The sequence below is a fragment of the Mycobacterium hippophais genome (genome assembly GCF_027529605.1).
GTDB classification, from domain to species: Bacteria; Actinomycetota; Actinomycetes; order Mycobacteriales; family Mycobacteriaceae; genus Mycobacterium; species Mycobacterium arseniciresistens.
The window spans coordinates 57,672-171,607 of the sequence record NZ_JAPZPY010000003.1; the positions used below are offsets into that span (position 1 = coordinate 57,672).

115 protein-coding genes (2 of these 115 cut by a window edge) are annotated in these 113,936 nt (G+C 69.4%); 76 read left to right on the forward strand and 39 right to left on the reverse strand.

The window, feature by feature from the left end; all coding sequences use genetic code 11:
• The 3 genes in view from O6P37_RS08815 to O6P37_RS08825 are tightly spaced (each overlapping or abutting the next) and all read left to right on the forward strand, a layout consistent with a single transcriptional unit that may run on beyond the window.
• Positions 1-608, forward strand: the end of a protein-coding gene (locus tag O6P37_RS08815) for a hypothetical protein (RefSeq protein ID WP_269893709.1). Its footprint begins 931 nt before the window's first position; the window shows 608 of its 1,539 coding nt (coding positions 932-1,539); its start codon lies beyond the left edge, outside the window; it ends in the stop codon at positions 606-608.
• Positions 605-2,095, forward strand: coding sequence for a glycosyltransferase (locus O6P37_RS08820; protein ID WP_269893710.1), 1,491 nt, complete (start codon positions 605-607; stop codon positions 2,093-2,095). Before O6P37_RS08815 ends, O6P37_RS08820 begins: the two co-directional genes overlap by 4 nt.
• Positions 2,092-3,756: an ArnT family glycosyltransferase gene (locus O6P37_RS08825; RefSeq protein WP_269893711.1), complete on the forward strand. Its 1,665-nt coding sequence runs from the start codon at positions 2,092-2,094 to the stop codon at positions 3,754-3,756. The genes O6P37_RS08820 and O6P37_RS08825 overlap by 4 nt, the downstream gene beginning before the upstream one ends.
• 24 nt (positions 3,757-3,780) lie before the next feature.
• Here the strand turns inward: O6P37_RS08825 and O6P37_RS08830 are convergent, their stop codons facing one another.
• Positions 3,781-4,509 (reverse strand): TetR/AcrR family transcriptional regulator, encoded by a 729-nt coding sequence (locus O6P37_RS08830; RefSeq protein ID WP_269893712.1) that lies wholly within the window; start codon positions 4,507-4,509, stop codon positions 3,781-3,783.
• A gap of 55 nt (positions 4,510-4,564) precedes the next feature.
• On the opposite strand from O6P37_RS08830, the gene O6P37_RS08835 reads away from it, so the two are divergent.
• On the forward strand, positions 4,565-5,305 hold the full coding sequence (locus tag O6P37_RS08835; RefSeq protein ID WP_269893713.1) for a DUF2306 domain-containing protein: 741 nt from the start codon (positions 4,565-4,567) through the stop codon (positions 5,303-5,305).
• Here the strand turns inward: O6P37_RS08835 and O6P37_RS08840 are convergent.
• Positions 5,223-5,843 carry a TetR/AcrR family transcriptional regulator gene (locus tag O6P37_RS08840; RefSeq protein WP_269893714.1) on the reverse strand — a complete coding sequence of 207 codons (621 nt, stop codon included), beginning with the start codon at positions 5,841-5,843 and terminating at the stop codon, positions 5,223-5,225. The two genes, O6P37_RS08835 and O6P37_RS08840, sit on opposite strands and share 83 nt — an antisense overlap.
• A 139-nt stretch (positions 5,844-5,982) precedes the next feature.
• Here O6P37_RS08840 and O6P37_RS08845 point away from each other — a divergent pair, with 139 nt between their 5' ends.
• The 8 genes from O6P37_RS08845 to O6P37_RS08880 all read left to right on the forward strand — a co-directional run bounded on the left by O6P37_RS08845 (position 5,983) and on the right by O6P37_RS08880 (position 12,860).
• Positions 5,983-6,846, forward strand: coding sequence for an SDR family NAD(P)-dependent oxidoreductase (locus O6P37_RS08845; RefSeq protein ID WP_269893715.1), 864 nt, complete (start codon positions 5,983-5,985; stop codon positions 6,844-6,846).
• A gap of 17 nt (positions 6,847-6,863) precedes the next feature.
• A complete protein-coding gene (locus O6P37_RS08850; RefSeq protein ID WP_269893716.1) occupies positions 6,864-7,940 on the forward strand; it encodes an NAD(P)H-dependent amine dehydrogenase family protein in 1,077 nt (358 codons plus the stop codon).
• Between the two features lie 76 nt (positions 7,941-8,016).
• Complete coding sequence (locus O6P37_RS08855; protein WP_269893717.1) at positions 8,017-9,195, forward strand: acyl-CoA dehydrogenase family protein; 1,179 nt, start codon at positions 8,017-8,019, stop codon at positions 9,193-9,195.
• 13 nt (positions 9,196-9,208) lie between these two features.
• Positions 9,209-10,285, forward strand: coding sequence for an acyl-CoA dehydrogenase family protein (locus O6P37_RS08860; protein WP_269893718.1), 1,077 nt, complete (start codon positions 9,209-9,211; stop codon positions 10,283-10,285).
• Positions 10,282-10,782 carry a MaoC family dehydratase gene (locus O6P37_RS08865; RefSeq protein WP_269893719.1) on the forward strand — a complete coding sequence of 167 codons (501 nt, stop codon included), beginning with the start codon at positions 10,282-10,284 and terminating at the stop codon, positions 10,780-10,782. The genes O6P37_RS08860 and O6P37_RS08865 overlap by 4 nt, the downstream gene beginning before the upstream one ends.
• Positions 10,783-10,791: 9 nt before the next feature.
• Positions 10,792-11,229: a MaoC family dehydratase gene (locus tag O6P37_RS08870; RefSeq protein WP_269893720.1), complete on the forward strand. Its 438-nt coding sequence runs from the start codon at positions 10,792-10,794 to the stop codon at positions 11,227-11,229.
• On the forward strand, positions 11,226-12,428 hold the full coding sequence (locus tag O6P37_RS08875; protein ID WP_269893721.1) for a thiolase family protein: 1,203 nt from the start codon (positions 11,226-11,228) through the stop codon (positions 12,426-12,428). Before O6P37_RS08870 ends, O6P37_RS08875 begins: the two co-directional genes overlap by 4 nt.
• 12 nt (positions 12,429-12,440) lie before the next feature.
• Positions 12,441-12,860, forward strand: a complete 420-nt coding sequence (locus tag O6P37_RS08880) for a Zn-ribbon domain-containing OB-fold protein (protein ID WP_269893722.1) — start codon at positions 12,441-12,443, stop codon at positions 12,858-12,860.
• 4 nt (positions 12,861-12,864) lie between these two features.
• On the opposite strand, the gene O6P37_RS08885 is transcribed toward O6P37_RS08880, so the two are convergent.
• Complete coding sequence (locus O6P37_RS08885) at positions 12,865-13,485, reverse strand: PadR family transcriptional regulator (RefSeq protein ID WP_269893723.1); 621 nt, start codon at positions 13,483-13,485, stop codon at positions 12,865-12,867.
• 99 nt (positions 13,486-13,584) lie between these two features.
• On the opposite strand from O6P37_RS08885, the gene O6P37_RS08890 reads away from it, so the two are divergent.
• From O6P37_RS08890 to fadD1, 3 genes are read left to right on the forward strand one after another with little or no spacing between them, the layout of a single operon-like run.
• On the forward strand, positions 13,585-14,532 hold the full coding sequence (locus tag O6P37_RS08890; RefSeq protein ID WP_269893724.1) for an alpha/beta hydrolase: 948 nt from the start codon (positions 13,585-13,587) through the stop codon (positions 14,530-14,532).
• Positions 14,529-16,133 (forward strand): flavin-containing monooxygenase, encoded by a 1,605-nt coding sequence (locus O6P37_RS08895; RefSeq protein ID WP_269893725.1) that lies wholly within the window; start codon positions 14,529-14,531, stop codon positions 16,131-16,133. The genes O6P37_RS08890 and O6P37_RS08895 overlap by 4 nt, the downstream gene beginning before the upstream one ends.
• 9 nt (positions 16,134-16,142) lie before the next feature.
• Positions 16,143-17,735 (forward strand): fatty-acid--CoA ligase FadD1, encoded by a 1,593-nt coding sequence (gene fadD1, locus O6P37_RS08900; RefSeq protein ID WP_269893726.1) that lies wholly within the window; start codon positions 16,143-16,145, stop codon positions 17,733-17,735.
• Here the strand turns inward: fadD1 and O6P37_RS08905 are convergent.
• Positions 17,717-18,976 (reverse strand): cytochrome P450, encoded by a 1,260-nt coding sequence (locus tag O6P37_RS08905; RefSeq protein WP_269893727.1) that lies wholly within the window; start codon positions 18,974-18,976, stop codon positions 17,717-17,719. The two genes, fadD1 and O6P37_RS08905, sit on opposite strands and share 19 nt — an antisense overlap.
• Before the next feature lie 103 nt (positions 18,977-19,079).
• On the opposite strand from O6P37_RS08905, the gene O6P37_RS08910 reads away from it, so the two are divergent.
• From O6P37_RS08910 to O6P37_RS08970, 13 genes are all read left to right on the forward strand, one after another.
• Positions 19,080-21,431: an arylsulfatase gene (locus O6P37_RS08910; protein ID WP_269893728.1), complete on the forward strand. Its 2,352-nt coding sequence runs from the start codon at positions 19,080-19,082 to the stop codon at positions 21,429-21,431.
• Positions 21,432-21,433: 2 nt separating this feature from the next.
• Complete coding sequence (locus O6P37_RS08915) at positions 21,434-22,126, forward strand: hypothetical protein (RefSeq protein WP_269893729.1); 693 nt, start codon at positions 21,434-21,436, stop codon at positions 22,124-22,126.
• A gap of 236 nt (positions 22,127-22,362) precedes the next feature.
• Positions 22,363-22,731: a 50S ribosomal protein L14 gene (gene rplN / locus O6P37_RS08920; protein ID WP_137148880.1), complete on the forward strand. Its 369-nt coding sequence runs from the start codon at positions 22,363-22,365 to the stop codon at positions 22,729-22,731.
• Positions 22,732-23,049 carry a 50S ribosomal protein L24 gene (rplX, locus tag O6P37_RS08925; protein WP_269893730.1) on the forward strand — a complete coding sequence of 106 codons (318 nt, stop codon included), beginning with the start codon at positions 22,732-22,734 and terminating at the stop codon, positions 23,047-23,049. It abuts the gene before it with no gap.
• A gap of 3 nt (positions 23,050-23,052) precedes the next feature.
• Positions 23,053-23,625 (forward strand): 50S ribosomal protein L5, encoded by a 573-nt coding sequence (gene rplE, locus O6P37_RS08930; RefSeq protein ID WP_269893731.1) that lies wholly within the window; start codon positions 23,053-23,055, stop codon positions 23,623-23,625.
• Between the two features lie 4 nt (positions 23,626-23,629).
• Positions 23,630-23,815, forward strand: a complete 186-nt coding sequence (locus O6P37_RS08935) for a type Z 30S ribosomal protein S14 (protein ID WP_011558444.1) — start codon at positions 23,630-23,632, stop codon at positions 23,813-23,815.
• Positions 23,816-23,913: 98 nt separating this feature from the next.
• On the forward strand, positions 23,914-24,312 hold the full coding sequence (gene rpsH, locus O6P37_RS08940) for a 30S ribosomal protein S8 (RefSeq protein WP_264011091.1): 399 nt from the start codon (positions 23,914-23,916) through the stop codon (positions 24,310-24,312).
• A gap of 14 nt (positions 24,313-24,326) precedes the next feature.
• The gene (gene rplF, locus O6P37_RS08945; RefSeq protein WP_269893732.1) at positions 24,327-24,863 is read left to right on the forward strand and encodes a 50S ribosomal protein L6; all 537 of its coding nucleotides are present in this window, start codon (positions 24,327-24,329) and stop codon (positions 24,861-24,863) included.
• A 2-nt stretch (positions 24,864-24,865) separates the two neighbouring features.
• Complete coding sequence (rplR, locus tag O6P37_RS08950) at positions 24,866-25,276, forward strand: 50S ribosomal protein L18 (protein WP_276008208.1); 411 nt, start codon at positions 24,866-24,868, stop codon at positions 25,274-25,276.
• Between the two features lie 28 nt (positions 25,277-25,304).
• Positions 25,305-25,982 carry a 30S ribosomal protein S5 gene (gene rpsE, locus O6P37_RS08955; protein ID WP_269893733.1) on the forward strand — a complete coding sequence of 226 codons (678 nt, stop codon included), beginning with the start codon at positions 25,305-25,307 and terminating at the stop codon, positions 25,980-25,982.
• Position 25,983: 1 nt separating this feature from the next.
• On the forward strand, positions 25,984-26,163 hold the full coding sequence (rpmD, locus tag O6P37_RS08960) for a 50S ribosomal protein L30 (protein WP_269893734.1): 180 nt from the start codon (positions 25,984-25,986) through the stop codon (positions 26,161-26,163).
• A 2-nt stretch (positions 26,164-26,165) separates the two neighbouring features.
• Positions 26,166-26,609 (forward strand): 50S ribosomal protein L15, encoded by a 444-nt coding sequence (rplO, locus tag O6P37_RS08965; RefSeq protein WP_269893735.1) that lies wholly within the window; start codon positions 26,166-26,168, stop codon positions 26,607-26,609.
• Between the two features lie 110 nt (positions 26,610-26,719).
• Positions 26,720-27,067, forward strand: a complete 348-nt coding sequence (locus O6P37_RS08970; protein ID WP_269893736.1) for a DUF732 domain-containing protein — start codon at positions 26,720-26,722, stop codon at positions 27,065-27,067.
• Here O6P37_RS08970 and O6P37_RS08975 read toward each other — a convergent pair.
• The 3 genes from O6P37_RS08975 to O6P37_RS08985 form a co-directional block, all read right to left on the reverse strand.
• Complete coding sequence (locus O6P37_RS08975) at positions 27,064-28,299, reverse strand: serine hydrolase domain-containing protein (protein ID WP_269893737.1); 1,236 nt, start codon at positions 28,297-28,299, stop codon at positions 27,064-27,066. The genes O6P37_RS08970 and O6P37_RS08975 overlap by 4 nt on opposite strands.
• 125 nt (positions 28,300-28,424) lie before the next feature.
• Positions 28,425-30,044: an HNH endonuclease signature motif containing protein gene (locus O6P37_RS08980; RefSeq protein ID WP_269893738.1), complete on the reverse strand. Its 1,620-nt coding sequence runs from the start codon at positions 30,042-30,044 to the stop codon at positions 28,425-28,427.
• A gap of 73 nt (positions 30,045-30,117) precedes the next feature.
• Positions 30,118-31,044: an LLM class flavin-dependent oxidoreductase gene (locus O6P37_RS08985; RefSeq protein ID WP_269893739.1), complete on the reverse strand. Its 927-nt coding sequence runs from the start codon at positions 31,042-31,044 to the stop codon at positions 30,118-30,120.
• Positions 31,045-31,099: 55 nt separating this feature from the next.
• Here O6P37_RS08985 and sppA point away from each other — a divergent pair, with 55 nt between their 5' ends.
• The gene (gene sppA, locus O6P37_RS08990; RefSeq protein ID WP_269893740.1) at positions 31,100-32,887 is read left to right on the forward strand and encodes a signal peptide peptidase SppA; all 1,788 of its coding nucleotides are present in this window, start codon (positions 31,100-31,102) and stop codon (positions 32,885-32,887) included.
• On the opposite strand, the gene O6P37_RS08995 is transcribed toward sppA, so the two are convergent.
• From O6P37_RS08995 to O6P37_RS09010, 4 genes are read right to left on the reverse strand one after another with little or no spacing between them, the layout of a single operon-like run.
• Positions 32,884-33,792 carry a class I SAM-dependent methyltransferase gene (locus O6P37_RS08995; RefSeq protein ID WP_269893741.1) on the reverse strand — a complete coding sequence of 303 codons (909 nt, stop codon included), beginning with the start codon at positions 33,790-33,792 and terminating at the stop codon, positions 32,884-32,886. The genes sppA and O6P37_RS08995 overlap by 4 nt on opposite strands.
• A 10-nt stretch (positions 33,793-33,802) precedes the next feature.
• The gene (locus O6P37_RS09000) at positions 33,803-34,705 is read right to left on the reverse strand and encodes a class I SAM-dependent methyltransferase (protein ID WP_269893742.1); all 903 of its coding nucleotides are present in this window, start codon (positions 34,703-34,705) and stop codon (positions 33,803-33,805) included.
• Positions 34,702-35,625, reverse strand: a complete 924-nt coding sequence (locus tag O6P37_RS09005; protein ID WP_269893743.1) for a class I SAM-dependent methyltransferase — start codon at positions 35,623-35,625, stop codon at positions 34,702-34,704. The genes O6P37_RS09000 and O6P37_RS09005 overlap by 4 nt, the downstream gene beginning before the upstream one ends.
• 8 nt (positions 35,626-35,633) lie before the next feature.
• A complete protein-coding gene (locus O6P37_RS09010; protein ID WP_269893744.1) occupies positions 35,634-36,560 on the reverse strand; it encodes a class I SAM-dependent methyltransferase in 927 nt (308 codons plus the stop codon).
• Positions 36,561-36,708: 148 nt separating this feature from the next.
• Between O6P37_RS09010 and O6P37_RS09015 the strand changes: the two genes are divergently transcribed.
• The 14 genes from O6P37_RS09015 to O6P37_RS09080 all read left to right on the forward strand — a co-directional run bounded on the left by O6P37_RS09015 (position 36,709) and on the right by O6P37_RS09080 (position 49,828).
• Positions 36,709-36,918, forward strand: a complete 210-nt coding sequence (locus tag O6P37_RS09015; protein ID WP_269893745.1) for a hypothetical protein — start codon at positions 36,709-36,711, stop codon at positions 36,916-36,918.
• Positions 36,919-36,920: 2 nt separating this feature from the next.
• Complete coding sequence (locus tag O6P37_RS09020) at positions 36,921-37,772, forward strand: SDR family NAD(P)-dependent oxidoreductase (RefSeq protein WP_269894146.1); 852 nt, start codon at positions 36,921-36,923, stop codon at positions 37,770-37,772.
• Positions 37,769-38,689, forward strand: coding sequence for a ferritin-like domain-containing protein (locus O6P37_RS09025; RefSeq protein ID WP_269893746.1), 921 nt, complete (start codon positions 37,769-37,771; stop codon positions 38,687-38,689). The genes O6P37_RS09020 and O6P37_RS09025 overlap by 4 nt, the downstream gene beginning before the upstream one ends.
• 1 nt (position 38,690) lies before the next feature.
• Entirely contained in the window at positions 38,691-40,181 is a 1,491-nt protein-coding gene (locus O6P37_RS09030) for a flavin-containing monooxygenase (RefSeq protein ID WP_269893747.1), read from the forward strand.
• 3 nt (positions 40,182-40,184) lie between these two features.
• Positions 40,185-41,135: a MerR family transcriptional regulator gene (locus O6P37_RS09035; protein ID WP_269893748.1), complete on the forward strand. Its 951-nt coding sequence runs from the start codon at positions 40,185-40,187 to the stop codon at positions 41,133-41,135.
• Between the two features lie 217 nt (positions 41,136-41,352).
• Positions 41,353-42,678 (forward strand): preprotein translocase subunit SecY, encoded by a 1,326-nt coding sequence (secY, locus tag O6P37_RS09040; RefSeq protein WP_264011112.1) that lies wholly within the window; start codon positions 41,353-41,355, stop codon positions 42,676-42,678.
• On the forward strand, positions 42,675-43,220 hold the full coding sequence (locus O6P37_RS09045) for an adenylate kinase (RefSeq protein ID WP_269893749.1): 546 nt from the start codon (positions 42,675-42,677) through the stop codon (positions 43,218-43,220). The genes secY and O6P37_RS09045 overlap by 4 nt, the downstream gene beginning before the upstream one ends.
• A 1-nt stretch (position 43,221) precedes the next feature.
• Entirely contained in the window at positions 43,222-44,016 is a 795-nt protein-coding gene (gene map / locus O6P37_RS09050) for a type I methionyl aminopeptidase (protein WP_269893750.1), read from the forward strand.
• 52 nt (positions 44,017-44,068) lie between these two features.
• The gene (locus O6P37_RS09055; RefSeq protein WP_264011115.1) at positions 44,069-44,602 is read left to right on the forward strand and encodes a sigma-70 family RNA polymerase sigma factor; all 534 of its coding nucleotides are present in this window, start codon (positions 44,069-44,071) and stop codon (positions 44,600-44,602) included.
• Positions 44,599-45,339 carry an anti-sigma factor family protein gene (locus O6P37_RS09060; RefSeq protein ID WP_269893751.1) on the forward strand — a complete coding sequence of 247 codons (741 nt, stop codon included), beginning with the start codon at positions 44,599-44,601 and terminating at the stop codon, positions 45,337-45,339. Before O6P37_RS09055 ends, O6P37_RS09060 begins: the two co-directional genes overlap by 4 nt.
• 89 nt (positions 45,340-45,428) lie before the next feature.
• Positions 45,429-47,135 (forward strand): thiamine pyrophosphate-binding protein, encoded by a 1,707-nt coding sequence (locus tag O6P37_RS09065; protein ID WP_269893752.1) that lies wholly within the window; start codon positions 45,429-45,431, stop codon positions 47,133-47,135.
• Positions 47,113-47,778 carry an SRPBCC family protein gene (locus O6P37_RS09070; RefSeq protein WP_269894147.1) on the forward strand — a complete coding sequence of 222 codons (666 nt, stop codon included), beginning with the start codon at positions 47,113-47,115 and terminating at the stop codon, positions 47,776-47,778. Before O6P37_RS09065 ends, O6P37_RS09070 begins: the two co-directional genes overlap by 23 nt.
• Before the next feature lie 5 nt (positions 47,779-47,783).
• A complete protein-coding gene (locus O6P37_RS09075) occupies positions 47,784-48,794 on the forward strand; it encodes a 3-oxoacyl-ACP synthase III family protein (protein ID WP_269893753.1) in 1,011 nt (336 codons plus the stop codon).
• A complete protein-coding gene (locus O6P37_RS09080) occupies positions 48,794-49,828 on the forward strand; it encodes a pyridoxal phosphate-dependent aminotransferase (RefSeq protein WP_269893754.1) in 1,035 nt (344 codons plus the stop codon). Before O6P37_RS09075 ends, O6P37_RS09080 begins: the two co-directional genes overlap by 1 nt.
• A 21-nt stretch (positions 49,829-49,849) precedes the next feature.
• Here the strand turns inward: O6P37_RS09080 and O6P37_RS09085 are convergent, their stop codons facing one another.
• Positions 49,850-50,518: a potassium channel family protein gene (locus tag O6P37_RS09085; RefSeq protein WP_269893755.1), complete on the reverse strand. Its 669-nt coding sequence runs from the start codon at positions 50,516-50,518 to the stop codon at positions 49,850-49,852.
• 82 nt (positions 50,519-50,600) lie between these two features.
• Here O6P37_RS09085 and O6P37_RS09090 point away from each other — a divergent pair, with 82 nt between their 5' ends.
• Together O6P37_RS09090 and O6P37_RS09095 are read left to right on the forward strand one after the other, a co-directional pair.
• Positions 50,601-52,097 carry a potassium/proton antiporter gene (locus O6P37_RS09090; protein WP_269893756.1) on the forward strand — a complete coding sequence of 499 codons (1,497 nt, stop codon included), beginning with the start codon at positions 50,601-50,603 and terminating at the stop codon, positions 52,095-52,097.
• Between the two features lie 55 nt (positions 52,098-52,152).
• Positions 52,153-52,653 (forward strand): MarR family winged helix-turn-helix transcriptional regulator, encoded by a 501-nt coding sequence (locus O6P37_RS09095; protein ID WP_269894148.1) that lies wholly within the window; start codon positions 52,153-52,155, stop codon positions 52,651-52,653.
• Between the two features lie 3 nt (positions 52,654-52,656).
• Here the strand turns inward: O6P37_RS09095 and O6P37_RS09100 are convergent, their stop codons facing one another.
• The gene (locus tag O6P37_RS09100) at positions 52,657-53,877 is read right to left on the reverse strand and encodes a GAF domain-containing sensor histidine kinase (protein WP_269893757.1); all 1,221 of its coding nucleotides are present in this window, start codon (positions 53,875-53,877) and stop codon (positions 52,657-52,659) included.
• Positions 53,874-54,536 carry a response regulator gene (locus O6P37_RS09105; protein WP_264011126.1) on the reverse strand — a complete coding sequence of 221 codons (663 nt, stop codon included), beginning with the start codon at positions 54,534-54,536 and terminating at the stop codon, positions 53,874-53,876. The genes O6P37_RS09100 and O6P37_RS09105 overlap by 4 nt, the downstream gene beginning before the upstream one ends.
• Before the next feature lie 98 nt (positions 54,537-54,634).
• Between O6P37_RS09105 and O6P37_RS09110 the strand changes: the two genes are divergently transcribed.
• Positions 54,635-55,459, forward strand: coding sequence for an HAD family hydrolase (locus O6P37_RS09110; RefSeq protein WP_269893758.1), 825 nt, complete (start codon positions 54,635-54,637; stop codon positions 55,457-55,459).
• Here the strand turns inward: O6P37_RS09110 and mmsB are convergent.
• The 9 genes from mmsB to O6P37_RS09155 all read right to left on the reverse strand — a co-directional run bounded on the left by mmsB (position 55,448) and on the right by O6P37_RS09155 (position 65,817).
• Positions 55,448-56,320: a 3-hydroxyisobutyrate dehydrogenase gene (mmsB, locus tag O6P37_RS09115; RefSeq protein WP_269893759.1), complete on the reverse strand. Its 873-nt coding sequence runs from the start codon at positions 56,318-56,320 to the stop codon at positions 55,448-55,450. The genes O6P37_RS09110 and mmsB overlap by 12 nt on opposite strands.
• Positions 56,321-56,365: 45 nt before the next feature.
• Positions 56,366-57,523 carry an acyl-CoA dehydrogenase family protein gene (locus O6P37_RS09120; RefSeq protein ID WP_269894149.1) on the reverse strand — a complete coding sequence of 386 codons (1,158 nt, stop codon included), beginning with the start codon at positions 57,521-57,523 and terminating at the stop codon, positions 56,366-56,368.
• A gap of 13 nt (positions 57,524-57,536) precedes the next feature.
• Positions 57,537-59,057, reverse strand: coding sequence for a CoA-acylating methylmalonate-semialdehyde dehydrogenase (locus tag O6P37_RS09125; protein ID WP_269893760.1), 1,521 nt, complete (start codon positions 59,055-59,057; stop codon positions 57,537-57,539).
• Between the two features lie 108 nt (positions 59,058-59,165).
• Positions 59,166-59,768, reverse strand: coding sequence for a dTDP-4-dehydrorhamnose 3,5-epimerase family protein (locus tag O6P37_RS09130; protein WP_269893761.1), 603 nt, complete (start codon positions 59,766-59,768; stop codon positions 59,166-59,168).
• Entirely contained in the window at positions 59,765-60,757 is a 993-nt protein-coding gene (gene rfbB / locus O6P37_RS09135) for a dTDP-glucose 4,6-dehydratase (RefSeq protein ID WP_269893762.1), read from the reverse strand. The genes O6P37_RS09130 and rfbB overlap by 4 nt, the downstream gene beginning before the upstream one ends.
• A gap of 49 nt (positions 60,758-60,806) precedes the next feature.
• A complete protein-coding gene (locus O6P37_RS09140) occupies positions 60,807-61,673 on the reverse strand; it encodes an LLM class F420-dependent oxidoreductase (protein ID WP_269893763.1) in 867 nt (288 codons plus the stop codon).
• A 21-nt stretch (positions 61,674-61,694) separates the two neighbouring features.
• Positions 61,695-62,540, reverse strand: coding sequence for an LLM class F420-dependent oxidoreductase (locus tag O6P37_RS09145; RefSeq protein WP_269893764.1), 846 nt, complete (start codon positions 62,538-62,540; stop codon positions 61,695-61,697).
• 58 nt (positions 62,541-62,598) lie between these two features.
• A complete protein-coding gene (locus O6P37_RS09150) occupies positions 62,599-64,104 on the reverse strand; it encodes an ATP-binding protein (protein ID WP_264011136.1) in 1,506 nt (501 codons plus the stop codon).
• A gap of 12 nt (positions 64,105-64,116) precedes the next feature.
• A complete protein-coding gene (locus tag O6P37_RS09155; RefSeq protein ID WP_264011137.1) occupies positions 64,117-65,817 on the reverse strand; it encodes an FAD-dependent oxidoreductase in 1,701 nt (566 codons plus the stop codon).
• 55 nt (positions 65,818-65,872) lie between these two features.
• On the opposite strand from O6P37_RS09155, the gene O6P37_RS09160 reads away from it, so the two are divergent.
• Together O6P37_RS09160 and O6P37_RS09165 are read left to right on the forward strand one after the other, a co-directional pair.
• A complete protein-coding gene (locus O6P37_RS09160) occupies positions 65,873-66,340 on the forward strand; it encodes an SRPBCC family protein (protein WP_269893765.1) in 468 nt (155 codons plus the stop codon).
• A gap of 84 nt (positions 66,341-66,424) precedes the next feature.
• Complete coding sequence (locus O6P37_RS09165) at positions 66,425-67,696, forward strand: alpha/beta hydrolase family protein (protein WP_269893766.1); 1,272 nt, start codon at positions 66,425-66,427, stop codon at positions 67,694-67,696.
• A 5-nt stretch (positions 67,697-67,701) separates the two neighbouring features.
• On the opposite strand, the gene O6P37_RS09170 is transcribed toward O6P37_RS09165, so the two are convergent.
• Together O6P37_RS09170 and O6P37_RS09175 are read right to left on the reverse strand one after the other, a co-directional pair.
• The gene (locus O6P37_RS09170) at positions 67,702-69,186 is read right to left on the reverse strand and encodes a flotillin family protein (protein ID WP_269893767.1); all 1,485 of its coding nucleotides are present in this window, start codon (positions 69,184-69,186) and stop codon (positions 67,702-67,704) included.
• A gap of 3 nt (positions 69,187-69,189) precedes the next feature.
• Positions 69,190-69,756, reverse strand: a complete 567-nt coding sequence (locus O6P37_RS09175; RefSeq protein ID WP_408633136.1) for an NfeD family protein — start codon at positions 69,754-69,756, stop codon at positions 69,190-69,192.
• A gap of 315 nt (positions 69,757-70,071) precedes the next feature.
• On the opposite strand from O6P37_RS09175, the gene infA reads away from it, so the two are divergent.
• The 8 genes from infA (at position 70,072) to truA (ending at position 74,719) form a co-directional block, all read left to right on the forward strand.
• Positions 70,072-70,293, forward strand: a complete 222-nt coding sequence (gene infA, locus O6P37_RS09180; RefSeq protein ID WP_003418601.1) for a translation initiation factor IF-1 — start codon at positions 70,072-70,074, stop codon at positions 70,291-70,293.
• Between the two features lie 29 nt (positions 70,294-70,322).
• Positions 70,323-70,436 (forward strand): 50S ribosomal protein L36, encoded by a 114-nt coding sequence (gene rpmJ, locus O6P37_RS09185; RefSeq protein ID WP_003879483.1) that lies wholly within the window; start codon positions 70,323-70,325, stop codon positions 70,434-70,436.
• A gap of 184 nt (positions 70,437-70,620) precedes the next feature.
• Positions 70,621-70,995, forward strand: a complete 375-nt coding sequence (gene rpsM, locus O6P37_RS09190; protein ID WP_269893768.1) for a 30S ribosomal protein S13 — start codon at positions 70,621-70,623, stop codon at positions 70,993-70,995.
• Between the two features lie 6 nt (positions 70,996-71,001).
• Positions 71,002-71,418, forward strand: coding sequence for a 30S ribosomal protein S11 (gene rpsK / locus O6P37_RS09195; protein WP_264011143.1), 417 nt, complete (start codon positions 71,002-71,004; stop codon positions 71,416-71,418).
• A 14-nt stretch (positions 71,419-71,432) separates the two neighbouring features.
• Positions 71,433-72,038, forward strand: a complete 606-nt coding sequence (rpsD, locus tag O6P37_RS09200) for a 30S ribosomal protein S4 (protein WP_269893769.1) — start codon at positions 71,433-71,435, stop codon at positions 72,036-72,038.
• A gap of 83 nt (positions 72,039-72,121) precedes the next feature.
• Entirely contained in the window at positions 72,122-73,174 is a 1,053-nt protein-coding gene (locus O6P37_RS09205) for a DNA-directed RNA polymerase subunit alpha (RefSeq protein WP_264011145.1), read from the forward strand.
• Between the two features lie 59 nt (positions 73,175-73,233).
• Positions 73,234-73,842: a 50S ribosomal protein L17 gene (gene rplQ / locus O6P37_RS09210; protein ID WP_269893770.1), complete on the forward strand. Its 609-nt coding sequence runs from the start codon at positions 73,234-73,236 to the stop codon at positions 73,840-73,842.
• 13 nt (positions 73,843-73,855) lie between these two features.
• The gene (gene truA, locus O6P37_RS09215) at positions 73,856-74,719 is read left to right on the forward strand and encodes a tRNA pseudouridine(38-40) synthase TruA (protein ID WP_269893771.1); all 864 of its coding nucleotides are present in this window, start codon (positions 73,856-73,858) and stop codon (positions 74,717-74,719) included.
• A gap of 2 nt (positions 74,720-74,721) precedes the next feature.
• Here the strand turns inward: truA and O6P37_RS09220 are convergent, their stop codons facing one another.
• From O6P37_RS09220 to O6P37_RS09235, 4 genes are all read right to left on the reverse strand, one after another.
• A complete protein-coding gene (locus O6P37_RS09220) occupies positions 74,722-75,402 on the reverse strand; it encodes a cutinase family protein (RefSeq protein ID WP_408633144.1) in 681 nt (226 codons plus the stop codon).
• Between the two features lie 49 nt (positions 75,403-75,451).
• Positions 75,452-76,042, reverse strand: coding sequence for a cutinase family protein (locus O6P37_RS09225; RefSeq protein ID WP_269894151.1), 591 nt, complete (start codon positions 76,040-76,042; stop codon positions 75,452-75,454).
• 96 nt (positions 76,043-76,138) lie between these two features.
• Positions 76,139-76,807, reverse strand: coding sequence for a cutinase family protein (locus O6P37_RS09230; protein ID WP_408633137.1), 669 nt, complete (start codon positions 76,805-76,807; stop codon positions 76,139-76,141).
• A 23-nt stretch (positions 76,808-76,830) separates the two neighbouring features.
• Positions 76,831-77,877, reverse strand: a complete 1,047-nt coding sequence (locus O6P37_RS09235) for an EamA family transporter (RefSeq protein ID WP_269893773.1) — start codon at positions 77,875-77,877, stop codon at positions 76,831-76,833.
• Positions 77,878-77,954: 77 nt separating this feature from the next.
• On the opposite strand from O6P37_RS09235, the gene O6P37_RS09240 reads away from it, so the two are divergent.
• Positions 77,955-78,509 (forward strand): CGNR zinc finger domain-containing protein, encoded by a 555-nt coding sequence (locus O6P37_RS09240; RefSeq protein WP_269893774.1) that lies wholly within the window; start codon positions 77,955-77,957, stop codon positions 78,507-78,509.
• A gap of 33 nt (positions 78,510-78,542) precedes the next feature.
• On the opposite strand, the gene O6P37_RS09245 is transcribed toward O6P37_RS09240, so the two are convergent.
• The 4 genes from O6P37_RS09245 to O6P37_RS09260 are packed head-to-tail and all read right to left on the reverse strand — an operon-like array spanning position 78,543 to position 86,015.
• The gene (locus O6P37_RS09245) at positions 78,543-80,618 is read right to left on the reverse strand and encodes an FAD-dependent oxidoreductase (protein ID WP_269893775.1); all 2,076 of its coding nucleotides are present in this window, start codon (positions 80,616-80,618) and stop codon (positions 78,543-78,545) included.
• Positions 80,615-83,821 (reverse strand): ATP-binding protein, encoded by a 3,207-nt coding sequence (locus O6P37_RS09250; protein WP_269893776.1) that lies wholly within the window; start codon positions 83,819-83,821, stop codon positions 80,615-80,617. The genes O6P37_RS09245 and O6P37_RS09250 overlap by 4 nt, the downstream gene beginning before the upstream one ends.
• Entirely contained in the window at positions 83,818-84,549 is a 732-nt protein-coding gene (locus tag O6P37_RS09255) for a hypothetical protein (protein WP_269893777.1), read from the reverse strand. Before O6P37_RS09255 ends, O6P37_RS09250 begins: the two co-directional genes overlap by 4 nt.
• Entirely contained in the window at positions 84,549-86,015 is a 1,467-nt protein-coding gene (locus O6P37_RS09260) for a hypothetical protein (protein WP_269893778.1), read from the reverse strand. Before O6P37_RS09260 ends, O6P37_RS09255 begins: the two co-directional genes overlap by 1 nt.
• 96 nt (positions 86,016-86,111) lie before the next feature.
• Between O6P37_RS09260 and O6P37_RS09265 the strand changes: the two genes are divergently transcribed.
• The 3 genes from O6P37_RS09265 to eccB all read left to right on the forward strand — a co-directional run bounded on the left by O6P37_RS09265 (position 86,112) and on the right by eccB (position 89,290).
• Positions 86,112-86,768, forward strand: a complete 657-nt coding sequence (locus O6P37_RS09265; protein WP_269893779.1) for a hypothetical protein — start codon at positions 86,112-86,114, stop codon at positions 86,766-86,768.
• Positions 86,765-87,817, forward strand: coding sequence for a polyprenyl synthetase family protein (locus O6P37_RS09270; RefSeq protein WP_269893780.1), 1,053 nt, complete (start codon positions 86,765-86,767; stop codon positions 87,815-87,817). Before O6P37_RS09265 ends, O6P37_RS09270 begins: the two co-directional genes overlap by 4 nt.
• 66 nt (positions 87,818-87,883) lie before the next feature.
• A complete protein-coding gene (eccB, locus tag O6P37_RS09275; protein WP_269893781.1) occupies positions 87,884-89,290 on the forward strand; it encodes a type VII secretion protein EccB in 1,407 nt (468 codons plus the stop codon).
• On the opposite strand, the gene mycP is transcribed toward eccB, so the two are convergent.
• Together mycP and eccD are read right to left on the reverse strand one after the other, a co-directional pair.
• Positions 89,249-90,550: a type VII secretion-associated serine protease mycosin gene (mycP, locus tag O6P37_RS09280; protein ID WP_269894153.1), complete on the reverse strand. Its 1,302-nt coding sequence runs from the start codon at positions 90,548-90,550 to the stop codon at positions 89,249-89,251. The genes eccB and mycP overlap by 42 nt on opposite strands.
• A gap of 50 nt (positions 90,551-90,600) precedes the next feature.
• Positions 90,601-91,965 carry a type VII secretion integral membrane protein EccD gene (eccD, locus tag O6P37_RS09285; RefSeq protein WP_332909783.1) on the reverse strand — a complete coding sequence of 455 codons (1,365 nt, stop codon included), beginning with the start codon at positions 91,963-91,965 and terminating at the stop codon, positions 90,601-90,603.
• Positions 91,966-92,051: 86 nt separating this feature from the next.
• Between eccD and eccCa the strand changes: the two genes are divergently transcribed.
• From eccCa to O6P37_RS09345, 12 genes are all read left to right on the forward strand, one after another.
• Positions 92,052-95,861: a type VII secretion protein EccCa gene (eccCa, locus tag O6P37_RS09290; protein ID WP_269893783.1), complete on the forward strand. Its 3,810-nt coding sequence runs from the start codon at positions 92,052-92,054 to the stop codon at positions 95,859-95,861.
• Positions 95,858-97,033, forward strand: coding sequence for a type VII secretion-associated protein (locus O6P37_RS09295; protein ID WP_269893784.1), 1,176 nt, complete (start codon positions 95,858-95,860; stop codon positions 97,031-97,033). The genes eccCa and O6P37_RS09295 overlap by 4 nt, the downstream gene beginning before the upstream one ends.
• 75 nt (positions 97,034-97,108) lie before the next feature.
• Positions 97,109-97,432, forward strand: a complete 324-nt coding sequence (locus O6P37_RS09300) for a WXG100 family type VII secretion target (protein WP_269893785.1) — start codon at positions 97,109-97,111, stop codon at positions 97,430-97,432.
• Positions 97,433-97,448: 16 nt separating this feature from the next.
• Positions 97,449-97,745: a WXG100 family type VII secretion target gene (locus O6P37_RS09305; protein ID WP_269893786.1), complete on the forward strand. Its 297-nt coding sequence runs from the start codon at positions 97,449-97,451 to the stop codon at positions 97,743-97,745.
• A gap of 404 nt (positions 97,746-98,149) precedes the next feature.
• Entirely contained in the window at positions 98,150-98,593 is a 444-nt protein-coding gene (gene rplM, locus O6P37_RS09310) for a 50S ribosomal protein L13 (RefSeq protein WP_264011164.1), read from the forward strand.
• Between the two features lie 17 nt (positions 98,594-98,610).
• Positions 98,611-99,084: a 30S ribosomal protein S9 gene (rpsI, locus tag O6P37_RS09315; protein WP_408633145.1), complete on the forward strand. Its 474-nt coding sequence runs from the start codon at positions 98,611-98,613 to the stop codon at positions 99,082-99,084.
• A gap of 311 nt (positions 99,085-99,395) precedes the next feature.
• Positions 99,396-99,806: a hypothetical protein gene (locus O6P37_RS09320; protein ID WP_269893787.1), complete on the forward strand. Its 411-nt coding sequence runs from the start codon at positions 99,396-99,398 to the stop codon at positions 99,804-99,806.
• Positions 99,807-100,177: 371 nt separating this feature from the next.
• Complete coding sequence (locus tag O6P37_RS09325) at positions 100,178-100,552, forward strand: hypothetical protein (RefSeq protein WP_269893788.1); 375 nt, start codon at positions 100,178-100,180, stop codon at positions 100,550-100,552.
• 143 nt (positions 100,553-100,695) lie between these two features.
• The gene (glmM, locus tag O6P37_RS09330; RefSeq protein WP_269893789.1) at positions 100,696-102,036 is read left to right on the forward strand and encodes a phosphoglucosamine mutase; all 1,341 of its coding nucleotides are present in this window, start codon (positions 100,696-100,698) and stop codon (positions 102,034-102,036) included.
• A 39-nt stretch (positions 102,037-102,075) separates the two neighbouring features.
• On the forward strand, positions 102,076-102,381 hold the full coding sequence (locus tag O6P37_RS09335; protein ID WP_269893790.1) for a type VII secretion target: 306 nt from the start codon (positions 102,076-102,078) through the stop codon (positions 102,379-102,381).
• Between the two features lie 3 nt (positions 102,382-102,384).
• Positions 102,385-103,848, forward strand: coding sequence for a hypothetical protein (locus O6P37_RS09340; protein WP_269893791.1), 1,464 nt, complete (start codon positions 102,385-102,387; stop codon positions 103,846-103,848).
• Between the two features lie 60 nt (positions 103,849-103,908).
• Positions 103,909-104,856: a hypothetical protein gene (locus O6P37_RS09345; RefSeq protein WP_269893792.1), complete on the forward strand. Its 948-nt coding sequence runs from the start codon at positions 103,909-103,911 to the stop codon at positions 104,854-104,856.
• 64 nt (positions 104,857-104,920) lie between these two features.
• Here the strand turns inward: O6P37_RS09345 and O6P37_RS09350 are convergent, their stop codons facing one another.
• The 3 genes from O6P37_RS09350 to O6P37_RS09360 form a co-directional block, all read right to left on the reverse strand.
• The gene (locus tag O6P37_RS09350) at positions 104,921-106,363 is read right to left on the reverse strand and encodes a DEAD/DEAH box helicase (RefSeq protein WP_269893793.1); all 1,443 of its coding nucleotides are present in this window, start codon (positions 106,361-106,363) and stop codon (positions 104,921-104,923) included.
• 224 nt (positions 106,364-106,587) lie between these two features.
• Positions 106,588-107,628: an LLM class F420-dependent oxidoreductase gene (locus O6P37_RS09355; RefSeq protein ID WP_269893794.1), complete on the reverse strand. Its 1,041-nt coding sequence runs from the start codon at positions 107,626-107,628 to the stop codon at positions 106,588-106,590.
• A gap of 44 nt (positions 107,629-107,672) precedes the next feature.
• On the reverse strand, positions 107,673-108,518 hold the full coding sequence (locus O6P37_RS09360; protein ID WP_269893795.1) for a dienelactone hydrolase family protein: 846 nt from the start codon (positions 108,516-108,518) through the stop codon (positions 107,673-107,675).
• Positions 108,519-108,832: 314 nt separating this feature from the next.
• Here O6P37_RS09360 and glmS point away from each other — a divergent pair, with 314 nt between their 5' ends.
• Positions 108,833-110,698, forward strand: a complete 1,866-nt coding sequence (gene glmS / locus O6P37_RS09365; protein ID WP_269893796.1) for a glutamine--fructose-6-phosphate transaminase (isomerizing) — start codon at positions 108,833-108,835, stop codon at positions 110,696-110,698.
• Between the two features lie 5 nt (positions 110,699-110,703).
• On the forward strand, positions 110,704-111,588 hold the full coding sequence (locus O6P37_RS09370; RefSeq protein ID WP_269893797.1) for an alpha/beta fold hydrolase: 885 nt from the start codon (positions 110,704-110,706) through the stop codon (positions 111,586-111,588).
• Between the two features lie 16 nt (positions 111,589-111,604).
• Here the strand turns inward: O6P37_RS09370 and O6P37_RS09375 are convergent, their stop codons facing one another.
• The gene (locus tag O6P37_RS09375; protein WP_269893798.1) at positions 111,605-112,066 is read right to left on the reverse strand and encodes a MarR family transcriptional regulator; all 462 of its coding nucleotides are present in this window, start codon (positions 112,064-112,066) and stop codon (positions 111,605-111,607) included.
• A gap of 107 nt (positions 112,067-112,173) precedes the next feature.
• Between O6P37_RS09375 and O6P37_RS09380 the strand changes: the two genes are divergently transcribed.
• Positions 112,174-112,611, forward strand: coding sequence for a VOC family protein (locus O6P37_RS09380; RefSeq protein ID WP_269893799.1), 438 nt, complete (start codon positions 112,174-112,176; stop codon positions 112,609-112,611).
• Positions 112,612-112,621: 10 nt separating this feature from the next.
• Positions 112,622-113,936, forward strand: partial view of an NAD(P)H-hydrate dehydratase gene (locus O6P37_RS09385; protein WP_269893800.1) — the 5' portion only. It continues 107 nt past the right edge of the window; only the first 1,315 of its 1,422 coding nucleotides appear in the window; its start codon is at positions 112,622-112,624; the stop codon falls past the right edge of the window.

Consider the following 113,936-nt stretch of genomic DNA (forward strand, 5'->3'; position numbering starts at 1 on the left):
TCCTGGAGCCGGGCCGGCCGCTGGCGGCGCCGACGGGGTGGTCGACCACCGCCGTCCAGACCTACGAGCAGGTGCAGCGGCTGTACGGTGACGACGCGGTGCTGGTGCGTCAGACCATGACCGCCGATGTGGGAAATGTGCGGTGGGACAAGTTGTCCCGACCGCGCACGCTCGTGGTGGACAGCATCGTCAGCGAGCGGCCGTTCGCATTCGGGGTGTACCCGGGACGGGTCCTGTACGGGTTGACCGCGGCCCGGCTGAGCACACTGCGTCCTGTCGACCTGGGGATGGGCGTCACCGGCCAGTTGCTCTCCGTCGTCGACGACGACCTGCTGGTGACGTGGAACTCCCTGCAGTTCGCCTGGGGCAGCGACGACATCGCGCAGCGGGTGACGATCTTCGCCGTCGACAACCACGAACCGGACGCTCCGTTCCCGGTGCCGTCGGGCAACTTGTTCCCGACCCTGCGGACCCTGTTGACCCTGCTGTTCCGCGGCAACGCGGTGCTCGACCAGCGCACGCCGACGTTCAAGGACGGCGAACTGCTCACCGTGTTCGGGCGGGCACTGGTCGGCGCGCAGTTCACGGACACGGGAGCACAGCCATGACCACGTTCGCCGACCGTCCGTCACCCGAGGACGCCACCGAGGAGGAGCAGCAGTACGCGCTGCACCGGGCGATCAACGGTCTGCGCGAGGACGATCCGCTGCGGTCTGCCTCGATCGCGGTCGTCGGGTGGCAGAAGGCGGTGGTCTGGTCGCTGCTGGCGCTCCTCGTGGTGTGCGCGATCTGGAAACCGATGCCGACGGCGGTGGCCCTGATCGGGCTGTGCACGCTGGGCTACCTGCTCACGATGGCCGACCGGTTGCTCATCTTCCGTCAGGGCCTGGCGTCACGGGCGATCGTCATCACCGACGAGGAGGCCCGCGCCACCCCGGACGCCGACCTCCCGCCGTACACGATCCTGGTGCCCGCCTACAACGAGCCCGAAGTGGTGGGCGACCTGATCGGCGCGATGGCGGCGCTGGAGTACCCGTCCGACAAGTTGCAGGTGCTGCTGCTGCTGGAGGCCGACGACGACGTCACCATCGCGGCGGCCCGCGCCTGCGCTGAGTCCGATGCCATCACGATCGTGCTGGTGCCACCCGCGGACCCGCGCACGAAACCGAAGGCGTGCAACTACGGTCTGTACTTCGCGACCGGTGAGATCGTCACGATCTTCGACGCCGAGGACCTGCCGGAGCCGCTGCAGCTGCGCCGGGTGGTGACCGCATTCGGCCGGCTGCCCGACGACATTGCCTGCGTGCAGGCCAAACTCGTCTATCACAACGGCCACCAGAATCTGCTCACCGCATGGTTCACCGCCGAGTACGCGTTGTGGTTCGGCTACCTGCTGCCCGGGATGATGGGTTCGACGTCACCGATCCCGCTCGGCGGCACGTCGAATCACCTCCGCCGTGACGTGCTCGAACGGATCGGCGCGTGGGATCCCTTCAACGTCACCGAGGACGCCGATCTCGGACTGCGCATCGCGTCCAACGGCTATCACACCGCGGTGATCGACTCCCGCACGCTCGAGGAGGCCAACAGCGATCCGATCAACTGGATCAGGCAGCGATCTCGTTGGTACAAGGGTTATCTGCAGACCTGGCTGGTGCAGATCCGCAGACCGGTGCGGCTGTATCGCACCATCGGCTTCCGCAGCTTCGTCCGCTTCAACCTGGTGCTCGCGGGCACACCGATCATCGCGGTGCTCAACCTGGCGTTCTGGTTGATCACCCTGGTCTGGTTCCTCGGCCAGCCCGCGGTGGTCGAGGACATCTTCCCGATGTACATCTACTTCCCGGCGCTCATCGCGCTGATCCTGGGCAACGCCGCCACGCTCTACATGAATCTGATCGCGCTGCGCGAGGACGACCGCTCCGACCTGCTGGTGGCGGCGCTGACCGTGCCCGCTTTCTGGGTGATGATGAGCGTGGCCGCGGCCAAGGGGTGCTACCAGCTGATCCGCAACCCGTCATACTGGGAGAAGACATTTCACGGCCTGTCCGCACGGCCTGACGACATCGAGGCGCAGCAGGCCGGGCCGTCGTGACCGATCGCCGGCTCAAGGCCGCACTGTTCGCGGTCACCCTGCTGGTCTACCTCGGCGTCGGATACTGGCTGCAGGTGCACAACGGGTTCATCCTCGGCGACGCGCTGTCGCGGGTCTCGGCGGCCCAGTCGGTGCTGTTCAGCCGCGACCCGCACCTCGCGGCGATCGGCTTCATCTTCACGCCGTTGACGGCGATGGTGCAGATTCCTTTCGTTCTGATGAGCCCGCTGTGGCCGGAGATGACTGAGCGGGCGTTCTCCGGCAGCATCATGTCGGCGATCTTCATGGCCGGCGCCGCGGTGCAGATCCTGTCGATGGGCACCGACCGCGGACTGCCGCGCGGCTATGCGCTGACGATCGCCGCCGTGTTCGCGCTGAACCCGATGATCGTGTTCTACGGCTCGAACGGGATGAGCGAGGCGCCGTTCGTCTTCTTCATGTCGTGGGCGGTGCGTCGCCTGATCCTGTGGATGGTCGACGACGACGTGCACCACCTCGTCACCGCGGGCGGGATCGCGATGGGGCTGGCGTACCTCACCCGCTACGACGCGGTGGCATGCATCGCGGCGGCCGGACTCCTCGTGGGTGTCACCACCTACCTGCGTGCCACCCCCGCGCCGCGGTTCCGCCGGGCACTGCTCGACCTGCTGATGGTCAGCGGACCCGGCACCGCGGCGTTCCTCGGCTGGGCGGTGATCAGTTGGCTGATCACCGGAGAAGCGTTCGCACAGTTCACTTCCCAGTACGGCAACACCGCGATCCTGCAGCAGTCGGGGCAGACGATGCCGACCGTCGGATCGGGGCTGGTGTTCGCCGGCGTGTGCATCCTGCTGGTCGCCCCCGCACTATTGCCGGTCACCCTGTGGGCCGCGGTTCGCCGGGCGCGCGGGCCGAACTGGCAGGTGCTGCTGCCGCCGCTGGCCGTGTACGGCGCCGCGCTGGCGTTCCAGACGCTGGGCTACGCCGCCGGGTCGACATTCCCGTTCCTGCGGTTCTACGTCATCGCAGTGCCGCTGACCGCCTGCCTGGCGATGCTCGCGGTGCCCGACGGCGCGCTGCTGCCTGCCAAACGGCGTGGCAGGTATGCACCGCCCGCCGTCGAACCGGGCCCTCGCCGGCCGTGGCCGGTCTACGCGGCGGTGGCTCTGGTCTTCGCGCTCGGGCTCCCGGTGACGGCGTGGGGGATGAGTTTGCCGAAGTACGCACCGCAGGAGTACGCGCTGGGCGCCGTGCTGGCGCCGGACCCCGACAGCGTCAGCGACCGCAAGAAGATCGAGCACCGCATCGCCGCCTCATTCTCCACCGAACGCGAGATCGCGCACTATCTCGACGATCTCGGTCTTCCGGAGAGCTCGGTGATCACCGACACCGTCTACGGGTTCGCCGTCCTGGCGGCGTCGGACCGGCCGAAGACGTTCGTGGTGCCGTCGGATCCGGACTTCACCGCGCTGCTGAACGCGCCCGCCGAGAACGGCGTCCGGTATCTGCTGGCGGTGCCGCCGGAGGGCCGCGGCGCCGCCGACGCGCTGAACCTGCGCTATCCGACGCTGTACGACACCGGCGCCGACGTGGCGACGCTGGAACTCTCGATCCCCAACGACGGTGACAGCCAACCCGATTGGCGGTTGTATCGGGTCAACGAAGCGGTGCCGGAAGCCTAGGCCCGCACACCTGCGTCCCGGCGGTCACCGCGCGGTGTCGTCCACCCGCGCGTCGATGCCGTCGAGCAGCCACCGCAGGCCCGTGTCGAAACCGGCGAGGGCGTCGTCGTCGCCGTCGAACGCCCCGGCCGCCAGTGCGGCCGTCAGCGCCGGGAAGCGTTGCGGGTCGAGCACCGGGCGCAGCATCGCGGGGTAATCCGTTAGCTGTCCGCCCGCGGCCTCGATGTGCAGCGCCGCCGATCCCCGGACGAAGTGCAGGAGGGCCAGCACCGCGGACAGCTTCTCGGTCTCGGCCAGCCCGGTGCCCGAGACGGTGGCCAGGCCCGCCTCGAGCCAGGCGACCTGGCCGGGATCGGCGGGTGGGCCCGCCGCCGACGCCTGAAGCACCCACGGGTGCCGGTGGTAGACGGCCCACAGCCCGTGCACCCAGTCCGTGACGGCGTCACGCCAATTCGCCTGCGGCCGCGGGGGTGACGGGGCGCCCGGAGCCATCGCCAGCATGAAGGCGACCAGCTCGTCCTTGTTCGCGACGTGACGGTACAGCGACATGGTGCCGCAGCCCAGGCGTTCGGCCAGCCGGGCCATGGACACCGCCGCCAGACCGTCGGCGTCGGCGATCTCGACGGCGGCGGAGACGATCCGCTCCCGGTGCAGGCCGCGGGTCCGGGGCGGCACGCCGCCGCGTGCCTCGTCCTGCCAGAGCACCGTGAAGGGGCGGGGCAGTGCCGTCTGGTGGTCGTCGTCGCCGGTCATCTTCTCCACGATAGAGCTTGCGCACAGCCTGTGCGTATGGCCTACGCTAATGCGTATGTCATACGCATTCAGGCTGCCCGCGACACGGCGACGGCTTGTGCCCGCCGTCCTCCTCGTCGTCGTCGTGGCCGCCTTCCTCGCGTTCTCGCTGCCGCCCTACTTCAGCGGCGGCACCCGGGTGCCCGCGACCTTCGCGCTGCACTACCCGGTGCTGGTCTGCCACGTGATGCTCGGCGCGGTGGCGATGGTGTGCGCGGTCGCCCAGATGTCGCCCTGGCTGCGGCGACGCCATCCCGGACTGCACCGCCGCGTCGGCCGGGTCTACGTCTGCGCCGCGATTCCGGCGGCCCTGTCCGCGTTGGTGATCGGCGCGATGACGCCCTTCGGTCCGGTACTCGCGGCGAGCAACGTGGTGCTGGCCACCCTGTGGCTGTGGCTGACGATCGCCGGCTGGCGGGCCGGACGGCAAAGACACTTCGCCGCACACCGTCGGCACATGCTGCGCAGCGGTGTGCTGGCCCTGTCGACCATCACCAACCGGATTTGGACGCCCATCCTGTTCATCGCGCTGGAGCCGTTGCGGGACGGCGTGTTCGCAGGAGACGACGAGCGGTACCTGTGGCTGGTGGCCGGCCTCGGCGCGTGGCTGGGCTGGACCGTGCCCATGGTGGCGCTGCAGTGGTGGCTGACCCGCAAGCCGGAGCCGCCGACGGTCATGGACGCCGATCGAGGTATGCGCAGATCACCTCGACGAGCATCTGCCGGTCACGCGCCGTGTCGACCGGCCGAGCCATGATCAGCTGAGTGGTGACCAGGCCACGCAGGGTCGAGAGCAGGAGGTGGCTCAGCGCGGCGGTGCGGGCGGCGTCGAGATCCGCTCCAACACCGATGCCGAGTCCGGCGAAGGTCCTGGCGAGCTGGCCGAGGTGTTCGCCGGCGGCCGCGCCTCTCGTGGCGCGGGTGCCCACCAGGATCTCGATCGCGGCCCGCGACGTCGGACTCGACATCGCCGCCCAGGCCGCGCTCACCACCTGTTCCACCCGCTCGCGGGTGTCGGTCGTGGCGTCGGCGGGCGGCAACTGCCGCAGTGCCGCAAGCAGTTCGGCGAAGCCCTCGTCGACGACCGCCATGAGCAGGCCGTCCCGATCGCCGAAGTGGTACTGGATGACTCCCCATGTCATGCCTGCCCGCTCGGCGATGTGTTTGGCGCTGGCCGCGCCGATCCCCTCGTCGAGGACACACCGCACCGTCTCGGCGATCGCCGTGGCCCGGGTGCGCTCGGCGCGCGCCTGATTGCCGTGCGCGGGCCGGCGCGGCGCGACTCGGGGAGCCATGCGGACAAGGGGACCACACGTGGGGGATTGACATCAAAAGATTGAGCGCTTTATGGTTCCACGGCGGTCGAGGCCCGCATGTGGAGGGCGAAGCCCGCGGCGCCATCCGCGCGATGTGACCGCGAGAGGAATGACACCGATGGGTTCCCTGGACGGCAAGATCGCGATAGTCACCGGAACCAGCCGTGGTGTCGGCGTCGGCATTGCCCACGAGTTGCTGCGCGCCGGGGCCACCGTCATCGGCTGTTCGCGTACACCGCTGCCGGCCATCCCGGGAGTCGGTGAGCATCCCGGCTGGGCGGAGCGGTCGCAACAGTCGGTGTGCGACCAGGGCGATCACCGCGCCATCGACGCATTCGTGCAGCAGGTCGCCGACACCCACGGCCGCATTGACATCCTGGTCAACAACGCCGGCGGCACGGTTCCGGCGCCGCACGCGGAGGACATCCCCGAACTGGTGCAGAAGATCCAGGGCGCACCCCGCAGCGACGACGACTACGAGCGGACCGTGATGTTCCACGCGTTCGCCATCCAGATGAACCTCATCAGCCCACTGTGGTTCGCGGTCAGGGTTTTTCGTCAGATGCGGCACCAGGACGGCACCGGCTGCATCATCAACATCTCCAGCGGGGCATCGCATCCGGCCGGTTCGCCGACGCTGGTGTCCTACGGCGCGGCGAAGGCCGGACTCAACCAGATGACCCGTTCGCTCGCCGAGGAGTGGGGACCGCACGCGCGGGTCAACGCACTCGCCCTCGGCCCGCACCTGACCGACAACCTCCGGTCGTTCGTCCTTCCCGCCGACGATCCGGACGGCGCGGAATACTTCGCCAAGATCCCGCTGCGGCGCGGCGGCGAGCTCGACGAGGTCGGACGGCTCTGCGTGTTCCTCGCCGGTGGCGGCGCCGATTACGTCAACGGCACCACGATCGAAGTCGACGGCGGCATGATGCCCGGCGTGCTCTACGACGCAGGCCTCAAGACCATCACCGACCTGCTGTGAGCGGGCGGGAGGCGACCATGCGCGGGAAACGTCGGGTGATCCAGTTCTCCACCGGGAACGTCGGCGTCCATGCGCTGCGGGCGCTGATCGGCAGGCCCGACATCGAACTGGTGGGTGTGCACGCCAACGGCGCGGCCAAGATCGGACGCGACGCGGCCGAGTTGTGCGGCCTGGCCGAGCCGACCGGCGTCACCGCCACCGACGACATCGACGCGCTGCTGGCACTGAACGCCGACTGCGTCGTCTACACCTCACAGGCCGAGACGCGGCCCCGGGCGGCGATCGAGGAGATCGCCGGATTCCTCGAAGCGGGGGTCAACGTCGTCGGCACGTCGCTGGTCTGGCTGGTCGCCCCGCAACATGCCGACGCCTGGTTGCGCGAACCGCTGGAGCGGGCATGCCGCACCGGAGGCGCCACCCTGTACGTCAACGGCATCGACCCGGGCTTCTCCGGGGACACCCTGGTGCACGCGGCGCTCAGCCTCTCCACCAGGGCGACTGCGGTGACCGTGCAGGAGGTCTTCGACTACGGCTCCTACGACGACGCTGAATTCACCGGCGCCAGCTTCGGATTCGGCACCACGCCGGACCACACGCCGATCATGTTCTCGCCCGGAGTTCTGACGTCCCTGTGGGGCGGACAGGTGCGCACCCTCGCCGAGGGCCTGGGTGTCGAGCTCGACGACGTGCGCGAGCGGCACGAGAAGTGGGTGACGCCGCAGCCCATCGACTGCACGATGATGACGGTCGAACCCGGCCGGGTCGCGGCGGTGCGGTTCGGGGTCGAGGGCGTCGCCGACGGGCGGGCGGTGATCACCATGGAGCACGTCAACCGGCTCACCAAGGCGGCCGCACCGGACTGGATCTACCCGCCGGAAGGCAGGCCCGGCGTGCACCGCGTCGTGGTGCAGGGCGACCCCGGTGTGGAGATCAACGTCCACGTCGGGATCGGGATCGACCACAACCAGGGCGGGGTCATCGCCACCGCCGCGCGCGCGGTCAACGCCGTCGGCGCCGTCTGCGACGCCCCGGCGGGCATCCTGGCCGCACACGACCTGAGGCCTGCCGATCACCTCCGCGGCACGATGTGGTGACGGCGCAGGGCGGATCCCGAAACTCTTTCTTTTCGAAATAGTCCGGAGAGACACGCCTGCGGCTAGGCTGCCGCTCGTGGATGACGGCCTCGATCCGGCGCACCAGGCCTGGGTCGGCGAAGTTCGGGCGTTCCTGCGCGACTCGGTGACACCGGCGCTCGTAGCCGAACTGGCCGAACACGGTCTCGAACGCATCGGCGGCGAAGTGTCGGCATTCCGGCGCAAGGTCGGCGAGAAGGGCTGGTTCGGCGTCACCTGGCCGAAGGAGTACGGCGGACTCGGGCTCGGCGCCATGCATCAGCACCTGCTGATGCGGGAGTTCGAGTACTGGGGCGTCCCGGGGCCGGATCTGACGGTGACCTCGGTGGCGCCGATGATCATGCGTCACGGCACCGACCAGAACAGGCGCGAATTCCTCCCTCCGATCGCCAGGGGCGAGCTGACCTGTGCCGTCGGCTATTCCGAACCGGACGCAGGCACCGATCTCGCCGCCCTGCGCACCCGCGCCGTCCGTGACGGTGACGAGTGGGTGATCAACGGATCGAAGATCTGGAACAGCGGCGCACAGCGCAGCACCCACGAGTGGCTCTGTGTGCGCACCGATCCCGATGCCCGGCGGCACCGCGGCATCTCGGTGCTCATCGTGCCGCTCGACCGCCCCGGGATCGAGATCCGGCCGCTGACCGCGTGGTCCGGCTACCGCACAAATGAGGTGTTCTTCCGCGACGTCCGGGTTCCCGCAACGAATCTGATCGGTGAGGAGAACCACGGGTGGACCTACATCACCGGCGCCCTGGATCTCGAGCGCGGCGCGCTCACGAACGCCGGTGACCTGCGGCGTGCACTCGACGAACTGCAGCGCCACGCCCGGCTCCCGCGGCGCGACGGTTCGGTGCCCGCAGGCAATCCGTTCTTCGTGCGGCGTCTCCTGCAGGCCGAGGCCGACGTCGACGTGGCGATGCTGATGGGACTGGAGGCCGCATCGATGCTCGACACAGGTGTCATCCCGACCGTCGAGGTGAGTGTCGAGAAGGTCTTCACCAGCGAGCTGCGCCAACGGATCGCCGACCTCGCCATCGACCTGCTCGGACCGGACGGCCTGCTGGCGCACCGGACGCCCGGCGCCCCCGCCGACGGCGTCTTCGAGCGGCTGTACCGAGCCGCGCCGTTGATGCGGTTCGGCGGCGGCACCAACGAGGTGCTGCGCGACGTCATCGCACAGCGCGGCCACGGCATGCCGTCCTACGGACGCTGACCGGGGACCCGACGTGCGCCTGCTGCCCGACGAGGACGAACTCGAGTTCACCGCGATGCTGCGGCGACTCTTCGCGGCGAACTCCGAGTCACCCGGCGTGTGGGGACTTCTCGCCGATGCGGGCATCCTCGGACTCGCCCTACCCGAAACTTACGGCGGGTCCGGCGGATCGCTGAAGGACCTCGGTGCCTTCTCGGTGGAGGCGGGCCGCGGCCTGTGCCCGACGATCGTGCACAGCACCATCATCGCCGGCCTTGCCGTGAACGCCATCGGCACGGCCGAACAGCGTGCCGCGCTGCTGCCCGGCATCGCCGCCGGAACACGCCGGTACGCAACGGCTCTGTGGTCGGCCGTCAACGCGCGCCTCGTCACGCCCACGCTGCTCGCCGCACCCGACGGCGAGGGCTGGCTGCTCAACGGCTGCGCCGACTTCGTGCTCGACGCGGCACACGCCGACCTCGTCATCGTCTCCGGCACAGACACCGCCGACACACGATCGCTGGTGTTCGTGGTGTCCACCCTGTCCCCGTCGCTGCGCGCCGAACCGCTGACGATGATGGGCGGGCAGACCGCGGCGCGGCTGCACTTCGACGGCGTCAGGGTCGACGACCGCCGCATGGTGCTCGGCGCCACCGGGGGAGTGATCGACGACCAGCTGCACCGGCTCGCCACGGTCGCCACCGCCCTGATATCCCTCGACCTCGTCGGGGTCGGCGAGGCTGCCCTGCAGCGCACCGTCGACCACACCGTGCTGCGCCACCAGTTCGGCAGGCCCATCGCGTCGTTCCAGGCCGCACAGCATCTGGTGGCCGACATGCACATCGCCCTTGCGGCGGCACGGCTGTCCTGCTGGGCGGCGGTGTCACTCCTCGACGACGGTCATGACGCCACCCGCCGGACCGCCGTCGCCCGCATGCACGCCGCAGGTGCCGCCAAGCTCGCCACCCTCGACGCGCACCAGCTGCACGGCGGCATGGGATACGTCGTCGACACCGACCTGCACCGGTATTCCGAACGGGCGCGGGTGCTCTCCACGCTCGGCGGCGGCGCCGACGTGGCCGCGACCTGGCTGGAGGGAGCCGACTCGTGAACCAGGACAGCCTGATCGACGCCGAATCCGCGGCCCGGGTGGGCACCGTCGCCGCCCGTGCCACCGGGGACGTGCACCGGTTGCAGTGGCAGCGCTGGGCGGCGGCGGTGGGTGACCACAACCCGCTGTGGTTCGACCCGGAGTACGCCCGCGCCAACGGGTACGACGACGTGATCTGTCCGCCGCTGTACCTGCAGTACGCGGTGCTCGGTGTCGCGGCGCTGGCCGACCTGCGCCCCGACGGTTCGTCGGGAGCGGTGTCCGGCGGGCTGGCCTTCCCCCGCGCGCCGCGCCGGATGGCCGGCGGCGAAACCACCACGTTCCATCTGCCCGCCTATCACGGCGACGAGGTCGAGATGGTCCGCACCATCGAGTCGATCGTCGAGAAGCAGGGCAGGTCAGGCCGTTTCGTGCTGGTGACATGGCACACCGGCTACCACAATCAGCACGGTGCGCTGCTGGCCGAGGCCACCACGTCGATGATCGCCCGGCCATAGGAGACCCGAGTGACCGAGCAGTTGTGCTACGAGGACGTCGAACCCGGCGACGCGATCACCCCGCTCGCGGTGACCGTGGACCGGACGCAGATGTTCTTCTTCAGCGCCGCCACCTACAACGGTCATCGCATCCACTACGACAGGGACTGGGCGACGACCGTCGAGGGATACGACGACGTACTGGTGCAGGGCCCGTTGCAGTCCGCCCTGCTGGCACGCGCCCTCACCGACTGGATCGGCGGCCGCGGCCGGCTGCTCCGGTACTCGGTGCAGAACCGCGCCGTGGCCTACCCCGGTGAGGAGCTGACGTTCGCAGGGACGGTGACGGCCAAGCGGATGGACGACGGGGTCGGCCTCGTCGACGTCGACATCACGGGCCGACGGGGAGACACGGTGCTCATGCCGGGAACGGCGACGGTGGCCCTGCCGAGGCGGGACGGCGGATGACGGGACTGCGTGGCGAAGCGGCGATCGTCGGGATCGCGGAACTGCCCGCCCAGCGCAAGCAGACCCGTCCCGAGCTCTTCACCATCGACCAGTACGCCGCGCTGGCCGCGATGGTGAGCCGGGACGCCGGCCTGGACGCCGCCGTGATCAACGGCATCGTCTGCCACGGCATCGCCGAATCGGCCATGTTCGCCCCGGCCACCCTCAGCGAATACCTGGGGTTGCCCATCGATTTCGGCGAGCGGGTCGACCTGGGCGGCGCCACGTCGGCAGGCATGGTGTGGCGCGCGGCCGTCGCCGTCGAATTGGGCCTCTGCGATGCCGTGCTCGCCGTCGTCCCCGGGTCGACGATGCTCCCGCGGTCACAGCGCCGACCCCCGCAGCAGCCCGCCTGGTACGGCGCGTCGAGCAACGAGTTCGGTTCGCCGCAGGCCGAGTACGAGATCCCGTACGGCAACGTCGGCCAGAACGCGCCCTACGCCCAGATCGCCCGGCGGTACGCGGCGCTGTACGGATACGATCCCGTCGCGCTGGCCAAGATCGCCGTCGACCAGCGCACAAATGCGTGCGCTCATCCCGGCGCGGTGTTCCACGGCAAGCCGCTCACCGTCGAGGACGTGCTGGACAGCCCGATGATCGCCGACCCCATCCACATGCTGGAGACCGTGATGCGCGTCCAGGGCGGCGCGGGCGTGCTGATCGCCAACGCCGACCTCGCGGCGCGTTCCCGGCACCGGCCGGTGTGGATCAAGGGCTTCGGGGAACACATCGCCTTCAAGACGCCGACCTACGCCGACGACTTGATGGTGACCCCCGTCGCCCGGTCGTCGGCGAAGGCGTTCGCGATGGCCGGCCTGACCCAGGCCGACGTGGATGTCGCGTCGGTCTACGACTGCTACACCATCACCGTCCTGATGAGCCTGGAGGACGCCGGCTTCTGCCCTAAAGGCCTAGGCGCACAGTGGATCAACGAAACCGATCTGACCTATCGGGGCGACTTCCCGCTCAACACCGCCGGTGGCCAGCTGTCCTTCGGGCAGGCCGGCATGGCGGGTGGCATGCACCACGTGGTCGACGCCGCGCGCCAGGTGATGGGCCGCAGCGCGGACGCCCAGGTGGCCGGCTGCGACGTCGCCTTCGTCACCGGCACCGGCGGCATCATGAGTGAGCAGGTGGCCCTGGTGCTGGGAGGTGACTGACAGGTGACCGGCATGACCCCCGAATCGCGGCCTGCTGTGCCGCTGCCCGAGCCGACTCCGGTGTCCGCACCGTACTGGCACGCGCTGACCGAACACCGCATCGTGATCCAGTACAGCCCGTCGCTGGGACGTCACGTGTTCTATCCCCGAACCCTGGCGCCGGGGACGCTGGCCGACGACCTGGAGTGGCGCGAGATCTCCGGCGCCGGTGAGCTGTTCACCTACACCGTGGCGCGACGGCCCACCGGTCCGCCATGGGCAGATGCGCTGCCGCAACTGCTCGCCGTCGTCCAGTGGGACGAGGGACCGCGTGTCAGCACCGAACTGGTCGACGTCGATCCGGAGCAGATCCGGGTGGGGATGCGGGTCACCCCGGTGTTCCACGACGTGCCAGGCACCGGCGTGACGCTGCTGCGGTACCGGCCGGCGTGAGACGTCAGGACTTGCGTCGGGCCTTGCGCCTGCGCTTGGCGGCGAGCCGGTCCAGTTCGGCGAGCAGGGTGTCGGCGCGGGCGCACTCGTCGGCGTAGTACTGCGCCGACCAGTTGAGCACCGCGACGGGGTACTCCCATTCGGGCACCGGCGCCGCACCCTCGGCGTGGTCCTGGGCGAGCACCCTCATGCGTTCGGACTGCGCGCGATGCGCCAGCACCATCTCACGCAGCTTCGCCGGATCGGCGGTATGGCCCAACCACGCCCGCAACATGATGCCGTGTTTGAGCACCGCGGGCTCCGGTGCCGCCTCGGCCGTCCACGCGGACACGGCCCGTTCGCCCTCGGGGGTGATGCGGTAGACCCGCTTCTCGCGCTCACCGCGCTTGCGCGCGACGTTCTTGTTGTCGTCCAGGCGTGACGCGACCAGACCCAGCTCCTCGAGCTTGTGCAGCTCGCCGTAGATCTGGCTGTAGGACGGCGCCCAGTAGAAGAACTTCAGGCTCCAGTCGGCCCAGCGCTTCATGTCGAAACCCGACAGCTCCTGACCGAAGGACAGCAGGCCCAGCACCGCGTAGCTCGTCGCCCGCAGTCGCGGACCCGGCTCCGGGTGGTCGTCGGCCATGGCGACACCCTAGATGAGCGGCCGGCCGGGGATGCCGACAATCCGGCCCGGCCCCATCTCTATTTCTGATAGAAACAGGTCACCACCCACGAGGAGCCCATGGACGACGGAGTAGCCGCGATGCTGCGGACGCTCGACGACGCCTTTCCGGCGGTCGAGCAGATGTCCGCCGAAGCGGCGCGCGCGGCGGTGGCGGCCAGGCGCCAGGCGGTGACCAACGTCGACGACGCCGCCGCCCGTGACCGCGTCATCGACACCGCGGCCGGATCCATCGGCGTGCGAATCTACCGGCCGCACGGTCACGGCGACACGCCACTTCCCGGCGTGGTGTTCTACCACGGCGGCGGATTCGTGTTGTGCGACATCGAAAGCCACGATGGATTCTGCCGGGAGATGTCCCGCCACACCGGATCGGTGGTGGTCTCGGTCGGCTACCGGCTCGCACCCGAGCACCCGGCGCCCGCCGCCGCGGAGGACGCCTTCGCGGCCTTCGACTGGGTAACCCGCAACGCCGCGGAACTCGGCGTCGACCCCCGGCGCATCGCGGTGGCGGGAGACAGTGCCGGCGGCAATCTCGCCGCCGTCGCGTCGATCCTGTGCCGGGAACGGGGCACGGTCCCGCCGCTCGCGCAGATCCTGCTCTATCCGGTGATCGACCCGTCATGCGACAGCGTCAGCCAGCGCCTGCGCGCCAACGGATATGCCACCACCCGTGCTGCCCTGCAATGGTATTGGCGGCAGTACCTCGGTGGAACGGCGCTGCCCGAGCCGGCCCACCTCGTCGCGCCCGCACGCGCTGACTCGCTGGCGGCGCTGCCCGCGGCGATCGTGGTCACCGCCACCCTCGACCCGCTGCACAGCGAGGGCGCGGCATACGCCCGGCGACTGCGCGACGACGGTACCGCGGTGCTGCACCGCGACTTCCGCGGTCTCTTCCACGGCTTCCTCACCATGATGGCCTTCCCGCCCGCGGTCGCCGCCCGCGAACTGCTGTGGTCGGACATGCGCCACCTGCTCGCCGCCCGTGTCGCGGAGGCGGTGTCGTGACCGGCGGGCACCACGACGTGATCGTGATCGGTGCTGGCTTCGCGGGGTTGTACGCGGTACATCGCGCCGCCGCGGCCGGTCTGAGCGTGATGGGTATCGACGCCGCCGACGGCGTTGGCGGAACCTGGTATTGGAACCGCTACCCGGGCGCGCGCTGCGACGTGGAGAGCGTCGACTACTCGTACTCCTTCGACGAGGACCTGCAGCAGTCGTGGACGTGGACCGAGCGGTTCGCCGGCCAGCCGGAGATCCTGGCCTACCTGGAGCACGTCGCCGACCGGTTCGATCTGACCCGCCACTACGTGTTCGGCACGGCCGTGACGGGCGCCGCCTTCGACGAGCTGACCGGGACGTGGGAGGTGCGCGCGTCGACCGGCGCCCACCACCGTGCCTCGTTCCTGCTGTGCGCCACCGGCTGCCTGTCCGCGGTCAACCGGCCGGACCTGCCGGGCGTCGGAGACTTCGCCGGCGAGGTCTACCACACGGCCGCCTGGCCCCAGCGCGACCCCGACTTCACCGGCAAGCACGTCGGGCTGGTCGGCACCGGGTCCTCGGGCATCCAGGCCGCACCTCTCATCGCGGCGTCGGCCGCGTCACTGACCGTCTTCCAGCGGTCGCCGAACTACAGCGTGCCGATGCCGAATCACCCATGGACCGACGACGACATGCACCGCATCCGGGCGGAGTACGCCGAGCGGCGCCGCCGGTCGGCGTACGCGCCCGCGGGGACGCCGCACACCAGCCCGGCCGGAGCCGCCGCCGCCACCAGTCCCGAGGAACGCGAAGAGGCGCTGCGGCAGCGATGGACCGAGGGTGGCGTGCTGTTCAGCAAGACGTTCGCCGACCAGTTGACCGACCTGGCCGCCAACGACATCGCGCGCGAGTTCGCCGAGGCACGCATCAGGGAGCTCGTCGCCGATCCGGCGGTCGCCGACGACCTCGTCCCGGCCGACCATCCGATCGGCACCAAGCGCATCTGCACCGACACGGGGTACTACGAGACGTTCAATCTCGACCACGTCAGCCTGGTCAACCTGCGCCGCGAGCCCATCACCGCCGTCACGGCCGGTGCCGTGCAGACAACCACGTCCGAATACCCCTGTGACGTACTGGTGTTCGCCACCGGTTTCGACGCGATGACCGGCGCGCTGAGCCGCATCGACCCGGTCGGCGGGGGCAGTGCCCGGCTGGGTGACCTGTGGGCCGACGGACCGGTCACGTTCCTCGGGATGATGATCCCGAAGCTGCCGAACCTGTTCAGCTTCAGCGGACCGGGCAGCCCGTCGGTGCTGGCCAACATGGTCCTGCACGCCGAGGTCCAGGTCGACTGGGTGATGGCGTTGATCACCGAGGCCCGCGCGCTGGGTGTCACCCAGGTGGAACCCCGTGCCGACGCCGCCGACGCGTGGACCCGGCACGTCACCGAGGTGGCCGAGGGCACTCTGTTCGTCCACGCCGCCTCGTCGTGGTATCTCGGCGCGAACATCGAGGGCAAGAAGCGGGTGTTCATGCCGTACGTCGGGGGATTCGGCAACTACCGCAGGCAGTGCGACGACGTCGCCGAGAACGACTACGCCGGACTGGTGTTCACGTCACGATGAGGACGCCCCATGCATGAGACCATTCAGCAGGTCCTTCGCGACCGCATGGACGACGACGGCATCGCGGTCATGCACGGGGACCGGACGTGGTCCTGGCGCGAGCATCTCGCCGAGGCCGCCGCCGAGGCGTCGGCGATGATCGACTCGGCCGATCCGGCCCGGCCGCTGCATGTCGGGGTGCTGCTCGGCAACACCCCGCCGATGTTGCGATCCATGGCCGCCGCCGCACTGGGCGGCTACGTGCTGTGCGGCATCAACACCACCCGCCGCGGCGCGGGTCTGCTCGACGACATCCGCCGATCGGATTGTCAACTGCTGCTGGTCGATCCCGACCACCTGGCGCTGCTCGACGAGCTGGATCTGACCGGCGTGACAGTCATCGACGTGACATCACCGGCCTATTTGAAGGCGGTCGGCGCCGCGGGAGCGCTAGTGCCGCACCGCGAGGTCGAGGCCACCGACCCGATGATGCTGATCTTCACCTCGGGCACCAGCGGCAACCCGAAGGCGGTGCCGTTCGCTCACGTGATGGCGGTGCTGAGCGGCAGTAGCCTGGTGCTGCAACACGACATCACCCCCGACGACGTCTGCTATCTGTCGATGCCGCTGTTCCACTCGAACGGCGTGGCGGGCGGTTGGTCGGTGGCCGTCTGCAGCGGCGCGGCGATGGTGCCCGCCAAGTTCTCGGCCTCACGCTTCCTCGACGACATCCGGCGCTACGGCGCCACGTACATGAACTACGTCGGCAAGCCGCTCGCACTGGTGCTCGGTACCCCGGAGCGACCGGACGACGCCGACAACCCGCTGCGGGTCGCGTTCGGCAACGAGGCCGCCGACCGTGACATCGAGGCATTCGCACGGCGGTTCGGCTGCCGGGTGATGGACGGGTTCGGCTCCAGCGAGTTCGCCGTCATCGTGGTCCGCGAGGACGGGACCCCGCCCGGATCCATCGGCAAGGGCTGGGAGGGCGTCGCCGTCTACCACCCCGACACCGTGACCGAATGCGCGACAGCGGTGTTCGACCAGACCGGTGCGCTGGCCAATTTCGACGATGCGGTGGGTGAACTGGTCAACACCACCGGCGGCGGTGCGTTCGGCGGGTACTACAACGATCCCGGCGCCACCGACGAGCGCATGCGCCACGGCATGTACTGGTCCGGAGACCTCGCCTACCGTGACGCCGAAGGATGGATCTACCTGGCGGGACGCACCGCCGACTGGATGCGGGTCGACGGCGAGAACCTCGCCGCCGCACCGATCGAACGAATCCTGCTGAGGCTGCCGGAGCTCAACCAGGTCGCGGTCTACGCGGTGCCCGACCCGCAGGTCGGCGACCAGGTGATGGCCGCGGTCGTCCTGAACGACGGTGCCGAACTCACCCCCGCTCAGCTCGAGGCCTTCCTCGCCGCACAACAGGATCTGTCCCCCAAGGCGTGGCCCCGGTTCGTCCGCATCAACGACGCACTGCCGCAGACGGCCACCAACAAGATCCTCAAGCGCGAACTGATCAAGTACGGCGTGACCGCCGGTGGGGGAGCGCTGTGGGAGCGGCCGGTCCGGTCCCGCACGTATCGGCCCGTCCGCTACGCCGGTGCGGACTGATCTGTCCGACGGCCGCCGGTGTAGTCGACCTCCCAGTGCTTGATGCCGTTGATCATGCTCGACCGCAGGCGCTCGGGATCTCCGAGCGGCTTCAGGTCGGGGAGGTGATCGGCGATGGCATTGAACATCAGGTCGATCGTCATCCTCGCGAGGTTGGCGCCGACACAGTAGTGCGCGCCGGTGCCACCGAATCCGAGGTGGGGGTTGGGGTGTCGCAGGATGTCGAATCGGGACGGCTCGTCGAAGACGTCCTCGTCGAAGTTCGCCGACCGGTAGAACAGCACCAGCCGCTGCCCCTTGCGGATGCGGACGCCGCCGAGTTCGGTGTCCTGCAACGCGGTGCGCTGGAACGCGTTGATCGGGGAGGCCCAGCGGATGATCTCGTCAGCTGCGGTCTTCGGGCGGCGGGCCTTGAACAGCTCCCACTGCTCGGGGTGCTCGGTGAAGGCCATCATCCCCTGCGTGATGGACTGGCGCGTCGTCTCGTTGCCCGCGATGGTCAACGTGACGACGAACATCCCGAACTCGGCCTCCGTCAGCTGGCCCTCGTCGTCGGCGTCCATCAACGCACTGACGATGTCCTCGCTGCGCTGACCGGCCTTGCGCTGCGCCAATTGCATGGCGTACCACATCAACTCGGCCGCTGAGCCCAGCGAGTCGTATCCGGCGAACTCGGGGTCCTCGTCACCGATCATCTGGTTGCTCCAGTCGAACAGCTTCTCCCGGTCCTCCTGCGGTACGCCGAGCAGACCGGCGATGGCCTGCAGCGGTAGTTCGCGGGCGACGTCGAGCACGAAGTCGCCGGTGGACAGTCCCGCCGCCGCGGCCGCGATGCGCTGAGCGCGCTGATCGAGTTCGGCGCGCAACCGCTCGACGGCCCTCGGGGTGAAGCCGCGGGAGATGATCTTGCGCAGCCGCGTGTGCTCCGGATCGTCCATCATGATCATCGACGCGCGGCCGGCCTCGATCTGACCGCCGCCGCCGGTGACCTTGTACCGGGGCACCACCGACTTCTCGGACGAGGAGAACACGTCGCTGCGCACCGAGACCTCGCGCACGTCGCGGTGCTTGGTCACCACCCAGTAGCCGCCGTCGCCGAAGCCGCCGACGTCGGGTGGCTGGGCATTCCACCACAGCGGCGCCGAGCGTCGCAGCTCGGCCAGTTCCTCCACGGGCAACCGGTGGACGTAGATGTCGGGGTCGGTGAAGTCGAAGCCGGGTGGCAGCAGCGGAGCGGGCATGTCGGCACCTCTCTAACTCTTCCGCTTAGGAATACCTCACAGTGGTGCCCGAGGTGACCGATATGGACGGAATGGCGCGTCTCGCGGGTGTAGCGTCCCGGCCATGGCGCCGGAATTCGCGGGCAGGATCGACCTCGACATCCGGGATTCGGAGCCGGACTGGGGGCCCTACGCCGCGCCGACCGCGCCTTCCGGCGCGCCCAACGTGCTGTACCTGGTGTGGGACGACACCGGCATCGCGACGTGGGACTGCTTCGGAGGCCTGGTGGACATGCCCGCCATGAGCCGGATCGCCGACCACGGTGTGCGGATGAGCCAATTCCACACCACCGCACTGTGTTCGCCCACCCGGGCATCGATGCTCACCGGGCGCAACGCGACCACGGTCGGCATGGCCACCATCGAGGAGTTCACCGACGGATTCCCGAACTGCAACGGCCGCATCCCCTTCGACACCGCGTTGCTGTCCGAGGTGCTCGCCGAGCGGGGATACAACACCTACTGCGTCGGCAAGTGGCACCTCACGCCGCTCGAGGAGTCCAACGTGGCGGCCACCCGCAGGCACTGGCCGCTCTCGCGCGGGTTCGAGCGCTTCTACGGCTTCATGGGCGGCGAGACCGACCAGTGGTATCCCGAACTCGTCTACGACAACCACCCCGTCGCGCCGCCCGCCACCCCCGAGGACGGCTACCACCTGTCGAAAGACCTGGCCGACAAGACGATCGAGTTCATCCGCGACGCCAAGGTGATCGCCCCGGACAAGCCGTGGTTCACCTACCTGTGTCCCGGCGCCGGCCACGCACCGCACCACGTCGCCCCGGAGTGGGCGGACCGCTACGCCGGACGCTTCGACATGGGCTACGAGCGCTACCGCGAGATCGTGCTGGAGAACCAGAAGAAGCTGGGCATCGTCCCGGCCGACACCGAGCTGTCGCCGATGAACCCCTACCGCGGCGTCACCGGTCCGGACGGGCAGCCGTGGCCGGAGCAGGACACCGTGCGGCCCTGGGACTCGCTGAGCGGGGACGAGCAGCGGTTGTTCAGCCGGATGGCCGAGGTGTTCGCCGGGTTCCTGAGCTACACCGACGCCCAGATCGGCCGGGTGCTCGACTACCTCGAGGAGTCCGGCCAGCTCGACAACACGATCGTCGTCGTCATCTCCGACAACGGAGCCAGCGGCGAAGGGGGACCCAACGGTTCGGTCAACGAGGTCAAGTTCTTCAACGGCTACATCGACACCGCCGAGGAGGGCATGCGATTCCTCGACCGGCTGGGCGGCCCGCAGACCTACAACCACTATCCGATCGGCTGGGCGATGGCCTTCAACACGCCCTACAAGCTGTTCAAGCGCTACGCGTCACACGAGGGCGGCATCGCCGACACCGCCATCGTCTCGTGGCCGGCGGGCATCGCCGCGCACGGCGAGGTGCGCGACCACTACGTCAACGTCTGCGACGTCACCCCCACGGTGTACGACCTGCTCGGCATCACACCACCCGACACGGTGAAGGGCGTGGCACAGAAACCGTTGGACGGCATCAGCTTCCGCGCGGCACTGGACGACCCGGCCGCCGACACCGGCAAGGACACCCAGTTCTACACGATGCTCGGCACCCGCGGCATCTGGCATCGAGGCTGGTTCGCCAACACGGTGCACGCCGCGTCGCCGGCCGGCTGGTCGCACTTCGACCGCGACCGCTGGGAGCTGTTCCACATTGCCGGCGACCGCAGCCAGTGCCGGGATCTCGCCGCCGAACACCCCGACAGGCTCGAGGAACTCAAGGCGCTGTGGTTGCGCGAGGCCGAGAAGTACAACGGCCTGCCGCTGGCGGACCTGAACATCCTCGAGACGTTGTCGCGTCACCGGCCCTACCTGGCCGGCGCACGCGACTCATACTCCTACTACCCGGGCACCGCCGACGTCGGTGTCGGCGCCGCGGTCGAGATCCAGGGCCGGTCGTTCGCGGTGCGCGCCGACGTCCTGCTCGACGACGCGGACACCGAAGGCGTGGTGTTCAAACACGGTGGCGCACATGGCGGACACGTGCTGTTCTTCACCGACGGCCGCCTCCACTACGTGTACAACTTCCTCGGCGAGAAGGAACAGACGCTGTCCTCGCCGACGGCCGTCGGACCCGGCCGGCACACGCTGGGCGCCGGATTCGTCCGCACCGGCACGGTCGAGGGCAGCCACACCCCACTCGGCGAGGCGACGCTCTACGTCGACGACGAAGCCGTCGCAACGCTGCCGGGAATGCAGGTGCACCCCGGCACATTCGGGCTGGCGGGCGCGAGCCTGTCGGTCGGACGCAACACCGGCTCACCGGTGTCGCGCAGCTACACCGCGCCGTTCCCCTTCACCGGCGGCACCATCGCGCAGGTGAACGTCGACGTCTCGGGCACCCCGTATGCCGACCTGGACCGCGAGTTCGCGCGGGCGTTCGCAAGGGACTGACGATGAACAGAGCTCTCGTGCCGGTGCTGGCCGTGCTGTGCCTGGCGACGGCATGCGCGCGAACTGACGACGGCACAGCGGTGGCGGCGTCGCAGCCGCCGGGATCCGAGGAGTCGTCGCAGCCGTCGTCGAGCAGCCCGCCCGTGACACCGCCGTCCGGGCCGATCGACTTCGGGGTCGTCCCGACCGACCGGGTGCCGGTGCCGCCGGGAACCGTGACCTGCTCACCGGAGGCCCGGCCTGCCGCCGAGGCCACGGTGCCCGGACCCGGCCCCACCGCACCCGTGATCACCGTGGCCGTCCCGGACGGCTTCGGACCGCCGCAGCCCAGCGGCGACGGGGTGCTCATCGCGGGCCCCGAGGACATCAAGGCCCTGGTGACCGTGACCCCGACCGACGAGGAGCCGGCCTACGCGTTCGAGACGTACTCCGACCGGCTCGTCGCCGACTCGTCGATCAGCGCAGTGAGCGTGCTGCCCGGTGAGCTCTGCGACTACAGCGGCCAGGAACTGATGGGCACGCTGTCCAACACCGAACAGGACGCCATCGAGTACCGGGACCGCATCGTGCACATCTGGACCCCCGACGGCGGCATGTACCTGGCAGCCGTGCACGTCACGGCGCCGATGGCGGCCGCGGGCTTCGAGGCCGCGGCCGAGGTGTTCACCGGGGACTTCGCCGTCGCACTACCCTGAAACCCGCGCCCGCGAGCGCAGCGCCACCGGCCACAGCGGGTTCCGCGGCCGGGGCCGTGATCGCTGACCAGCGACGATTTGGTTCTCCGCAGGTCCTCACCTAGAATCAACGGGTTGCCTTGGGCAGACCTCGGCCGATCCATTCGGATGGGCCCTGCGTGCTCTTCGGTGACGCAAGACCGCGTACGACCAGGTCGGTATCTGGCGTGCAGACATAACCCAGGTCAGGAGATCGAGTGATTCAGCAGGAATCGCGGCTGAAGGTCGCCGACAACACGGGTGCCAAGGAGATCTTGTGCATCCGTGTGCTCGGTGGCTCGGGTCGGCGATACGCCGGCATCGGCGATGTGATCGTGGCGACCGTCAAGGACGCCATCCCCGGCGGCAACGTCAAGCGTGGCGACGTCGTCAAGGCCGTCATCGTCCGCACCGTCAAGGAGCGCAGGCGCGCCGACGGCAGCTACATCAAGTTCGACGAGAACGCCGCCGTCATCATCAAGCCCGACAACGACCCGCGCGGCACCCGCATCTTCGGCCCGGTCGGCCGCGAACTGCGTGAGAAGCGCTTCATGAAGATCGTCTCGCTTGCCCCGGAGGTGTTGTAGATGAAGGTCCACAAGGGCGACACGGTGCTGGTCATCTCCGGCAAGGACAAGGGCGCCAAGGGCAAGGTCATCGAGGCCTACCCGACCCGCGAGAAGGTCCTCGTCGAGGGCGTCAACCGGATCAAGAAGCACACCGCGCAGTCGGCGAACGAGCGGGGCGCGTCCTCAGGCGGCATCGTCACGCAGGAGGCGGCGATCCACGTGAGCAACGTGATGGTGATCGACTCCGACGGTAACCCGACCCGCATCGGCTACCGCTTCGACGACGAAACGGGCAAGAAGGTCCGCGTCTCGAAGCGCAACGGCAAGGACATCTAGTAAATGACCACTGTTGAGAACTCAGAGAAGACCCTCCCCCGCCTGAAGCAGCGCTACCGCGACGAGATCAAGGACGCGCTGAACAAGGAGTTCGGCTACGCCAACGTCATGCAGATTCCCGGCGTGGTCAAGGTCGTCGTCAACATGGGTGTCGGCGACGCCGCCCGCGACGCCAAGCTGATCAACGGCGCGGTCAACGACCTGGCGCTGATCACCGGCCAGAAGCCGGAGATCCGCCGCGCCCGCAAGTCGATCGCACAGTTCAAGCTCCGCGAGGGCATGCCGATCGGTGCGCGCGTGACGCTGCGCGGCGACCGGATGTGGGAGTTCCTGGACCGGCTGACCTCGATCGCGCTGCCGCGTATCCGCGACTTCCGCGGCCTGAGCCCCAAGCAGTTCGACGGCACGGGCAACTACACCTTCGGCCTGAACGAGCAGTCGATGTTCCACGAGATCAACATCGACGACATCGACCGGCCCCGTGGCATGGACATCACCGTCGTCACCACGGCGACGAACGACGACGAAGGACGAGCGCTGCTGCGGGCGCTGGGCTTTCCGTTCAAGGAGAACTGAGCAGATGGCAAAGAAGGCGCTGGTCAACAAGGCCAACAAGAAGCCCAAGTTCAAGGTGCGGGGTTACACCCGCTGCCAGCGGTGCGGCCGTCCCCACGCGGTGTTCCGCAAGTTCGGGCTGTGCCGCATCTGCCTGCGCGAAATGGCGCACGCGGGTGAGCTGCCCGGTGTGCAGAAGTCCAGCTGGTAAGCCGGCTTTCAAATCAGACCAATCCAAACAGGTTGCGGTAGGCCCCCGATGGAACTGACCACAGTGGGAACCGCCGCGAGGAAGGTGAACCGGCTGTCATGACAATGACGGACCCGATCGCAGACTTCTTGACACGTCTGCGCAACGCCAATTCGGCGTACCACGACGAGGTGACACTGCCCCACTCGAAGATCAAGGCCAACATCGCCGAGATCCTCAAGGAGCAGGGTTACATCTCCGATTTCCGCACCGAGGATGCCCGCGTCGGCAAATCCCTTGTGGTGCAGCTCAAGTACGGCCCGAGCCGCGAGCGGAGCATCGCGGGTCTGCGCCGGGTGTCCAAGCCCGGCCTGCGGGTGTACGCGAAGTCAACCAACCTGCCCCGGGTGCTCGGCGGCCTGGGCGTGGCGATCATCTCCACGTCGTCGGGCCTGCTCACCGACCGCCAGGCAGCGCGAAGCGGCGTGGGCGGCGAAGTCCTCGCCTACGTGTGGTGAGGGGGAACTGAATCATGTCGCGCATTGGTAAGCAACCGGTCACCATCCCCAACGGGGTCGATGTGACCATCGACGGTCAGAACGTCTCGGTGAAGGGGCCCAAGGGCACCCTGGCCGTGGCCCTGGCCGAGCCGATCAAGGTTTCACAGGACGACGGCGCCATCGTGGTGACCCGCCCCAACGACGAGCGGCGCAACCGCTCGCTGCACGGGCTCTCGCGGACGTTGGTGGCCAACCTGGTCACCGGTGTCACCGAGGGGTACACCACCAAGATGGAGATCTTCGGCGTCGGCTACCGCGTGGTGCTCAAGGGCAACACGCTGGAGTTCGCGCTGGGATACAGCCACCCCGTCATCATCAACGCGCCCGAGGGTGTGACCTTCGCGGTGGAGACGCCGACGAAGTTCTCGATCTCGGGCATCGACAAGCAGAAGGTCGGCCAGATCGCGGCCAACATCCGCCGCCTGCGCAAGAGCGATCCCTATAAGGGCAAGGGGATCCGCTACGAAGGTGAGCAGATCCGCCGCAAGGTCGGAAAGACAGGTAAGTAGAGATGGCTACTGCGAAGACAGAAGCCCCCACCACGCGCAAGCCCGTGGGGCAGAACATCTCCCAGACCCGCCGGACGTCGCGACTGCGTCGGCACGCGCGGCTGCGGAAGAAGGTCGCCGGCACCGCCGACGTGCCGCGCCTGGTCGTGCACCGCTCCTCGCGGCACATCCACGTGCAGCTGGTCGACGACCTCACCGGCACCACCCTGGCGGCGGCCTCGTCCATCGAGGCCGACGTGCGGGCGGTGGACGGCGACAAGAAGGCCCACAGCGTTCGCGTCGGTCAGCTGATCGCGGAGCGCGCCAAGGCCGCGGGTATCGACAAGGTCGTGTTCGACCGCGGCGGATACACCTACGGCGGACGGATCGCATCGCTCGCCGATGCGGCTCGCGAAGGCGGGCTCACGTTCTGATGATTGTTAGCAACGGAAGGACTGCATGATGGCCGAGCAGGCAGCAGGAGCGGCCGGGCCGGCGACGTCCGACCAGCGAGGCTCCCGCGACAATCGCGGCGACAACCGGGGTCGTCGTGACGACCGCGGTGGACGCGGCGGACGCGACGGTGGCGACAAGAGCAACTACCTGGAGCGCGTCGTCGCGATCAACCGGGTTTCCAAGGTGGTCAAGGGTGGTCGGCGTTTCAGCTTCACCGCCCTGGTCATCGTCGGTGACGGCAAGGGCATGGTCGGCGTCGGTTACGGCAAGGCCAAAGAGGTGCCCGCCGCGATCGCCAAGGGCGTCGAGGAGGCTCGCAAGGGCTTCTTCCGCGTGCCGCTGATCGGTGGCACCGTCACGCATCCGGTGCAGGGTGAGGCGGCCGCAGGCGTGGTGATGCTGCGTCCGGCCAGCCCCGGTACCGGTGTGATCGCCGGTGGTGCGTGCCGTGCGGTGCTGGAATGCGCCGGCGTGCACGACATCCTGGCCAAGTCGCTGGGCAGCGACAACGCGATCAACGTGGTGCACGCCACCGTTGCCGCGCTGAAGATGCTGCAGCGTCCGGAAGAGGTGGCCGCCCGACGCGGGCTGCCCATCGAGGATGTCGCCCCGGCCAGCATGTTGCGGCACCGTCGTGAGGCTGACGCGCTGGCCGCGTCGGCTGCACGTGAAGGGTCGTCATGACATGGCTGAACTGAAGATCACCCAGGTGCGCGGCACCATCGGTGCGCGCTGGAACCAGCGGGAGAGTCTGCGCACACTCGGCTTGCGGAAGATCCGCCAGTCGGTGGTCCGTGAGGACAACGAGCAGACCCGCGGACTCATCAAGACCGTGCACCACCTCGTTGACGTAGAGGAGGTCTGAGAATGACACCGATCAAGCTCCATGACCTGAGGCCGGCACCCGGCGAGAAGAAGGCCAAGCAGCGCGTCGGTCGCGGCGAGGGCTCCAAGGGCAAGACCGCAGGCCGTGGCACCAAGGGCACCAAGGCCCGCAAGAACGTCCCGGCGACGTTCGAGGGCGGCCAGATGCCGATCCACATGCGGCTGCCGAAGCTCAAGGGCTTCAAGAACCGCTTCCGCACTTCGTATGAGGTGGTGAACGTCGGCGATCTCGACCGGCTGTTCCCCAAGGGCGGCGACATCGGCCTCGACGAGCTCGTGGCGGCCGGTGCGGTGCGCAAGAACACGCTGGTGAAGGTGCTGGGCGACGGCAAGGTGTCAGTCAGCGTCAATATCAGCGCCCACAAGTTCAGCGGTAGCGCTCGCGAGAAGATCACCGCCGCAGGCGGATCGGCGACCGAGCTTTAAGCATCGAACAGAGGCCCCGCACGCTTCCCGCGTGCGGGGCCTTTGTCGTTGACGTAACGTTGCACGACGCCGGCGCGATCACACAGCGACTGCGAACCGAGGAGCAGGCCATGATCCGGTACTTCCGTTCTGCCGCCGTAGCGGTAGCCGTCGCCGGCATCGCCATGTGCGGTGGTGCAGCGACCGCCCACGCCGACACCAACGACGAGCGGTTCCAGAAGGTGATCACCGAGATGGGCCTGAAGGCCGCACCGGGAACCGACATCCCGGCGATGGGGCGCGCCGTCTGCGACGCGATCACCCAGCAGCTGGCCGCCAATCCGAACCCGGCGCCGGTGGTGCGCGGCGTGGTGTCCACACTGGAGAACAGCAACATGACCCGTGAGGAGGCGGTCGGCTTCATGCGGGCGTCGGTGGCTGTCTACTGCCCCCAGCATCGCCGCATCACGGGCCGCTAGGTCTGCGGACGCGTCTTCAGTACGTCACGGAAGAGCGCCTGGCGGATCGCGAGTTCCCGCGGGTCGCTGTAGAGATGGAACCCCTGCCGGTTCATCACGTATGCGAATCCGGTAGCGGTGTCGGGATCGGCGAAACCGAAGGAGCCGCCGAATCCGGGCGTGCCGAAGGCCTTCTCTGACGAGCCGAAGGCGAGATGCGGTGGGATCGGCTTGCAGAATCCGAGTGAGTAGGACGCGTCGACGTGGATTACCCTGTCGCTCATTCCCTTGCTCGGCGGTACGGCGTCCGCCTGCAGTGCGTCGAATGTGTCGGTGTCGAAGCCGAGCTCGGCGCCGCCGGTGGCCGCGTCACCGTAGAGCCGGGCAATGGAATCGGCGGTGCCGTGGCCGTTGACGGACGGGATCTCGACGGCCCGCACGTCCGGGCGGTTGTACGCGCCGTCGAAGGGGTTGATGTCCCTGGGGACACCGACCGTTCGCGCCGTCAGGCCGACCGGGTTGAGCGACGTCGCGAGGAACCCCGGCGGCATCACGTTCATGTGCAGCAGCGTCTCCCATCGTTTCCAGTAGTGCACGAGGGCGATCCGGTCGGCGCTGACGGTGTCCGGAAGTCCGATGTGAAGGTCGAGGCCCATCGGTGTGGCGATCTCGTCGGCGAGGAACCGGCCGAGCGTGCGGCCGGCCGGGTCGGTGCGGCGGATCAACTCGGACTGGTACCACCCCAGGGTGATGGCGTGATAGCCGTGCCGGGTCCCCGGAACCCAGGCGGGCTTCTGGGCCGCTAGCATCGCCGAGAGGCGCTGGGTGTCGGCGACATCGGCGAGTGTGGGTGCCGGGGTCAGGGCGCAGAGACCGGCCTGGTGGGCGAGGAGTTGACGCACCGTGATGTCGGCCTTGCCGGCCTGCGCGAATTCGGGCCAGAGGTCGGCGACCCGGTCGTCGTAGGAGAACAGGCCCTTCGACACTGCGGCCGCAGTCGTCAGCGCCGCAATGCCTTTGGTCGTGGAGAACATGTTGACGATGGTGTCGCGCTGCCACGGCTGCTTCGTGAGGCCGTTGCGGTAGCCGCCCCACATGTCGACCACTTTGACGCCGTCGCGGTAGACGGCGACGGCGGCGCCGATCTCTTCTCGGGCGGCGAAGTTGGCGCGGAAGGCGTCGGCCACCTTGCCGTAGCCCTCGTCGGCGTCGCCGTGAATGTCGTCCGGTGATACCGCGACCTTGAGCACCATGTTGACCTCCCGCCTTGACGGCAGAATATGGCACCGCATGCGCGGCGGAGCGGGATTCCGGCAGCTCCGCGCATGCGGATACCACCGACGTGTGATGGCGTCGGCGGTGCGCTGCCGCGGTGTCGCTAGAAGGGTGGTGGTTCGTCGCCGGGTTGTGGTGGTGGCTTGGCGGCGAACAGTGCGTCGAGTGCTTGTCGGCGGGCGCGGCGGCGGGCTTCGCGGTGTTCGCGGTTCTGTTGGCGTTCCGCGGCGATGCGGGCGGCTTTGTTCTGGGCTCGGGTGCGTTGGCGTTTGGGCATCATCGCGGTGCGCTCACCCCGTTGGTCGTCTTGGGTGACGCGTCGGACGGCGGCGGCCGTCGGAGTGCATAGGTAGGGAAACAGCAGCGCCGCTCCGGGTGTGGTGGTGTAGGTCTGACCCGCCGGACTGGTCCAGATGACCGTCCCGTCGCGGTGTTGTTGATCGCGCCAGCCCCAGAACGTTTTGATCAGATGATGTAGGCGGCAGAGGCATTTGAGGTTCGACGCCTGGGTCGGCCCGCCTTGGCTGTAGGGGACGGTGTGGTCGATGTCGGCCTCCCAGGCCGGCACGTCGCAACCCGGGAATCGGCAGCCCATGTCGCGGCACCGCACGAACTCCGCCAGATTCCGGGACGGGGTGTAGCGGGGTTCGGGCGGGCCGTCGCCGGGATGGACGAGCGGCCGGACCGTGGCGTGCTCGGCGAGGCCGGCGATCAGTTCGGGCGGCAGGATCGCACCGTTGCGCACCAGGGACGCCACCGAGTCATCGGCAGTGGCTGAGCCGGCATCGGTCTCGGCAGGCTCGGCCGGTTGGGCGGCGGGCTCGGCAGGCTCGGCGGGCCCGGAATCCGCGCTCTCGGCCGGTTGGGCGGCGGGCTGGGCTTCGGTGTCGGCGTGGTCGTCGGGGCCGTTCACGACATGGATGACGAAGGGGGCGGCGATCGCGTTTTTCTTGGGGCAGTCGGAATTGGCGCACTGGCATGGCAGGCGCTCGGCGCCGCTGCACAGTGCGGCGATCGCATCGACGCGGCGCTGCCTTCTGGTGCGGGGGTCGTCGGTGCAGACCGTGTCGGCCATCGCGTCGACGCTTCGCTCGAAGATCTCGGCGTCGGTGATGGGCATGGCGCCACCGAATGTGCTCATGCCGTCCAGGCCGTCGTGGAACCAGAGCTCGCGTTCATCTGCGGCCTTCTTGCGCCGCCGCACCGCGTCGCTGTCCTCGCGGGCGATGATCCGGTCGACATGCCCGCAGAGCTGTCCGTAGCTCAGTGTCGCCAACCGGGCCGCCGCGCCGGCGAGCTTGGCGTCGACGTGGGTCAGGATAGCGGGGTCGGTGATCAGATCGGTGCGGTGCAGCAGGGTGTCGACGATGGGCAGACTCAGATCACCGGCGCGGAAGGTCGCTGCGACCAGCGGTAGGCGTTCCCGGAGGCCGCGGGCGAGGCTGACCTGTTTCTTGGCCCAGTCGTGGACGATGTTGAGTGCGGCGGCGACGTCGACCGCCACGGCGGATTCGGTGTCTACGGCCCACTGGTCGCTGACCTCGTCCCGCTCAGACATCCGCAGTGCGTACAGCTCACCGATCGCGGTCAACCGGGCCGCGGCGTGCTGGTTCTCCCGGCGCGCCGCCGCCACCACAGCGGAGATCAGTTCGCGCGCCTCGACCGACTCCGGACGCGCGACGGCCAGCACTTGGTCGAAGCTTGCCTGCGCCGGATCGAACATACTTTCGATTATGGCAGAGGGGTACGACACGCGGAACCGGTAAATGCAGGATGTGGACAACCGCGCGCCGAATTCAGCGCAACTGTGGAAGAACCTCAGCGGCAAGCCGTTCCATCTGCTCACGGTCCTCGGCGACGCCGGCGCCCAAGGGATTGAGCAGAACCATCTGCGCCCCCGCGTCGATCACCTCACACAGGCCGCGCGCCACGTCGTCCGGCGTGCCCGCGACCGGGACGTCCTCGATGCCCGCCATCCCGCCGTAGATCCGGCGCAGTCCGGTCAGCACGCGTTCCCGCGCCCGCTCCGCGTCGTCGTCGACCGCGAGGTACACCCGCTTGCCGATCGTGAACTGCCCGGCGTCTCTACGTTGTTCGTCGAGTTCGCGGCGCACCACGCGGACGGCGTCGGCGAAAGCCGCGGTCGTCGACGAGCCGGCACCCAGGAAGGCGTCGCCGAGCCGCACCGCCCGGGCGAGCGCCTTCGGGGCATTGGCGCCGAACCAGATCGGCGGATGCGGCCGCTGCACCGGCTTGGGCTGGATCGGTAGGTCGTCGACGTCGCGGAAGCGGCCGTGGAACGTCACCCGCGGCTCGTCGGACCAGGCCGCCTTCATGAGTTCGAGCCCTTCGGTGAAGCTGCTGACGAAGGTGGCGCGCTCCACGCCGAACGCCTCGAACCTGCGTCGCTTGCCGCCCGCCGCCACACCGAGATCCAGCCGACCGTGACTGAGCCGGTCGACGGTCGTCACCGCAGCGGCCAACTGCAGCGGATCATGCAGCGCCGTGAGCATCACCCCGACCCCGAGCCGCAGCCGGGTGGTGCAGGCGGCGGCATACGCGAGCAGCTCGAGCGGCGCCAGCACCGGTGTCGGCCCGACCGCCTGCTCCAGCACCCAGCCGCCCTCGAAACCCAATTCCTCCGCCCGTGCCAGGAAGGCCCTCACCCCCTCGGCGTCGAAGCCGTCGGGGTCCAGTTGAGGTATCGCGATGGAGAACCGCACCCGACCACCGTACGAGGCCGACCGGGCGGTCCCGGGCAATCGGTACGCTCGCAATATGGCCGCTTTCCTCCCGGGTATTCCCGGCCCCGACGACCTACGCGGACTCGTCCGCCGCGTCGACACCGCACGTCACCACGGCGTTCCCGACGGATGCATCCTCGAACTCGATCTGCAGTCGGTGCCGAAGGAGAGCAACGGATTCGATCCGCTCGCGATGCTCGCCGGCGGCGGGCGTCCACCGGTACTGCGCCAGGTCGTCGCCGCCATCCACCGCGCGGCCGAGGACGACCGGGTGGCCGGGTTGATCGCGCGGGTGCAGTTCCCGGTCTGGGCCGCGGGCCCGGTGCAGGAGCTGCGCGAGGCGATCTCGGCGTTCAGCGACGTCAAGCCGACACTGGCCTGGGCCGAGGCGTACCCCGCCACACTGTCGTACTACCTGGCCTCGGCGTTCCGCGAGGTGTGGATGCAGCCGTCGGGCACCGTCGGGCTGATCGGTTTCGCGACCAACGCGATGTTCCTGCGCGACGCGCTGGACAAGGCGGGCATCGAGGCGCAGTTCATCGCGCTCGGCGAGTACAAGTCGGCGGCCAACGTGTTCACCGAAGACTGCTACACCGACGCCCACCGCGAGGCCGACAGCCGGCTGATCGAGAGCATCAAGTCGCAGGTGTGGGATGCGATCGCCGAGTCGCGCCACATCGACCGTGCGGGCATCGACGCGTTGGCCGACAAGGCACCACTGCTGCGCGACACCGCCGTCACCGCCGGCCTGGTGGACCGGATCGGATTCCGCGACAAGGCCTACGCCCGGATCGCCGAACTGTCCGGCGCAGAAGACATCTCGCCCGAGGCCGGCGATCCCGACGGGCCTGACGCCCCACCGCGGCTGTTCCTGTCCCGCTACGCGCGGGCCACCGCGCCCCGCCCCACCCCGTCGCTCCCCGGCCGCAAGGCCAAGCCGACCATCGCGGTGGTGACGCTGGACGGCCCGATCGTCAGCGGGCGTGGCGGCCCCGGGCTGCTACCGCTGGGGAACTCGAGCGCAGGCGGCGACACCATCGCCGCGGCGTTGCGCGAGGCCGCCGCCGACGACTCGGTGTCGGCGATCGTGCTGCGCGTGGACAGCCCCGGCGGATCGGTGACGGCGTCGGAGACGATCTGGCGCGAGGTGGTCCGGGTGCGCCGCGGCGGCACGCCGGTGGTCGCCTCGATGGGCGCGGTGGCCGCGTCCGGCGGCTACTACGTCTCGATGGACGCCGACGCGATCGTCGCGAACCCCGGCACCATCACCGGGTCGATCGGCGTCATCACCGGCAAGCTGGTGGCGCGCGAACTCAAGGACCGCCTCGGTGTCGGCTCGGATTCGGTGCGCACCAACGCCAACGCCGATGCATGGTCGCCGAACGCCCCGTTCACCGACGAGCAGCACGCGCAGGTCGTCGCCGAGGCCGACATGTCCTACACCGACTTCGTCGAACGCGTCGCGGCGGGCCGCAAGCTGTCGGAGGAGGCGGTGGAGGCGGTGGCCCGCGGTCGGGTGTGGACGGGCGCCGACGCCAAGGAGCACGGCCTGGTCGACGAACTGGGCGGCCTGCGCACCGCGATCAACCGGGCCAAGGTGCTCGCCGGTCTTGACGCCGACGCCGACGTGCGCCTGGTGGGCTATCCGGGGTCCTCGCTGATGGACATGCTGCGGCCGAGGCAGTCCTCGCAGCCCGCCGCGGCCTCACTGCCCGACGCGCTCGGCGCGCTGGTGGGCCGTTCGGTCGTCGGGATGCTCGGCCAGGCCGAACGGTCGTTGACCGGGGTGAACGCGTTGTGGCTGGGGGACCACCGCTTCTAGCGGCGGCCGCTGACGTAGACGATCTCGCCCATGGGGTCGTCCTCGCCGAGGTCGGGAACCACAAGGCCGTAGCGCGCGAACAACTCTGACCGCGGCGTGCTGTCCATCCGCCAGCCCTTGGCCGTCAGGTACTCCGCCGCGCTCTGCCGTTCGCCGTGGTAGATCAGCGACGGCATGTCGATGTCCAGACCCTGCCTGCGGAACTCCGCCGTGGCCGCGCGCGCCTTCTCCGGGTCGAAATCCCGCATCCCCGGGACGAATTCGGTGGCGACGGCGCTGCCCGGCTCCGACAGTGCATCGATGTCGTCGAACAACCGGTCCTGCGCCTCGGGCGGCAGATAGATCAGCAGTCCCTCGGCGCACCACGCGGTCGGCGCACCGGCGTCGAATCCGGCGGCCCGCAACGCGGCCGGCCAGTCCTCACGCAGATCGATCGGGACCGTGCGGCGCTGCGCCGTCGGCGCCGCACCGATGTCCTCCAGCGTGCGGGTCTTGAACTCGATCACCTCGGGCTGGTCGATCTCGTAGACCACGGTGCCGTCCGGCCACGCCAGCCGGTAGGCCCGCGAATCCAGGCCGGACGCCAGGATCACCGCCTGACGGATCCCACCGGCGGTGGCCGCCTCGAAGAAGTCGTCGAAGAACTTCGTGCGCACCGCCATCTCGTCGATGTTGGCCTGCACCCGCGGCGCGGACTCAGGGTCGAGGTCGGACATGTCCAACTCGCCGTCGGCGATCTTGGCGAAGAACTCGATGCCCACCGCCCGCACCAGGGGAGCCGCGAACGGGTCGTTGATCAGTCCGCGCGGGTCGCGGCTGGCGACGGCCCGGCCTGCGGCCACCATCGTCGCCGTCGCGCCCACGCTGGACGCCAGGTCCCAGCTGTCGTCATCTGCACGTGCCACGTGGATCACGCTACGTCGTGAGGGTGGCCGACAGATAGCCCGAGTCGCCGAACACCCTGAGCAGGTCGTCCTCGGGGAACGCGAACCCGTTGGCGGCGTAGGCCTCTGTGCTCGACACCGTGCTGACCTGCCAGCCGTGATCGGCGAGGTACACACCGGCGGGGGTGCGCTCCCCGGTGTAGAACAGCGCGGCAAGGTCGATGTCGGAGCCGACCCGCTTCGCGCGCTCGGTGAGCTCGGCGGCCCAGTTCTCGGGCAGTGCGGTGGTGTCCATGTGCTCGGTGGCCAGCCGGCTGCCCGGCGCGCTGAGTGCGGTGATGTGGTCGAACAACCGGTCCTGCGCGTCGGGCGGCAGGTACACCAGCAGTCCCTCGGCGATCCAGGCCGTCGGCACCTGCGGGTCGAAACCGCTGTCGCGCAACGCCTGCGCCCAGTCGTCGCGGAGGTCGACGGCGACGGTGCGGCGGTCGGCGGCCGGGGTGGCGCCGGCGTCGGCGAGCACGCGGGTCTTGAACTCGATCACCTGCGGCTGGTCGATCTCGAACACCACGGCGCCCGACGGCCACTCCAGCCGGTAGGCGCGGGTGTCCAGACCGGACGCCAGGATCACCGCCTGCCGCACGCCCGAAGCGCACGCGTCGGTGAAGAAGTCGTCGAAAAACCGTGTGCGCACAGCGATCTGCTCGCTCATGCGCCTGCGGTCGAGGATCGGGTCACCGGGCACGTGCACCTGTCCCTCGGCCACCTTGACGAACGCCTCGAGTCCGACGGCCTTGACCAACGCGTCGGCGTAGGGATCGTCGATCAGGGCATCGGGGCCCTTCGACGCCAGGGCGCGTGACGCGGCCACCGACGTGGCCGTGGCGCCGACACTGGACGCGAGGTCCCAGGTGTCACCGTCGGTTCGGGTCATGCTGTCTCCTCTTCTCGGATTGCGGTGACGGCCAGCGACTCCCGTAGGGATGCCAGTTCGTCGTTGTCGGGGAACTCGCGGCCGTACCCGGCGAACACCTCGGGCCGCGAGCGCGAAGCGACGTCCCAGCCGCGCTCGCGCAGATAGTCGGCGACCGGTGTCCGCTCACCGGGATAGAACAGCTGGGACAGGTTCACGTCGAACCCGTGGTCTCGCCACTGGCGGCCCAACCGGTCGGCCTTCTCGCCGATCCCGGCGCCCGCGTCGGCGTGGTCCTCGGTGGCCAGCCGGCTGCCGGGCGCGCTGAGGGCGGTGATGTCGTCGAACAGCCGGTCCTGGGCGTCGGGTGGCAGATAGCGCAACAGCCCCTCTGCGCTCCAGGCCGCCGGTGCACTGTCGTCGAAACCCGCGGCGCGCAAGGCCGCAGGCCAGTCCTCTCGGAGGTCGACGGCGACGGGGCGGTGGCGGGCGGCCGGTTCCGCACCGATACCCGCCAATGTCTGCGTCTTGAAGGCGATCACCTCCGGCTGGTCGATCTCGTAGACGACGGTGCCGTCGGGCCACGCCAGCCGGTAGGCCCGCGAATCCAGGCCGGACGCCAGGATCACCGCCTGACGGACCCCCGCCGCGGCCGAATCGACGAAGAAGTCGTCGAAGAACTTGGTCCGCACCGCCATGATCTCGGTCAGCACCTGCGACGCGGCCCGGGCTTCGACGGTGTCGTCGGGCAGTTCCAGGTCGCCGTCGACCAGCCGGGTGAAGAAGTCGACGCCGACCGCGCGCACCAGCGGCGCCGCGAACGGGTCGTCGATCAGCGCGCCGGGTTCGCGGCTGGCGAGTGCGCGTGCCGCGGCCACCATGGTCGCCGTCGCGCCGACACTGGACGCCAGATCCCAACTGTCGGAGTCGGTTCGTGCCATCGGAGGCCCTACCTGACGGCGGAGACGTAACGGATGTCGGCGAAGTTGGCGCTGTCGCCGTCGGCCGGTGGCAGGCCGACCCGCACAAGAAGGTCGGTGGCGGTGATGCTCTCGGCGCTCCAGCCGCTGCCCTCGAGGTAGGCCGCCACCTCGGCGCGCTCGCCGGTGTACACCAACTCGGAGAAGTCGAGATCGAAGCCGTGCCTGCTCCACTGGTCGGAGACGGCCTTCATCTTCGACCGCAGCTCGTCCTCGTCGATGTCCTCCTGGTGGACGACACCCTCGGCGGCGATGCGGCTGCCCGCGGGGCTCAACTCGGTGATCTGGTCGAGCAGCCGGTCCTGCGCCTCGGGCGGCAGGTAGCCGAACAGTCCTTCGGCGATCCAGGCCGTCGGCGCGGTGCGGTCGAAGCCCGCGGCGGTCAGTGCGCCGACCCAGTCGTCGCGCAGGTCCACCGGCACGGTGCGCCGGTCGGCGCTCGGGGCGGCCCCGAGGTCGGCCATCGTGCGGGTCTTGAACTCGACGACCTCGGGCTGGTCGATCTCGAACACCACGGTGCCCGCCGGCCACGGCAGCCGGTAGGCGCGGGCGTCCAGACCCGCCGCCAGGATCACGGCCTGCCGGACGCCGGCGCGGGCGGCGTCGAGGAAGAACTCGTCGAAGAACCGCGTACGCGCGGCCATCCCGTCGGCGAACCGGTCCATGTTGCCGACGCCGCCGGTCGCCTCGGGGTCGAGTTCGCTGGGCTGCAGCTCACCGCTGGCCAGCTTCGTGAAGAACTCGACGCCGACCGCACGCACCAGGGGCTCGGCGAACGGATCGTCGATAACCGGATCGTCGGCCCTGGTCGCGACGGCGCGGGCGGCGGCCACCATGGTTGCCGTGGCCCCCACGCTCGAAGCCAGGTCCCAGGTGTCGTTGTCGGTGCGCGCCATGTCTCCCTCTCTGCACGTCGGACGGTTACTTAGCTGATGTAATCGACAGTACCCGCCGAACCTGAACGGCTCCTGAAAGTGCGACCAACGTCGACAACGCAGAATGTTGTCATTGACCAATGTCACCATTGGGTGTTGACTCGGTCGGGTGACAACGATGTCCGCCACCACAGTGGCCGCCGACTCCAGCATTCGTCGGCGCGGGTCCCGCCGGTCACGCGCGGCGGCCGCGATGAGCGCGGTGACCCTGCTGTCTCCGGAGGCGGTGCACGCCATGCGGTACGCGGCCGGGTTCATCGGCTCGGCGTTGCGCAGCACGCAGATCGACGCCGACACGGATACGGAGAAGGTGGGATGACGATGTTCGGATTCGGCGACAGGCGCAGCCGGGACTCGCGGGCGGTGATCACCGGCGCGGGCAGCGGCATCGGCGCTGCGTTCGCCGTCGAGCTGGCCGACCGCGGTGGGCGGGTGGTGTGCTCCGACATCGACGAGATCGCCGCGCAGCGCACCGTCGACGCGATCACCGACCAGGGCGGTGACGCGATCGCCGTGCGCTGTGACGTGTCGGCGGTCGGCGACGTCGAACAGCTTGCAGCGCAGGCACAGTCATGGTTCGGCGCGCCACCCACGCTGGTGGTGAACAACGCCGGTGTCGGGGCGGGCGGCGCGCCGATCGGCGAGGTGTCACTCGAGGACTGGTCGTGGACGCTCGGCATCAACCTGTGGGGGCCGATCCACGGCTCCCACGTCTTCGCGCCGGTGCTGCGCGAGGCCGGCTACGGCGGCATCATCAACGTCGCATCCGCCGCCGCGTTCGGCGCCGCGCCGGGGATGGCGGCCTACAACGTCAGCAAGGCAGGGGTGCTGTCGCTGTCGGAGACACTGGCCGCCGAATTGTCCGGCACCGGTGTCGAAGTCACCGTGCTGTGCCCGACGTTCGTCAAGACCAACATCGTCGCCGCGGGACGGATCTCCGACGAGTCGACACGACTCGCCGAGACCCTGATGCGGTGGACCGGGATGTCCGCGACCCGGGTGGCCCGGCAGTGCCTCGACACCCACGACCGCGGCGGTCTGTACTGCATGCCCCAGCTCGACGCCCGGATGGGCTGGGCGGTCAAACGACTGACACCGGGCGTCTACACCCGCGCGGTCGGCCTGGTGTCGCGCATCAACCTCCCCACGCAGAGCAAGGAGATCATCCGATGAGCATGGACATGGACGCGATGCTGGCCAAGATCAAGGACCGGCAGTGGGCGCTGGCCGACATCGACTGGGACGCGCCCGGCGCCGAGACCATCAGCGACGAGTTCCGGCCGAAGCTCAAGGCGTTCATGGCCGACCTGTGCTGGATCGAGAACGTCGGCGCCCGCGGCTTCGCCGCACTGGCCAAGAAGGCGCCCACCCCCACCCTCGCCGAGATCTACCGGTACTTCCATGCCGAGGAGCAGCGGCACGCCAACGCCGAACTCGCGCTGATGAAGCGGTGGGGGATGCTCGAGGACGGCGAGATGCCCGAGCCGAACGTGAACATCAGGCTCGTCATCGAGTGGCTCGACAAGTATTCCGACGACATGTCGCTGTCGGTGCTGGGCACCGTCATCCCGATGCTCGAGGTGGCCCTCGACGGCGCACTGCTCAAGTTCCTGCTCGACGAGGTCGAGGACCCGGTGTGTCACAAGGTCTTCGAGAAGATCAACAACGACGAGTCCCGGCACATCGCGGTGGACTTCGAGGTGCTCAACATGATCGGCCATGCCAAGGCGCGCAAGCTGGCCGTCGACTTCGTCGGCAGCTTCGCCACCCCCGGACTGGTCATCGGCATGATCATGTACGTCCCGCTGCTCAACCGCATGCGCAACAACATCGTCGACATGGGGCTGGAACCGGAGCGGCTGTACAAGGCGATGAAGCGCTTCAAGGAACTCGGTGGCCGTGCCGAGTTCACCTGGCGGGTGCCGACCTACCAGATCCTGAAACTGCACGGCCGGATGGTGGTCAATCCGCGCCACCCGTACCACTGGCTGGCCAACCCGATGGTGCGGGCGTCCGACCTGTACCCGCGCAAGCTGCTGCGTCCGATCCCCAGCTGGTTCAAGGAACTGACCTACGAGCCGGCGGCCTGACATGGCGCGCACCACGGTTCACGACACGCTGATCGTCGGCGCCGGCTTCACCGGCATCGGGTCGGCCATCAAGCTCCGCGAGGCCGGCGTCACCGACTTCGTCATCCTCGAGCGCAGCGACCGGGTCGGCGGCACCTGGCGTGACAACACCTATCCCGGTGCGGCATGCGACATCCCGTCGCTGCTCTACTCGTTCTCGTTCGTCCCAAACCCGGCCTGGTCACGGGCTTACTCGCCGGCCGACGAGATCTGCCGCCACATCGAGGAACTCGTCGACAACTCGGGGTTGCGCAGCCGCATCCGGTTCGGCGTCGAGGTCACCGGCCTGCACTTCGACGAGGCCGCAGGGGAGTGGACGGTGATGGCGGGCCGCAAGAGGTACCGCGCCCGCACCGTCGTGCTGGCATCGGGCCCGCTGCCCGACCACAAACCGCCGGACATCCGGGGCCTCGACACCTACCGCGGCCACACCATCCACAGCGCCCGCTGGGACCACGACTACGACTTCACCGGCAAGCGGGTCGCGGTGATCGGCACCGGCGCGAGTGCCGTACAGATCGTGCCCGAACTGGTCAAACGCGCCGCCTTCGTCAAGGTGTTCCAGCGCACCCCCGGCTGGGTCCTGCCCCGGCTCGACGTCGCGGTGCCGCCGGTGGTGCAGGAACTCTTCGCCAAAGTGCCTGCCACCCAACAACTCGCGCGGCAGGCACTGTTCTGGGGGCACGAGGCCACCGCGACGGCACTGGTGTGGAACTCGCCGCTGACGTCCCTGGTGGCCCGGCTCGGCAAGGCCCACCTGCACCGCCAGGTCAAGGACCCGTGGATGCGCCGCCAGCTCACCCCCGACTTCACACCGGGCTGCAAGCGGATGCTGATGTCCAGCGACTACTACCCGGCGCTGCAGGCCGACAACTGCAAGCTCATCGACTGGCCGATCGCGACGGTGAGCCCCGTCGGCATCCGCACCAGCGACGGGATCGAACACCACCTCGACTGCATCGTCTTCGCCACCGGCTACGACGTGCACCTGACCGGACCGCCCTATCCGGTGACCGGACTCGGCGGCAGGTCGCTGCAGGACGAGTGGAAGCGCGGCGCGCAGGCCTACAAGAGCGCCAGCGCGCACGGCTACCCGAACCTGTTCTTCATGACCGGCCCGAACTCCGGGCCGGGTCACAACTCGCTGCTGGTGTACGTCGAGGGCCAGATCGACTACGCGGTTCGCGCCATCACCACCATCCTCGACGGCGGCTGGCGCTACCTCGACGTCCGCCGCGACGTCCAGCGCCGCTACAACGAGCGGATGCAGAAGCGGCTCGGCGCCACCACGTGGATGTCGGGGTGCACCAGCTGGTACCTCACCGAGGACGGGTTCAACGCGTCGATGTACCCGGGATTCGCGACGCAGTATCTTCGACAGATGCGCGACTTCCGGATCGGCGACTACCACGCGGTGGCCGACGGCCGCGCGGTCGCCCGGTCCAGCGCCTGAGCCGTGGCCCGCGAGCGGACACCGCGCGACCAGGCAGGCGCGGTCACCGCCATCCTGGCCACCCTGCGCAAGGCGCCGGGACGGGTCCGTCGACAGTCCCGCGACCTCATCGAGACGGCCGTCTCGCAGCTCTTCGACGCGGCCGTGCGCCAGGCCCTCGACACCGGGACCGACGGTGAGTACCGCATCGACGACCTGGCCCGGCTGGCCGGCACCACCACACGCAACGTGCGGGTGTACCGCGACCGCGGGCTGCTGCACCCGCCGCTGCGGGTCGGCCGCATCGCGGTGTTCAACGACACCCACCTGACCCGGCTGCGGCTGATCACCTCGATGCTCGACCGCGGCTACACCCTGGCCCACGTCGACGAGATGCTCAGCGCCTGGGAACAGGGCAAGAGCATCGGCGACGTGCTGGGCCTGGAGACCGCGCTGGCGGGCACCTGGGCCGCCGAGAAGCCGGAGACCATGAGCAGGGCCCGCGCCGAAGAACTGGTCGGCGACGCGGTGGCGTTCGACCGGCTGGTGGCACTGCGATTGATCAGGCTCGACGACGAGGCGCCGGACACCAGCGCCGACTCGGACCCGAAGGTCACCGTCGTGCGGCCCAAGCTGCTCGAGGCGTTCGAGGAGATCCGCGGCTACGGCATCGGCATCGACAAGCTGATCGATGTCTACGAACAGACGCTGGGGCCGGTCACCGAGATCAGCAACATCCTGGTGCGGACCGGCGCCGAGCACGTCACCGAGCGGATCCGGCCGGGGGAGGGGCTGCCCGCCGACACCGAGATCGCCGAGCTGATCACCATGCTGGTGCGGTTCCGGACGCAAGCCGTGGCTCAGGTGGCGGCGACGCTCGCGGCGTCCATCGAGGCTTCGATCGAGACTCTGGCAGGGCAGATCCTCAACGATCTCATCGACCAGTCGGCCGACGCCCACCAGGACGGATCGTGATCGGACACGCGCGGTGGACCGGGCGCCGATACCCCGGCCGACCTGGTCAACGATGCGGGGATGACGAGGGCCAACTGTTACTCTCGTAGACTGTTTCACGCGCGACTTCCGCAGGCTGTGCGCCCGCGGGGCTGACGCGCACATTTGACCAATACGCTGGACGAATCCAGCCCCATTTGGCACGCCGCGCTGAGAGGTCGGCTGCGCAGGAGGAAGAGTGCTCTCGGCTTTCATCTCGTCACTGCGGACGGCCGACCTGAGACGCAAGATCCTGTTCACGCTCGGCGTGGTGATCCTCTACCGGGCCGGCGCACAGCTGCCGTCTCCCGGTGTCGACTACCCCAACGTGCAACAGTGCATCGAGCAGGTCAGCGGCGGTGACTCCGGTCAGATCTATTCACTGATCAACCTGTTCTCCGGCGGCGCGTTGCTGCAGCTGTCGATATTCGCGGTGGGCGTGATGCCCTACATCACCGCGAGCATCATCGTGCAGCTGCTCACGGTGGTGATCCCACGCTTCGAGCAGCTCCGCAAGGAAGGCCAGTCCGGCCAGGCCAAGATGACGCAGTACACGCGTTACCTGGCCGTCGCGCTGGCGGTCCTGCAGTCCACCAGCATCGTGGCGCTGGCTGCCAACGGCGGTCTGCTCCAGGGCTGCACCCTCGACATCATCAACGACCAGTCGATCTTCGCGCTGGTCATCATCGTGCTGGTGATGACCGCGGGCGCCACGCTGGTGATGTGGATGGGCGAACTGGTCACCGAGCGCGGCATCGGCAACGGCATGTCGCTGCTGATCTTCGCCAGCATCGCGGCGGCGATCCCCGGCGAGGGCAAGTCGATCCTGGACAGCCGCGGCGGCATGGTCTTCACGCTGGTCTGCATCGCCGCGCTGATCATCATCATCGGCGTCGTCTTCGTCGAGCAGGGCCAGCGCCGGATCCCGGTGCAGTACGCCAAGCGCATGGTGGGCCGCAAGATGTACGGCGGCACGTCTACCTACCTGCCGCTGAAGGTCAACCAGGCCGGCGTCATCCCGGTGATCTTCGCGTCCTCGCTGATCTACATCCCGCACCTCATCACCCAGCTGATCCAGAGCGGCAGCAGCAGCCCGGGCACCGGCTGGGTGGAACGGATCGTCGCCGAGTACCTGACCGACCCCAGCAGCCCCGCCTACATCGCCGTCTACTTCGGGCTGATCATCTTCTTCACGTACTTCTACGTGTCGATCACGTTCAACCCCGACGAGCGGGCCGACGAGATGAAGAAGTTCGGCGGCTTCATCCCGGGCATCCGGCCCGGCAAGCCGACCGCCGACTACCTGCGCTACGTGCTGAGCCGGATCACGCTGCCGGGCTCGATCTACCTCGGTGTGATCGCCGTCCTGCCGAACCTGTTCCTGCAGATCGGCAACACCGGCACCGTCCAGAACCTGCCGTTCGGCGGCACCGCGGTGCTCATCATGATCGGCGTGGGCCTCGACACCGTGAAACAGATCGAGAGCCAGCTCATGCAACGCAACTACGAAGGGTTCCTGAAGTGAGGATCGTTCTGCTGGGACCGCCGGGGGCGGGCAAGGGGACGCAGGCGCAGAAGCTCGCCGAGAAGCTCGGCATCCCGCACGTCTCCACCGGGGACCTCTTCCGCAAGAACATCAGCGAGAAGACCCCGCTCGGTGAGGAGGCCAAGCGCTACCTCGACGCCGGCGACCTGGTCCCCAGCAGCCTGACCAACGCGCTCGTCGAGGACCGCATCGGTGACGACGACGCCAAGGACGGGTTCATCCTCGACGGCTTCCCGCGCTCGGTGGAACAGGCGAAGGCGCTGCACGACATCCTGGAGGCGCACGGCCTGCAGCTCGACGCCGTGCTGGAGTTCCAGGTGTCCGAGGACGAGCTGCTGTCCCGGCTCAAGGACCGCGGCCGCGCCGACGACACCGAAGAGGTCATCCACAACCGGATGAAGGTGTACCGCGACGAGACCGAGCCGCTGCTGGAGTACTACCGCGACGAGCTGAAGACCGTCGAGGCCGTCGGCTCGCTCGACGAGGTCTTCGCCCGCGCGCTGCGCGCCCTCGGTAAGTGACGTGGCCGGCCTGAGACTGCGCAGCCGCAAGGTCGTCCCGCAGCGCAGCGCCGGTGAACTCGACGCGATGGCCGCGGCCGGCGCGCTGGTCGCCGCGGCACTGCGCGCCGTGCAGGCCGCCGCCGCCCCCGGAGTGTCCACCAAGGAACTCGACGGGGTCGCAGAATCGGTGATCCGCGACGGTGGCGGCATCCCGTCGTTCCTCGGCTACCACGGCTTCCCGGCCAGCATCTGCTCATCGGTCAACGAGCGGGTCGTGCACGGCATCCCGTCGGGTGACGAGCTGCTGGCGGCCGGTGACCTGGTGTCGATCGACTGCGGGGCCATCCTCGACGGCTGGCACGGCGACTCCGCAGTCACCTTCGGGGTGGACGCGCTCATCGACGCCGACCACAACCTCTCGGAGGCCACCCGCTCCGCCATGGAGGCCGGGATCGCCGCGATGGTGCCCGGCAACCGGCTCACCGACGTGTCACACGCGATCGAGGTCGAGACCCACGCCGCCGAACAGCGCCACGACCGTGCGTTCGGCATCGTCGCCGGCTACGGCGGCCACGGGATCGGCCAGCAGATGCACATGGACCCGTTCCTGCCCAACGAGGGCGCACCCGGCCGCGGGCCGCTGCTTGCGCCCGGCTCGGTGCTGGCCATCGAACCCATGCTGACGCTGGGGACGACCAGGACCATCGTGCTCGCCGACGAGTGGACGGTCGTCACCGCCGACGGATCGCGGGCGGCGCACTGGGAACACACCGTCGCCGTCACCGACGACGGGCCACGCATCCTCACCGCCTGACGGCGAATGAACCTGGCCACCGTTGCCGTCGTGTCACAGACGGAGGTTGGTCATGGAGGACCCAGAGGCCGCGATGATGCGGATGCTCTACGCCGAGCATGCCGCGGCGTTGTGGCGCTATGCGCTGCGCCTCACCGGTGACCAGGCCAGCGCCGAGGACGTGGTCCAGGAGACGCTGCTGCGGGCCTGGCGGCGGCAGCCCGAAGGGGTGGCGGTCAGTCATCTCGACAGCGGCGCGCGCTCGCCGCGGGCCTGGCTGTTCACGGTGGCCCGCAACCTCGTCATCGACGACCGCCGCAGCGCCCGGTACCGCAACGAGTCCGGCACGCCGGTCGTGGAAGACGTCGCCGACCGGGCGGGTCCCGACGAGGTGAGTGCCACCCTGGACCGGATGACGCTGCACGCCGCGCTGGCCGGCCTGTCCGACGACCACCTGGCCGTCATTCGGCGGGCGTACTACGACGGGGCTGCCACCGGACAGATCGCGCAGGAGCTGCAGATCCCGGAGGGCACGGTGAAGTCCCGGCTGCACTACGCGGTGCGGGCGCTGCGGCTGAATCTGCAGGAGATGGGGGTGACCCGGTGAACCATCATGGTGATGCTGGGGCGGAGGCCGCGCCCCCCGACGATCGGTACGTCACCTGGGACGCCGCCTACGTGCTCGGCGCCCTGTCCGGGGCCGAGCGCCGCGAGTACGAAGGGCATCTGGCCGGCTGCGGCCGCTGCCGATCCGCGGTGGCCGAGCTCAGCGGCATCCCGGCACTGCTGGCCACACTCGACGCCGACGAAGTGCGCGTGCTCGACGAGCAACCCGCCGATCCGCCACCGCTGCGGCCCGAGGTGCTCGCGGCGGTGCTCGACAGGGTCGGGTCGCGGCGCCGCCGCTACCGCAGGGTGACCACAGCGGCCGTCGGCCTGGCGGCCGCGCTGCTCGCCGCCGGCGCCGTCATCGCGATCCGCCCGGAAATCGTCGGGCTGCAACCGACGACCACCACGCAGGCCGGCCCCCCGTCGCTGGAGATGGCGAAGGTGTCACCGACACCCATCAACGCGTCCATCACGATGAGCGGATTCGGCTGGGGCACCCGCATCGACATGACGTGCACGTACGGCGACTGGGGCAATAGTGACGCCGCACCGCAGACGCTCGCCATGGTGGTGATCGGCCGCAACGGCAGCCGGTCGGAGATCGCCAGCTGGCTCGGCCTGTCTGGTGCGACCGCCATGCCGAGCGCGAACACCCCGATGCAGCCGGAGGAGATCGCGGCCGTGCAGATGATCTCGACGCCCGACGGCACTGTGCTCCTGGAGAAAAAGCTGTGAATCACCCGACCGGGTGAACCGCACCGGGCCGCCCGTCGTGTCTATGGAGAGCGCACCGGAGTGCGACGTGACGACGACAGGTGAAACCCATGGCCAGTGCGCACCGGGTGGTCGACCACATCGTCGGCCACCTCGCGGCGATGGGGGTCACCCACTTCTTCGGTGTCGGCGGCGCCAACATCGAGGATCTCTACGATGCGGCGCACCGCCGCGAGGACATCACCGCGGTGCTGGCCAAACACGAATTCGGCGCCGCCACGATGGCGGACGGCTACAGCCGGGCCGGTGCGCCACTCGGCGTGGTGGCCGCGACATCGGGCGGCGGCTGCCTGAACACCGTTCCCGCACTGGGGGAGTCGCTCGCCAGCCGGGTGCCGGTGTTGGCGCTGTTGGGGCAGCCGTCGACCGCGCTGGACGGCCGCGGCGCGTTCCAGGACACCAGCGGCCGCAACGGCGCACTAGACGCCGAGTCGCTGTTCTCCACGGTGTCGTTGTTCTGCAGGCGGGTGCTCACACCGGAGGCCGTCCGCACGGCACTGCCTGCCGCGATCGCCGCCGCCCGCACCGGCGGACCGGCGGTGTTGTTGCTGCCCAAAGACATTCAGCAGGCATGGCTGAGTGATCTGAACGGCGTCCCCGCGGTGGCCGAGGACCGGCGGGCCGGCGACCCGCACCCGATCGCGCGGGCGGTGCGCGCCGCGGCCGGCCCGGTCACCATCATCGCCGGTGAGCAGGTGGCGCGCGATGACGCCCGCGCCGAACTCGCCCAACTGCGCTCGCTGCTGCGGGCCCGGGTGGCCTGCGTGCCAGACGCCAAGGACGTGGCGGGAACGCCCGGGTATGGGTCGTCGTCGGCACTCGGGGTGACCGGAGTGATGGGCCACCCCGGGGTCGCCGACGCGGTGGCCGGCAGCGCGCTGTGCCTGGTGGTCGGTACCCGGTTCGCGGCTACCGCGCGCAGCGGCCTCGAGAAGGCACTGGCGACGGTGCCGACCTATTCGATCGGTTCCGCACCGACTTATCTGGCGTGCACCCACGTGCACACCCAGGACCTGCGTGCATCGCTGTCGATGCTGATCGCGGCGCTGTCCGGCACCGGTCGCCCGCAGCGGTTGCGGGTACCGCCTGACACGCCGCGCGCCGACTTGCGGCCACCGCCTCACCACGGGCCCGGCGTCCGCTACCGCGACGCGATGGCCGCACTCGACGCCGCACTGCCCGAAGGGGCCGACATCGTCGTCGACGCGGGCAACATCGGCGCGGCCGCCATCCACCACCTGCCCGTGCGGCGCGATGGCCGCTTCGTTGTGGCGCTCGGCATGGGCGGGATGGGATACAGCTTCGGCGCGGGCATCGGGGTCGCGTCGCACCGCCGACGGCGGACCGTGGTGATCGCCGGCGACGGCTCGTTCTTCATGCACGGCATGGAGATCCACACCGCGCTGCAGTACCGGCTGCCGGTGACCTTCGTGCTGTTCGACAACCACGCCCACGCCATGTGCGTCACCCGCGAGCAGCGGTTCTACGGCGGCCGCTACAGCTTCAACAGATTCGGCGCCAGCCGGCTCGGGGCGGGCCTGGCCGCGATGTTCCCCGGCCTGCCCGCGGTCGACGTCGACCACCTCGACACGCTGCCCGGCGCGCTGGTCACGGCCCTGGCCGTCGACGGCCCGTCGGTGGTCTCCGTCGAATGTTCGGCCGACGAGATCCCGCCGTTCGCCGCCTTTCTCGACCGATCCGGCCAACCACCCACCAGAACGGAGACCCGTGCCGATGTCCATTACCGCACTCGCTGACATCACCGCTCATCGCGGCACCACCGAACCGATCGACGGCCTCATCCGCATCGAGACGTCGCCGAGGGAGAAAGCCACCCCCCTCATCATGGACATGATGCGGTCGGTGTACCCGCACGACGAGGTGTTCGGCGAGTACTGCACCGTCAACGGCTTCGTCGACTGCCCGCCCGACGACCTGTTCGACTACCTGGCCGACACCCGATGCCTGGCCGAATGGACCTACAGTCTGCGCGATTTCAAGCCCACCGAGGACCCGGACCTGTGGCTGGCCTACGATCGGCTGGGCTCCGAGACCACGATCTACACCCGCACCGTGGCCGACCGCACGGCCAGGACGGTGGACTACCACTGCGCGTGGGACCAGGGCCGCCACCTGTGGATGATCTACCTGATGCGGGTCGTCGACGCGCAGGTGGTGTTCGACCGGCCCGGGTCGGTGGTGCTGTGGACCAACTGCCGCCACCCGTACTACGACCACAATCCCTACCCCGAGGCGGCGCCGCCGCAGCGACCGGTGTGGGTGGGCGACTTCTGGGACATGTTCGGCGCAGGCCACCGGCTGGAACTTGACAACCTGAAGGCGATCGCCGAGTACCGGCACCGCAACGGCCTGCCGGTGACGCCGGACTGGACGCGGTGAGCCTCGTGACCGCGAGCCTGATCGACGTGTCGACGTACCTGCCCGGCGAACCGATCGGCGCCGAGTACTACGCCAGGCACGCCGAATCCGACGAACTGCGCGACAACCTGATGTTCCGGGCGCCGCGGTGGCGCCACCACGTCGCCGAGGACGAGACCGCCGTGGACATGGTCGAGCGGGCCGCGGCCGGCCTGCTCCAGCGGCACGGCGCCGACGTGCTCGCCCAGGTGGACGTGCTGATCACCCACACCCAGCTTCCCGACATGCCGTTCTACGGCGGCGGCGCCGCGATGGCACACCGCCTCGGTGTCAAACCCGACTGGGTGGTGGATCTGCACAACGGCGGGTGTGCGGCCTTCGTGCTCGGGCTCAAGCTGGCGCGTCAACTGCTGACGTCGGGCGAGGGCCGGTGCGCGCTCGTGGCCGTCGCACAGAACTCGGCGGGTCAGGTGTTCGACCAGCCGACCGTACGCCGCCGGGCGCAGGCAGCTGTGCCCGGTGACGGCGCCGCCGTCGGACTGGTCACCCGGTCCGAAGAGTCACCGATCCTGGACGTGGTGTGCCGCACCTACGGCGAGTACGCCGGCGAGATGACCATCTCGACGGATCCACCGCGCAAGTGGTGGCAGCCGGGCCCGGGCGAAGGCTGCATCGGATTCACCGAGGGCAGGATCACCAAGGTGCTGGCCAGGGGCAACCGGCAGGTACCTGAGGTCTCGCTGGCGGTGTGCAAGCGAATCGGTCTGCCGCCCAGCGACATCGGCCTGTTGATCACCAACCAGCCCAACCGGGTGTTCCTGCGCAACTGGCGGGAAGCGCTTGAACTACCCGCATCCCGGCATGTCGACACGTTCGACGAGTGCGGCAACCTGTTCGCCGCGGGTATTCCGGTGAACCTGGACCGGGCAATCAGTGACGGCCGGCTCGAGACGGGCGACGTCGTGCTGATGGCGGCGTTCGCCCATGCCGGCGACTTCGCCGGCGCCGCGGCCGTGCGCTGGGGTGGGCGGGGCTGATGGGCAGCCCGCGCCGGGCGCTCGACGATGCGGTGGCCGCACTGCCCGACGCGTCGGACCCGCTTGCCCTGTCCCTGAACGAGAGTCCGTTCCCACCGTTGCCCGCGGTGCGGGCGGCGATGATCTCCTCGATCGACGCCGCCAACCGGTATCCGCCGTTCCTCCCCGAGCGGCTGCGCGCGCTGGTGGCCTCTCGCGTCGGGGTCGCCGACGATCAGGTGGTCCTCGGCGTCGGCGCCACCGGCGTCATCATGCAGGTGCTGCAGGCCGTCACCGCGCCCGGCGACACCATGGTGATGGCGTCGCCGACATTCGACGGATATCCGATCTTCGCCGCGACGGCGCGACTGATCTCGGTGGCCGTCGCGCTCGACGTCTACGGATACCACGACCTCGACGCCATGGCCGAGGCGGCCCGCACCGCACGGGTGGTGGTGCTGTGCCGGCCGCACAACCCGACCGGCACCGTGGAATCCGCCGCCGAGGTCGAGGAGTTCCTGCGCCGGGTGCCCGCGGACACCGTGGTGATCCTCGACGAGGCCTACGTGGAATTCGTCGCCCCACACCACCGCATCGACGCGGCGGACCTGGTGCGGCGCTACCCCAACACCGTTGTGGTGCGCACCTTCTCGAAGGCGTACGGGTTGGCGGGCGTACGGGTCGGCTACGCGTTCTGCGCGGCGCACCTGGCCCGCACGCTGTGGACGTGGCAGCTGCCGTTCGGCATCGGCAGCACCGCGATGGTGGCCGTCGCGGCCTCCTATGACGCCGAATGTCAACTCCAGCAACGAGTCCGGGCCATCACCGCGGAGCGCCGGCTGCTGCGCAGGCGGCTGCGATCGGTGGGTGTACACAGCACCGATGCCCACGCCAACTTCGTGTACCTGCCGCCGCAGCGCCCGTGGCGCGACGTGTTCGACGGCACCGGCCCGCGGGTGCGCCACTACGCCGACGGCGGAGTGCGGATCACCGTCGGGAACAGGCGGTCGACCAGGGCGGTGCTGTCGGCGGTGGCGGGTTCGGACCGGGTCTAGCCCACATCCGGCCGCGCGAGCCTAGGGCCGGTGCACGGCCGCGCGGATCACATCCTCGGCGTCGGCGTCGGCGACGAACCACAACTCGTCACCGGCGCGCAGCACGTCCGCGTGCGGCGGCAGGATCACCTGCTCGTCGCGCACGATCGCCACCAGCGCGCTGTTCGCCGGCAGCGCCACGTCGCGCAGCCGCCGTCCGATGAACGGGTTGTCGCCGGGATCCTCGCGGGGCAGCCGAAGCGTCGACACGTCCGCCCGCCCCCGCAGTCCCATCAGCGGCACCAGGTGACCGACGTCGATGGCGCCCTCCACGATCGCCGCGATGGCCTGCGGGGTGGACACCGCGACGTCGACACCCCAGGACTCGGTGAACAGCCACTCGTTGCGCATGTCGTTGACCCGGGCCACCACCCGCGGCACCCCGAACTCCGTCTTGGCCAGCAGCGCGGCCGCCAGGTTCACCTTGTCGTCACCGGTCGCGACGATCACCACATCGCAGGTCTGCAGCGCAGCCTCCTCGAGCGCCGCCAGCTCGCACGCGTCGGCCAGGAACCAGTCGGCGCCGGGCACCGTCGACGGCTGATACTTCGCCGGATTGCGCTCGATCAGCAGGATCTTGTGACCGTTCTCGACGAGCTCGTTCGCCACCGACCGGCCGACCGCCCCCGCTCCGGCAATCGCGATACGCATGGTGTTCTCCTTCGCCGTCTGAACCCATGGTGACCGACCGGAGGGCGCGGCGCGGCATCGGTACTGAGATACTGACCGCAAGATGACGCTGCAGCAGCTGTACGTGACGCTGCTCGCCGGTGGGCTCGTCTTGCTGGCGAGCATCGTGGCGACACGGGTGGCCACCATCGTCGGGTTGCCCAGTCTGCTGCTGTTCCTCGGGGTCGGCGTGTTGCTCGGTGAGGACGCCATCGGGCTGCAGTTCGACGACGCCGCGCTCGCACAGGCGTGGGGCACAGCGGCGCTCGGGGCGATCCTGGTCGAAGGCGGCCTGACGACACGGTTCTCCGACATCCGCGACGTCATCGCGCCGGCAGGCGTGCTGGCCACCGTCGGCGTCGCGGTCAGCACCGGGATCACCGCCGTCGGCGCGCACCTGCTGCTCGGCCTCGACTGGCAGCTCTCGCTGCTACTCGGCGCCATCGTGTCGTCCACCGACGCGGCCGCGGTGTTCTCGGTCCTGCGGGTGGTGCCGCTGCCGAGGCGCATCGTCGGACTGCTCGAGGCGGAGTCCGGCTTCAACGACGCTCCCGCACTCATCCTCGTGTTGCTGTTCAGCTCGGTCCCCCTGAGCCTGTCGCCGGGTGCGGTCGCCACCACGCTGGTTTACGAGCTCGGGGTGGGCATCGCGATCGGGCTGGGCTGCGGATTCGTTGGCGCGTTGGCGCTTCGCCGCATCGCGTTGCCCGCCTCCGGCTTGTATCCGCTGGCCACCTTCGGGTTGGGCATGGTGGCCTTCGCCGCGGCTGGAGCGTTGCACGCCAGCGGCTTCATCGCCGCGTATCTGGCCGGCCTGGTGCTGGCCAACTCCGGCCTGCCGCACCGCTCGGCGATCCGATCCTTTGCCGAGGGCGCCGGCTGGCTCGCCCAGATCGGGCTGTTCGTACTGCTCGGACTGCTGGTGTCGCCGGACGAGCTGCCGCGCGACCTGGTGCCCGCCCTCGTCGTCGGGCTGTTCCTGCTCCTCGTAGGGCGTCCGGTGTCCGTGATGACGTCGCTGTGGCGCTTCCGGGTGCCGTGGCGCGACCAAGCGTTCGTGTCGTGGGCGGGGCTGCGCGGCGCGGTGCCGATCGTGTTGGCCACCTATCCGATCGTCGAGAAGGTCCCCGGTAGCGAGCGGCTGCTCAACATCGTCTTCATCCTCGTGGTGGTGTTCACGCTGCTGCAGGGTCCGGGTCTGCGGACGGTCGCCGGCCGGCTCGGGTTGATCTCGCCCGACGCCACCCGCGAGATCATGGTCGAGTCGGCGCCGCTGGACGTGCTCGAGGCCGAACTCCTGACCATGACCGTGTCGCCCGGCTCCTCGCTGCGCAACGTCACCGTGCTCGAATTGCGGCTGCCCGACCCGAGCGTCATCACGCTGATCATCCGCGAGGCGCGGCCGTTCGTACCGCAGCCCGAGACCCGCATCCAGATCGGCGACGAACTGCTGATCGTGACCACCTCCAAGACGCGGGAGGCCGCCGAACGCCGGCTGCGCGCGGTGAGCCGGCGCGGCCGGCTGGCGCACTGGTTCGGCGAGTACGGGCTCCCCGACTGACCCTGCCCGCTCGGCCGTGAGCCGGCCAGTTCATGCGGTATGAAGAGGCGTGGCCATCCAACCCTCCGACCGCCGCGACCCGATCGGCCTGGCGCGTGCCAACTGGGAGGACGCCGGCTGGGGCGAGGTCGCCGACGGGATGGTGGCGGTGACGTCGGTGATGCGGGCCCACCAGATCCTGCTGGCGCGGGTGGAGACGGCGCTGCGACCCTACGACCTGAGCTTCTCGCGCTTCGAGCTGCTGCGGCTGCTGGCGTTCAGCCGCAGCGGCGCCCTGCCGATCACCAAGGCGTCGGACCGGCTGCAGGTCCACGTGACCAGCGTGACCCACGCGATCCGGCGCTTGGAGGCCGCCGGCCTGGTCGAGCGCATCCCGCATCCGACCGACGGACGCACCACGCTGGTGCGGATCACCGATCTCGGCCGCTCCACGGTCGAGGACGCCACGGTGACGGTCAACAATGAGGTGTTCGCCGACGTCGGCCTGACCGTCGAAGAGTCCCGGGCGCTGGCCGCGTTGATCGAGACGCTGCGCCGCCATGCCGGTGATTTCTGACCGTCAGTCGGGTGCAGTCGTCGGCAGCGGGATGGTGGCCGTCACCGCGGTGCCCGCCCCGGGCCGCGACCGGATGTTGAGCCTGCCACCGACGATCTCGGCGCGTTCGGCCATGGACAGCAGGCCGTAGCCGCCCATCTCGTCGCTGCCCAGCGGGTGCTCGAACGTGTCGAAACCGATTCCGTCGTCCACGATCTCGAGCTTGGCGACGTCGCGCGCGTCGGCCACGGAGAAGGTCAGCCGGGCGGTGGCGGCCCTGGCGTGTTTGACGACGTTCTGCAGGCACTCCTGCGCGATGCGGTACAGCGCCAGCTCGATGTGGTCGGGCAGCCGGACCTCGGCGAGTTCGACCTGGATCTCCACCTGGGGGATCGACCGGGCCAGGCTGGCCAGCCCGCCGGCCAGCCCGAGGTCGTCGAGCACCGGCGGCCGCAGGTTGCCGATGGCGGCGCGGGCCTCGCCGAGTGTCAGGTCGACGAGTTCGCGGGCCATGCCCAGCTGTTCGGCCGCACTCGCCGGATCCGCCGCCCTGGCGGCAGCGTCGAGCCGGTAGGACAGCGTCACCAGCCGCTGGGAGATGCCGTCGTGGATGTCGGCGGCCAGCCGGCGGCGCTCCATCTCCTGCGCCTCGATCACCTGCTCGACGAAGTTCTCGTGGGCGCGTTCGCGGGCCACCAGCTGGCGGTGCAGCCGCGCCTGATGCAGCGCACCGGCGATCAGCCGCCCGATGACCAGCAGCAGTTCGACGTCGCGGGCGGCGAACTCCCGCCGCGCGACGGTGTGCACGTTGAGCACGCCGACCAGACCGCCGGGATCGGTCTCCATCGGCACCGACACCATCGAGGTGAAGTCGCGCCCGCGCAGCGACTCGAACGGCATGTAGCGCGGGTCGGACTCCTTGTCGTCGGCGATGATCACGGGTTCGCGATGGCTGGCCACCCAGCCCGAGATGCCCTGCCCCAGCGGCAGCCGGATCTTGCCGACCTCGCTGTCGAACGGCGGCGTCGCACCGGCCAGCGTCAGCGACCGTTCGGTGTCGTCGAGCACGTGCACGAAGCACACGTCGGTGGCGGTGGCGGCGGTGATCATCCTGGCGGCCGCCGCGGCTAGCGGTTCGACGCCGGGACCGCTGGAGGCGGCCTGGATCAGCTCGCGCAGCAAGGCCAGCTCCCGGTCGGCGGCCAGGGCGTACTGACCGAGGTCGCGCACCGCGTGCGGCCTCACCGGTAGATGCCCTCGCGCAGGGCGGTGGCCACCGCGCCGGTGCGGTCGCTGACCCCGAGCTTGCGGTAGATCGACCGCAGGTGGCTCTTCACGGTCTCGTCGCCGATCACCAGCTTGCCGGCGATGCCGCGGTTGGACAGGCCGTTGACGACGTAGGACAGGATCTCGCTCTCCCGCTGGGTGAGGCCTTGGCGGGCGCCGGGCCAGAACTCGTCGCGCTGCAGGCGGGCCGCGGTGTCGACCGCCCGCGCGGCCATCGTCGGGTCGATGGCGGTCTCGCCGCCGTGCACGAACTCCAGCTGGCGCACCAGTTCGTCGCTGCCGATGCTCTTGAGCAGGTATCCCGATGCGCCCACCCGCAAAGCCTGGAACAGGTACTGCTCGTCGTCGTAGACCGACAGCATCACCACCTTTTGAGCAGGGTCACGCTCGCGAAGCTGCAGGCAGAGGTCCAGGCCGCTGGCGCCCTGCATCCGGACGTCACACAGCACGATGTCCGGTTTGAGGTCGTCGATCACGCCGACCGCGCGCTCGGCGCCGACGGCCTGTCCGACCACGGTCACCCGGTCGTCGAACGCGGCGAGCATGGCCTTGAGGCCTTCGATGACCATCTCGTGGTCGTCGACCAGCACGAGGCGCACCGGGGAGGCCATGGCCATCACCTTAGGGCCGCCACCCAGCGTGGTAGCGCAACTTCGCGCCGCCAATCCCCCCAATGGGGGAGGCGCGGGCCTGTGACGTAGACCACTGTTGTCGCATGCCCTCCACCGAGCAGAGAACATGGCGCGCCGGTCGATTCTGGTGGGACGGCGGCCACGCCGCCGATGCCGACGACTCCAGGCTGCAGGCACTCGTCTTCGACCTCGACGCGCTCGCCGACGTCGAGTTCGAGGTGCACCGCAAGGTCTTCAACGCCGCCTTCGCGGCCCATGGGATGCCGTTCAGCTGGTCGGTGAGCCGGTATCGGCAGCTGCTGGCCCTGAGCGACGAGCGGCAGCGCGTCACCGCCGAACTACGCAAGCGCTGCGTCGGCACCGAATGCGACGTGCTGACCGAACTGCTCGCCGACGAGATCTGCGCCACCAAGGCGATGATGTTCGACGAGATGATCGCCGAGGCCGACCTGGCGCCGAGGCCGGGGCTGGTCGACCTGGTGCAGGACGCCTTTGCCGCCGGCGTGCCGGTCGCGGTGGTGTCCGGCGGACGGCGCGCCGTGGTGGAGCCGCTGGTGCGCCAGCTTGTCGGAGAAGGCCTGGTCGAGGTGCTGGTCACCGCCGACGACGTCAGCACGCCTGCGCATCCGCACGACCCGCATGGCGAGGCGCACCAGCATGCGCTCGCCGAACTCGGACTGCCCGCGCGCAGCGTGCTGGCGATCGCGGGGTCGCCCGCCGGGCTGCGGCGGGCGAACTCCGTCGGGATGGCGACCGTGCTGATCGATGGCGCCGGCGGATGTGACATCCCGGCCGCCGCCGCGGTGCGCGCGGACTACATCGGCGCGGGCACCGGTGGTGCGCTGCGGATCGCGGACTGTCAGCGCCTGCACTCGCGCTGGAGCAGCCGGCGGCGGTCAGCCGCGTAGCTTCTCGATCACCGCGCTGAAGTCCTTGTCGGCGTGTTCGGCGGCGAACTCCGCGTAGATCTCGGCGGCGTGGGTTCCGAGGGGTGCGGCCGAGCCGGTGGACTGCACCGCCGCCATGGCCAGCCCGAGGTCCTTGTTCATCAGCGCGGTGGCGAAGCCCGGCTTGAAGTCGTTGTTGGCGGGTGAGGCCGGAACCGGCCCCGGCACCGGGCAATTGGTGTGGACGGCCCAGCAGTTGCCGGTCGCACCGGTGATCACGTCGAACAGCGACTGCGCGGGCAGGCCGAGCTTCTCCGCGAGCACGAACGCCTCGCCGATGGCGATCTGCTGCACGGCCAGCACCATGTTGTTGCACAGTTTCGCGGCCTGGCCGGCCCCGGACGCCCCGCAGTGAATGATCTTGCCCGCCATGGGGTCCAGCACCGGCCGGGCCCGCTCGACGGCCGCATCGTCACCGCCGACCATGAACGCGAGGGTGCCCGCGGACGCACCCTTGATGCCGCCGGACACCGGCGCGTCGATCTGGGCGAACCCGAGGTCAGCGGCCTGACCGTTGATGGCCCGTGCGTCGTCGACCGAGATCGTGGAGGTGTCGATGAACAGGGTGTCCGGCTTGGCCGCGGGCAGCACCTCCGCGTAGCAGGCCTTGACGATGTCGCCGTTGGGCAGCGAGCTGATCACCACGTCGGCTTCGGCGACGGCGGCTGCGCCGCTGTCGAACACTGTGGCGCCCTTGGCCTGTGCGGCCGCCTTGGACGCGGCGACCGGATCGAAGCCGCGGACGTCGTGACCGGCGGCGAGCAGATTCGCCGCCATCGGGCCGCCCATGTTGCCCAGTCCCAGGAACGCGATCGTCGCCATCTGTCTATTTCCCCTGTCGCTTCGCTCTGATCTCTGGTTCTCCGGTCACGACGCGCGGGCCCGGCCCGCCGCGGCCCGGCCGATCACCACGCGCATGATCTCGTTGGTGCCCTCGAGGATCCGGTGCACCCGCAGATCGCGGACGATCTTCTCCAACCCGTACTCCCGTAGGTAGCCGTACCCGCCGTGCAACTGCAGAGCCTGGTCGGCCACCTCGAAGCACGCGTCGGTGACGTAACGCTTCGCCATTGCGCACAACTCGACCCGATCTGGGTGGTCGTCGTCGAGCGCCGCCGCCGCCCGCCACAGCAGGATCCGCGACGTCTGTAGCGCGGTGGCCATGTCGGCCAGCGTGAATCGGATGGTCGGCTCGTCGAGCAACGCACCGCCGAAGGCCTGGCGGTCGGCCAGGTACCCGGCCGCCTTGTCGTACGCCGCCTGCGCACCGCCCAGCGAGCAGGCCGCGATGTTGATGCGGCCGCCGTTGAGGCCCTTCATCGCGATGTGGAAACCTGTCCCCTCACCCTCGGCGCCGCCTAACATCGCGTCGGCAGGCACCCGGGCGCCGTCGAAGATCACCTGCGCGGTGCGCTGGGCGTTCCAGCCCATCTTCTGCTCCGCGGCGCCGAAGCTCACTCCCTCGGTGTCTGCCGGCACCACGAACGCCGAGATCCCGCGGGGGCCATCGGCTCCGGTGCGCGCCAACACCACGTAGACGTCGGAAGTGCCCGCCCCCGAGATGAACTGCTTGACTCCGTCCAGCACCCAGCCGTCGCCGTCGCGCACGGCCTTGGTGCGCAGCGCGCTCGCGTCAGAACCCGCCCCCGGTTCGGTCAGGCAGTAGCTGGCGATGGCCTCCATGGAGGCCAGCCGCGGCACCCAGGACTTGCGTTGTTCCTCCGTGCCGAACGTGTCGACCATCCACGCGCACATATTGTGGATCGACAGGAACGCCGCGATCGTCGGGTCGGCGGTGGCCAAACCCTCGAAGATGCGTACGGCGTCGATGCGTCGCAACCCGCTGCCACCGACGTCGTCGCGGCAGTAGATCGCCGCCATGCCGAGTTCGGCGGCTTCCCGCAACACGTCGGTGGGGAAGTGGTGGGTCTCGTCCCACTCCAGAGCGTGTGGCGCCAGGCGCTTCTCGGCGAACGCGGCCGCCGTCTCGGCGATCACTCGCTCGTCGTCATCGAGGCCGAACAGGTCCATGGATCCGTTATTTCATCGTAGGGATGACGAACTCGGCGCCATCCTTGATGCCCGACGGCCAGCGCTGAGTGACGGTCTTGACCTTGGTGTAGAACTGGATCGACGCCGGGCCGTGCTGGTTCAGGTCGCCGAAGCCGGAGCGCTTCCAGCCGCCGAAGGTGTGGTATGCCACCGGTACCGGGATCGGCACGTTGACACCGACCATGCCGACCTGGACCTTGGCCACGAAGTCTCGGGCGGTGTCGCCGTCGCGGGTGAAGATCGCCACCCCGTTGCCGTATTCGTGTTCCGACGGAAGAGCCAGTGCCTCTTCGTAATTCGAGGCGCGCACGATGCACAGCACCGGGCCGAAGATCTCGTCGGTGTAGATCGACATGTCCGGGCTGACGTGGTCGAACAGGGTGGGGCCGATGAAGTAGCCGCCCTGCAGGTTCTGGTCGTCGAAGGTGAGGTCGTCACTGGCGCGTTCGCGGCCGTCGATGACGGCTTCGGCGCCGGCATCGACGCCCTGGCCGATGTAGTCGCGCACCCGCTCGAGTGCCGCGCCGGTGACCAGTGGACCGTAGTCGGCCTTGGGGTCCAGGCTGTGCCCGACACGCAACTGGTTGACGCGCTCGACGAGCTTGTTCCTGAGGCGGTCCGCGGTCTCCTTGCCGACGGGCACCGCGACGCTGATCGCCATGCACCGTTCGCCGGCACTGCCGTACCCGGCGCCGATCAGCGCGTCGACGGCCTGGTCGAGATCCGCGTCGGGCATCACGATCATGTGGTTCTTGGCACCGCCGAAGCATTGCGCGCGTTTGCCGTTGGCTGCGGCGGTGGAGTAGATGTACTGCGCGATGTCGGAGCTGCCGACGAAGCCGACGGCCTGGATCTGCGGGTGGTGCAGGATGGCGTCGACGGCTTCCTTGTCGCCCTGGATCACCTGGAACACCCCCGGCGGCAGGCCCGCTTCGAGGAACAGTTCGGCCAGTCGCAACGGCACCGACGGGTCACGCTCGGAGGGCTTGAGGATGAACGCGTTGCCGCACGCCAGTGCCGGGCCGGCCTTCCACAGCGGGATCATCGCCGGGAAGTTGAACGGCGTGATCCCGGCGACCACCCCGAGCGGCTGACGCAGCGAGTACACGTCGATGCCGGTGCCCGCACCCTCGGTGTACTCACCCTTGAGCAGGTGCGGGATGCCGATCGCGAACTCGATGACCTCGATGCCGCGCTGGATGTCGCCCTTGGAGTCGGCCACCGTCTTGCCGTGCTCGATGGACAGCAGTTCGGCCAACTCGTCGAGGTTCTGATTCACCAGTTCGACGAAGCGCATCATCACCCGCGCGCGGCGCTGGGGGTTGAACGCCGCCCACTGCAGCTGCGCCTCCGCGGCGCCGGCGACCGCGGTGTCCACGTCGGCGGCCGAGGCGAGCAGCACCTGGGCCTGCGCCTCACCGGTGCTGGGATTGAGCACGTCCGCGGTGCGCGTCGACTGGCCGTTGGTGCGCCGGCCGTTGATGAAGTGTGGAATCTGTGTGCTCATGGAATGCCCCTACGCCGACGATGCCGATTACTTGGATATCCTAGTAAATCGACCGGGCGGGATGCAAGAGGCCCGCGCCGCGGGAGAGACCACCATCGAGCCTGACGGTCAGCGCCGGCGTAGCTCCTCGACGAAGGCCTCGGTGTCCGCCCAGGCCGGCAGCAGGCCGGCGGCCTTGACCTCGGCGAGCGGCGGCGCCGCCGCGTCGCGATCCGACAGCACCAGCTCGCCGTCGTAGCCCCAGTCGATGCCGAGCTCGGGGTCGCGCGCGTCGATGGTGTGCTCCCGGTCGGGGGCGTAGGCCGTCGAACACAGGTACATCACCGTCGATCCGTCGCGCAGCGACAGGAAGGCATGGCCGAGGCCCTCCGACAGGTACACCGACCGGCGGTCGCGGTGATCGAGCAGCACGGAGTCCCACTGACCGAACGTCGGTGAGCCAACCCGGATGTCGACGACGACGTCGAGCACCGCGCCGTGCAGACAGGTGACGTACTTGGCCTGGCTCGGCGGCAGCTCGGAGAAGTGCACACCGCGCACCACGCCGGCTGCCGACACCGAGCAGTTGGCCTGGGCGAGGTCGAACCCGTGTCCGGCGAACCCCCGGAAGCCGCGGTCGGTGAACCACTCGAAGAACACCCCACGACTGTCCGTGTGCACGGTCGGTGTGATCTCCCAGGCGCCCGGCACCGTCAGCTCGCGGACGGTCACTGGCCGCGCTCCTCGTACCGGGCCTCGACGGCGTCTTTGAGCGGCCGCCACCAGGCTTCGTTGTCGCGGTACCACTCGACAGTGGCGCGCAGGCCCTCGGTGAAGTCGGTGTGCTTCGGGGCCCATCCCAGTTCGTCGTAGAGCGTGGAGGGGTCGATCGCGTAGCGGAGGTCGTGGCCGGCCCGGTCGGTGACGTGGTCGAAGTCGTCGGGATCGCGACCCATGATCGCCAGCAGTGTGCGCAGCACCGACAGGTTGTCGCGCTCACCCTCGGCGCCGATCAGATAGGTGCGGCCGATCTCGCCGCGTTCGAGGATGCGCCACACCGCGCTGTTGTGGTCGTCGACGTGGATCCAGTCGCGGACGTTGGCGCCGCTGCCGTAGAGCTTGGGGCGCCGCCCGGTGAGGATGTTGGTGATCTGGCGCGGGATGAATTTCTCGACGTGCTGGTACGGCCCGTAGTTGTTGGAGCAGTTGGAGATCGTCGCGCGGATCCCGTACGACCGCACCCAGGCCCGCACCAGCATGTCGGCGGCCGCCTTGGTCGACGAGTACGGGCTCGACGGGTTGTAGGGGGTCGCCTCGGTGAACCGTCGCGGCTGATCCAGCGGCAGGTCGCCGTACACCTCGTCGGTCGAGACATGGTGCAGCCGGACACCGTGGCGGCGCACCGCCTCGAGCACCGTGTAGGTGCCGATGACGTTGGTGTGCAGGAACGGCTCGGGATCGGCGAGTGCGTTGTCGACATGGGTCTCGGCCGCGAAATGCACGACGGTGTCGGCGCCGGCGACGAGCCGGTCCATCAGGGCGCCGTCGGTGATGTCGCCCTCGACGAGGTCTATCGCGCCATGCACCGGGGTGAGCGACTCACGGCTGCCGGCATAGGTGAACGCGTCGAGCACGGTGATCGACGCGGCCTTCTCGCCGACCGCGCGGTGGACGAAATTCGCGCCGATGAACCCGGCACCGCCGGTGACCAGCAGTCGCATGGGCTCGACCCTATCGGGCGCCGCGGCGCACGCTCACCCCGCGCGCGGGTCAGCCCTTGAGGCCGAGGGGGCCTGCGAGCTCGGTCAGCGTCGGAATGAGCGCGTCCTTGCCGCCGAGCACCTGGATCGTCACATGGTCGGCGCCCGCATCGAGATGCTGGTTCAGGCGGGCGGCGATCTCCTCCGCCGTGCCGTACGCGACCACCGCGTCGATCAACTTGTCGCTGCCCGGTTTGGTGACGTCGTCGTCGGTGAAGCCGAGCCGCTTCCAGTTGTTGACGTAGTTGCGCAGGTCCAGATAGAACTCGACGGTCTGACGGCCGACGTCGCGAGCCTCCTCGGCGTCGGTCTCCAGCACCACCTTGTGCTCGGGTGCGAGGAAGACCGTCGGGCCGATCAGATTACGGGCCTGGCCGGTGTGCTCGGGCGTCGTCAGATACGGATGCGCTCCCGCGCTGCGGCGCGCCGACAGCTCGAGCACCTTCGGCCCGAGCGCGGCGATCACCCGGCGGCTCGTCGGCACCTTGGCCGCGTCGAGCTTGTCGAGGTACTCGACCAGCACGTCGTAGGGCTTGCGGTACTCATCGGTGTGCTCGGGATGGCCGATGCCGACGCCGAGCAGGAACCGGTTCGGGTACGCGTCCTCGATGCGGTGATAGGACTCCGCGACCTCCTCGGCGGATGACGCCCAGACGTTGACGATGCCAGTCGCGACCTGCAGTGTCTCGGTCTGCTCGAGGATCGGCTCGACGAACGACAGGTCGGCCGCGGGTGATGCGCCCACCCACAGCGCCCCGTAGCCGAGCTTCTCGATCTCCGCGGCCTGTTCGGGTGCCGGCGCCCCGCCGGTCCAGACGCCGTAGCGGCCCAGTCCGGGCTTGAGCGACACGCCCTCGCTGGTCGAAGCCTCACTCATACGATTCGAGTCCCTTCAGGTTCACTGCAGGCCGAGCGGGTCAGCCAGGTCGGCCAGTGCGGGCACCAGCTTGTCAGGTCCGGTCAGCACCTGCACCGGCACGTGGTCTGCGCCGGCGTCGATGTGCTGCGCGAGTCGCGCGGCGATCTCCACCGGTGTTCCGTAGGCGACGACGGCGTCCACCAGACGGTCACTACCCGGTTTTGCCAGATCCTGATCATCGAACCCGAGACGTCGCCAGTTGTTCAGGTAATTCTGCAGGTCGAGGTAGATCTCGAGGGCTTTGCGGCCGACGGCGCGGGCGCGTTCCGGATCGGTGGTCAGCACCGCCTTGTGCTCGGGCGCGAGGAATGCGTCGGCGCCGATCACCTCGCGGGCCGTGGCGGTGTGCTCGGGGGTGGTCAGATACGGGTGGGCACCGGCCGACCGGTGCGCCGACAGTTCGAGCACCTTCGGGCCGAGCGCGGCGACCACCCGGCGGTCCTTCGGGACGCCGTACTCGTCGAGCTTGTCGAGGTAGTCGTTCAGCGCGACCAGCGGCTTCTTGTACTCCGAGTCGGCTTCGGGGTGGCCGACGCCGATGCCGAGCAGGACCCGGCCCGGATAGGCGGCCTCGATGCGGTGGAACGAGTCGCTGACCGGGCCGGGCTCGGCGCTCCACACGTTGACGATGGCGGTGGCGAGCTGCAGCTTCTCGGTGGCGCCGAGGATGGGGTCGATCCACTCGAGTGCGGCAGGCGGTGAACCGCCCGCCCAGATGGCGCCGTAGCCGAGCGCCTCGATCTCCCGCAGCTGCGCGGGAGACAGCTGTGCGAACTGGGTGTAGAGCCCCATGACGCCGTAACGGCCCATGTCAGGTTTGGTCATGGTGGCGACAACCTCCGGCCGGTCGAGAGCTGTTCCGTTCCGCTCAGGTCGAGCGAAATCATTCGGTGCCGGCGGCGGACAGTTCACCGGGCGTCGGCGTCACCGGCGGCGGCGCCACCAGCGGCAGGCACACGATGAACCGGGTGTCGCCGGGGCGGGACTGCACCGAGAGGTTCCCTGCGTGCTTCTCCACCACGATGCGCCACGCCAGGTCCAGGCCCAGCCCGGTGCCCTCGCCGAACGGTTTCGTGGTGAAGAACGGGGTGAAGATGCGGTCGACGATGTCCTCGGGGATGCCGGGGCCGTCGTCGCAGATCTCGACCCGGATCATCTGCTCGCTCTCGCGGCTGGTCCGGATGGTCAGGGTGCCGTGCCCGTCCATCGCCTGGATCGCGTTGTCGATGATGTTGGTCCACACCTGGTTCAGATCGCCCGGATAGCACTGCAATTCGGGCAGCGTCTTGTCCATCTCCTTGACGATGGTGATGGGCCTGCCCTTGCCCTGATGGCCGATCTTCTCGCCGAACATCATGATCGTGCTTCGGAGCAACTCGTGCACGTCGGCGCTCTGATACGAGCCGCGGTCCATCTGGGAGTACTGCTTGGCCCCGGCGAGCAGCGCCGAGATGCGCTTGCTGGCCTCGGCGATCTCGTTCATGCGCAGTTCGTTGTCGATGGTGTACTTCAGCCACCCGACCGCGGCCTGCAGCGACGCGGTGGCGTCGACCTCGTCCACCGAGGTGAGCACCTTCTCCAGCCAGTCGGTGTCGAGACCGGCCTCGACGAAGGTCGGTGCGTAGTCCCAGGCGCCGACGATGTCGTGGCTCTCGAGCCAGTCACCGATCGCGTCCTCCCGGTCGGACGCCTCGAGCGCCGACAGTTCGACGCCCCGGTTCTTGGCCACCTGCTCGGCGACGTCGTCCTGGATCCGGACCAGCACGCGCAGTGCCTCGGGGGAGAACTTGCCGTCGGCGAGCATCGAGAGCTTGTGCCGCATCTTGCCGACCGTCTCCCGCAGGTCGGAGACGGCCCGCGCCGTGGCGGCCGCCGGATTGTTCAGCTGATGCGTCAGGCCCGCGGTGATGGTGCCCAGCGCCAGCAGCTTCTCGCGCTGCCCGATGATCTGGCTCTGCCGCCTGCCACCGACGAGGTGACCCTCGAGCAGGTGCACCGCCATCGGGAACTGCGTCTGCATGAACTTGGCGAAGTCGTTCGAGTCCAGCACGAAGCAGCGCGACGGCTTGGTCAGCCGCACCGAGGCCTGGTAGCTCTGTTCCTCGCCGGGGATGTAGGCCGACCACGCGCCGAAGTACACGCCGCGCTGCGAGGTCCGGTTGGTCTGGATGTCGACGCCGCCCGAGCGCTTCGACATGATCAGCTCGCCGTCGATCATCACGTAGAAGCAGGTGGCGGGTTCGCCCTCGGTGCTTATCGGCCCGGCGGGGAAGGTCTCGATGTGCCCGGCTTCGCAGAGGATGTCCAGCTGCGCGTCGGAGAGGTCCTCGAAGAGGAACAGCGTGCGGAGTTCCTCGCGCACGCACTCCTCACCGTTCTGCGAGCCCATGGGACGTCCTTCCTAGGCTTCCGCCAGGTACCGGTGCACCAGCATCACAGCCATCGAACCCTCGCCGACGGCCGCCGCCACGCGCTTGGCGGATTCGGAACGCACGTCTCCTGCAACGAACACTCCGGGGACACTTGTTTCCAGGTGGTGGGGCGGACGCTCGAGCATCCATCCGCTGACCTTGGTCACATCTGGTCCCGACAGGATGAAACCGTGATCGTCGCGGGCTATTCCCGCTTCCTCCAGCCAGTCGGTGCGCGGCGTCGCGCCGATGAAGCAGCACATCCGGTCGCAGGACACCGTCTCGGTCTCGCCGGACTGTCTGTCGATCAGGACGAGACCCGACAGGTGACCGTCCTCGGCCAGGGTGTCCTTGACCTCGGTGCAGGTCCGGACCCGGATGTTCTCCTTCTTGAGGATCCGGTCGACGAGGTACTGCGACATGCCCGCCTCCAGCGACGGACCGCGGATCAGCATCGTGACCGTCTTGGCGGTCTCGGACATGTACATCGCGGCCTGACCGGCCGAGTTGGCGCCGCCCACGATGTAGACGTCCTCACCCTGGCACTCGCTGTTGTCGGACACCGAGGCCCCGTAGTAGACGCCGCGGCCGATGTAGTTGCAGTCCGGGTCGTCGGGATCGTCCCAGCAGCCGTTGATCTGCAGCTGGCGATACTCGACGCCGGTGGCGAGGATGACGGCGCGGGCGCCGATGGTGCTGTCCGGCAGGCGGATCGAGTGGGCGGCGCCGATGCCGTTGACCTCGAGCCTGCCTGCCTCCTGGGTGGTGATGACCTCGGCGCCGAAGCGCTCGGCCTGCCTGCGCGCCGTCGTGGTGAGGTTGGCGCCCGAGACGCCGTTCTCGAAGCCGAGGTAATTCTCGATCTTCGAGCTGCGGCCCGCCTGCCCGCCCGTCGACGACCTCTCGATCAGCACCGTCCGCAGGCCCTCGGACGCGCCGTACACCGCGGCGGCCAGGCCGGCCGGACCGCCGCCGATCACCGCGAGGTCGTACATGTCCAGCTGCGGGCTGGTCGACAGGCCGAGCAGGGTGGCCAGTTCGGCGTCGGTCGGCTCGACGAGCGTCTCACCCTTCTCGGTGATCACGACCGGCAGCCGGCTGCCGTCGACGCCGGCGGCGTCGAGCAGCTGCCTGCCCTTGTCGTCCTCGGCGTTGACGGCGCGGAACGAGTACTCGTTGCGGGCCAGGAACTGCCGCACCTGCCAGGACCGCTCGTTGTACCGGTGCCCGATGACCTTGGTGTACGGCATCGCCCGGTCGCCCACGGCGCGCCACTCCTCGAGCAGGCCGTCGAGCACCGGGTAGAGCTTCTCCTCCGGCGGGTCCCACGGCTTGAGCAGGTAGTGGTCCAGGTCGACGACGTTGATCGCGTCGATCGCGGCGTGGGTGTCGGCGTAGGCCGTCAGCAGCACCCGGCGGGCGAGCGGGAAGAACTCCATCGCCTTCTCGAGGAACTCGATGCCGCTCATCTGGGGCATCCGGTAGTCGGCGACGAGCACCGCGACGGTGTCGCCGCGCAGTTTGAGTTCCTTGAGGGTGGCGAGGGCGTCGGCGCCCGATTCGGCCCGCAGGATGCGGTACCGCTCGCCGTAGTGGCGGCGCAGGTCGCGCGCGACCGCGCGGGACACCGCCGGGTCGTCGTCGACCGTGAGGATCGCAGGTTTTCGGGTTTGGTGATCAGGACGCGTCATCACCGGTAATTATGCGCCGGTCGTCCAGTGGGTATCGGGTCGTACGCTCACCAGCGTGACCGATCTCGAATTCTCTGATGCGATCCACGTCGCGCTTCCGCCCGAGCAGGTTTACGCGCTGGTCTCCGACATCACCCGGATGGGGGAGTGGAGTCCGGTGTGCAAGGCGTGCTGGTGGGAGGACGGTGGCGGGCCGGAGGTGGGGGCGTGGTTCGTCGGCCGCAATGAGACGCCGGAGCGGACCTGGGAGACGCGCAGCCAGGTGGTGGCCGCCGATCCTGGACGCGAATTCGCCTGGGAGGTGAACGGCGGCTGGGTGCGGTGGGGCTTCACGATGACCGCCGAGGACGATTCGGCGGGCACGCGGCTGACCCAGTCGTGGGCCTTCCTGCCCAAGGGCATCGCAGGCTTCCACGAGCGGTACGGCGAGGCGGCGGAGGCGGAGATCGCCAAGCGCAGCGAGGCGGCGAAGAGCGGTATTCCCGCGACGCTGGCCGCGATCAAGCGGTCCGCCGAGGAGTGAGGATCGAGAGCCACGTCATGGTCCGCCGCGCTTGTGAGCAAGGCCTCCCGGATACTTCGGGGCTGCGTGGCTACCTTCTAACGCATGGGATCACGCAACGACGATGAGGCCGGACGGGAGTCGGGCCGCTCTGTCGTGGAGCGACTGCCCGGATCGGGGCCGCTGCGCACCGTGCTGCAGCCGCTGACCCGCACGAGCGGCTACTACGCGAAGTCCTGGCGCGACTATCTCGGTGACGGGCCGGACCAGATGCCGATCGCACGTCCGACCGTCGCGCTCGCCGCGGAGGCGTTCCGCGACGAGGTGGTCCTGCTCGGGCTGCGGGCACGCCGGCCCGTCAGCGGTGCGCGCGGATTCGAGCGCATCAACGGCGAAGTCGAGGAGGCACTCGAGTTCTACGGTGAGCGTGGGCTTCTCGACGAGCCGCAGCGGTACTTCGCTGCACCCGAGCCGCTGACCGACGTGGAGGTCCGCCCGGTGCGGCGGCGCAACCGCTCCTATTCGCGGTTGCGTTGGCAGAGTGCATATCGTCCGCTGCCCGGCGAGCCCGGCGGCGATCGCTGGCTGGGTTATCGGGCGATGTCGCGCGGTTACGGGTTGATGCTGCGGCACCCCGATCCGCGGCCGTGGCTGATGTGCATCCATGGCACCGAGATGGGCCGTGCCGCAATCGATCTGGCGCTGTTTCGGGCCTGGTACCTGCACGAGACGCTCGGCCTCAACGTCATGTTGCCGGTGCTTCCCATGCACGGTCCCCGGGCGGCGGGGCTGCCGAAAGGCGCGGTGTTCCCGGGCGAGGACGTGCTCGACGACATCCACGCGACCGCTCACGCCGTCCACGACGTCCGCAGCCTGCTGTCGTGGATCCGGCGGGAACAGCCGGACGCGCCGATCGGTGTGTACGGAATGTCGTTGGGTGGCTTCATCTCCGCGTTGGTCGCCAGCCTCGACGACGACCTCCTGTGCGCAGTCCTCGGCGTGCCCGTCGCGGACCTCGTCGAACTGTTGGGCCGCCATTCGGGCTTGCGCCGCGACGACCCCCGCCGCCGGACCATCGAACTCGCCACCCCGCTCGGCCGGATGATCTCGCCGCTGGCCCTGGAACCGCGGGTGCCGATGAGAGGCCGGTTCATCTACGCCGGCCTCGCCGATCAGGTGGTCCACCCGCGCAAACAGGTCGGTCGCCTGTGGGAGCACTGGGGACGCCCGGACATCGAGTGGTACCGGGGCGGGCACGCCGGGTTCTTCCGGTCCCGGCCGGTGCAGCGCTTCGTCACCGACGCGCTCACGCAGTCCGGCCTGGTCTCCGCCCTGCCGCCGGGCGCTGCGGAGCCGTCCGGCGCGCTGACGGGCTGAGCAGGTCAGGACGCCGGCGGCGCGACCGGATGTGAGTTCGGCTGCGCAGGTTGGCCGTCGGAGCCGGCCACGTCCGTGGACCCGGCGCGGTTCAGCATCGCGGCCACGTCGATCCCCGACGACTTGAGCGACTCGACGATCTTCGCGACGGCCAGCGGGCTGACGCCGAGCAGCCCGCCCACCGCGTCCTGGGTGTCCGACGAACCGCCGATGATCGACAACCGGTCGACCGAGGCCAGTGGCAGAGCGGCGGCCTCGGTGGCCTTGACGACCGACGCGAGCACGTCGGGCAGCATCAGCAGCCGGGCGGCGTCGGCGCTGTAGTCGTTCAGTGCGGCGGCGATCTCCTTCTTGCCGGTCGCCTCGGCCACCAGCTTGGCCTCGATGCCCGCCGCCTCGGCGAGTTGCTCGACCCGCAGCGCGTCGGCCGCCGCCTTGCGGGCGTCGGCCTCGGCCTGCCCGGCGCGCACCGCGGCCTCGGCCTGGGCTTCGGCACCCAGGATCGTCGACTGGCGCTGGCCTTCGGCGCGGGCGATGTCGGCCGCCCGCTGCGCCTCGGCCGGCGCGATGACGTCGGCCTGCAGCGCCGCCTTGGCCTGCTCGGCGCGACGCTGCTCCACCTCGATGCGGGCCTCCACGCGGGCGGCCTCCGCCTGCTCGGTGGCGATGCCGACGTCCTTCTGGGCGCGTGCGTTCGCCAGCGGCCCCGCCATGTCGGCCTGGGCGTTCTCGGCCTCGGTCTGGGCGCGCAGGCGGGCCAGTTCGACGTCGCGCTTCTGATTGGCGGACGCGATCGCGGTGTCGGCCTCAGCCTGGGCGACCGAACCGGCCTGGCGGGCCTTGGCCGACTGGATCTGGGCGTCGCGCTCTGCCTCGGCCGTGCCGATGGCGGCGTCGCGCTTGACCTCGGCGATACGGCGCTGACCGAGGGATTCCAGGTAGGCGTTGCGGTCGGAGATGCCGGCGATCTTGAGGACGTCGACCTCCATGCCGATGCGGGCGAGATCACCGCCTGCCTCGTCGACCACGCTGCGCGCCAGGGTGTCGCGGTTGGAGTTGAGGTCCTCGACGGTCATCGTGGCGGTGATGCCGCGCAGGCTGCCCGCCAGGATCTCGTTGATCTGCCGCTGCAGCTCGTTGAGGTCCGAGGTGAGGAAGCGCTGCACCGCCGTCTGCACGGCCTCCTCCGACGAGCCGATGCGGACCAGCCCGACGGCCTCGACGTTGACCGGAACGCCGTTGTTGGACAGCGCGTTCTGCAGGTTGATGCTGACGTTGAACGGTTCGAGGCTCATGATGTCGACGCGTTCGATCCCCGGCACGCGGAATCTGGCGCCACCGCGGACCACCTTCGGGGTGCCCCGGCCGGTGAACACGGCCACCTCGTTGGGCGGCACCTTGATGTAGTTCTTCACGTAGATCAGCGGGAGCGCGACGAACAGCAGCAGCGCCGCGACCACCGCGACGATCACGATCATCAGCACGGACATGGGTCAGAACCTTTCGGACGGATGGTCGAGATCGGGGACGGCGACGACGTGGACGTAGTCGGCGTCGACGTCGGCGATGTAGACCTGGGTGGACTTGGGCAGTGCCGCGGGCTCGTCGCTGCGGGCCTTGGACCGCACCCGGTTTCCGTCGGCGTCGACGAATGACACCTCGCCCCAGCCTTCGGGCGGCACCTCGAGGGTGACGGTGCCGAGCAGGCCGATGTAGGAGGAGCGGCCGCGGTGGGAGTTGGCCTCCTGGCGGCGGAGGTAGGGCAGCAGCACGCCCTGCAGCAGCGCGACGAGGACGATGGCGGCGCCGCCGGCGACCAGCGCCGAGCCGAAGCCGGGCAGGCCGGCCCACTCGCCGATCAGCCCGCCCGCGCCGGCGCCGAGCACCGCCGCCGACAGCCCGGTCAGGCTCAGGAACGGCATGCCGTCGCCGCTGCCCATCTCGGCGAACAGCAGCGCCGACAGCACCGCGACGGCCCCGACGACGAACGCCGCGAGATACACAGCGGTCACGGGATCCTCCGGGCGGACGGGTACGGCAACAGGGTGATCATGGTCCATTCTCGGTGCCCGCGGACGCGTCTCGCGCATCAATTACGGCGAACCACGTACGCTCGCGTCGCGACGGCGCACGCATGGTCGTCGCACCGGCCGGTCGACGGCGGCGACCGCACGAGGTGCGGCTGCGCCGCTGGTCGGACAATTTTGGGGCGGGCGGCCGAGCGGGTAGTATTGACCAACGGTGCGGCAGCCGCGCCGACTCTTGCGTGCCCCTGGTTTGGAATATCCGACTACCGGCTCACGTTGTAGTCGATTCGATTGCTGCGCCGAACGGCGCCAATACCAAGACAGGACACGGAGGACTTCCGAGAACTCATGGCCAAGAAAGACGGTGCCATAGAGGTCGAGGGCCGCGTGGTCGAACCCCTGCCCAATGCGATGTTCCGCATTGAGCTGGAGAACGGACACAAGGTGCTCGCCCACATCAGCGGCAAGATGCGGCAGCACTACATCCGCATCCTGCCCGAGGACCGCGTCGTGGTGGAGCTGTCTCCCTACGACCTGTCCCGGGGCCGCATCGTTTACCGCTACAAGTAAGCCCGAGACAGAAGAAGGATCGATAAGCCGTGAAGGTGAACCCGAGCGTCAAGCCCATTTGCGATAAGTGCAGGGTGATCCGCCGGCATGGGCGGGTCATGGTGATCTGCTCCGATCCGCGACACAAGCAGCGCCAGGGCTGATCCGCCCCGGCGGCTGCGCCGCAGTACCTCACAACTGAATGCTGACCTCCCAGCACCACCGAGCGGATTCGCCGCTCGATCACGTCCGGTCGGAGGCCGGACCCCGACTACACCGTCGATTCATCGGCAGTAGCAGGGAACGGGCTGGGAAAAGACCTCCGCAAAGAGAAGGAATGGCACACCCATGGCCCGATTGATGGGCGTCGATCTGCCACGCGACAAGCGCATGGAGATCGCACTCACTTACATCTACGGCATCGGCCGTACCAAGTCGCAGGAGATCCTGTCGGCCACTGGTATCGACCGCGACCACCGCACCAAGGACCTGACCGACGACCAGGTCACCCAGCTGCGCGACTACATCGAAGCCAACCTCAAGGTGGAGGGTGACCTGCGCCGCGAGGTTCAGGCAGACATCCGCCGCAAGATCGAGATCGGCTGCTACCAGGGCCTGCGGCACCGCCGTGGCCTGCCGGTGCGCGGCCAGCGGACCAAGACCAACGCGCGTACCCGCAAGGGCCCCAAGCGCACCATCGCCGGCAAGAAGAAGGCCAGGTAACCCCAGATGCCACCTGCGAAGAAGGCCGCGGCCGGTCCCAAGAAGGGCCAGAAGACCCGTCGCCGGGAAAAGAAGAACGTCCCGCACGGCGCCGCGCACATCAAGAGCACGTTCAACAACACCATCGTGTCGATCACCGATCCGCAGGGCAACGTCATCGCCTGGGCGTCCTCGGGTCACGTCGGCTTCAAGGGGTCGCGCAAGTCGACGCCGTTCGCCGCTCAGCTGGCCGCCGAGAACGCGGCCCGCAAGGCGCAGGAGCACGGTGTGAAGAAGGTCGACGTGTTCGTGAAGGGTCCGGGTTCGGGCCGCGAGACCGCCATCCGATCGCTGCAGGCCGCCGGCCTCGAGGTCGGTGCCATTTCCGATGTCACGCCGCAGCCGCACAACGGCTGCCGTCCGCCCAAGCGGCGCCGGGTCTAGAAGGGATCTGACCAATGGCTCGTTATACCGGACCCGCCACCCGCAAGTCCCGCCGTCTCGGCGTCGACCTGGTCGGTGGAGATCAGTCCTTCGAGAAGCGCCCCTACCCGCCCGGCCAGCACGGCCGCGCGCGGATCAAGGAGAGCGAGTACCGCCAGCAGCTGCAGGAGAAGCAGAAGGCCCGCTTCACCTACGGCGTGATGGAGAAGCAGTTCCGCCGTTACTACGAAGAGGCCAACCGCGTCGCGGGCAAGACCGGCGAGAACCTGCTCCAGATCCTGGAGAGCCGGCTCGACAACGTCGTGTACCGCGCCGGGCTCGCCCGGACCCGCCGCATGGCGCGTCAGCTGGTCAGCCACGGCCACTTCACCGTCAACGGTGTCAAGGTCGACATCCCGAGCTACCGGGTGTCGCAGTACGACATCATCGACGTCAAGGACAAGTCGCTGAACACAGATCCGTTCGTGATCGCGCGGGAGACCGCGGGTGACCGTCCGATCCCGTCGTGGCTGCAGGTCGTCGGCGAGCGTCAGCGCATCCTGGTGCACCAGTTGCCGGAGCGCGCGCAGATCGACGTGCCGCTCGCCGAGCAGCTCATCGTCGAGTTTTACTCGAAGTAACACCCTGCGCGTCCGATCCCGGGCGTCGCAGTTCACTGACCGGCATCAAATAGCGGATGCCGAGAAGGAGATAGAAGAACACCATGCTGATCTCTCAGCGCCCCACACTGTCCGAAGAGACGGTTGCCGAGAACCGGTCGCGGTTCGTCATCGAGCCGCTGGAGCCGGGCTTCGGCTACACGCTGGGCAACTCGCTCCGGCGCACCCTGCTGTCGTCCATCCCGGGCGCCGCGGTCACCAGCATCCGCATCGACGGTGTGCTGCACGAGTTCACCACCGTGCCAGGGGTCAAGGAAGACGTCACCGACATCATCCTGAACCTCAAGGGCCTGGTCGTGTCGTCCGAGGAGGACGAGCCGGTGACCATGTACCTGCGCAAGCAGGGCCCGGGCGAGGTCACCGCGGGTGACATCGTGCCGCCCGCCGGTGTCACGGTGCACAACCCCGACATGCACATCGCCACCCTCAACGACAAGGGCAAGCTCGAGGTCGAGCTCGTCGTCGAGCGCGGCCGCGGCTACGTCCCCGCCGTGCAGAACAAGGCGTCGGGCGCCGAGATCGGCCGCATCCCGGTCGACTCGATCTACTCGCCGGTGCTCAAGGTCACCTACAAGGTGGAGGCGACCCGCGTCGAGCAGCGCACCGACTTCGACAAGCTGATCCTCGACGTCGAGTCGAAGAACTCGATCACCCCGCGGGACGCGCTGGCCTCGGCCGGCAAGACCCTGGTCGAGTTGTTCGGTCTGGCACGGGAACTTAACGTCGAAGCCGAGGGCATCGAGATCGGGCCGTCGCCGGCCGAGGCCGACCACATCGCCAGCTTCGCGCTGCCGATCGACGACCTCGACCTGACGGTGCGGTCCTACAACTGCCTCAAGCGCGAGGGTGTGCACACGGTGGGCGAGCTCGTCGCCCGCACGGAGTCCGATCTGCTGGACATCCGCAACTTCGGCCAGAAGTCCATCGACGAGGTGAAGATCAAGCTGCACCAGCTGGGTCTCTCGCTGAAGGACAGCCCCGCCACGTTCGATCCCTCCGAGGTCGCCGGTTACGACGCCGCGACCGGCACCTGGAACAGCGACGCAGGTTACGACCTGGACGCCGACCAGGACTTCGCCGAGACCGAACAGCTCTAAGACCATCCGTCCCGGTCCTACCTGATACGGGGGCCGGCCCCATTTAGGAGATAGTCGCCATGCCCAAGCCCACGAAGGGCGCTCGCCTCGGCGGGTCGTCGTCGCACCAGAAGGCGCTGCTGGCCAACCTGGCCACCGCGCTCTTCGAGCACGGCCGCATCAAGACGACCGAGCCCAAGGCGAGGGCATTGCGGCCCTACGCGGAGAAGCTGATCACCCACGCCAAGAAGGGCACGCTGCACAACCGGCGTGAGGTGATGAAGAAGATCCGCGACAAGGACGTGGTGCACTCGCTGTTCGCCGAGATCGGCCCGTTCTTCGCCGACCGTAACGGTGGCTACACCCGGATCATCAAGGTGGAGGCACGCAAGGGCGACAACGCCCCGATGGCCGTCATCGAGCTGGTGCGGGAGACCACGGTCACCTCGGAGGCCAACCGGGCACGCCGCTCGGGCGGCTCCAAGGCCGCCCCGGTGGCCGCCGCGGCGGCGCCGCAGGCCGCGGTCGAGCCGGAGGCCACCGAGGGCCCGGTCGCGGAGGACTCCTCTGCCGAGGAGACCGCCGCCACCGACGCGCTGCCCGAGGCGGAGGACACCACCGCCGCCGAGGCGTCGCGCTCGACGGAGACCGACGACCCGACCGCCGACAAGGCTGACGACGCCAAGTAGTCACGCTGTGAACATGCCCGCCATCGACTCCGGTGGCGGGCTTGTTCGTCTTCGGCTCGAGATCGCCTACGACGGCACCGCGTTCGCGGGCTGGGCGGCGCAGACGGGCCAGCGCACGGTGGCCGGTGTGCTGGACGAGGCGTTGTCCACGGTATTCCGCACGCCGGTGGTGATGCGGGCCGCCGGCCGCACCGACACCGGGGTGCACGCCACCGGCCAGGTCGGCCACGTCGACGTGCCCGCCGCCGCGCTGTCACACGCCTACCCGCGGCGCAGCCCACCGGGGGAGACCGAGTTCGGCCCGCTGGTGCGCCGGCTGGGCCGTTTCCTGCCCGACGACGTCCGGGTGCTCGGGATCACCCGCGCCGCAGCCGGTTTCGATGCCCGGTTCTCGGCGCTGCGCAGGCACTACACCTATCGGCTGTCGACGGCCCGGTACGGGGTGATGCCGCAGCTGTCGCGGTTCGTGACGGCCTGGCCGCGTGCACTCGACGTCGACGCGATGGCCGTCGCCTCCCGGCCGTTGATCGGCCTGCACGACTTCGCCGCCTTCTGCCGGCACCGCGAGGGCGCCACCACGATCCGCGATCTGCAGCGGCTGGACTGGTCGCGCGACGGTGACCTGATCACCGCGCACGTCACCGCCGACGCCTTCTGCTGGTCGATGGTGCGCTCGCTGGTCGGCGCGCTACTCGCCGTGGGCGAGGGCCGGCGCGACCCCGACTGGTGCGCAGGCCTGCTCACGGCGTCCCGGCGGTCGAGCGACTTCGCCGCCGCGCCGCCGCACGGCCTCACGCTGGTCGGTGTGGACTACCCGCCCGACGACCAACTGGCGGCCCGCACCACGGTCACCCGCGAGCTGCGCGTGATCGACTGACGTCAGATGCGGCCTGCGACGAAGTCGGCGGCCTGATTGACCATGCCGGCGTTGATGTAGGCCCTGGCCGCGTGGTCACCCCAGTTCTTCTCCCAGGTGTTCGGGTCGGCCGGGTTGCAGATGGGGTCGGCGCCGTGACACAACTCGATGGTGCGCTCACGGTAGAGCGGGCTGAGCGCGCCGATCGGGCCGGCCCACGCGCTGCCGTTGCCGAACAGCGCGACGGCCGCGATCTTCTGGTCCATGCCCGGGGGCAGTGGCTTCTTGAACCCGAAAGCGGCGATCGGTGCAGCCAGCACGATATCGGTGACCGCGGCGCCCAATGAATAGCCGCCGAGCACCAGCCGGGTGTCGGGGCATCGGCCCGCCATGTCTTGGATGCGGGAGCTCATGTCGTTGGCGCCGATGTCGACCTGGGTGTCGGCGGGGTAGTTCACCGCGTAGAGGTCGATGTCCCTGTCGGACTTGTTGCGCAGTGCACTGATGAAGTTGTTGCCGATGAGGCCTGCACCAGGGGACTCGACCCGGCCGCGGGCGAAGATCACCTCGACCTGCGGGCAGGCCTGCGCCGACGCCGTGGCGGCGACGCCGTCGACGGGGACGGCGGCAGGCGCGACCAGCAGACCGGCGGCGACGAGGACAGCGGAGGCGGCCAGGCCGCACCGGCGGGCCAAGGTGTTCACAGCATTCACCCAGCCGATAGTAGCCAAAGAAATTGACGGCACGGCCGGGCTAGAGAAGTCCGGCGGCGAAGCGCGCCGCCTGGTCGGCCGCCGCACCCGCGTAGTCGCGGTGCGCGGCAACGCTCTCGCCGTCGGTGCAGACGGGATCGCCGGGGTTGCACAGGTCGATCGCCCGGGCACCGTAGACCGGGCTGCGGGTGAGCGGAAGACCCAGCTTCGCCGTCGGGTTGCCGAAGACCGCAACGGCCGCAACGTGATCCGGCACGTTGGCCGGCAGCGGAGAGTTGAAGCCGATGGCGGGCACCGGAACTGCGGCGATGACGTCGATGACGGCCGCGCCCTGGGAGTAACCACCGAGGACCAGACGGGTGTTCGGGCAGTTGGCGACCATGTACTGGATGTGGCCGCTGGCGTCGTTCGCGCCCGCGGCCGCTGCCAGGAAGTCGTAGCTCGCGGGATAGTTCACCGCGTAGGCGCCGACGGACCGGTCGCCGACCCGGCCGCGCAGCGACTCGACGAACGCGTTGCCGATCCGGCCCAGGCCGGCCGCCTCGTCGGTGCCGCGGGCGAACACCACCTCGACGTCCGGACAATCCTGGGCCGTTGCGGTAGCCGGTCCGCTCACCAGGACGGCGGCCATGGCCGAGAGGACGGCGGCGATGACGATGATCGCCCGGCGCAGCACCCGGCGTGAAACAAGATCAGAGCTCACGCCGAAGTGTAACGCGCGAAGTTGCTAAATCAGTCCCGCGGCGAACGTGGCGGCCTGGGTGACGAAGGGCGAAGCCTCGTATCGGGTGTGCGCGAACGGGTTGCGGCCGTCCGAGCAGATCGGGTCGCCGTCGCTGCACGCGTCGATGCTCTTGCCGGCGAAGGTGCCCCGCGCCGACAGGGGGCTGCCGAACTTGGCCGACGGGTTGCCGAACACCGCGACCGCGGCGACCTTGCTGTTGTAGCCGCCCGGCAGCGGCGGCGCCGAGGCGATGGCACCGATCCGGTCGCCCAGTGGCGGCACGCCGGCCAGCATGTCCATCACCGCCGCCCCCTGTGAGTAGCCCCCCAGCACGAACCGGGTCGAGGGGCACTGTGCCGACACCGAGGCGATCCGCGCGGTGACGTCGTTGGCGCCGTCGGCCGTGGTGAGGAAGTCGTAGGTGGCGGGATAGTTCACGCCGTAGGTGCTCAGCGTGCGACCGCCGAGCAGCGGCCGCATCTGGTCGGCGAGCGCCTGGCCCACCCGGCCGATGCCGCCCGGCTCGCTGGTGCCGCGGGCGAAGATCAACTCGACATCGGAGCAACCCTGGGCGGCGGCCACGGGAGCCGGCCCCGCCACGGTGAGGGCGGCCGCCGACACTGCGGCGGCCACGACGGCCGCGAATCGGGAAGCGGAGCTAAGCAACGTCACCGGGTCATACTCACACAGGTGGGTCAGTTGCGGCCAACGGACTGCGTGTGAGGAAGCTCGCCGACGGTGTCGGGCCAGTCCGCGGCGTGCGCCGCGGCGGTGTCGCTGCGGTCGCCGAGCCGTGCGACGGCCAGGCCGAGCAGCACCACCGCACCGCCGAGGGCCTGGGTCGCGCTGATGGCCTCGCCGAGCAGCAGCCACGCCGCGAGCACGGCGAACATCACCTCGGACAGGCCGACCAGCGAGGCGAACCGCGGGCGCAGCCGGGCGATGCCGACGATGCCGAGCGAATACGCCACGGCGGTGGGGATGAGGCCGAGGGCGATCACGGGCACCACCCAGGACGTGGTCCATCCCGCAATGACGGCGTCGCGGGCGGTGAACGTCATCGGCATCACGCCGGTCAGGCCGAGCAGGGCGGTGGTGGCGGCGCCGACCGCCAGCCCACCGGCGGCCAGGGTGATCGGATGCAGCCCGGCCGAGCCGTCGGGGCGTTGCCCGCCGACCTTGTCCGACATCAGGAAGTAGCAGGCCGCGCAGACCGCGGCGGCCAAACCCCAGCCGACGCCGACGAGGTTGATGTGCGCGGCGGCCAGTCCGCCGGCGCCGACCACGCCGAGCACCAGCATGATCCCGACCACCGCGGTGGCGGCGCCGGCGAGGGTGAGCGAGCTGGGCCGCCGCCTGGTGCTGATCCAGAGCCAGGCCACCACCAGGACCGGTGCGGTGTACTCGAGCAGCAGCGCCACGCCGACCGACAGATGATTGACGGCGTTGTAGTAGAACAGCTGCGCACCGGCGATCGGCACGAGTCCATAGGCGACGACGGTTCGGCGGTGGGTCAGCGCCTCGCGGAACCAGCCCGGCCGCACGGCGGTGGCGAACAGTGCCATCAGCAGGGCGCCGCCGGCGAGCCGGGCGGTGACCGCCGCGGTGGGGCTCCAGCCCGCTGCCATCAGCGACTTGCCGAGGGGGCCCGACATGCCGAACGCGAGGGCAGACCCGACGGCGAACATCAGGCCCGTCCGGAACTCGTGGACGGCCGGTGCCGGGCGCAGCGTGGACGCCATGTGGCGACCTCCCCTTCATGTAAGGAGTAAAATGAGCTTTGGTCATGACGGTAATGGCGGAGGGAGTCATGAGTCAAATGATTTTCACTCATGACACCGAGCTCACGCTGCGCGCGGCGTGTGTCCTGATCAACACCGACCGGGTGGACGGCGAACAACTCGCCGACATGGCCGCACTCGACGAGTACCTCGACGGTTTCGGCTGGACCGGCCGGCGCGACCGCGACGCCGCCGAACTGGCCGACGTGCACCGGCTCCGGCAGCGGCTGGGCGCGATCTGGGCGGTCGCCGACGACGAGGAAAGCACGGTCGGTCACGTCAACGCGCTCCTCAGTGACACCCGAGCGGCGCCGTGGCTCACCCGCCACCCCGAGATGCCGGAATGGCACCTGCATCTGGCATCGGTGCACGACCCGCTGTGGCAGCGGATGGGCGCGGAGATGGCGATGGCACTCGCGGACCTGATCCGCGGGGGCGAGTTGCGACGACTCAAGGTGTGCGCGGCGCCCGACTGCGAAGCGGTGCTCGTCGATCTCTCCCGCAACCGTTCCCGGATGTTCTGCGACACCGGCAACTGCGGCAACCGCCAGCACGTGGCCGCGTATCGCGAACGACGCGCCAAGGACTCGTGACGCCGGCATTCATCCGCCCCGGCGGTCGGCCGATCAGGGCATGTAAAAGCCGCGGATGCGGTGATAGCGGCCGCGGCCCAGAAGCGCGTTGGCGGCCTGCAGACCCGACACCACCGCCGCCTCGATGCAGCCCGCGTTGATACCCGTGTCGGTCCAGTCACCGGCGAGCACCAGGTTGTCGTATCCGCTCTCGTCCGGACGCAGCCGGTACCGGTCGCTGCCCGGCACCGACTGCACATAGCGGTCGGACGGATCCACGTTGACGCTGAGGTGTTGTGTCTCGATGGCCGCCCGGCCCACGCGAGCATCGTTGCCACACAACAGTTCCCATTGGAACTCACCAGCGCGGTAGGCATTCGGGAAGAACAGCCCGAGGTTCGCCTCGACGTGGTGGGTGGCGTCGGCGAGCACCGCTTCACGCCAGCGGGACAGGTAGTCGTCGTGGGGCTCCGCGGTCGGCCACCGAGCCTTCAGGCTGCCGCAGAAGTAGGCCACCGTCTGCGGCGCGTCGCCGTCGGCCCAGTGCTCGGCCCACAGTGTCTGGGGCATCGAGGCCCACGTCTCGAAGGGCCTCAGGTATGCGCTGATCGTGGCGCCGGGCGCGTGCCAGCCAAGTGCCCTTTCCGCCGGTCGCAACCACAGTTGCAGCGCCTGGGTGGCGACGGTCTTGACGTGGGCGGTCATCTGCGCCCACTCGGGACGATCGGAGATCAGGGCGGGCGCGACGACGGGCAGCATGCCGATGGAGACGGCCAGAACCACGTGGTCGAAATGTTCACCCCGACGCAGCACGCGCTCCTCGACGTCCGACGTCTCGGTGAAGTGCGATCCCAAATCGCCGACCGTGGTGGTCGCGACGATCTGGTCGGTCAGCGGCGCGGCGGGAAACACCGGTAGACCTTTCACCGTCGTCAACGGTTCGTACACTTCGCGACCGCTCGCGAGATCGAGTTGTCTTGCCAGAGCGATGGTCTCGATCGTATGGCCGCGCGGGTCCGGCTGCAGCGCGACGACCCGGTGGAAGAACTCGAACCGAACTCCCCGCCGCCGCAGTGCCTGGTACAGCGGGGCGATCACGACGTCACCCATACCCGCCGTCATCTTCCAGAAGATCGCGCCGCGATAACCGAACAACACCTGGCCGATCAGGAACACCATGGTTCCGGCCGCGACCGCCGGTCGTTCCGGGTCGCCGTCGGCGTAGCCGAACACGAGGTCGTACAACCCGCGTATCAGAGGTGACTCCAGGATGTCCGGGTGGCCGCCGTGGCTGAGCACCCATACCCCGAAGTCGACGTCGTTGATGGCGCGAAACCCGCGCGGATCGGTGATCAGGTCGTCGGCGATGATTCCGCCGATGGCGGCGGCCAGGAGCGAGGCCAGGATCCATCCGCGCCGGTCGGCCGGCCGGCTCTCGTACTCGATCGACTCCCGTGCCGCGCGGAGCACTGCCTCGATCAACAGCGTCGGATTGCCCGCTGCACCACCGGAATCGCCGAATGCGAGGACTCCGGCCAACAGAGCCCGCCTGAGTGCGTCGGCGGCCGACGACTTCGCGGGCGGCGGCTGGGCCGACGCGGTGAACGACAGCCCGGCCGCCGGCGTGTCATCGCCGGTGAGCGAGGCGGTGAAAGCGGCCAACAAACGCAGCGCGCGTTCGACGAAGGTCACCGCTGTCAGTGCTCGGCCCTCTTCGTCGTCCGGTGCCCCCGGCAGGTCGTCGTCGTGAGGGTGGGTGCCCAGCCAAGTCGTCCATTCACCGCCGAAGCGCTCGGTGAGACCGGGATTGTCGGCGGGAACGAGTGCCTCGCGCCACGACGCGATCGGCGATCCCGGATCAGTGGCGGCCCTGTCCAATTCGCCATAACACTCGCGCAGCATCCGGAAGGCGTTCTCGTAGGAGCCGAGCCAGATGTGCAGGCCGTGTTCCTCGATGCGGCCGCTGTTCCCGCGGCTGGACGCCGCCTTGCCGCCGAGTCGCCAGCCGCGCTGGTACACGGTGATCGAGTCGAACCGGTCCTGCCAACCAGGCTCGCTGAGCCGCCATGCCGCGCTGAGACCGGCCATGCCGCCGCCGAGGATCGCGACCGCTCCGCCGCCGGCACTCACCCGAGAAGAGCCCTCGCGCGGACGAGTTCGGGCCAGTCACTGTCTGCAGGGAACCGGCTCACCGCCTCGAGGAGCGCCTCCGAGGCGCCCGGCCCGTCGGACTCGTGGTACGACAGCGCCGCACGCAATTCGAAGACCCGCGCATCCTGTCGGCGCGCGAGCTGCAACGCCGCATGCAGGTCCGCATGCATCGTCGCGATGTCGTCGTGCGTGTGCGCGCGCAGCCGGAGCAGTTCGGCGTCATAGAAGCGCATGCCCGTGGACTCCGCCAGATCGAGCGCCGTGTCCAGTCGCTGCCTGGCCTCGTCGTGGGCGACGGCGGCGATCCACAGCCGCGCCAGCACCGCGTCGTAGAACGTGACCAGGGAGATGGCTCCCAGCGCGCGCCAAGCGTCGACATACATCTGCATCGTGGCGATGTGACCGCTGAGGTCGACGGTGCCGGTGGAGTCGTCCGCAGCGGCGATCGCACTGACGGTGGCGTCCTGGGCGGCGCCCACCATGGCCCACGAATCGAAGCCGTGCTGCTGCCCTAATTCCGTCAATTGTGCCGCGACCTGGCGGGCACGGTCGAACTGTCCCGCCTCGATGCGGAAGAGGACTTCGATCTGCCGGGCGTAGGCCAGGCTGAATGCCCCCTTGGGGAAGGGCAGTTGGGCACAACGGTCCTCGACCCTGCGGAGCTCGTCCTCCGCTGCGCGCAGATCACCGTCGAGCGCGTGGGACAGTGCGCGATGGGTGTACAGCCCCGCTGACGCGTCGTTCGGCATGAACAGCATGGCCTCGAGTTCGCGTTCCGCTTCCGGGGTCAGCATCTCCAGCGCGACGTCGAATTTGTCTCGTGCGTCGGCGAATCCGCCCCGGTACCACGCGAGCATCCCCAACGCGAGGTCGTTGATCGGAAGGAAGGCCTGCCGCGATCCGACCAGGTTGGCCCGGATCGAGGTGACGAGCAGCTCGGCACGATCGAGGTCGGCGCGCATCGTGTAGTACGGGTACAGCGACATGACCGTCGAGAACACGTCGTCATCGCGCAGGTCGCTGCTGCACAGCTCGAGGCAGCGTTCGAAGTCGGTCGCCGCGTTGGCGCTGGACACCCCTTCGGCGGCCTGTGCCAGCAGTGCGCGGCGCAGCCTCAGGTCGATCTCGAGTCGATGGCGGTCAGCGCCGGGCGGTGCCTGCTCGATCTGCGTCACCGCGTAGGTGAGATGAGTGCGTGCTTCCCCGAGTGCACCACGCGTCCACGCGTTCGCCGCCGCCCGGCCGTAGGCCGACGCCGCTTCGAGATGCCGTTCGGCCCGTTCGTAGTGGCGGGCGATCAGCGGCCAGTCGGGATTGCCCTCGACAGGCCCGGAAACCAGTGCATCGGCGACTCGGCTGTGCAGTGTCCGCCGGATGCTCGGTGGCGAGAGCTCGGCGGCGACTTCTCGAAGCAATTCGTGCCGGAACCGCCAACTCTCGGCGTCGAGCGGTTCGAGCACCCGGCCGGCCGTCAGCTGCGTGATGACCTCGTCGACGGCGGCGCCGTCGAGGTCGGTGGCAGCCATCAGTAGGCCGCGGTCCACTCGACTGCCGATGATCGCCGCGGCCTCGACCACCCGCAGGGCTTCAGTGCTGGTGCGAAGCCGGGCGAACAGCGCTTCGTAGAGGCTGTCCGGTACCTCGACCGACCGGGTGCCTGCGGCCGTCTGCTGCCTGAGCTTGGCCACCACCTCCTCGATGTAGAGCGGCACCCCGTCACAGCGCCGGTGGACGATGCGCTGCTCCTCGTCGGTGGCGCCGGGGTGCAGCGCCGTCGTCAGTTCGGCGACCTCGTCGGGGTTGAGCGGCTGCAGCTCGAACACCGTCGTCCGCGACAGGTCCGACACGGCGACCGGGACGCGACTGGTCATCACGACCAGGACGTGCCCGCCGAGGTCGGCGCGCAGGAGCGCCTGTACGACCTCGATGGTCGTCTCGTCGAACCAGTGCAGATCCTCGACCAGCACCACGGACGGCGCGCTGCGCACACAGCTCAGCAGATATGTCTGCACTGCCTCGCCGATGAGGTCGTAGAGTCTGCGGCCCTCGGCATGCACCGGTTCATATCCGCTGTCGGCGCCGATGCCCAGAACAGGCGCCAACAGTGGAACGACGGCGTCGGCGTCAAGGGAACGGTGCTCGACCTCACGCCGTAGACGACGCAGGCGCTCATCGGCATCCGAGGTGCGCGTTATCCCGCACTGCCGTTCGAGCAGCCGGCGAATCGGTCTCAGCCCCACGTCGGTGTGGAAGGGCGAGCCGATGAGCTGGAGCACCGCGCCGTGCGAATGTTCGGCCATGTCGACCGCCGACCATGCGAGCCTGCTCTTGCCGATGCCCGCGTCACCCGCGAACAGCACTCCCGGATTGTCGAGGCCGTTCGTCAAGGCCTGCGACCAACCCTGCTGGAGGTACCGGTATTCGTCGGCGCGGCCCACCAACGGGCCGAGCGGCGTCGCGACGACGTCGCGTTCAGCCAGGACCCGGAAGTAGTGCACCGGGACGTCAACACCTTTGACGTTGCGCGGCAGCCGGGCCTCGAGGTCGAAGCCGTCACGGATCAACGGCTCGATCGCCGACGACACGGCCACCGTGCCGGGTTCGGCGAGGCTGCAGACGCGGGCGGCCAGGTTCGCCGCGAGACCGTAGACGTCGTCCTGTGCTGTATCGAGATAAACGATGCCCCGGTGGATTCCGACCCGGACGTTGATGTCGAAGCCGAAGCGCTTGTGCACCCGATCGCTGAGGGCGGTCACCTCGCGTGTGATGTCCAAGCCGGCCTGCACCGACCGTCGCACGTCGTCCTCGTGCGCGCGGGGATGGCCGAAGAACGCCAGCAGACCGTCGCCCTTGGTGTTACCGACATGGCCTTCGTAGGCACGCACGACGCGCAGTACGTCATCGCGGTAGCGGCCGACCACGGTGCGGTAGACCTCCGGCTCGATGCGGGTCGACAGAGCGGTGGAATCCACCAGGTCGACGAACATGATGGTGAGCCGCCGGATCTCACCGTGATTGGCGGGAGCGGCCAGTAGGTCCTCGGCGTCGGTGTTGTCCCTGTCGACGGCCAGCACCTGACCGGCAAGCCGGTTCGCCGTGGTGCGGTCACCGTCGGCCAGCGCCGCAACGGCGCGGTCGAGAAGTCTGTCGACCCCCGAAGCTGGTCGATTCGTCGGAGTCACAACTCGAATGACACCGGCTGGGTGTCGTCGGTGCCCGCCCCGGCGCCGGTGCCGATCAATTTCACCTCGCCGACGTATACGCCGCTCGGGATTCCGGCGGAGTTCACCACGAGCCGGAAAGTCGTGGCATTGGCGGGAAGCCGGGCGTCGGCGGGTATGAAGCCGACGAGCCCACAGATGTTCTCGTTCGGCACGTCCTTGCGGCACAGCGACGTCGCCGTCAGGATCCGGTCCCACGGCTGGACCTTCTTCACGGGGATGTCGTCGCTGGTCAGCACCGGATCCTTATAGGCTCCCGGTCCGGCGGCGATGGTCTGGGCGATCTCGGCGCCGCGCAGCATGCTGATGCGGGTCAGCTTGATCGCCGACGTCAGCCACTCGTCCCGGTCGAAGACGTCCTTCTTGTCGGTGAACGCCGCGAGCGCCTCCTCGGCGACCTGGCTGGCTTCCAGGAGGCCACGCCGCACCACGGTGCTGACGTGATCAGCGAGCAGCAACACCTTGGGGTCAGGCGGTGTCTGCAGCGGTATCCGTGCGATGTCCGCTGCGCCCCGGATCGCGATCCTGGTCATCTCGAACAGCGACTTAGCGGCGTCGTCAGGGGTGAAGTTGGTCTTGTCGTCGTCGTTGATCCTGGTGGCGGCATCGATGGCGACCTTCGCCGCCTCGTCGACAGTCGCCGACGCACGGGCAGCCACCTTCGCGGCGATGACCTTCGGATCGTCCATCACGGCTTCTTCTCCTTCGGCGGCTTCACATTGTCCTGGGCCTTCTGATAGACCTCCAGCGACCACTCCTTGAGATCCTTGCCCATCTGTGTGGTCACCTCCTCGACATCCGTCTTGACCGTTCCGTCCAGCCATCGGCTCGCGGCGCCGCCGGTGTTGCTACTCACCCGCCGGATCAAGCTCTTGAGCAGGCAGGCACCGTCCTTGATGGCGTCGGCGGCGTTGATCGGCAGCTTGTCGGGTATCGCCGGGTACTGCAGCGGCGGATCGGTGTCCGCCGGCTTCTTCATCAGCGTGACCTCGGGCCACTTCTCGACCGGGTGCTTGGCGGGCACCTTGAAGTCGCCGGTGGCCGCCTTGCGCGCAGCACTCACCACCATCTCGTAGGCCGAGTCACCCCAGCCGAGTTGGCATCCGAGGGCCGCTGTCGCGGTCGGGCTCAGGCCGTTGACTCGCTCCTCCTTACTGGTGCGGACCCGGACCCCCTTGCCGTCAGATTTCGGAGTGACCCAGATGTAGCCGTTGTCGATCTCGACGATGCCGATCGAATTGCCCTCTTTCTGGCGGTTGGGGTCCAACCGGTAGTTGATGTAGAAACCGTTGTCGCAATCCTCGAGCGAGAAGATGAGCGCAGTCTTCAGGGTGTAGAAAGAGGGTTCCGCGGAGATCTCCTCGACGATGCGATGCCAGCCGTCGTGGGTGAAGTACGGAGTCTGCTTCTCCATGGTCTGAAAGAAGCTGGGGTAGCACAGGTCCCAGTTCAGCGGGTGTAAGATCGCTCTGACTTGAGCGACCGTGACGTCGTCGTCGCAGCATTCGGTGTAGAGGGTGCTGCAGTACTGCCCGCCGGCATCCTCGAGTGTGCCGAAGCAGCGTGAGGAGTCCTTGGCGAATTGCTCACTGACGGCCTCACCCGCGAGGACGATCCAGGACTCGCGGTCCTGGATCCGCTCGATTCTCTCCAGCAGGTACTCCGCATTGCTCACCGCGTCACGGGGTCCCGGCCGGGGAACCGTCGGCTCGACGGGCCACGGGTCCAGGAGACCGGGAAGAACGGTCATGACGGTTTCGTCGATCCGGCCGTGGCGCAGCAGGTTGAGCCGTTCCCATGCCACGAGCGCGAAGGCGGCCCGCGCCAGGGCCGGATGCCTGTCCTCCTTGGCTTGATAGCTGTTCCACACGCGGTCGGGATTCAGCTCCCTGTTGAGATTGGCGCGCGCGTCCTCGGCACTCGGGAAGCTGTACAGGTACCGCGACCTGGGGTTGCGCACCGGGTCCGATCCGAAGAACTCCTGCAACTCTTGGAACCAGCCCTGGCGGCCGAGTCCGGTGGTGTTCGGCAGCAGCCTCTCGGCGAGATCGACGATGTCCGCATTGGCACCGGTACCGGGATCCGCGTCGGCTTCGACCACCAACTTGTCTATCGACCCGAACAATGCCGTGACGTCGCTGCGAATATCTGCCATGGTCCCCGCCTCCCATGAATTGACGCCTTAGCATAGCGTTGTACTGGCGAAACAGCGGAAAAACGGCGATCGGGGGGCGAGTTGGCCGAGCGTGGATTGGGCGACGACAGCACCCTGCTCGACCTGCCCTGGGCAGCGGTGTTCGACCCGGCAGCGAATGCGCGGGCATTGGGGGCGGTGCAGTCCCAAGGACTGCGCGCCGCAACAGAACTCGTCGACCGTTTCGTGACGGTGTTCGCTGAGGGCGAGTCATCCGGCGCACGGGACGAATCCGACGACGCAACGGCGACAACGCGAAACGCTGCACCCGACGCGCGTGTCGATGGCCTCTTCTCGGCATGGCAGAACTTGATATCGAAAATTGCGCCGAACGTCGGCACGTCGAATGCCGCCGCGGGTGGCGTTGCAACCCTCGACGTGGTGGGCGGCCAACCGTCGAACACCGTTCACCTCACTGTCACCGGCGCGGGTGCGGCTCACGCCGAGGTATGGCTGCACAACGGTGGTCCGGACGACCTCGGTGAGGTCCGGTTGCGCAGCAGCGAGCTGCTCGGTCACACCGGACACAGCGTCGCCGCGGCTCAAGTGACGTTCGACCGCCGGTCGGTACCCCTGCCACCGCGGACCAGCCACGGGACAGTGGTCACCGTGCAGGTACACGACGGCACGCCGCCCGGGGTGTACCGCGGCACTCTTCTTGTCGACGATCACCCGGACCTGTGGCTGTCGATGATGCTGACGGTGCGGGAATGACCGACACCGCCGACGCGCTCGACCTGGTCGAGAATGTCGAAGCCACCCTGCGCGAGGTCGGCCGGGCGGTCCGTCGCACCATGCTCGACGCCATGCCCGACGGGGAACCGGTGCACTGGCTCTACGGGCCGATGCGCGAGTATCCATCGCGCCCGGGCAAGGCGTTGCGCCCGGCCCTGTGCCTGGCCGCCGGGCGGGCGTTCGGGGCTCCCACCGAGGAACTCCTTGGTGTCGGTGTGGCGATCGAACTGCTGCACAACGCCTTCCTGGTCCACGACGACATCGCCGACGGCAGTGAGATGCGCCGGGGCCGGCCCACGCTGTCGGCGAGTCACGGGCTCGCTGCTGCACTCAATGCCGGCGACGGGCTGGCGATCGTGGCGGGGCAGGTGCTGCGGCGTGCCACCCGGCGACTCGACCGGGACCTGGCCGACCTGGTGTGGAGCGAGTTCGACACCATGGCCCTGCGCACCCTCGAGGGACAGGCCATCGAGATCGGTTGGCAGCGTGACGGCGTCGAGAACCTCGACCCGCAGGACTGCCTCAACCTCATCATGCACAAGACCTGCTGGTACACCACGATCCATCCCTTGCGGGTCGGAGCGATCATCGGTTCGCGAGGCACCGCGGACCTGCGGCCCCTGGTGCGCTTCGGTTTCCACTTCGGCGCGGCGTTCCAGATCCGCGATGACCTGCTCAACCTGGTCGGCGACGAGGCCACCTACGGCAAGGAGATCCTCGGGGATCTCTTCGAGGGCAAGCGCACGCTGCCGCTGGTGCATCTGATGTCGTCGGCCACCGGCGCCGACAAGCTGCTGGTGCGCGACTATCTACGGCGCACCCGCGCCGAACGCACGGCCGAGCAGGTGACCGCGGTGCGGCGGCTGATGGACGACTACGGCAGCATCGCGTTCACCCGCGAATACGCCGAAGGCATCCTGCTCGTCGCCGAGGAGTACTTCGAGCAGGCCTTCGCCCAGGCCGAGCCCGGACCGGACCTCGACTTCCTGCGCGCGCTGGTGCCCTACGTGTGGGCGCGCTGGCGCTGACCGCTGCGCCGAGATTGGTGACATGGCGTTGGGCCGCAGGCCGTTAGGCTCTCCCCGGGGGATGCCATGGCGGAATCACGGGAACGCACGACCACTCGGCTGCAGGTCAGCGCACACCGCTTCCTGACGCGCCGGATGCAGCATGCGCTGGTACGCGGGGACGTCCGGATGCTCGACGATCCGCTACGTGCACAGTCACTTTCGTTGACCGCCGGCGCCGTGCTGGCGGTGATCGCGATCGCCGGGTGTGCCGTTCTCGCGTTCCTGAGACCACAGGGTGCGATCGACGGCGCGACCATCGTGACGGTCCGGGAGTCCGGCGCCCTCTACGTACGGATCGGTGACACCATCCACCCGGTGCCGAACCTTGCCTCCGCACGCCTGGTTGCCGGCGCAGCTGACGACCCGACGGTGGTGACCGACCAGGCGGTCGCCTCGGCCCGCCGCGGCCCCATGGTCGGGATCGCCGGGGCACCGACGTCCATCGGCACCGCCTTGCCGGCGGCCGAATCAACCTGGGACGTCTGCGACTCCGCGGACCGGACGATCGTGCGGGTGGGCTCACCCGCAGACGCGGCGCCGTTCGGCAACGCCGACGCGGTGCTGGTCGCCCCCGTGGCCGAGAGCGCCGCCACCACATACCTGCTCCACGCCGGTCGACGCGCGCAGGTCGACCTGCGCGACCGTGCCGTCACCCGGGCGTTACGGCTCGACGGCCGCACGCCGCGGCCGGTGTCACGCAGTCTGCTCGACGCCATCCCCGAGGACCCGCCCATCGTCGCGCCCACCATCCCGGGGACCGGATCCGCCGGGCCGGCGGCGCTCGGCGGGTATCCGGTCGGCACCGTGGTGCGACTGGCGCGCGCCGAGGCTGCCGAGCACTACGTCGTGCTGACCGACGGTGTGCAACGCATCGGGGAGGTCACCGCGGACCTGATCCGTCTCACGGTCACCCAGCCGCACCGCGACATCCCGACGATCGCCGCCACGGCGCTCGCAGCCGCGCCGTCGGTCGAGACACTGCCCGTCGCAACCTTTCCCGCGCGCATGACGGTCACCGACCCACCAGTGCTGTGTGCGCGATGGCACGCCGGCGACGACGAGCCGAAAGCCGGGACCACGCTGTGGCGGGCCGATGCCGCCCCGTCCGGACCGGGGCTCGTCGCGCTGGCACAGGCCGACGGCGCGGGGCCGGGACTCGACGCGGTGCAGGTGCCGGCCGGGCACAGTCTCTTCGTGCGCGCGGTCGGTGTCGACGGGTCGGGCGGCAGCGCAGGACCGCTCTACCTGGTGAACGATCTCGGTGTGGTGTTCGGAGTGCGCGACGTACAGACCGCGCAGCATCTGGGTCTGCCTGCCACCGCGACACGGGCCCCCTGGCCAGTGCTGGCGAGGTTGCCGCGCGGACCCGAACTGAGCAGGGAGCGCGCGTCAGTCCTGCACGACGCGATGGCGGGACCTGGGCCCGGCTGATGCGCTGAGCGCGACCGCCGCGGCCACCAGGACGCACACGGCGGCGCCGTACGCCGCGACACGGCGAGGGCGGATGTCCGGTTCGGCGGCGGTCGGCGGTGAATCGACCCGCACCGGTCCGCCACGGCGGGCGTTCGCCGCCGGCGCCGTTCCGGTCACGGCGGCGACCACGTCGACGACACCGTGGCCGACGACCGGGTCCCAGCCCGCCGCCGGTCGCCGGGCGGTGTCCTCGATGCGGGCCATCACCTGCCGGGCGGTCAGCTGCGGCCATCGCGACCGGACCAGTGCCGCAACGCCGCTCACCACGGGAGCCGCGTAGCTGGTGCCGGAGATCGGCTCACCGCCCGACGGTGTGGGCAGTGTGGTGATCAGCCCCTCGCCGTCGGGATCCAGTGCGACGACGGCCTCGCCGGGCGCCGCCACGTCGACCCACGGCCCCGCCAGGCTGAACGTCGACGGCGCGCCCGAGGCGTCGACCGAACCGACCGTCAACACCAGATCGTCGTACCAGGCCGGACTCACCACGGTGCGCACGGACTCCCAGTCCGGTCCGGCCGGGCGGGCCGGGTCGGCCGGGGGATTCTGCTCCGGGCACTGGCCCGCACCACCGACGTTGCCCGCGGCGGCCACGACGACGACGTTCTTGACGTCGACGGCGTAGGCGAGGGCGGCGCCGAGGGGGCGGTCGTCGGGAGCGTCCGCCGCCGACAGGCACGCCACCGACGACACGTTGATCACCGTCGCGCCGAGGTCGGCGGCGCTGCGGACGGCCATCGCCAACGTCGCGACGTCGCCGTAGCCCGACCCGCCGGGATCATTGACGGCCCGGAACCGGTTGCTGGACTGCCGGATCGTCACGATCGACGCCTCAGGTGCGACGCCGCCTGCCTGCCCGGGCGACACTGCGGCGCCGATGATCCCGGCGACGATCGTGCCGTGGCCGTCGCAGTCCTCGGTGCCGTCGCCTGTCGACACGTAGTCTCCGCCCGGCACCAGGTGCGGCAACAGCCGGTGCCGCGTCACCCCGGTGTCGATGACCGCGACGGTCTGACCGGCTCCCCTGGTCAGCGGCCGGACCTCGTCCAGCGCGAGCATGTCGAGCCGTCCTGTCCCGCCGACCGTGTCGCCGGCGTCGGCGGCGTCCAGGCACGCGCCCTGCGGCTCGGTCAGGTCAGGAGGCGCCGGCGGGCGCGGCGCGGGCAATAACGTGTCGTCGACAACGGGAGGAGTCACCGCTGAGACGACCGGAGCCGTCATCAGTGGGGCGGTGCCCACCACGACCGCCGCAACGAGCCGGCCCGCCGTGCTCACGGCAGCTGCCACCCGCGGACCGCGGCGAACACGCCCGCGATCCAGCAGGCCAGTGGCACCACCGTGGTGAGTGCGATGTACTCCAGCGCGTCGACGGCGCGCGCGGCGACGGGACCGGCCGCCGAACGTGCAGCCGGTGACAGCGCGACCGAACCGGCCACAACCGTCGACACCGCGATCCAGAACGCCTGACTCGTCATCGCCACCGAAACACCGGCGAATGCCGCTGTGAGACAACCCATGCCACAGACAGTCAGGGCGGTGCGGCACCAACCGTCGGCGTGCGACCGGCTCCGCAGCAGCAGCGCCAGGCCGACTGCCCCGCAGAAGCCGGCGTCAACCGGCCATGGCGCGCCGACCCCGGCGCCGCCGACCGCCACCAGCAGCACGCCCGCCAGCGCCGCACCGGACGCACCGGTCACCAGGGACGCGAGAAGCCACCGCCCTCGTGCTGCCCGCTGGTCGGCAACACCCTCGACCACCAGTGTCTGACCCGCCGGCACCAAGCCGGCCAGTAGCACCGACAACCGCGCCGCGGAACTCAGCGTGACGAGGCCGAGCGCGGTGAGAATCGTCCCGATGACGGCCGTCGGCGCCGCCCACACCATCGCGGCTCCCAGTGCGGCGGCCATGAGCGAGCCGCTGACGGCGACCGCCGTCAGCCACACAGACGGCCGAACAGATAACCGGAGCAACAGGATCGATGCCACGGTCACGGAAGACGCGGCCAGCAGGAAGTTGGCCGGGGCCGGACCGCCGGGCACGATCCGGTAGCCGAGCACCGCGGCGAGCAACAATGCGACGTGCTGCAGGCTTCGGCGCCACCACGGGTCAGAACCCGTCCGGTCGGCGACCACCGCCGCCGCGGCCGCCGCGGTGGCGAGTGCGCCGACAATGCCGAGATGTATTGCAGTGGAGGATGACACACCGGCGCAGGTCACTGCGACAGCACCGGCGGCGACAGTCCAGGCCGTCGCGGCGGACGTGATCAGCCGCGACGACGGGCCGCCCGCGGCGGCATCGGCCACCACCGTCGAGAGGTCCTGCGATCTGAAGGCCGGTGGCGGCGGCTCGTGGCGGGAGAGCAGGAGCACCTCACCGTCGCGGACACCGACCTCCGACAGACTCATCGACTGGTCGAGGGCCGCGCCTGCAAGGCGGCACAGCCGCCAGCGGATCGGTGCATCCGGCCCCGACGCTCCGACCCTGTCGATGATCGACGGCAGCAACTCCGCAATGGTCATCGCCGACGGCAATGCGAGATCAATTGTCCCGCGATGATTTCCGTCGACACTGTGTACCGAAATCCGGCGTAGAGAATCCGACACCGCATCACCCCCCGTGATCGTCGGCGATGTCACCGTAACCGACGGTGCGGGCGTCGGTGCGCGCCAAATTTCCTACCTGGGGATGGAACCCGCTCGGCGTCCTCGCCGTCTGATCGACGATGGAGTTCATCCGAGGGAAGCGGCTCTCAGTTCCGGCGGTGGCCGACGGCGACATCGCCGTGCAACCTCCGCCGGAGGTGCCGCACGTGACGCCGGCCAATCCGCTGGCGCGGCTGCTTCCGGTCGCGATGGTGGTCGCTGCCGGCGGCATGATGGTGCTCTACTTCACCTCCGGCGCCTCGGGTCCCCGCAGCCCGATGTATCTGCTGTTCCCGGTGATGATGGTGCTTTCGCTGGTCGGCACACTGGCCTACGGTCTACGAGGTGCCCGGACCGCTGAGCTGGACCAAGGGCGACGCAACTATCTGCGGTACCTCCAGGCGTTGGACGGGGCGGCTGCGGAAACCGCTCGGGCACAATACCGATCGTCGCACTGGCGGCATCCGTCACCCGACGGGCTGTGGACCCTGGCCGGTGGCGCGCGGATGTGGGAGCGTGCACCCACCGATGACGACTTCGGTCACGTCCGCCTCGGGCTGGGGACCCAACCGCTGTCCACCCGGTTGATCGCGCCTCCCGCACGGCCCGTCGAGGAACCTGATCCGGTGACCACCTCGGCGGTCGATCGGCTCATCGGAAGCCGCGGCGTCGTCGCCGACGTGCCTGTCGCGGTCGACCTGTTCCGCGGCGACGCGATAGCCGTCACTGGTGCGGGTGACGCCGTACGGACCCTGTTGCGGGCCCTGCTGTGTCAGGTGGCGGTGCTGCACGGCCCGGAGCACGTCAGGATCGCCGCGGTTACCGACCCCACCACCGGGCCCTGCTGGGACTGGCTGAAATGGCTGCCGCATCACCAGCATCCGGACACCTTCGACGGCGCGGGATCGGCACGGATGACGTACACCACCGTCACCGCCGCGCGCGATGCGGCGGCCGATCTCCTCGACGGCTGTGTCGGCTTCGTGATCGTCGTCGACCTCGCGGTCCCCGAGGTTCCGGAACCGTTGCGCTCGCAGACCGGCGCGGCGGTGACGGTGCTCCTCGTCGAAGCCGCCGACACGACGACGCGCGGCACCACGCAATGGATCGTCGACGGGGGTGTCCTCACACTCCAAGACGGCCGACGGGTGCTCGCCGATGGTCTGGATGCGGCTGCTGCCGTCGCATGTGCCCGCAGGCTCGCTCCTCATCGGCCGGTGGCCACCGACGCGGACGCCCCATTGCTCAGCCGCACCGACTGGCCGGCTCTGGTCGGCATCGAACTCACCCGCCTCGACCCCGGCGGCGTGTGGCGATCCCGCGATGCCGCAGCGCAACTGCGGGTGCCGGTCGGTGTCGCCGAGGACGGTGAACCCGTCCACATCGACGTCAAGGAGGCGGCGCACCGGGGGATGGGTCCCCACGGTCTGTGCATCGGCGCCACCGGGTCGGGGAAGTCGGAGTTCCTGCGCACACTCACGTTGGGCATGCTCGTCGCGCACCCGCCGGACCGGCTGAACGTCATCCTGATCGACTTCAAGGGCGGCGCGACGTTCCTGGGTTTCGACCGCGCCGCCCACGTGTCGGCGGTGATCACGAACCTGGCCGACGAGGCGCATCTGGTGGCGCGGATGAAGGACGCGCTGTCCGGTGAGGTCACGCGCCGGCAGGAGGCACTCCGCGCGGCGGGCAACTTCGCCGACATCGCCGAGTACCACCGGGCGAAGGGCCGTCGCCCGGACCTCCCCGCGCTACCGTCCCTGCTGATCGTGGTCGACGAGTTCTCCGAACTCCTCAGCCAGCATCCCGATTTCGCGGAGTTGTTCGTGGCGATCGGGCGGCTCGGCCGGTCGCTGGGCATGCACCTGCTGCTGGCCAGTCAGCGCCTCGACGAAGGACGGCTGCGGGGTCTGGACAACCACCTGTCCTACCGGGTGTGCCTGAAGACGTTCTCCGCCGGCGAATCACGTGCCGTGCTCGGAGTGCCGGACGCCCACCACCTGCCCGGCGCACCGGGCGCGGCGTACCTGCGGACGGCCACCGGCGAACTCATCCGATTCCAGACCGCCTACGTCTCGGGTACGGCTGTCGCGCCTGTGCGATCCTCGGCGACCGCACCGATCGCCGTGCCGTTCTCCGCAGCGCCGGTGCCCCGGCCATCCGTCGAAGACGGGCCCGGCGCGGGCGCGGGCCGCAGCGTCCTCGACACCGTGCTCGACCGGTTGGCCGGTCACGGCGCACCCGCACATCGGGTGTGGTTGCCGCCGCTGACCAAGCCGCCGACGCTGGACCAGCTGTTGACCCATGGCGGCCTCGGAGCGCTGACCGTCCCGATCGGGCTGGTGGACCGGCCGTTCGAGCAGCGCCGGGATCTACTGACCGCCGTGCTCTCCGGTGCGGAAGGCAACGTGGCGGTCGTCGGTGGGCCACGCAGCGGCAAGTCGACCGCCCTGCGCACCTTGGCGCTGGCGTTGGCGGCGACCTCCGATCCCCGCGACGTGCAGCTGTATTGCCTCGACTTCGGTGGTGGGTCGCTGGCGTCATTGCACGCCCTGCCACACGTCGGCGCCGTAGCCGGCCGCCACGAGAGCGATCTGGTCCGCCGCACGGTGGCCGAACTCGAGTCGTTGGTGCGGGCCCGCGAGGTCGGATTCCGCGAACAGGGCATCGACTCGGTGTCGGAGTTCCGGCGCAGGCGGGCGGCCGGTGATCCGGCGGTTGCCGCCGACCCGTTCGGTGACGTCTTCCTCGTCGTGGACGGCTGGGCGGTGGTGCGTCAGGACTTCGAGGGCCTCGACGCCGCCATCGCCGCGCTGGCCGCACAGGGCCTGTCGTTCGGCGTGCACGTCGTCCTCGCCGCATCGCGGTGGGCGGACATCCGTCCCGCACTGAAGGATCAGCTCGGCACCCGGATCGAACTGCGGCTCGGCGATCCGGCGGAGTCGGACATGGATCGCAGGCGGGCACGAGATCTGGTCGACTGCCCACCCGGCCGCGGGATCACCCGGGGCGGCGCCGACTTCACGATCGCACTACCGCGGCTGGACGGTGTGGCAGGCCAGGCCGGGCTGGCCGATGCGCTCGCCGACGGTGCGCAGTATCTGCGGGCGCGTCACCCCGGCCGGGGTGCGGCGCCGATCAGGCTGCTTCCGGCGCGGGTCGACCTGGCCGAACTCACCGCGGCAGCCGCTCCGGGCGGCCCGGTCGTACTCGGCGTCGGCGAGCGGCGACTCACGGCCGTCACGCTCGACTTCGACGAGCAGTCACATCTCATCGTCCTGGGGGAGCCGGGGTGCGGAAAGACCTCGACGCTGCGCACGCTGTGCGCCGAGATCGTGCGCACCAAGGACGCGCGAAGCGCCGAACTGGTGATCGTCGACTATCGCAGGACGCTGCTCGGAGTGGTGGAGACCGACCACCTCCGGGCCTACCTGATGTCCGTGGGCGCGGTGGACGCTCACCTGCCTGCCCTGCTGGAACGGCTGCGCGGACGCCTGCCCGGCGATGAGGTGACACAGCGTCAGCTGCGTGACCGGTCGTGGTGGTCGGGGCCCGAGATCTACGTCGTGGTCGACGATTACGACCTCGTCGCGGGGAGTGCGGGTAATCCGTTGACGGCGCTGGTCGATTACCTGCCGCACGCCAGGGACATCGGTTTACACGTCGTGGTCGCCCGCCGCTCGGGCGGAGCGGCGCGGGCGATGTTCGATCCGCTGCTGGCCCAGCTGCGCGACCTGGGCGCCATGGGCCTTCTGATGAGCGTGCAGCCTGAGGACGGCGTGCTGCTCGGGTCGGTGCGGCCGGCGGTCCGCCCGCCCGGTCGGGCCGTGCTGCTGGCCCGAACCGCGGACGAGCAGATCGTCCAGGTGGGGTGGACTGAGCCGCCGTGACCGCGGTGATCGAGGTGGGGCCGATGGCGGTGTCGGGAGTCGGCTCCGTCGACAGTGAGAGCGCGCTGGCCGCACTGGAATTCGTCGACTCGGGGTTGGCGCTCGTCGGGGAGCGGCCGGTGCCGACCGACGAGTTGTGGCGCGACGTGCTGCGTTTCGCCGCCGGGGGACCGGTGCGGGCGGTGGTGTTGGTCTGTCCGACGTGGTGGCCGCCACGCCGTGTCGATCGAGTGCGCACCGCGGCGCAGTCGTGGGCTACTGACGTGGTGGTCCTCACCCGCGCAGAAGCGCTGCGCGCGGCGGTGTCCGCGGTGGATCCGGCCGTGGTCGAGATCGGTCCCGACCTCGTCGCCGTCACCGCCGGCGACGATGTCGCGGCGGTGCCCCGCGTCGGCGATCCGCTGCGGGTGGGTCTGGCGGCGGCCGACGCGGTGGGCATCGGCGGCGCCGTCGTCATCGACGCACCGACGGAGGTGCCGGGAGCGGTCGATTTGGGTTCTGTGATCGCCGACTCGGTGCGACCGGACGGAGTCGTTGTGATGCGCGTCGACCGCCGCGCGGTTCGGGCCGCTGCCGCGAACCTCTGCGCGCCCGAACCATCAGCCGACTCGGCGGTGACGACGCCACGCCGTCGCGGCCGCCGCGGCGTCGCCGTCCTCAGTGGCGCGGTCCTCTCGGTCGCGGGACTGGGCGTTGCGCTCACCGGTCGGGCCGACCCGGTTGATTCGGTGCCCGACGATCCGGAGACATTGCTGGTCGAGGGCAGGGTCGCGGTCAAGGTGCCGGCGATGTGGGCCGTGGAACGAATAACCGACGGGCCGGGATCGGCGCGGGTGCAGGTGAACTCACCGGACGAAGCAGACACGGCGCTGCTACTCACCCAGTCACCCGTGGCGCCGGGGACGACACCCGACCAGGTCGCCGACACCCTGCGCGTCGCGCTGGCCGACGAAACACCCGGTGTCTTCACCGACTTCGTGCCTGACCAGCGCAGGGGAGGTCGACCCGTCGCGTCCTACCGCGAGATCCGGCCGGGGCGCCACATCGCCTGGTCGGTGTTCGTCGACGGCGCCGTGCGGATTGGCATCGGGTGCCAGGGACGGCCGGATTCCGAGCGACAGGTCGGAGCCGCCTGCGACCGGGCCGTCCGATCCGCGCATGCGATCTTTTGAGGAATCGAGGGGAACCGGATTGCTTTGCGCTGCGTCGAACTTGATATCGCACAACGACACTGGAAAGGCGATCCCATGACGACACCCGGCGGTGGTGCGCTCAACACCGACTTCGACCTGATGACCTCGGTGGCGGGCAAGGTCGACGCGCGTAACGAGGAGACCCGCGCGATGCTGCAGTCCTTCATCGGCCGGATGGGCAGTGTGCCGCCGTCGGTGTGGGGTGGTGTGGCGGCGACCCGGTTCCGCGACGTGGTCGAGCGGTGGAATGCCGAGTCGACGAAACTCCATGTGGCGCTGCAGAGGATCGCCGAGACGATCCGGCACAACGAACGGACGCTGCGCGACGCCGGTGACGGTCACTCGCAGCGCATCGACGCCGTCGCCACGAACCTCTGAGAGAACGGGAACCGTCATGGATCAGGTGCTGTCCTACAACTTCGACGAGATCGAGTACACGGTTCGTCAGGAGATCCACCAGACGTCGACGCGGATGAACGCGGCGCTCGACGAACTGCGTTCGCACATCGCGCCGCTGCAGCAGATCTGGACGCGTGAGGCGGCCGAGGCGTATCGGGCCGAGCAGGTCCGGTGGGATCAGGCGGCCGCGGTGCTCAACGAGATCCTGTCCAGTCTGGGCAATGCGGTCCGCGACGGCGCCGACGACATGGCGGCGACCGACCGCAGTGCCGCCGGCGCTTGGGGGTGGTGACGCCACTCAATCACAGACTCTGTGCGGTCCTGCTGGGAGGAGAGCCCGGCGGGACCGCACAGCTCTCTGCGCTCGACGGCCGGGCCCTGGTTTTTGCGCTGACGGTCGTGACGATGCCGATTCGACAGCCCTGAGTGCAAAAATGGCTGGTCAACGCAGTACGGGCCGGGGCGCCGGCGCGACCCCGACCAGCATCGGCCGCTAGCGCATCGCCGCGCCTGCCCGTCGCACGGCACCCGCAAAGGGCATTTTGACCTGCGGCGACGTGCACCGGTAAGCTGCTCCGTTGGCGTGCGGTACGCACGAAGTCCTCGGGTCACTGTCGGTCGCCGAGACCGCTTCACCGTCAACGCCTGACCGGCACCCCGGGTCACCGGGAACCCCGAGAAGAAGAGGTAAGCGCTGTGCCTACGTACACGCCGAAGGCGGGTGACACCACGCATTCGTGGTACGTCATCGATGCCACCGACGTGGTCCTCGGCCGGCTCGCCGTCGAAGCAGCCAAGCTGCTCCGCGGCAAGCACAAGCCGACGTTCACGCCCAACGTCGACGGTGGCGACTTCGTCATCATCGTCAACGCCGAGAAGGTCGCCATCGGTGGCGACAAGCTCACCAAGAAGTTCGCCTACCGCCACTCGGGTTACCCCGGCGGCCTGCGCAGGCGCACCATCGGCGAGCTCCTGGTCAAGCACCCGACCCGCGTCGTCGAGAACGCGATCGTCGGCATGCTGCCGCACACCAAGCTGAGCCGCCAGGTGCAGAAGAAGCTGAAGGTGTACGCGGGTCCCGACCATCCGCACGCCGCGCAGCAGCCGGTTCCGTTCGAGATCAAGCAGGTGGCCCAGTGACCGAAACGACCGAAGACGTGACCACCGAGGCCGCCGTGACCGATGAGGCCACCGAGGCCACCGAGGCCGCCGAGGCCACCGAGGCCCGCGAGCCGGTCTACATGGAGCGGCCCATCCAGACCGTCGGCCGCCGCAAGGAGGCCGTGGTCCGCGTGCGCCTGGTGCCCGGCACCGGCCAGTTCAACCTGGACGGCCGCACCCTGGAGAACTACTTCCCCAACAAGGTGCACCAGCAGCTGATCAAGGCGCCATTCGTGACCGTCGACCGGCTGGAGAGCTTCGACGTCTACGCCCACCTCGACGGCGGCGGCCCCTCCGGGCAGGCCGGCGCGCTGCGCCTGGCGATCGCCCGGGCGCTGATCATCGTCCAGCCCGAGGATCGGCCGGCCCTGAAGAAGGCCGGCTTCCTCACCCGTGACCCGCGTGCCATCGAGCGCAAGAAGTACGGCCTCAAGAAGGCCCGCAAGGCGCCTCAGTACTCGAAGCGCTGATCTGCGCACAGACGCGAAACCGATCGCCGAGCATGCCGCGTGCATGCTCGGCGATCGGCGTTTGTGAGCCGTCACACACTGCGGTCTGAGTAAACCGAGCCGGCGCTGTGCGCGGGAGTGACGGCGCAGCAGTTACTTAGGGCGTGTCACGGTGTGCCCGGTTCGGCGGCGGTGAGCTTGAGTTCCGCCCCGCTGCTGCGAAACCCTCGATCCCGGAGCACGGGCGCCACGCGGCGTCGGCGGGACCCTGCCTCTGGTGCGACGCGAGTCGCAGACCGGACCGTTGCTACCGAATCCGAGAGGAGTGATTGATGACGAACGCCAAGAGCATCGTGAAGAACGTCGCAGCGGGCACCCTGATGGGTGGCGGGCTGCTGATCGCCTCAGGCCTGGGCACCGCGAACGCGCAGCCCCTGCAGAACACACCGGACGGCCTGGTGAACGTCGCCGTCGCCGAGCAGACCATCCTCGAGGGTGTGAGCACCGACGAGGCCGCGACCAAGACCGCCGCCATCTGCGGGTCGGAGGTCGCCGAGGTGACCACCCTGGCCGACCGCGTCGACGCCGAGGGCACCGAGCAGACCGTGTGTGCCGGACTGCCCGGTGGCGACCTCGTGGTGACCCAGAACGCCGCGCAGCCCGAGGGCGCCGAGAGTGGCACCGCTGAGACCGGCCCGGAGGGCGTCGAGACGCCTGACAGCGCGCCGGTCCAGACCGGCTAACTAATCGATCTCACCGCCCGTGTCTGCCTGGACACGGGCGGTGAGTCGTTTCGACCAACAGACGAGTTCGCCCGGCCAGTAACGGTCGCGTTACGCCCACCGATCAAGAGGTAGAGCATCGACCTGCGTGAAGCGCCGCAAAATCTACGCGACAGTTAATTAGATCGCCACATTATACGCGACCAGTCGAACTTATTTCTGTGATTTTGGTTTGAACTCGCCCCTGATCAAGGAAGCCCCCTGTCAGGAAGTTCGGGCGCCATAGCGGCGTTGGCAGGCAATTCCTGCCTCCGGTACGAGTCCAGTCGCTCGTCGAGGGGCCGGACCGCGACTTCCACGACTGAAAGGGATCCACCGAAATGAAGAACATCATGAAGACCACAGCCGCAGGTGCAATGATCGGCGGCTCGCTGCTGTTCACCGTCGGCATGGGCAGTGCAACCGCACAGCCGCTCAACCTGCAGGACGGCCTCGTCAACGTCGCCGTGGGCGACGTCACCATCCTCGAGAACGTGAACGCCGCCGTCGCGGCCAACGTGGCCGCCGCCATCTGCGGTGTCCAGGCGCTCAACGGCGTGAACCTCAACGTCCTCGCCGAGCAGATCGACGCTGGCGACGAAACCACCAACGAAACGGTCTGCACCGTCACCGGTGGACCCGTGCTCATCGAGCAGAACGCCGGCACTCCGGGTCAGTCCGGCGGTGCGGGCAACTCCGAGAACTCGCGCGCCGGTGGAAACCGGTAACTAACGGTCAAGTCACCGCCCGTGTCCACTTCGGACACGGGCGGTGGGCTGTCTGGGTCTCGCCGCCGTATCGGTTTGGCGGCGGAGCGGACGGCACCCGCGCGGGTTGGCTCTCGCACCGCGATGTGTGAGAGGTTGTGCGCATGGGTCGACTCTTCGGCACCGACGGGGTGCGCGGCGTCGCCAATCGGGACCTGACGGCCGAGTTGGCGCTGGCGCTGGGCTCGGCGGCGGCCCGCAGATTGGGCACCACCGGCGGGCAGGAGCGACGGCGCGTCGCAGTGGTCGGCCGCGACCCGCGGGCCAGCGGCGAGATGCTGGAGGCCGCGGTGATCGCCGGGCTGACCAGCGAAGGTGTCGACGCGCTGCGGGTCGGCGTGTTGCCGACGCCCGCGGTCGCCTATCTGACCAATGCCTACGACGCCGACTTCGGCGTGATGATCTCCGCCTCGCACAATCCGATGCCCGACAACGGCATCAAGATCTTCGGCCCGGGCGGTCACAAACTCGACGACGCCACCGAGGACCGGATCGAGGAGCTCGTGCAGGCCGGACCCGGTGAGCGGCCGGTCGGTGCCGGCATCGGCCGGGTTGTCGACGCCGAGGACGCGCTCGAGCGCTATCTGCGCCACGTCGGCAAGGCCGTCACCAGCCGCCTCGACGGCCTGACCGTGGTGGTCGACTGCGCGCACGGCGCGGCGTCGACCGCGGCGCCGCTGGCCTACCGCGCCGCAGGCGCCCGCGTCATCGCGATCAACGCCGAACCCACCGGCCTGAACATCAACGACGGCTGCGGGTCCACCCACATGGAGACGTTGCAGGCCACCGTCGTCGCGCAGGGCGCCGACCTCGGCCTGGCCCACGACGGCGACGCCGACCGCTGCCTGGCCGTTGACGCCACAGGCCGCGTCATCGACGGCGACGCCATCATGGTCGTGCTCGCGCTCGCCATGCAGGAGGCCGACGAACTGGCGTCGAACACGCTGGTTGCGACGGTGATGAGCAACCTCGGCCTGCACCTGGCCATGCGGGCGTCCGGCATCGAGGTGCGCACCACCGGCGTCGGCGACCGCTACGTGCTCGAAGAACTGCGTGCCGGTGAATTCACCCTCGGCGGTGAGCAGTCGGGTCACATCGTGCTGCCGTCGTTCGGCACCACCGGGGACGGCATCGTCACGGGCCTGCGGCTGATGTCGCGGATGGCTCAGACGCGCACGCCGCTGGCCGACCTCGCCGCGCCGATGGAGACGCTCCCGCAGGTGCTGATCAACGTCCAGGTCGCCGACAAGGCGACGGTCGCGCAGGCCCCGTCGGTGCAGACGGCCGTCGCGCAGGCCGAGGCCGAGCTCGGTGACACCGGCCGGATCCTGTTGCGGCCGTCGGGAACCGAGCAGGTGGTCCGGGTGATGGTGGAGGCCGCCGACGAGGACACCGCTCGCCAGCTCGCCGTCCGCGTGGCGGAATCGGTGAGCCAACAGCGCTGACGCGGAACCGGATCATCGCCCGCGGCGTCCAACCCGGGTATGGGAGAACGTGACGCCACCCGCGTCGACGCAGCCGCGCTGCGCGCCGCAGCGCACCAGTACGAGTCGGCGGCCCGCCTCGTCGACACCGCGGTCCGCACTCATCTGAATGCGCTGACGTTCGACGGCGCCGCTGCGGGGCGGGCGCACACCATGCGGGGCGAAGCGTTGCGCACCGCCGTCGACGATGTTGTCGCTCCACTGCGGCAGTGGTCGAGGGCGGCGACGGAGATCGCAGTGCTGCTGCGGCTTTCGGCGGACCGCTACACCGATGTCGACGCCGCTGCGGCACGCCGGGTCGGCTGAGCGATGGCCGGCCAGTTCGACGTCGCCGGCCGGCTGGCGGACGGGCAGCCGGCGGTCGACACCGTAGACGCCTATGTATCAGCCTGCGCCGCAATTGGATTCAACCACCCCGATCTCACCGCCCGGGCTGGCCAGGTGGACGGCTGGTACGGCAGCGAGTCCGGCATGGATCTGCACTCTCTCGACGCCGATTGCGCCCGGCTGCGAGCGGCGACGGCGGCCGTCGAGCAGGCCCGAGACCTGCAGGACGGTACGGTCGGCGCGCTGGCCGACTCCTGGGCCGGATCCGGTGCGCGGTCGGCTCAGGAATTCCTGCGACGTCACGGTGACGCGTCGGCGATGGCAGCGACTGCGGTGCGCGCTGCGGCCGAGGTGCTGGCGGAACTGCGGGATGGTCTGTGGCGCAGCGTCGACCTCAAAGTCGTCGCCACGCAGGCGATCGCCGAGACCAGCGAAACCGAGGAGTGGCGGGCGGCCGCGCACACGGTACTCACCGGAGCCGGAGACCGCGTGGCGGCGAGTGAACTGGTCGATCTGCGCGTGAAACCGTTCGTCGCCGGCGAGATAGGCAACGAATGGGTCTCCGCGATGCGGGCGGGTACCGACGACGTGGTGGCCGCCTACGACGCGGCGACCGCGGAGCTGACCTCCGAGCCGGCGCCCGTGTTCGAAGTGCCCGCCGACTGGGGGCCGGCAGCGGTCCGCACCGCACCGGCCGGGGTCACCGAAACATATTCTGCGGCTGAGCCATCCGGTGGCGGGGAACCCGCGTGGGGTGGATCGCCGGCGTGGAGCGCTCCCGCGGCCGGCGCAGCACCGTGGCCGGCTTCGTCACCGGCACCGGCTGCGGGGGGAGCGGCGCCCGCCGCCATGGAGCCGACGGCGTTGTCGGCGGCGCCCGAACCGGCGGCGGCTCCGGTCGAGCCTGCCGCCGCGCCGTCGTCGACGCCTGCAATGGGTGGGCTGCCGGACGTGGGGTCCGGGCTCTCCGGGATGGGCCAGCAGTTCGCTGACATGCTCGGCGGGTTGCTCGGGTCGTCGGGTGACGCGCTCTCAGGTCTCGATGAGCTCGAGCCACCCGATGAGAAGGACGCCGAACTCGACGACGGCGAACCCGACGTGGCGGAGCCCGAAGACGATAACGGTGAAGCCGAATCCGGCGCTGGTTCGGTGAATCCGGCTGGCGGCGGCGGGTCGCCGGCCTCCACCGACGCCGCGGGCTCCACGCCCGGCGTGACCGGCGAAACACCGGAATGCGCCGAAACCCCGACGCCGGTTGCACCTGCCGAGGAGCCGGTTGCCGGGGAGCCCTCTGCCGAGGAGCCACCTGCTGAGCCGACACCGACACCGCCGCCACCCGCCGAGCCCGTCGCCGCGGCCGAACCGCCACCGCAAGGCGCTTCGCCGGAGCAGGCTGGCACGCCATGCGAGATCGCCGCCGACGAAGTGCCTCAGGCGGGCGGATGAGCGAACCAGCCGCATGATTGGTGCGGGGACACCTACCGAGACGTGCTTAGGCTGATGCGCGTGAAGGTTGTGCTCCTGCGGATCGCCGTGGCGGTGGCGGCAGTGCTGACCGCATGTGCGCCAGACGATTCCGCGCCGGCGAAGTCACCGGAGCCGCCGCCGAGCGCACCGGCGGGTCAGGATCGGCTCGGTGTGATCCAGTCGCTGCGCAACGTCGACCCCTGCGCCCTGTACGGTGACGCGTCGGCGGTCGCCGGTCAGCCGCTGACGGTCGAGGGGCATTCAATGCCGCTGAGCTGCGACGCCCACACGGTCGACGGAGATCGCGAGGTCGAGGTCAACATCGGCGTGAACGTCGCGACGGTTCCTCCGGTGGAGACGCCGGCCTGGGCCGAGCGTCTCGACATCGACGGTGTCGATGTCGCAGTCACCTCGGCTCTGGAGGCGCCGGACGCACCGCCGCGCGATGACGTCGTGAGCTGGACATGCGGCGTGCTCGCCGCATATTCCGACAGCACTCGGCTGATCGTGCACGCGTCCGCACCGCCTGAAGCCGACGCCTGCGCGGTCGGCGAGGACGTCATGCGAACCGCGATCCGCGAATTCGCAGAACGCCCCGGATGGGGATCGACCGACTTCCCGACCACCGTGCTGACGGGCGCGGATCCGTGCGCGGCACCCGAGCGACTGCGATCCACCCAGCGAGTCGACATCGATGTGGCGAGTTCATCGGTCAGCACATGCGCTTTCACGCTCGACAACAGCGACATGGTCACCACGTCCTCGACGTATCTGAGGCCGGAACACCTCGACTACTCGACAGATCACTTCGACATCGGCGGGCACCGGGTGGCAGGCGACGCCGCAAGTGGCGTGTTCGACGTCGTAGTCGGTCCCGAATTCCAGGTCGCGGGTGAGCGGTTGGTCCCGACGATGAACATCGTGGACCTCTCACTGGACATGAACCGCATCAGGACGGTCGCCCGAGCGATCGCGGAGCAGTACTGACCCACTGAGCCAAGAGAAAGGCCCGCGGTGAACCCGCGGGCCTTCCGTCAGTGCTCGTCGCCGATCAGCGGCTGCGCGACAACCCGGCCGAGAATGATGCGGCAGTGGTGCTCCGCCCGCCGCCGGTCCGTCCGGACTGACCGCGGCGGTTGCCGCCGCCGCCCTGGCCGCCGGAGTGCCCGCTGCGTTGGGCACCGCCGCGCTGGCCGCCACGGCTCTGGCCGCCGTTCTGGCCGCCGCCGCCCTGGCCGCCGCGGTTCGGATTGCGCCGTCGTCCGGACTGCTGACGCGGTTCGTTCTGCTCGTTCATCGGCGCCGCGACCACCAGCGGTCCGTCGAAACTGCGCTCACCCGGGGCGATCTCGAGCAACACCGGGTGCGAGGCACCGTTGAAGCGGGTGATCGTCGGCTTGATGCCCGCCTTGCGGGTCAGCGTCCGGACGTCGGACACCTGCGCGTCCAGCATCAGGGTGACCACGGTGCCGTCGGCGCCGGCGCGGGCCGTGCGGCCCGAGCGGTGCAGGTACGCCTTGTGCTCGACGGGCGGATCAGCGTGTACGACCAGGGTGATGTCATCGACGTGGATGCCGCGCGCGGCGATGTCGGTGGCCACCATGACCGTGGCGGAGCCGTCGGAGAACGCGGCGAGGTTGCGCGTGCGGGCGTTCTGCGACAAGTTGCCGTGCAGTTCGACGGCGGGTACGCCGCGCGAGTTGAGCTGCCGTGTCAGGTTCTTCGCGCCGTGCTTGGTGCGGGCGAAGACGATGGTGCGGCCCGGTGACGCGGCGAGGTCGGTCAGCACGTTGACCCGTGCCGCCGTGCCGTCGACGTGCAGCACGTGGTGCACCATCGCCGACACCGGTGACTGCGCCGAGTCGACGCTGTGCTCGATCGGGTTGGTGAGGTAGCGCTTGACGATGACGTCGACGCCGCCGTCGAGGGTGGCGGAGAACAACATCCGCTGCCCGTCGCGCGGTGTCTTGTCGAGCAGCCGCTTGACGGGGGGCAGGAAGCCGAGGTCGGCCATGTGGTCGGCCTCGTCGAGCACGGTGATCTCGATCGCGGACAGGTCCGCGTGATGCGAACGCACATGGTCCTCGAGCCGGCCCGGGCAGGCGATCACGATGTCGACGCCCTGGCGCAGCTTGTTGATCTGCGGTTGCGCGCCGACACCGCCGAAGATGACGACGGAACGCAGACCGGTCGCCTCGGCCAGCGGGGCCAGCGCCGCGTCGATCTGGGCGACGAGTTCGCGCGTCGGCGCGAGGATCAGCGCGCGCGGCTTGCCGGGACGACGCGGCTTCGCGTCGTTGGCCAGCCGGGTGACGACCGGCAGCAGGAAGGCATAGGTCTTGCCGGAGCCGGTCCGGCCGCGGCCCAGCACGTCACGGCCTGCCAGCGAGTCGGGCAGCGTGGCGGACTGGATGGGGAAGGGGCTCTCGACGCCGTTGGCGGAGAGGGAATCGACGACGGCCTTCGGCAGGTCGAAGTCGGCGAAGGAGGGCATGGTTGACCCACCGGTTTCTTGCACAGACAAGGTTGGATACTCCGAAAAAGTAGTGTGGTCGTCCTGCCCGGCGCGGGTGAGTTCCCGCGGCGCTCGGTTGACGATCGAGAAGCGGCAAAAGGCAGAACAGACGATGCCGCTGTGAGCAGTCTACCGGGTCTGCACGGAAATGCCGCTATGGCGCTGGTCACCGTGCGCCGACACGGGGTCGGCCCCGGCGGCGATCAGGGCAGCAGTGACTGCAGTTCCTCGACGTACCGCACCGACTCACGACGATCGCCGGTCAACGGGTGCACCAGCATTGTTGTGACACCGGCCTCGGCGAACGCGGCCAGCCGTTCCTTGACGAAACCCCGTGTGCCGACCAGCGACACGCTGCGCACGAGTTCGTCGGGCACGGCGTCGATGGCTTCGGCCTTCTTGCCTGCCAGGAACAGATCCTGGATGTGGTCGGCGATCTCGCCGTAGCCGTAGCGGGTGGCGAGCTTGTGATAGAAGTTCTGCCCCCGGGCTCCCATGCCGCCGATGTAGAGCGCCAGTTGGGGTTTGGCCCACGCAAGCTTGTCCTCGACGTCGTCGCCGATGGCCAGGCTGGCGCTGACCATGACGTCCAGTGGGCCGAGTTGCGGGTCGCGCCTGGCCGATCCGCTGCGCAATGCGTCGCCCCACACGTCGTCAGCCTTCTCCGGGAGGAAGAACACCGGTTGCCAGCCCTCGGCGATCTCGGCGGTCAACTCGACGTTCTTCGGGCCGAGCGCGGCGATGGTGATCGGGATACGTTCGCGCACCGGATGATTGATGAGGTGAAGCGGCTTGCCGAGACCGGTGCCCCGGTCGGCGGGCAAGGGGATCTGGTAGTGGCGGCCGTCGTGGACGACGTCCTCGCGGCGCCACACCTGGCGGCAGATCTCGACGACTTCGCGGGTGCGACCGAGCGGAGCGTCGAAGGGCACGCCGTGGAAGCCCTCCATCACCTGCGGTCCCGAGGTGCCGATGCCCAGCCGGAACCGGCCGTCGGACACGTAGTCCAGACCCGCGGCCGTCATCGCCAGCAGCGATGGTGTGCGCACGTAGATCGGGACGACGCCGGAGCCCAGCTCGATCGTCGAGGTCTTCGCCGCCAGATAGCCCAGCTGGCTGATCGCGTCATAGGAGTAGGCCTCGGCGACCAGGGCGATGTCGACACCGACCTTCTCCAGTTCGACGACGTCCTCGACCGCTTCCTTGAAGCCGCCGGCGTAGCTCAGGAAGATGCCAGTCCGCATGACTCCAAAACCTATCCCAACCGGTTGGTTGGGCGCGCGGCGGGTCAGGGCTTGAGCAGGGCGACGACCTTGTTCTCCAGGTCGACGGGGTCGTCGGAGAACGGGTCGAGCACGTCCGCGTGGGGCAGCGCCGCCTCGGGGTCGGCGAAGTCGCGATAGGCCTTGTCGCCGGTCAACTCGTGCAGGAGATAGCCGGTGAGCAGTGCCCGGACGATCTTCTGGGTGCCCTTGTCGGCGCCGGGCAGGCCGACCACGCGGGCCAGGCGCCTGCCCTCGATGAGGCCGCCGGCCTTGACCTTGTGCACCGCGCGCAGTGTCGCCGGACGCCACACCCGCGCCAGTTCGACGGCGTTGGATCGCAGGGACATCGGATCGCCCGGATCGGCCAGGATCAGGCCCGGCACTCGCAGCGACGCCGCCGGCTGCACGGTCGGGGGACTGGTCACCGTCGGGAACAACGCGGCGACGGCCTTCACCCGCGACGGCATGCCTGCCGCGGCGAACACGGCCGCCGACCCGCCGAAACCGTGCCCCGCCAGGCCGAGCTTGGTGGGGTGCACGCTGATCTTGCCGGGCCCCAGCCGCACGCCGCTGAGGATGTCCAGGGTGGTCCCCAGGTCGAACGCCAGGTTGAGCACCGAGGGCGCCAGCCCGGTCTCGGTGGCCGGCACGGCGGCGACGATGCCCCACGACGCCAGGTGCTCGATGGTCCCGTGATAGCGGTAGTCACCGGCCAGCCAGTCGTGGCCGAACGCCACCGCGGGCAGGTTCATGCCCGACTCCGGGGTGTAGACGACACCGGGAAGTCCGGCGAAGGCGAGGTCACCGCGCAGAACGCGGTGCGGTCCGCGGCGGGTCAGCGCCTTGAACAGCTTCTTGGTGCTCGGCACGAATCGACCGTAGCCCACCGCCGCCGTATTCCGCCTTCGGCGTCGTGGTCGCGCGGCGACGGATCGGCTAGACGCCCAGAGCCGGACCGATGGTGTTTGCGCTTGCAAAGACTCTGCTAAGCGCGAACGTCCGACAATGCTCCGTCGTCTTCACTGCTGGCAAACTTCGGCAGCAACGAAACCCGTGAGTTCACAGCGACGGGCCGCCCGTGGGTGGCGATCCGGCCCCTCGACCGTCCGTCTTCGCAGCTCAGCGTTGGTCCATGGTGGTGGTGGCAGGGCTGAGCGCGGCCCTTGCACTACTCTGGACCCCTATGTGCGGAATCGTCGGCTACGTGGGGCAGCGCCCCGCCTGCGGCATCGTTGTCGACGCGCTGCACCGGATGGAGTACCGCGGCTACGACTCAGCGGGCATCGCCCTGCTCGACGGAGACGGCGGCATGAAGGTGGAGCGCCGGGCGGGCCGGCTGGCCAACCTCGGCGAGGTCCTCGAATGCACGGATCCCGCCACGTTGTCGGGCCAGACGGGCCTCGGGCACACCCGCTGGGCCACCCACGGCCGGCCGACCGACCGCAACGCCCACCCGCACCGCGACGCCACGGGCAAGTTCGCCGTCGTCCACAACGGCATCATCGAGAATTTCGCGCCGCTGCGGCACGAACTCGAGGCGACCGGCGTGGAGTTCGCCAGCGACACCGACTCCGAGGTCGCCGTGCACCTGGTGGCCTGGCAGTACCACCACGGCCCGACCGCGGGTGACTTCGTCGGCTCGGTGATGGCGGTGCTGCCGCGCCTGGAGGGCCACTTCACGCTGGTGTTCGCCAGCGCCGACGATCCCGGCACGATCGTGGCCGCCCGGCGGTCCACCCCGCTGGTGCTCGGCATCGGCGACGGGGAGATGTTCGTCGGCTCCGACGTCGCCGCGTTCATCGAGCACACCCGCGACGCCGTCGAACTCGGACAGAACCAGGCGGTGGTGGTCACCGCCGACGGCTATCGGGTCACCGACTTCCACGGCGAGGCCACCGACGACTTCCGTGAGTTCCACATCGACTGGGACCTGTCGGCCGCCGAGAAGGGCGGCTACGAGTACTTCATGCTCAAGGAGATCGCCGAGCAGCCGACGGCGGTGGCCGACACCCTGCTCGGCCACTTCGTCGACGGCCGCATCGTGCTCGACGAGCAGCGCCTGAGCGATCAGGAACTTCGCGAGATCGACAAGGTCTTCATCGTGGCGTGTGGCACGGCCTACCACTCCGGGCTGCTGGCCAAGTACGCGATCGAGCACTGGACGCGGCTGCCCGTCGAGGTGGAGCTGGCCAGCGAGTTCCGCTACCGCGACCCGGTGCTCGACCGCAGCACGTTGGTGATCGCCATCTCGCAGTCGGGTGAGACCGCCGACACGCTCGAGGCGGTGCGTCACGCCAAGGAGCAGAAGGCCAAGGTGCTCGCGGTCTGCAACACCAACGGCTCCCAGATCCCGCGCGAATGCGACGCGGTGCTCTACACCCGCGCCGGACCCGAGATCGGCGTGGCGTCCACCAAGACGTTCCTCGCGCAGATCGCGGCCAACTACCTGGTGGGGCTGGCGCTCGCGCAGGCCCGCGGCACCAAGTACCCCGACGAGGTCGAGCGCGAGTACCACGAGCTCGAGGCGATGCCGGAACTCGTGCAGCAGGTGCTGGAAACCATGGACTCGGTCTACGGCCTGGCGCAGCGGTTCGCGAAGTCGCCGACGATCCTGTTCCTCGGGCGCCACGTGGGTTACCCGGTGGCGCTGGAGGGCGCGCTCAAGCTCAAGGAACTGGCGTACATGCATGCCGAGGGCTTCGCCGCCGGCGAGCTCAAGCACGGGCCGATCGCGCTGATCGAGGACGACCTGCCCGTCATCGTCGTGATGCCGTCGCCCAAGAACGCCGCGATGCTGCACTCGAAGCTGCTGAGCAACATCCGGGAGATCCAGGCCCGCGGGGCCGTCACGATCGTGATCGCCGAGGAGGGTGACGACACCGTGCGCCCCTACGCCGATCACCTGATCGAGATACCAGCGGTGTCAACGCTTTTCCAGCCCCTGCTGTCGACGATCCCGCTCCAGGTGTTCGCCGCGGGAGTGGCGCAGGCCCGCGGGTACGACGTCGACAAGCCCCGTAACCTCGCCAAGTCCGTCACCGTCGAGTAGCCCCGGTGGGCGGGGTCGGGTGCTTCCGCAGCGACGCCGCACACGCGCACTTCATCGACGCCTACCGGCGGGCTCAGGCGGACCTGCCGTCGCATGACGAGTCGATCGATGTGACAACGGCTTTCGGCACGGTGCGGGTGTACCGCTTCGACGGTGGCGGCGGACGTCCCGTGGTGCTGCTGCCCGGTCGCAACGCGTCCACCCCCATGTGGGCCGCCAATCTGCCCGGCCTGCTGGCGCACCGCACGGTGTACGGCGTGGACCTGCTCGGCGAGCCCGGCATGTCGGTGCAGGACCGCCCGCTGCGCGGCGCCGATGATCAGGCGCGCTGGTTCGAGGACCTGCTGGCCGGCCTGGAATTGCGGTCGGTCCACCTGATGGGCGTCTCCTTCGGCGGCTGGACGGCAGCCAACCACGCCGTGCGCATTCCCGGGCGTGCCGCATCGCTGACCCTGCTCGACCCGGTGATGACGTTCGCGCCGATCCCGGTCCGCACGATGCTCGCGGTGGCGCCGATGGGCCTGCCCGGCACGCCGCAGTTCGTGCGCCGCCGCGTGCTGCGCTGGCTCTCCGGCGGCGCCGATGTCGACGAGCGCGTGCCCGTGGCTGCCCTGATCTCCGCCGGCACCACTGATTTCATTCTGCGGCAGCCGCTTCCGCAGCGGTTCACCGACGACGAGTTGCGGTCGCTCGACATCCCGGTGTTGGCGCTGATCGCCGGACGCAGCGTGATCCACGATGCCCGTCGGGCCGCGCGGCGGGCCCGGGACCTGTTGACCCGCGGTCAGGTCGAGCTCTGGCCGGACGCCTCGCACGCGATCAACGGCGAGTTCCCCGACGAGATCGCCGCCCGGGCAGGGCAGTTCTGGGACGAGGTCGACGGACGTTAGGTCGTCTCGGCGCGGGTCAGAGCTCGCGGATGCGCTCCTCGGTGACGTGTTCGGCGGCACGGGCGAAGCGGGCCAGCCGCTGCAGGCCGGCGACGTCGAAGTCGGTGAGAAGTCCGGCGAGGTCGGCGTTGAGCGGTTCGTACATCGCGGCGACCCGGGCGATGCCGTCGCCCGCGGGTGCGATCACCACACGGCGGCGGTCGTGCGGGTCGGGGGAGCGGGTGATGTAGCCCGCCGCCAGCAGACGGTCCAGCATGCGGGTGGTGGCGCCGCTGCTGAGATTCACCCGCCGGGCCAGTTCGCCGGGCGTGGCCGGTCCGAATCTGGCCAGCACGTAGAGACATTGAGTCTCCGTGGGCGACACCCCGAGCCTGCGGGCCACCAGATCGTTGAACTGGGCGACGAGCACCTGCCATCCGGCCATCGCCTCGATGGCGTCACGCACGGCCGCTGTCCGGCCGGCCGATCGCTCGGGCACGGTTGCGCTCCCTCTGCTCGGGTGTTTCACTGCACAGGTAAGTATTTGCACGATGCAACTATTGCGCCGAGCAATTAAACACTACGACAGGAAGCGGTGGTCCCGCCATGCCCGACTTCACCGGTTCGCTCATCGACCACCTCAACATCGCGGTGCCCGACCTACCCCGCTCGCTGACCTTCTACGAGCCGGTGCTGGCCGTCCTCGGCATCGTCAAGCTGCTCGAGGTGCCCGCCGATCCGGCGGCCGGACAGCTGGAGATGCACGGGTTCGGGCGCCACCCCAAGCCGTTCTTCTGGCTGGTGGCGGACGGCGCCGTCGGTTCGAACATGCACCTGGCGTTCACGGCGGACGACCGGGCGACCGTGCGCGCCTTTTACGACGCAGCGCTCGCCGCGGGTGGCCGGTCGCTGCTCGAACCTGGGCAGCGCCCCGAATATCACGCCGACTACTACGGCGCGTTCGTCCTCGACCCGGACGGCGTCAACGTCGAAGCCGTGTGCCATCACCCCGAACAGCCCAGCAGTACGGCGCCCAGACCGTAGGCTTGCGGTGATGCGGCACTACTACTCGGCGGATGCGATCCGCGACGCCGAAGCGCCGCTGCTGCAACGCCTGCCCGACGGCGCCCTGATGCGGCGCGCCGCTCATGGGCTGGCCACCGCGATCGCCCGCGAACTGGTGCTGCGCACCGGTGGTGTCGCGGGGCGCCGGGTGTGCGCGGTCGTCGGCTCCGGTGACAACGGCGGCGATGCGCTGTGGGCGGCGGCCTTACTGCGGCGCCGCGGGGTGGCGGCCACCGCCGTCCTGCTCACCCCCGATCGCGCGCACCGTGCGGGTCTGGCGGCGTTCCGGCGCGCAGGCGGGCAGGTGGTCGAGCGGGTCCCGCCCGCAACCGATCTCGTGATCGACGGCGTCGTCGGGATCTCCGGCAGCGGCCCGCTTCGACCCGGCGCCGCCGAGGCGTTCGCCGCCGTCGACGCCGCAGGCACCCCCGTCGTCGCGGTCGATCTGCCGAGCGGGCTCGACGTCGCGACGGGCGCCGCCGACGGCGCCCACGTGCGCGCCGCGCTCACCGTCACCTTCGGCGGCTACAAACCCGTGCACGCCCTCGGCGACTGCGGCCGGGTCGAGCTGGTGGACATCGGCCTCGACCTGCCCGATGCCGTCGCCGCCGCTTTCGAGGCGGGCGACGTGCTGGCGCGCTGGCCGGTTCCCGGCCCCCGCGACGACAAGTACACCCAGGGTGTCACCGGCATCCTGGCCGGGTCGTCGACCTATCCGGGTGCGGCCGTGCTGTGCACGGGCGCCGCCGTCGCGGCGACCTCGGGAATGGTGCGCTACGCGGGCACGGCGGGCCAGCAGGTGCTAGCGCTGTGGCCGGAGGTGATCGCCACGCCGACCGCCCAGGAGGCCGGCCGCGTCCAGGCCTGGGTGGTCGGACCGGGGTTGGGCACCGACAGCGCAGGCGCCGCGGCCCTGGTGTTCGCACTGGACCAGGACCTGCCGGTGATCGTCGACGCCGACGGTCTGACCATCCTCGCCGCACACCCCGACCTGCTCGCCGACCGACGAGCGCCGACGGTGCTCACCCCGCACGCCGGCGAGTTCGCCCGGCTCGCGGGCTCGCCGCCCGGCGACGACCGCATCGCCGCCACCCGCAGGCTCGCCGACCAGTTCGGCGCGACCGTGCTGCTCAAGGGGAACGTCACCGTGATCGCCGAGCCGGGGTCCGCTGTGTATGTGAACCGCGCCGACGAATCCTGGGCTGCCACGGCAGGATCCGGCGACGTGCTGTCCGGGATGATCGGCGCGCTGCTGGCGGCGGGGCTGCCGCCCGGCGAGGCCGCCGCCGCGGCGGCCTTCGTGC

Bases quoted from the DNA above. Each gene is read 5' to 3' on its own strand.
- O6P37_RS08820 (WP_269893710.1), top strand. From the start codon at position 605: ATGACCACGTTCGCCGACCGTCCGTCACCCGAGGACGCCACCGAGGAG.
- O6P37_RS08830 (WP_269893712.1), bottom strand. From the start codon at position 4,509: ATGACCGGCGACGACGACCACCAGACGGCACTGCCCCGCCCCTTCACG.
- O6P37_RS08835 (WP_269893713.1), top strand. From the start codon at position 4,565: ATGTCATACGCATTCAGGCTGCCCGCGACACGGCGACGGCTTGTGCCC.
- O6P37_RS08840 (WP_269893714.1), bottom strand. From the start codon at position 5,843: ATGGCTCCCCGAGTCGCGCCGCGCCGGCCCGCGCACGGCAATCAGGCG.
- O6P37_RS08845 (WP_269893715.1), top strand. From the start codon at position 5,983: ATGGGTTCCCTGGACGGCAAGATCGCGATAGTCACCGGAACCAGCCGT.
- O6P37_RS08850 (WP_269893716.1), top strand. From the start codon at position 6,864: ATGCGCGGGAAACGTCGGGTGATCCAGTTCTCCACCGGGAACGTCGGC.
- O6P37_RS08875 (WP_269893721.1), top strand. From the start codon at position 11,226: ATGACGGGACTGCGTGGCGAAGCGGCGATCGTCGGGATCGCGGAACTG.
- O6P37_RS08880 (WP_269893722.1), top strand. From the start codon at position 12,441: ATGACCCCCGAATCGCGGCCTGCTGTGCCGCTGCCCGAGCCGACTCCG.
- O6P37_RS08885 (WP_269893723.1), bottom strand. From the start codon at position 13,485: ATGGCCGACGACCACCCGGAGCCGGGTCCGCGACTGCGGGCGACGAGC.
- O6P37_RS08890 (WP_269893724.1), top strand. From the start codon at position 13,585: ATGGACGACGGAGTAGCCGCGATGCTGCGGACGCTCGACGACGCCTTT.
- fadD1 (WP_269893726.1), top strand. From the start codon at position 16,143: ATGCATGAGACCATTCAGCAGGTCCTTCGCGACCGCATGGACGACGAC.
- O6P37_RS08905 (WP_269893727.1), bottom strand. From the start codon at position 18,976: ATGCCCGCTCCGCTGCTGCCACCCGGCTTCGACTTCACCGACCCCGAC.
- O6P37_RS08910 (WP_269893728.1), top strand. From the start codon at position 19,080: ATGGCGCCGGAATTCGCGGGCAGGATCGACCTCGACATCCGGGATTCG.
- O6P37_RS08915 (WP_269893729.1), top strand. From the start codon at position 21,434: ATGAACAGAGCTCTCGTGCCGGTGCTGGCCGTGCTGTGCCTGGCGACG.
- rplX (WP_269893730.1), top strand. From the start codon at position 22,732: ATGAAGGTCCACAAGGGCGACACGGTGCTGGTCATCTCCGGCAAGGAC.
- rplE (WP_269893731.1), top strand. From the start codon at position 23,053: ATGACCACTGTTGAGAACTCAGAGAAGACCCTCCCCCGCCTGAAGCAG.
- O6P37_RS08935 (WP_011558444.1), top strand. From the start codon at position 23,630: ATGGCAAAGAAGGCGCTGGTCAACAAGGCCAACAAGAAGCCCAAGTTC.
- rpsH (WP_264011091.1), top strand. From the start codon at position 23,914: ATGACAATGACGGACCCGATCGCAGACTTCTTGACACGTCTGCGCAAC.
- rplF (WP_269893732.1), top strand. From the start codon at position 24,327: ATGTCGCGCATTGGTAAGCAACCGGTCACCATCCCCAACGGGGTCGAT.
- rplR (WP_276008208.1), top strand. From the start codon at position 24,866: ATGGCTACTGCGAAGACAGAAGCCCCCACCACGCGCAAGCCCGTGGGG.
- rpsE (WP_269893733.1), top strand. From the start codon at position 25,305: ATGGCCGAGCAGGCAGCAGGAGCGGCCGGGCCGGCGACGTCCGACCAG.
- rpmD (WP_269893734.1), top strand. From the start codon at position 25,984: ATGGCTGAACTGAAGATCACCCAGGTGCGCGGCACCATCGGTGCGCGC.
- rplO (WP_269893735.1), top strand. From the start codon at position 26,166: ATGACACCGATCAAGCTCCATGACCTGAGGCCGGCACCCGGCGAGAAG.
- O6P37_RS08970 (WP_269893736.1), top strand. From the start codon at position 26,720: ATGATCCGGTACTTCCGTTCTGCCGCCGTAGCGGTAGCCGTCGCCGGC.
- O6P37_RS08975 (WP_269893737.1), bottom strand. From the start codon at position 28,299: ATGGTGCTCAAGGTCGCGGTATCACCGGACGACATTCACGGCGACGCC.
- O6P37_RS08980 (WP_269893738.1), bottom strand. From the start codon at position 30,044: ATGTTCGATCCGGCGCAGGCAAGCTTCGACCAAGTGCTGGCCGTCGCG.
- sppA (WP_269893740.1), top strand. From the start codon at position 31,100: ATGGCCGCTTTCCTCCCGGGTATTCCCGGCCCCGACGACCTACGCGGA.
- O6P37_RS09000 (WP_269893742.1), bottom strand. From the start codon at position 34,705: ATGACCCGAACCGACGGTGACACCTGGGACCTCGCGTCCAGTGTCGGC.
- O6P37_RS09005 (WP_269893743.1), bottom strand. From the start codon at position 35,625: ATGGCACGAACCGACTCCGACAGTTGGGATCTGGCGTCCAGTGTCGGC.
- O6P37_RS09010 (WP_269893744.1), bottom strand. From the start codon at position 36,560: ATGGCGCGCACCGACAACGACACCTGGGACCTGGCTTCGAGCGTGGGG.
- O6P37_RS09020 (WP_269894146.1), top strand. From the start codon at position 36,921: ATGTTCGGATTCGGCGACAGGCGCAGCCGGGACTCGCGGGCGGTGATC.
- O6P37_RS09025 (WP_269893746.1), top strand. From the start codon at position 37,769: ATGAGCATGGACATGGACGCGATGCTGGCCAAGATCAAGGACCGGCAG.
- O6P37_RS09030 (WP_269893747.1), top strand. From the start codon at position 38,691: ATGGCGCGCACCACGGTTCACGACACGCTGATCGTCGGCGCCGGCTTC.
- O6P37_RS09055 (WP_264011115.1), top strand. From the start codon at position 44,069: ATGGAGGACCCAGAGGCCGCGATGATGCGGATGCTCTACGCCGAGCAT.
- O6P37_RS09065 (WP_269893752.1), top strand. From the start codon at position 45,429: ATGGCCAGTGCGCACCGGGTGGTCGACCACATCGTCGGCCACCTCGCG.
- O6P37_RS09070 (WP_269894147.1), top strand. From the start codon at position 47,113: ATGTCCATTACCGCACTCGCTGACATCACCGCTCATCGCGGCACCACC.
- O6P37_RS09080 (WP_269893754.1), top strand. From the start codon at position 48,794: ATGGGCAGCCCGCGCCGGGCGCTCGACGATGCGGTGGCCGCACTGCCC.
- O6P37_RS09085 (WP_269893755.1), bottom strand. From the start codon at position 50,518: ATGCGTATCGCGATTGCCGGAGCGGGGGCGGTCGGCCGGTCGGTGGCG.
- O6P37_RS09090 (WP_269893756.1), top strand. From the start codon at position 50,601: ATGACGCTGCAGCAGCTGTACGTGACGCTGCTCGCCGGTGGGCTCGTC.
- O6P37_RS09105 (WP_264011126.1), bottom strand. From the start codon at position 54,536: ATGGCCATGGCCTCCCCGGTGCGCCTCGTGCTGGTCGACGACCACGAG.
- O6P37_RS09110 (WP_269893758.1), top strand. From the start codon at position 54,635: ATGCCCTCCACCGAGCAGAGAACATGGCGCGCCGGTCGATTCTGGTGG.
- mmsB (WP_269893759.1), bottom strand. From the start codon at position 56,320: ATGGCGACGATCGCGTTCCTGGGACTGGGCAACATGGGCGGCCCGATG.
- O6P37_RS09125 (WP_269893760.1), bottom strand. From the start codon at position 59,057: ATGAGCACACAGATTCCACACTTCATCAACGGCCGGCGCACCAACGGC.
- rfbB (WP_269893762.1), bottom strand. From the start codon at position 60,757: ATGCGACTGCTGGTCACCGGCGGTGCCGGGTTCATCGGCGCGAATTTC.
- O6P37_RS09140 (WP_269893763.1), bottom strand. From the start codon at position 61,673: ATGAGTGAGGCTTCGACCAGCGAGGGCGTGTCGCTCAAGCCCGGACTG.
- O6P37_RS09145 (WP_269893764.1), bottom strand. From the start codon at position 62,540: ATGACCAAACCTGACATGGGCCGTTACGGCGTCATGGGGCTCTACACC.
- O6P37_RS09150 (WP_264011136.1), bottom strand. From the start codon at position 64,104: ATGGGCTCGCAGAACGGTGAGGAGTGCGTGCGCGAGGAACTCCGCACG.
- O6P37_RS09155 (WP_264011137.1), bottom strand. From the start codon at position 65,817: ATGACGCGTCCTGATCACCAAACCCGAAAACCTGCGATCCTCACGGTC.
- O6P37_RS09165 (WP_269893766.1), top strand. From the start codon at position 66,425: ATGGGATCACGCAACGACGATGAGGCCGGACGGGAGTCGGGCCGCTCT.
- O6P37_RS09170 (WP_269893767.1), bottom strand. From the start codon at position 69,186: ATGTCCGTGCTGATGATCGTGATCGTCGCGGTGGTCGCGGCGCTGCTG.
- O6P37_RS09175 (WP_408633136.1), bottom strand. From the start codon at position 69,756: ATGGACCATGATCACCCTGTTGCCGTACCCGTCCGCCCGGAGGATCCC.
- infA (WP_003418601.1), top strand. From the start codon at position 70,072: ATGGCCAAGAAAGACGGTGCCATAGAGGTCGAGGGCCGCGTGGTCGAA.
- rpsM (WP_269893768.1), top strand. From the start codon at position 70,621: ATGGCCCGATTGATGGGCGTCGATCTGCCACGCGACAAGCGCATGGAG.
- rpsK (WP_264011143.1), top strand. From the start codon at position 71,002: ATGCCACCTGCGAAGAAGGCCGCGGCCGGTCCCAAGAAGGGCCAGAAG.
- rpsD (WP_269893769.1), top strand. From the start codon at position 71,433: ATGGCTCGTTATACCGGACCCGCCACCCGCAAGTCCCGCCGTCTCGGC.
- O6P37_RS09205 (WP_264011145.1), top strand. From the start codon at position 72,122: ATGCTGATCTCTCAGCGCCCCACACTGTCCGAAGAGACGGTTGCCGAG.
- rplQ (WP_269893770.1), top strand. From the start codon at position 73,234: ATGCCCAAGCCCACGAAGGGCGCTCGCCTCGGCGGGTCGTCGTCGCAC.
- truA (WP_269893771.1), top strand. From the start codon at position 73,856: ATGCCCGCCATCGACTCCGGTGGCGGGCTTGTTCGTCTTCGGCTCGAG.
- O6P37_RS09225 (WP_269894151.1), bottom strand. From the start codon at position 76,042: ATGGCCGCCGTCCTGGTGAGCGGACCGGCTACCGCAACGGCCCAGGAT.
- O6P37_RS09235 (WP_269893773.1), bottom strand. From the start codon at position 77,877: ATGGCGTCCACGCTGCGCCCGGCACCGGCCGTCCACGAGTTCCGGACG.
- O6P37_RS09240 (WP_269893774.1), top strand. From the start codon at position 77,955: ATGATTTTCACTCATGACACCGAGCTCACGCTGCGCGCGGCGTGTGTC.
- O6P37_RS09255 (WP_269893777.1), bottom strand. From the start codon at position 84,549: ATGGACGATCCGAAGGTCATCGCCGCGAAGGTGGCTGCCCGTGCGTCG.
- O6P37_RS09260 (WP_269893778.1), bottom strand. From the start codon at position 86,015: ATGGCAGATATTCGCAGCGACGTCACGGCATTGTTCGGGTCGATAGAC.
- O6P37_RS09270 (WP_269893780.1), top strand. From the start codon at position 86,765: ATGACCGACACCGCCGACGCGCTCGACCTGGTCGAGAATGTCGAAGCC.
- eccB (WP_269893781.1), top strand. From the start codon at position 87,884: ATGGCGGAATCACGGGAACGCACGACCACTCGGCTGCAGGTCAGCGCA.
- mycP (WP_269894153.1), bottom strand. From the start codon at position 90,550: ATGACGGCTCCGGTCGTCTCAGCGGTGACTCCTCCCGTTGTCGACGAC.
- eccCa (WP_269893783.1), top strand. From the start codon at position 92,052: ATGGAGTTCATCCGAGGGAAGCGGCTCTCAGTTCCGGCGGTGGCCGAC.
- O6P37_RS09300 (WP_269893785.1), top strand. From the start codon at position 97,109: ATGACGACACCCGGCGGTGGTGCGCTCAACACCGACTTCGACCTGATG.
- O6P37_RS09305 (WP_269893786.1), top strand. From the start codon at position 97,449: ATGGATCAGGTGCTGTCCTACAACTTCGACGAGATCGAGTACACGGTT.
- O6P37_RS09320 (WP_269893787.1), top strand. From the start codon at position 99,396: ATGACGAACGCCAAGAGCATCGTGAAGAACGTCGCAGCGGGCACCCTG.
- O6P37_RS09325 (WP_269893788.1), top strand. From the start codon at position 100,178: ATGAAGACCACAGCCGCAGGTGCAATGATCGGCGGCTCGCTGCTGTTC.
- glmM (WP_269893789.1), top strand. From the start codon at position 100,696: ATGGGTCGACTCTTCGGCACCGACGGGGTGCGCGGCGTCGCCAATCGG.
- O6P37_RS09335 (WP_269893790.1), top strand. From the start codon at position 102,076: ATGGGAGAACGTGACGCCACCCGCGTCGACGCAGCCGCGCTGCGCGCC.
- O6P37_RS09340 (WP_269893791.1), top strand. From the start codon at position 102,385: ATGGCCGGCCAGTTCGACGTCGCCGGCCGGCTGGCGGACGGGCAGCCG.
- O6P37_RS09350 (WP_269893793.1), bottom strand. From the start codon at position 106,363: ATGCCCTCCTTCGCCGACTTCGACCTGCCGAAGGCCGTCGTCGATTCC.
- O6P37_RS09355 (WP_269893794.1), bottom strand. From the start codon at position 107,628: ATGCGGACTGGCATCTTCCTGAGCTACGCCGGCGGCTTCAAGGAAGCG.
- glmS (WP_269893796.1), top strand. From the start codon at position 108,833: ATGTGCGGAATCGTCGGCTACGTGGGGCAGCGCCCCGCCTGCGGCATC.
- O6P37_RS09380 (WP_269893799.1), top strand. From the start codon at position 112,174: ATGCCCGACTTCACCGGTTCGCTCATCGACCACCTCAACATCGCGGTG.